Source organism: Streptomyces sp. WM6372 (assembly GCF_001279655.1).
Lineage (GTDB): Bacteria > Actinomycetota > Actinomycetes > Streptomycetales > Streptomycetaceae > Streptomyces.
In genome coordinates, this window is record NZ_LGDB01000058.1 from 55,423 (window position 1) to 138,709 (window position 83,287).

The 83,287-nt window shown below is 72.9% G+C and carries 83 protein-coding genes (1 of these 83 cut by a window edge); 39 read left to right on the top strand and 44 right to left on the bottom strand.

Annotated elements, in window-relative coordinates; genetic code table 11:
- Positions 1–564, bottom strand: the 5' portion of a protein-coding gene (locus ADK52_RS06920; RefSeq protein ID WP_053688878.1) for a DMT family transporter. It extends 303 nt beyond the left edge of the window; only the first 564 of its 867 coding nucleotides appear in the window; it begins with the start codon at positions 562–564; its stop codon lies off the left edge, out of view.
- Positions 565–662: 98 nt separating this feature from the next.
- Complete coding sequence (locus tag ADK52_RS06925; RefSeq protein WP_053688879.1) at positions 663–1,067, bottom strand: CoA-binding protein; 405 nt, start codon at positions 1,065–1,067, stop codon at positions 663–665.
- Between the two features lie 101 nt (positions 1,068–1,168).
- Between ADK52_RS06925 and ADK52_RS06930 the strand changes: the two genes are divergently transcribed.
- The 3 genes from ADK52_RS06930 (at position 1,169) to ADK52_RS06940 (ending at position 6,092) form a co-directional block, all read left to right on the top strand.
- Positions 1,169–1,795: a YigZ family protein gene (locus ADK52_RS06930; protein WP_053688880.1), complete on the top strand. Its 627-nt coding sequence runs from the start codon at positions 1,169–1,171 to the stop codon at positions 1,793–1,795.
- A 122-nt stretch (positions 1,796–1,917) separates the two neighbouring features.
- Positions 1,918–3,084, top strand: a complete 1,167-nt coding sequence (locus ADK52_RS06935) for an exonuclease SbcCD subunit D (protein ID WP_053688881.1) — start codon at positions 1,918–1,920, stop codon at positions 3,082–3,084.
- The gene (locus tag ADK52_RS06940) at positions 3,081–6,092 is read left to right on the top strand and encodes an AAA family ATPase (protein WP_053688882.1); all 3,012 of its coding nucleotides are present in this window, start codon (positions 3,081–3,083) and stop codon (positions 6,090–6,092) included. Before ADK52_RS06935 ends, ADK52_RS06940 begins: the two co-directional genes overlap by 4 nt.
- Before the next feature lie 47 nt (positions 6,093–6,139).
- On the opposite strand, the gene ADK52_RS06945 is transcribed toward ADK52_RS06940, so the two are convergent.
- Positions 6,140–6,586 carry an Lrp/AsnC family transcriptional regulator gene (locus ADK52_RS06945; protein ID WP_053688949.1) on the bottom strand — a complete coding sequence of 149 codons (447 nt, stop codon included), beginning with the start codon at positions 6,584–6,586 and terminating at the stop codon, positions 6,140–6,142.
- 94 nt (positions 6,587–6,680) lie between these two features.
- On the opposite strand from ADK52_RS06945, the gene ADK52_RS06950 reads away from it, so the two are divergent.
- Positions 6,681–7,208, top strand: a complete 528-nt coding sequence (locus ADK52_RS06950; RefSeq protein ID WP_053688883.1) for a rhodanese-like domain-containing protein — start codon at positions 6,681–6,683, stop codon at positions 7,206–7,208.
- 86 nt (positions 7,209–7,294) lie between these two features.
- Here ADK52_RS06950 and ADK52_RS06955 read toward each other — a convergent pair whose 3' ends face one another.
- The 4 genes from ADK52_RS06955 to ADK52_RS06970 form a co-directional block, all read right to left on the bottom strand.
- Positions 7,295–9,013, bottom strand: a complete 1,719-nt coding sequence (locus tag ADK52_RS06955; RefSeq protein ID WP_053688884.1) for a DUF885 domain-containing protein — start codon at positions 9,011–9,013, stop codon at positions 7,295–7,297.
- Positions 9,014–9,195: 182 nt separating this feature from the next.
- Positions 9,196–10,623 (bottom strand): GNAT family N-acetyltransferase, encoded by a 1,428-nt coding sequence (locus tag ADK52_RS06960; RefSeq protein ID WP_053688885.1) that lies wholly within the window; start codon positions 10,621–10,623, stop codon positions 9,196–9,198.
- Between the two features lie 212 nt (positions 10,624–10,835).
- Positions 10,836–12,431: an alkaline phosphatase D family protein gene (locus tag ADK52_RS06965; RefSeq protein ID WP_420714812.1), complete on the bottom strand. Its 1,596-nt coding sequence runs from the start codon at positions 12,429–12,431 to the stop codon at positions 10,836–10,838.
- Positions 12,432–12,537: 106 nt separating this feature from the next.
- Positions 12,538–13,389 carry an alpha/beta fold hydrolase gene (locus tag ADK52_RS06970; RefSeq protein WP_053688886.1) on the bottom strand — a complete coding sequence of 284 codons (852 nt, stop codon included), beginning with the start codon at positions 13,387–13,389 and terminating at the stop codon, positions 12,538–12,540.
- Positions 13,390–13,721: 332 nt separating this feature from the next.
- Between ADK52_RS06970 and ADK52_RS06975 the strand changes: the two genes are divergently transcribed.
- Positions 13,722–14,495 carry a GntR family transcriptional regulator gene (locus ADK52_RS06975; RefSeq protein WP_053688887.1) on the top strand — a complete coding sequence of 258 codons (774 nt, stop codon included), beginning with the start codon at positions 13,722–13,724 and terminating at the stop codon, positions 14,493–14,495.
- Between the two features lie 84 nt (positions 14,496–14,579).
- Here ADK52_RS06975 and ADK52_RS06980 read toward each other — a convergent pair whose 3' ends face one another.
- The 3 genes from ADK52_RS06980 to ADK52_RS06990 form a co-directional block, all read right to left on the bottom strand.
- Positions 14,580–15,737: an ROK family transcriptional regulator gene (locus tag ADK52_RS06980; RefSeq protein WP_053688888.1), complete on the bottom strand. Its 1,158-nt coding sequence runs from the start codon at positions 15,735–15,737 to the stop codon at positions 14,580–14,582.
- 101 nt (positions 15,738–15,838) lie between these two features.
- Positions 15,839–16,489 carry a response regulator transcription factor gene (locus ADK52_RS06985; RefSeq protein ID WP_053688889.1) on the bottom strand — a complete coding sequence of 217 codons (651 nt, stop codon included), beginning with the start codon at positions 16,487–16,489 and terminating at the stop codon, positions 15,839–15,841.
- A 4-nt stretch (positions 16,490–16,493) separates the two neighbouring features.
- On the bottom strand, positions 16,494–17,669 hold the full coding sequence (locus ADK52_RS06990) for a sensor histidine kinase (protein WP_053688890.1): 1,176 nt from the start codon (positions 17,667–17,669) through the stop codon (positions 16,494–16,496).
- A 108-nt stretch (positions 17,670–17,777) separates the two neighbouring features.
- On the opposite strand from ADK52_RS06990, the gene ADK52_RS06995 reads away from it, so the two are divergent.
- From ADK52_RS06995 to ADK52_RS07005, 3 genes are read left to right on the top strand one after another with little or no spacing between them, the layout of a single operon-like run.
- Complete coding sequence (locus tag ADK52_RS06995; protein WP_053688891.1) at positions 17,778–18,689, top strand: ABC transporter ATP-binding protein; 912 nt, start codon at positions 17,778–17,780, stop codon at positions 18,687–18,689.
- Between the two features lie 29 nt (positions 18,690–18,718).
- Positions 18,719–19,468, top strand: coding sequence for an ABC transporter permease (locus ADK52_RS07000; protein ID WP_053688892.1), 750 nt, complete (start codon positions 18,719–18,721; stop codon positions 19,466–19,468).
- Positions 19,469–19,508: 40 nt separating this feature from the next.
- On the top strand, positions 19,509–19,943 hold the full coding sequence (locus ADK52_RS07005) for a hypothetical protein (protein ID WP_053688893.1): 435 nt from the start codon (positions 19,509–19,511) through the stop codon (positions 19,941–19,943).
- Here the strand turns inward: ADK52_RS07005 and mug are convergent.
- The 5 genes from mug to ADK52_RS07030 all read right to left on the bottom strand — a co-directional run bounded on the left by mug (position 19,940) and on the right by ADK52_RS07030 (position 25,246).
- A complete protein-coding gene (mug, locus tag ADK52_RS07010; protein WP_053688894.1) occupies positions 19,940–20,512 on the bottom strand; it encodes a G/U mismatch-specific DNA glycosylase in 573 nt (190 codons plus the stop codon). The two genes, ADK52_RS07005 and mug, sit on opposite strands and share 4 nt — an antisense overlap.
- A complete protein-coding gene (gene purB / locus ADK52_RS07015) occupies positions 20,509–21,942 on the bottom strand; it encodes an adenylosuccinate lyase (protein WP_053688895.1) in 1,434 nt (477 codons plus the stop codon). The genes mug and purB overlap by 4 nt, the downstream gene beginning before the upstream one ends.
- A gap of 71 nt (positions 21,943–22,013) precedes the next feature.
- Positions 22,014–22,805: an SGNH/GDSL hydrolase family protein gene (locus ADK52_RS07020; RefSeq protein ID WP_053688896.1), complete on the bottom strand. Its 792-nt coding sequence runs from the start codon at positions 22,803–22,805 to the stop codon at positions 22,014–22,016.
- Between the two features lie 69 nt (positions 22,806–22,874).
- Positions 22,875–23,900 carry a hemolysin family protein gene (locus ADK52_RS07025; RefSeq protein ID WP_053688897.1) on the bottom strand — a complete coding sequence of 342 codons (1,026 nt, stop codon included), beginning with the start codon at positions 23,898–23,900 and terminating at the stop codon, positions 22,875–22,877.
- Entirely contained in the window at positions 23,897–25,246 is a 1,350-nt protein-coding gene (locus ADK52_RS07030; RefSeq protein ID WP_053688898.1) for a hemolysin family protein, read from the bottom strand. Before ADK52_RS07030 ends, ADK52_RS07025 begins: the two co-directional genes overlap by 4 nt.
- A 202-nt stretch (positions 25,247–25,448) precedes the next feature.
- On the opposite strand from ADK52_RS07030, the gene ADK52_RS07035 reads away from it, so the two are divergent.
- A complete protein-coding gene (locus ADK52_RS07035; RefSeq protein ID WP_053688899.1) occupies positions 25,449–25,871 on the top strand; it encodes a GNAT family N-acetyltransferase in 423 nt (140 codons plus the stop codon).
- A 153-nt stretch (positions 25,872–26,024) separates the two neighbouring features.
- A complete protein-coding gene (locus ADK52_RS07040) occupies positions 26,025–26,663 on the top strand; it encodes a hypothetical protein (protein WP_053688900.1) in 639 nt (212 codons plus the stop codon).
- Positions 26,664–26,778: 115 nt separating this feature from the next.
- On the opposite strand, the gene bioD is transcribed toward ADK52_RS07040, so the two are convergent.
- Genes bioD through bioB form a run of 3 tightly spaced genes read right to left on the bottom strand, consistent with a single transcriptional unit; the run spans position 26,779 to position 30,059 of the window.
- Positions 26,779–27,498, bottom strand: a complete 720-nt coding sequence (gene bioD / locus ADK52_RS07045; protein WP_053688901.1) for a dethiobiotin synthase — start codon at positions 27,496–27,498, stop codon at positions 26,779–26,781.
- A gap of 1 nt (position 27,499) precedes the next feature.
- The gene (locus tag ADK52_RS07050; RefSeq protein ID WP_053688902.1) at positions 27,500–28,813 is read right to left on the bottom strand and encodes an adenosylmethionine--8-amino-7-oxononanoate transaminase; all 1,314 of its coding nucleotides are present in this window, start codon (positions 28,811–28,813) and stop codon (positions 27,500–27,502) included.
- Complete coding sequence (bioB, locus tag ADK52_RS07055) at positions 28,806–30,059, bottom strand: biotin synthase BioB (RefSeq protein ID WP_053688903.1); 1,254 nt, start codon at positions 30,057–30,059, stop codon at positions 28,806–28,808. Before bioB ends, ADK52_RS07050 begins: the two co-directional genes overlap by 8 nt.
- Positions 30,060–30,215: 156 nt before the next feature.
- Between bioB and ADK52_RS07060 the strand changes: the two genes are divergently transcribed.
- Positions 30,216–31,388 carry an 8-amino-7-oxononanoate synthase gene (locus ADK52_RS07060; RefSeq protein WP_053688904.1) on the top strand — a complete coding sequence of 391 codons (1,173 nt, stop codon included), beginning with the start codon at positions 30,216–30,218 and terminating at the stop codon, positions 31,386–31,388.
- Positions 31,389–31,392: 4 nt separating this feature from the next.
- Here ADK52_RS07060 and ADK52_RS07065 read toward each other — a convergent pair whose 3' ends face one another.
- Both ADK52_RS07065 and ADK52_RS07070 read right to left on the bottom strand, forming a co-directional pair.
- Entirely contained in the window at positions 31,393–31,623 is a 231-nt protein-coding gene (locus ADK52_RS07065; RefSeq protein WP_053688905.1) for a DUF397 domain-containing protein, read from the bottom strand.
- A gap of 12 nt (positions 31,624–31,635) precedes the next feature.
- A complete protein-coding gene (locus ADK52_RS07070; RefSeq protein ID WP_053688906.1) occupies positions 31,636–32,526 on the bottom strand; it encodes a helix-turn-helix domain-containing protein in 891 nt (296 codons plus the stop codon).
- Positions 32,527–32,722: 196 nt separating this feature from the next.
- On the opposite strand from ADK52_RS07070, the gene ADK52_RS07075 reads away from it, so the two are divergent.
- From ADK52_RS07075 to ADK52_RS07110, 8 genes are all read left to right on the top strand, one after another.
- On the top strand, positions 32,723–33,172 hold the full coding sequence (locus ADK52_RS07075) for an ATP-binding protein (protein ID WP_053688907.1): 450 nt from the start codon (positions 32,723–32,725) through the stop codon (positions 33,170–33,172).
- A gap of 323 nt (positions 33,173–33,495) precedes the next feature.
- Positions 33,496–33,798 carry an urease subunit gamma gene (locus ADK52_RS07080; protein WP_053688908.1) on the top strand — a complete coding sequence of 101 codons (303 nt, stop codon included), beginning with the start codon at positions 33,496–33,498 and terminating at the stop codon, positions 33,796–33,798.
- A gap of 14 nt (positions 33,799–33,812) precedes the next feature.
- Positions 33,813–34,124, top strand: a complete 312-nt coding sequence (locus ADK52_RS07085; protein ID WP_030860667.1) for an urease subunit beta — start codon at positions 33,813–33,815, stop codon at positions 34,122–34,124.
- Positions 34,117–35,838 carry an urease subunit alpha gene (locus ADK52_RS07090; protein WP_053688909.1) on the top strand — a complete coding sequence of 574 codons (1,722 nt, stop codon included), beginning with the start codon at positions 34,117–34,119 and terminating at the stop codon, positions 35,836–35,838. The genes ADK52_RS07085 and ADK52_RS07090 overlap by 8 nt, the downstream gene beginning before the upstream one ends.
- A 30-nt stretch (positions 35,839–35,868) precedes the next feature.
- Positions 35,869–36,543 (top strand): urease accessory protein UreF, encoded by a 675-nt coding sequence (locus ADK52_RS07095; protein ID WP_053688910.1) that lies wholly within the window; start codon positions 35,869–35,871, stop codon positions 36,541–36,543.
- A 38-nt stretch (positions 36,544–36,581) separates the two neighbouring features.
- On the top strand, positions 36,582–37,268 hold the full coding sequence (ureG, locus tag ADK52_RS07100) for an urease accessory protein UreG (RefSeq protein ID WP_053688911.1): 687 nt from the start codon (positions 36,582–36,584) through the stop codon (positions 37,266–37,268).
- A gap of 122 nt (positions 37,269–37,390) precedes the next feature.
- The gene (locus ADK52_RS07105; RefSeq protein WP_053688951.1) at positions 37,391–38,137 is read left to right on the top strand and encodes an urease accessory protein UreD; all 747 of its coding nucleotides are present in this window, start codon (positions 37,391–37,393) and stop codon (positions 38,135–38,137) included.
- A 190-nt stretch (positions 38,138–38,327) separates the two neighbouring features.
- Positions 38,328–39,992 carry an alpha/beta hydrolase gene (locus ADK52_RS07110; RefSeq protein ID WP_078988041.1) on the top strand — a complete coding sequence of 555 codons (1,665 nt, stop codon included), beginning with the start codon at positions 38,328–38,330 and terminating at the stop codon, positions 39,990–39,992.
- Between the two features lie 49 nt (positions 39,993–40,041).
- On the opposite strand, the gene ADK52_RS07115 is transcribed toward ADK52_RS07110, so the two are convergent.
- The 7 genes from ADK52_RS07115 to ADK52_RS07135 form a co-directional block, all read right to left on the bottom strand.
- Positions 40,042–40,752, bottom strand: a complete 711-nt coding sequence (locus ADK52_RS07115) for a lysophospholipid acyltransferase family protein (RefSeq protein ID WP_053688912.1) — start codon at positions 40,750–40,752, stop codon at positions 40,042–40,044.
- Between the two features lie 15 nt (positions 40,753–40,767).
- Positions 40,768–40,929 carry a hypothetical protein gene (locus tag ADK52_RS42185; RefSeq protein ID WP_159045857.1) on the bottom strand — a complete coding sequence of 54 codons (162 nt, stop codon included), beginning with the start codon at positions 40,927–40,929 and terminating at the stop codon, positions 40,768–40,770.
- Positions 40,930–41,143: 214 nt separating this feature from the next.
- Positions 41,144–41,302, bottom strand: a complete 159-nt coding sequence (locus tag ADK52_RS42880) for a hypothetical protein (RefSeq protein WP_030158247.1) — start codon at positions 41,300–41,302, stop codon at positions 41,144–41,146.
- Positions 41,303–41,334: 32 nt separating this feature from the next.
- Positions 41,335–42,297, bottom strand: coding sequence for a cytochrome c oxidase assembly protein (locus ADK52_RS07120; RefSeq protein WP_053688913.1), 963 nt, complete (start codon positions 42,295–42,297; stop codon positions 41,335–41,337).
- A gap of 108 nt (positions 42,298–42,405) precedes the next feature.
- The gene (locus ADK52_RS07125) at positions 42,406–43,431 is read right to left on the bottom strand and encodes a 6-phosphofructokinase (protein WP_053688914.1); all 1,026 of its coding nucleotides are present in this window, start codon (positions 43,429–43,431) and stop codon (positions 42,406–42,408) included.
- A gap of 214 nt (positions 43,432–43,645) precedes the next feature.
- Entirely contained in the window at positions 43,646–44,374 is a 729-nt protein-coding gene (locus tag ADK52_RS07130; protein WP_053688915.1) for a type 1 glutamine amidotransferase, read from the bottom strand.
- A gap of 31 nt (positions 44,375–44,405) precedes the next feature.
- Positions 44,406–45,644: a MurT ligase domain-containing protein gene (locus ADK52_RS07135; RefSeq protein ID WP_053688916.1), complete on the bottom strand. Its 1,239-nt coding sequence runs from the start codon at positions 45,642–45,644 to the stop codon at positions 44,406–44,408.
- Between the two features lie 122 nt (positions 45,645–45,766).
- Between ADK52_RS07135 and def the strand changes: the two genes are divergently transcribed.
- Positions 45,767–46,330 carry a peptide deformylase gene (gene def / locus ADK52_RS07140; protein WP_053688917.1) on the top strand — a complete coding sequence of 188 codons (564 nt, stop codon included), beginning with the start codon at positions 45,767–45,769 and terminating at the stop codon, positions 46,328–46,330.
- A 21-nt stretch (positions 46,331–46,351) separates the two neighbouring features.
- Here the strand turns inward: def and ADK52_RS07145 are convergent, their stop codons facing one another.
- Positions 46,352–46,996, bottom strand: a complete 645-nt coding sequence (locus ADK52_RS07145; protein WP_053688918.1) for a TetR family transcriptional regulator — start codon at positions 46,994–46,996, stop codon at positions 46,352–46,354.
- A 193-nt stretch (positions 46,997–47,189) separates the two neighbouring features.
- On the opposite strand from ADK52_RS07145, the gene ADK52_RS07150 reads away from it, so the two are divergent.
- A complete protein-coding gene (locus tag ADK52_RS07150) occupies positions 47,190–48,419 on the top strand; it encodes an acyl-CoA dehydrogenase family protein (RefSeq protein ID WP_053688919.1) in 1,230 nt (409 codons plus the stop codon).
- Positions 48,420–48,452: 33 nt separating this feature from the next.
- Here ADK52_RS07150 and ADK52_RS07155 read toward each other — a convergent pair whose 3' ends face one another.
- Positions 48,453–49,211 (bottom strand): hypothetical protein, encoded by a 759-nt coding sequence (locus tag ADK52_RS07155; protein WP_053688953.1) that lies wholly within the window; start codon positions 49,209–49,211, stop codon positions 48,453–48,455.
- Between the two features lie 361 nt (positions 49,212–49,572).
- Between ADK52_RS07155 and ADK52_RS07160 the strand changes: the two genes are divergently transcribed.
- Positions 49,573–49,758 carry a DUF5999 family protein gene (locus ADK52_RS07160; protein WP_030158228.1) on the top strand — a complete coding sequence of 62 codons (186 nt, stop codon included), beginning with the start codon at positions 49,573–49,575 and terminating at the stop codon, positions 49,756–49,758.
- 144 nt (positions 49,759–49,902) lie between these two features.
- Here ADK52_RS07160 and ADK52_RS07165 read toward each other — a convergent pair whose 3' ends face one another.
- Positions 49,903–52,005, bottom strand: coding sequence for an ATP-binding protein (locus tag ADK52_RS07165; RefSeq protein ID WP_078988042.1), 2,103 nt, complete (start codon positions 52,003–52,005; stop codon positions 49,903–49,905).
- A gap of 84 nt (positions 52,006–52,089) precedes the next feature.
- Positions 52,090–53,046: a fibronectin type III domain-containing protein gene (locus tag ADK52_RS07170; RefSeq protein ID WP_053688920.1), complete on the bottom strand. Its 957-nt coding sequence runs from the start codon at positions 53,044–53,046 to the stop codon at positions 52,090–52,092.
- A 274-nt stretch (positions 53,047–53,320) separates the two neighbouring features.
- Between ADK52_RS07170 and ADK52_RS07175 the strand changes: the two genes are divergently transcribed.
- Both ADK52_RS07175 and ADK52_RS07180 read left to right on the top strand, forming a co-directional pair.
- Positions 53,321–53,515 (top strand): hypothetical protein, encoded by a 195-nt coding sequence (locus ADK52_RS07175; protein WP_053688921.1) that lies wholly within the window; start codon positions 53,321–53,323, stop codon positions 53,513–53,515.
- A gap of 153 nt (positions 53,516–53,668) precedes the next feature.
- Complete coding sequence (locus tag ADK52_RS07180) at positions 53,669–55,237, top strand: hypothetical protein (RefSeq protein ID WP_053688922.1); 1,569 nt, start codon at positions 53,669–53,671, stop codon at positions 55,235–55,237.
- 40 nt (positions 55,238–55,277) lie between these two features.
- Here ADK52_RS07180 and ADK52_RS07185 read toward each other — a convergent pair whose 3' ends face one another.
- From ADK52_RS07185 to ADK52_RS07195, 3 genes are all read right to left on the bottom strand, one after another.
- Positions 55,278–55,970, bottom strand: coding sequence for a cytochrome b/b6 domain-containing protein (locus tag ADK52_RS07185; RefSeq protein WP_078988044.1), 693 nt, complete (start codon positions 55,968–55,970; stop codon positions 55,278–55,280).
- Complete coding sequence (locus tag ADK52_RS07190) at positions 55,954–56,619, bottom strand: molybdopterin-dependent oxidoreductase (RefSeq protein WP_107089993.1); 666 nt, start codon at positions 56,617–56,619, stop codon at positions 55,954–55,956. The genes ADK52_RS07185 and ADK52_RS07190 overlap by 17 nt, the downstream gene beginning before the upstream one ends.
- A 187-nt stretch (positions 56,620–56,806) precedes the next feature.
- The gene (locus tag ADK52_RS07195; RefSeq protein ID WP_053688924.1) at positions 56,807–57,475 is read right to left on the bottom strand and encodes a DUF6445 family protein; all 669 of its coding nucleotides are present in this window, start codon (positions 57,473–57,475) and stop codon (positions 56,807–56,809) included.
- A gap of 144 nt (positions 57,476–57,619) precedes the next feature.
- Between ADK52_RS07195 and ADK52_RS07200 the strand changes: the two genes are divergently transcribed.
- A complete protein-coding gene (locus ADK52_RS07200) occupies positions 57,620–58,282 on the top strand; it encodes a DUF2278 family protein (RefSeq protein WP_053688956.1) in 663 nt (220 codons plus the stop codon).
- 29 nt (positions 58,283–58,311) lie between these two features.
- On the opposite strand, the gene ADK52_RS07205 is transcribed toward ADK52_RS07200, so the two are convergent.
- Both ADK52_RS07205 and ADK52_RS07210 read right to left on the bottom strand, forming a co-directional pair.
- On the bottom strand, positions 58,312–58,584 hold the full coding sequence (locus ADK52_RS07205) for a hypothetical protein (protein ID WP_053688925.1): 273 nt from the start codon (positions 58,582–58,584) through the stop codon (positions 58,312–58,314).
- Between the two features lie 130 nt (positions 58,585–58,714).
- A complete protein-coding gene (locus tag ADK52_RS07210; RefSeq protein WP_063783786.1) occupies positions 58,715–59,119 on the bottom strand; it encodes an LPXTG cell wall anchor domain-containing protein in 405 nt (134 codons plus the stop codon).
- Between the two features lie 178 nt (positions 59,120–59,297).
- Here ADK52_RS07210 and ADK52_RS07215 point away from each other — a divergent pair, with 178 nt between their 5' ends.
- Genes ADK52_RS07215 through ADK52_RS07225 form a run of 3 tightly spaced genes read left to right on the top strand, consistent with a single transcriptional unit; the run spans position 59,298 to position 61,977 of the window.
- On the top strand, positions 59,298–60,533 hold the full coding sequence (locus tag ADK52_RS07215; protein WP_053688926.1) for a sensor histidine kinase: 1,236 nt from the start codon (positions 59,298–59,300) through the stop codon (positions 60,531–60,533).
- Positions 60,521–61,174, top strand: coding sequence for a response regulator (locus tag ADK52_RS07220; protein WP_234343497.1), 654 nt, complete (start codon positions 60,521–60,523; stop codon positions 61,172–61,174). The genes ADK52_RS07215 and ADK52_RS07220 overlap by 13 nt, the downstream gene beginning before the upstream one ends.
- 50 nt (positions 61,175–61,224) lie before the next feature.
- Positions 61,225–61,977: a hypothetical protein gene (locus ADK52_RS07225; RefSeq protein WP_053688928.1), complete on the top strand. Its 753-nt coding sequence runs from the start codon at positions 61,225–61,227 to the stop codon at positions 61,975–61,977.
- Between the two features lie 63 nt (positions 61,978–62,040).
- On the opposite strand, the gene ADK52_RS07230 is transcribed toward ADK52_RS07225, so the two are convergent.
- Both ADK52_RS07230 and ADK52_RS07235 read right to left on the bottom strand, forming a co-directional pair.
- Positions 62,041–62,874: a hypothetical protein gene (locus tag ADK52_RS07230; protein WP_053688929.1), complete on the bottom strand. Its 834-nt coding sequence runs from the start codon at positions 62,872–62,874 to the stop codon at positions 62,041–62,043.
- Positions 62,874–64,154 carry a VWA domain-containing protein gene (locus tag ADK52_RS07235; protein WP_053688930.1) on the bottom strand — a complete coding sequence of 427 codons (1,281 nt, stop codon included), beginning with the start codon at positions 64,152–64,154 and terminating at the stop codon, positions 62,874–62,876. The genes ADK52_RS07230 and ADK52_RS07235 overlap by 1 nt, the downstream gene beginning before the upstream one ends.
- A 161-nt stretch (positions 64,155–64,315) precedes the next feature.
- On the opposite strand from ADK52_RS07235, the gene ADK52_RS07240 reads away from it, so the two are divergent.
- Positions 64,316–64,594 carry a hypothetical protein gene (locus ADK52_RS07240; protein ID WP_053688931.1) on the top strand — a complete coding sequence of 93 codons (279 nt, stop codon included), beginning with the start codon at positions 64,316–64,318 and terminating at the stop codon, positions 64,592–64,594.
- A 75-nt stretch (positions 64,595–64,669) separates the two neighbouring features.
- Here ADK52_RS07240 and ADK52_RS07245 read toward each other — a convergent pair whose 3' ends face one another.
- The gene (locus tag ADK52_RS07245) at positions 64,670–68,170 is read right to left on the bottom strand and encodes a M28 family peptidase (protein WP_107089994.1); all 3,501 of its coding nucleotides are present in this window, start codon (positions 68,168–68,170) and stop codon (positions 64,670–64,672) included.
- Between the two features lie 159 nt (positions 68,171–68,329).
- Between ADK52_RS07245 and ADK52_RS07250 the strand changes: the two genes are divergently transcribed.
- Complete coding sequence (locus tag ADK52_RS07250) at positions 68,330–69,289, top strand: LysR family transcriptional regulator (protein WP_053688932.1); 960 nt, start codon at positions 68,330–68,332, stop codon at positions 69,287–69,289.
- A 45-nt stretch (positions 69,290–69,334) separates the two neighbouring features.
- On the opposite strand, the gene ADK52_RS07255 is transcribed toward ADK52_RS07250, so the two are convergent.
- From ADK52_RS07255 to ADK52_RS07270, 4 genes are all read right to left on the bottom strand, one after another.
- Entirely contained in the window at positions 69,335–69,961 is a 627-nt protein-coding gene (locus ADK52_RS07255; RefSeq protein ID WP_053688933.1) for a TetR/AcrR family transcriptional regulator, read from the bottom strand.
- A 106-nt stretch (positions 69,962–70,067) separates the two neighbouring features.
- Positions 70,068–72,131 (bottom strand): discoidin domain-containing protein, encoded by a 2,064-nt coding sequence (locus ADK52_RS07260; protein ID WP_199828461.1) that lies wholly within the window; start codon positions 72,129–72,131, stop codon positions 70,068–70,070.
- A gap of 194 nt (positions 72,132–72,325) precedes the next feature.
- Positions 72,326–73,519 (bottom strand): aromatic amino acid transaminase, encoded by a 1,194-nt coding sequence (locus tag ADK52_RS07265; protein WP_053688934.1) that lies wholly within the window; start codon positions 73,517–73,519, stop codon positions 72,326–72,328.
- The gene (locus tag ADK52_RS07270; RefSeq protein WP_078988045.1) at positions 73,512–74,507 is read right to left on the bottom strand and encodes a DMT family transporter; all 996 of its coding nucleotides are present in this window, start codon (positions 74,505–74,507) and stop codon (positions 73,512–73,514) included. The genes ADK52_RS07265 and ADK52_RS07270 overlap by 8 nt, the downstream gene beginning before the upstream one ends.
- Before the next feature lie 168 nt (positions 74,508–74,675).
- Between ADK52_RS07270 and ADK52_RS07275 the strand changes: the two genes are divergently transcribed.
- The 3 genes from ADK52_RS07275 (at position 74,676) to ADK52_RS07285 (ending at position 77,050) form a co-directional block, all read left to right on the top strand.
- Entirely contained in the window at positions 74,676–75,134 is a 459-nt protein-coding gene (locus ADK52_RS07275; RefSeq protein ID WP_053688935.1) for an Lrp/AsnC family transcriptional regulator, read from the top strand.
- 189 nt (positions 75,135–75,323) lie between these two features.
- Positions 75,324–75,869 (top strand): hypothetical protein, encoded by a 546-nt coding sequence (locus tag ADK52_RS07280; protein ID WP_053688936.1) that lies wholly within the window; start codon positions 75,324–75,326, stop codon positions 75,867–75,869.
- Positions 75,866–77,050, top strand: a complete 1,185-nt coding sequence (locus ADK52_RS07285; protein ID WP_078988046.1) for an MAB_1171c family putative transporter — start codon at positions 75,866–75,868, stop codon at positions 77,048–77,050. The genes ADK52_RS07280 and ADK52_RS07285 overlap by 4 nt, the downstream gene beginning before the upstream one ends.
- Before the next feature lie 52 nt (positions 77,051–77,102).
- Here the strand turns inward: ADK52_RS07285 and ADK52_RS07290 are convergent, their stop codons facing one another.
- On the bottom strand, positions 77,103–77,564 hold the full coding sequence (locus ADK52_RS07290; RefSeq protein ID WP_053688937.1) for a hypothetical protein: 462 nt from the start codon (positions 77,562–77,564) through the stop codon (positions 77,103–77,105).
- 224 nt (positions 77,565–77,788) lie between these two features.
- On the opposite strand from ADK52_RS07290, the gene ADK52_RS07295 reads away from it, so the two are divergent.
- From ADK52_RS07295 to ADK52_RS07320, 6 genes are all read left to right on the top strand, one after another.
- Complete coding sequence (locus ADK52_RS07295) at positions 77,789–79,030, top strand: sedoheptulose 7-phosphate cyclase (RefSeq protein WP_053688938.1); 1,242 nt, start codon at positions 77,789–77,791, stop codon at positions 79,028–79,030.
- Positions 79,027–79,779, top strand: a complete 753-nt coding sequence (locus ADK52_RS07300) for an SDR family NAD(P)-dependent oxidoreductase (RefSeq protein ID WP_053688939.1) — start codon at positions 79,027–79,029, stop codon at positions 79,777–79,779. The genes ADK52_RS07295 and ADK52_RS07300 overlap by 4 nt, the downstream gene beginning before the upstream one ends.
- Positions 79,780–79,788: 9 nt before the next feature.
- Positions 79,789–80,502 (top strand): HAD-IA family hydrolase, encoded by a 714-nt coding sequence (locus tag ADK52_RS07305; RefSeq protein ID WP_053688940.1) that lies wholly within the window; start codon positions 79,789–79,791, stop codon positions 80,500–80,502.
- Positions 80,499–81,515, top strand: a complete 1,017-nt coding sequence (locus tag ADK52_RS07310) for an ROK family protein (protein WP_234343498.1) — start codon at positions 80,499–80,501, stop codon at positions 81,513–81,515. Before ADK52_RS07305 ends, ADK52_RS07310 begins: the two co-directional genes overlap by 4 nt.
- A complete protein-coding gene (locus ADK52_RS44390) occupies positions 81,512–82,609 on the top strand; it encodes an alcohol dehydrogenase catalytic domain-containing protein (protein WP_053688941.1) in 1,098 nt (365 codons plus the stop codon). The genes ADK52_RS07310 and ADK52_RS44390 overlap by 4 nt, the downstream gene beginning before the upstream one ends.
- Positions 82,606–83,287: sugar phosphate isomerase/epimerase family protein (locus ADK52_RS07320; protein WP_234343500.1), on the top strand; the 682-nt coding region annotated here is incomplete at its 3' end. The genes ADK52_RS44390 and ADK52_RS07320, both read left to right, overlap by 4 nt.

Consider the following 83,287-nt stretch of genomic DNA (forward strand, 5'->3'; position numbering starts at 1 on the left):
GCCGCCCGCGGCCACGTTGGTGACCCGCTGGACGAACAGGGCGAGGAAGAGCCCGGTGACGCTGCTCGACGCCTGCGCGATCAGCGCCATCACCGCACCGAACCCGAAGGCCGCGGTCAGCGTCAGCACGACCGCCCGGCGCTGTACGGGCGCACCGCGCAGCTCCGGGCCGCCCGCGAGGACGATGCCCACGACGGCCACCGCGATCCCGGCGAATTGGCCGGGCCCGGGCCGCTCGCCCAGGGCCAGCCCGGCCGCGACGGGCACGACCACCCCCAGCGAGCCGAGCGGCGAGACCACGCCCATCGGCCCGAGCGCCAGCGCCTTGTAGAAGCTGAGCATGGCGACCGGCCCGACCAGGCCCGCCGCGACCGCGAACCACAGCTGGGGCCCTGCCTCCCGCCAGGCGCCCGTACCCAGCACGACCGCGCCCAGCGCGACGACGGCGAGGACCTGCGAGACCACGACCACCGTGAGCGCCGGCAGCCGGCGGGTCAGCAGCCCGCCGCCGAAGTCGGCGAGACCCCACAGCACGGCTGTGGCCAGGGCGAAGAGGGCGGTCATGACAGGGGCCTCGCAGTACGGAGCGGTGAACGGGGGAGTGCGGTGCGCAACACCCCGCACGGTAGTTCAGCCGCACCGTGCCACCGCGGACGGGCCGGTCAGAGCGCCGGGATCTCGATGGCGGGGCAGCGGTCCATCACCATGTCCAGGCCGGCCTCGCGGGTACGGGCGTAGGCCGCCTCGTCGATCACGTCGAGCTGGAACCAGACGGCGTCCGCCCCCGCGGCCACGGCCTCGTCGGCGACGGCCCCGGCCAGGTGGCTGTTCACGAAGACGTCCACCACGTCCACCTTGAACGGGATCTCCGCGAGCGAGGCGTACCCCTGCTCGCCGTGCACCGTCTCCGCCTTCGGGTGCACGGGGACGACCCGCTTGCCGAACCGCTGGAGCGTGCGGGCCACCCCGTAGGCCGCCCGGTCCCGGTTGTTGGACAGGCCCACCACGGCCCAGGTGTCGCCGAGCTCGGTGAGGATCTTGCGGATGGTTGCCGGGTCGCCGTACACGGTTGCCGCCTCCTGTTGCCTTCCGGACGCGGCCCGGCGATCCGGCCCGCATCCGTGATCAACCGAAAGGACGCATGTCCGATTCCCCGTAGGGTGGAGCGGTGAAGTCAGACCAGTACGTGACGGTGGCCCGTGAGGGCGTGCACGAGGCGGAGATCAACCGCTCTCGCTTCCTGTGTTCGCTCGCGCCCGCCGCGACGGAGCGGGAGGCGCAGGAGTTCATCGCGCGCGTCCGCAAGGAGCACCCCACCGCCACGCACAACTGCTTCGCCTACGTCATCGGCGCCGACGCCTCCGTCCAGAAGGCCAGCGACGACGGGGAGCCCGGCGGCACCGCCGGGGTGCCCATGCTCCAGATGCTGATGCGCCGCGACATCCGGTACGCGGTGGCCGTGGTGACCCGCTACTACGGCGGCGTGAAGCTCGGCGCCGGCGGCCTGATCCGGGCCTACGGCGGGGTCGTCGGCGAGGCCCTCGACGAGCTCGGCACCCTCACCCGCCGCCGCTACCGGCTGGCCACCGTCACCGTGGACCACCAGCGGGCCGGCAAGACCCAGAACGACCTGCGCTCCACCGGCCGCACCGTGGTGGACCTGCGCTACGGGGCCGCCGTCGAGATCGAGGTCGCCCTGCCCGAGGCGGACCTGCCCGCCTTCGAGGCCTGGCTCGCCGACAGTACGGCGGGCAGCGCCACCCTGACCCTCGGCGGGGAGACGTACGCGTCCTGAGGACGTGGCTCGGGGGCCCCGGTGACGCGTTAGCGTAGAGGGGCTCAGCGAGCGGGAGACGACCGGGACGACCAGGGGGACGGAAGAAACATGTGCGGAGAGACGTCCGGCGGGGCCGGCGAGTGAGGCTCCTGCACACCTCCGACTGGCATCTGGGGCGGTCCTTCCACCGCGTGAACCTGCTCGGAGCCCAGGCCGCCTTCATCGACCACCTGGTCGAGACCGTCCGCGAACACGAGGTCGACGCCGTCCTCGTCGCCGGCGACGTCTACGACCGGGCCGTGCCCCCGCTGCCCGCCGTCGAGCTGTACGACCGGGCCCTGCACCGGCTCGCTGACCTCGGCGTGCCCACCGTGATGATCTCCGGCAACCACGACTCGGCCCGCCGCCTCGGCGTCGGCGCCGGGCTGATCGGCCGGGCCGGGATCCACCTGAGGACCGACCCCGAGGGCTGCGCCGACCCCGTGGTGCTGGCCGACGTACACGGGGAGGTGGCGCTGTACGGACTGCCGTACCTGGAGCCCGCCCTGGTGAAGGACCGGTTCGCGGCGCCGAAGGTGAGCCACGAGGCCGTGCTGGGCGCGGCCATGGACCTGGTCCGGGCCGACCTCGCCGCCCGCGCCCCCGGCACCCGCTCCGTCGTCCTCGCCCACGCCTTCGTCACCGGCGGGCTGGCCAGCGACAGCGAGCGCGACATCGCCGTCGGCGGGGTCGAGGCCGTGCCCGCCTCCGTCTTCGAGGGGGTGGACTACGCCGCCCTCGGCCACCTCCACGGCTGCCAGACGATCAACGAACGGGTCCGCTACTCCGGTTCCCCGCTCGCCTACTCCTTCTCCGAGGCCGACCACCGCAAGACCATGTGGCTGGTCGACCTCGGCCCGGCCGGGGAGATCACCGCCGAGCGCGTCGACACCCCCGTGCCGCGCCCGCTCGCCCGGCTCCGGGGACGGCTCGACACCCTGCTGGAGGAGACCGCGTACGACGCGTACGAGGACTCCTGGATCGAGGCCACCCTCACGGACCCGGTCCGGCCCGAGGACCCCATGGCCAGGCTCGCCGCCCGCTTCCCGCACACCCTCAGCCTCGCCTTCGACCCCGAGGGCCGGGAGGAGTCCGGCGGGGCCTCGTACGCCCAGCGCCTCAAGGGGCGCAGCGACCAGGAGATCGCCGAGGACTTCGTCGCGCACGTGCGCGGCGGCGGGGTGGCGGACGAGGCCGAACGGGCCGTGCTCCAGGGCGCCTTCGAGGACGTACGGGCGGACGACAGCCGGCAGGAGACCCGCCGATGAGGCTGCACCGGCTCAGGATCACCGCCTTCGGCCCCTTCGCCGAACCCCAGGAGATCGACTTCGACGCGCTGTCCGGCGCCGGGATCTTCCTGCTCCACGGCCCCACCGGCGCGGGCAAGACCTCCGTCCTCGACGCCGTCTGCTACGCCCTGTACGGATCGGTGCCCGGCCCCCGCCAGGCCCCCGGCACCAGCCTGCGCAGCGACCACGCCGACGCCGGGACGCCCACCGAGGTCACCCTCGAACTCACCGCGGGCGGGCGGCGCCTGGAGATCACCCGGCGCCCCGAGCAGGACCGGCCCAAGAAGCGCGGCACGGGCACCACCAAGGACAAGGCGCAGAGCTGGCTGCGCGAGTACGACGGGGAACGCTGGCAGGCACTCAGCCGTTCCCATCAGGAGATCGGCGAGGAGATCGAGCAGCTGCTCGGCATGAGCCGCGAGCAGTTCTGCCAGGTCGTGCTGTTGCCGCAGGGCGAGTTCGCCAAGTTCCTGCGGGCCGACGAGGCGGCGCGGGGCCGGCTGCTGGGCCGGCTCTTCGACACCCGCCGCTTCGCCGCCGTCGAGGCGCTGCTCGCCGAGCGCCGCCGGGCCGCCGAGGCCAAGGTCCGCGCCGGCGACGAGAAGGTGCTCGGCACCGCCCAGCGGCTCGCCCAGGCCGCCGGGGACAGCGCCGACCTGCGGGCCTGGCCGCTGCCCGGGCACCAGCCGGGCGATCCCGGGCTGGCCGGGGCCGTCCGGGCCTGGGCCGCCGTCGCCCGCTGCGCCGCACGGGAGCGGCTGACGGTCGCCGAGTACGCGCTGGCCGCCGTGGAGGGCCGGCACGCCGCCGCCCGGCGGGCCGCCGAAGAGGCGCGGGAGCTCGACCGCCTCCAGCGCCGGCACGCCGAGACGGCCCGCCGCACCGCCCTGCTCGACGGGGCGGAGCCGGAGCGGTCGCGGGTCCGCGCCCTGCTGGACCGGGCCCGGCGGGGCGCCCTGGTGGCCCCCGCCCTGGAACTGCGCGGAGCCGCGTCGGCGGCCCACCTGTCCGCCGCCCACGCGGAGGCCGCCGCCCGCGAGCAACTCCCGCCGGCCCTCGCCGAGGCGGGCACCGAGCAGCTGTCCGCCGTCGAGCAGCGGCTGCGCGAGGACCTCGGCGCGCTCGGCGCCGCCCAGCGCGCCGAGCAGCGCAGCGCCGAGATCGGCCGCGAGCGGGCCACCCTGGAACGGGAGGCCCGCGACGCCGAGGAGCAGCTGCGGGACTCCGCCGACTGGCTCGCCCGCTGGGAGGCCACCCGGGCCGCGCTGGCCGAGCGGGTGGACGCCGCCCAGCAGGCCGCGACGCTGGCCGAGCAGCTCGCGGGACGGCTGGAGCCGGCCCGTCTGCACCTGAACGCCGCCCGGCGCCGGGATGCGCTGGACACCGACGCGCAGCGCGCCGAGGGCGAACTGCTCTCCGTGCGCGAGGAGTCGACCGCCGCCCGGGAGCGCTGGCTGGAGCTCAAGGAGGCCCGGCTGCGCGGGATCGCCGCCGAGCTCGCCGAGGCGCTGGTGGCGGGGGAGGCGTGCACGGTGTGCGGATCGGCGGAGCACCCCGCTCCGGCGCGCCCGGCCCCCGGACACGTGGACCGGGCCGCCGAGGACACCGCCCACGCCCGCTACGAGCAGGCCGAGGAGCGCCGGGCCGCCGTCGAGCGGAAACTCGCCGCCGTCCAGGAGGCGCGGGCCGAGGCCGCGGCGGCCGCCGGGGAGGCCACCACCGGGGAACTCCTCGCGCTGACCTCGGACCTGAGTTCCCGGCACGCCGCAGCCCATGCCGCGGCGGCCGGGCTGCACGCCGCCCGGGAGCGGCTGGCCGGCGCGGAGCGGGAGCACGCCGTACGCAGCTCCGACCGGCTCGACGCCGAACGCCGGGCCGCCGGCCGGGCCTCCCGGCGCGAGGCCTTGGACGGGGAGCAGGCCGCGCTGGAGACCGAGCTGGCCCTGGTCCGGGGGGACGCGCCCACGGTGGCGGCCCGCGCCCGGACCCTGGAGGACCGGGTCCGGATGGTCACCGGTGCCGCGGCCGCGCTGCGCCGGGCCGAGGACACCGCAGCCCGGCTCAAGGAGGCCGACGCCCAGCTCGCCGACGCCGCCTTCAAGGCCGGCTTCGACACCACCGAGGCCGCCGCCGACGCGGTCCTCCCGGACTACGAACGCACCGCTCTCCAACGGAGGATGGACGCCTGGCAGGCGGAGGAGGCCATGCTGGCGGACCGCCTCGGCGAGACCGACACCGCCCTCGCCGCGACGCTGCCCCCGGCCGCGCCCGATGCCGCCGAGGCGTACGAAGCCCGGGCCGCGGCGAAGCTCCGTACGGCGGGGTCGGCCGTGGACGCGGCCCGGGTGCGCTGCGCGGAGCTGGACCGGCTCTCCCGGCAGGCGGAGCAGGAGCTGCGCGCGCTGGGCCCGCTGCGCGAGGCGTACGACCGGGTGGCCCGCCTCGCCGGGCTCACGGCGGGCACCTCCGCCGACAACGAGCGCAAGATGCGGCTGGAGGCGTACGTCCTGGCAGCCCGCCTGGAGCAGGTCGCGGCCGCCGCGACGGTACGGCTCCTGCGGATGTCCGGCGGCCGCTACACGCTCGTCCACTCCGACGCCAAGGCGAGCGGACGCGGGCGTTCGGGCCTCGGGCTGCACGTGGTGGACGCCTGGACCGGCAGCGAGCGGGACACGGCCACGCTGTCGGGCGGTGAGACCTTCTTCGCCTCGCTAGCCCTGGCCCTCGGCCTGGCCGACGTGGTCACCGACGAGGCGGGCGGCATGCGCCTGGACACCCTGTTCATCGACGAGGGCTTCGGCAGCCTCGACGACCAGGCGCTCGACGAGGTGCTCGACGTACTGGACTCGCTGCGCGAACGGGACCGCAGCGTCGGCATCGTGAGTCACGTCGCCGACCTGCGGACCCGCGTCCAGGCCCAATTGGAGATCGTCAAGCAGCGCGGCGGCTCGGTGGTCCGCCACCGCACGGCGTCCCTCACGGACTGAGCACGGTGAGAACGTCCCTCACGGACTGAGCACGGTGAACGCGTCCCTCACGGACTGAGCGGGCGGCGGGACAGCGGTGAGGAGTACACGATGCTGGTGGTGACGGAGCCGAGGCCCGCGATCCGGCCCGCGACCTCCTCCAGATGGCCCATCGAGCGGGTGGCGACCTTGAGCACGAAGCAGTCGTCGCCCGTGACGTGGTGGGCCTCCAGGATCTCCGGGGTCGCCTCCAGCAGGTCGTGGAACGGCTTGTAGTTGCCGTGCGGATAGCGCAGCCGGACCAGCGCCAGGATGGACTTGCCCAGCTTCTCCGCGTCCACCACGGCGGTGTACCCGGTGATCACGCCCGCCTCCTCCAGACGGCGCACCCGCTCGGTGACCGCGCTCGCGGACATCGAGACGGCGCGCGCGAGATCGGCGAAGCTGGCCCGCCCGTCCTCTTGGAGGGCCGTCAGAATGCGCCAGTCGGTGGCGTCAGGGGAATAGTCGGTCATGAGGCAGGTGTAGCAGGGGAATCCCCGGCCGAACAAGGGGAAGGCCGGGGAAAGACACTTCCCGGGATGATCAGCGGCTCGTAGATTCAGAGCCATGACGACGACACAGAACAGCGCCGCCCCGGCCGCCGCCCCCGCTCCCGCCACCAACCCCGTGCTCCGGGTGCCCCCGGCCGCCCCGGCCGCGGCCGCCGCCTACTTCGCCGCGAGCCTCGCCTTCCACGCGGACGTGTCCGATGTCGCCGCCGCCTTCAAGGCCCACCGCGAGCAGGGCGCCGAGCTCGGCTTCCAGCTGGTCGACTCCCGCTCCACCCCGGCCTGGGACCAGGCCCACGTGCCGGGTGCGCTCCACCTGCCGACCGCCCTCATCCCCGAGCAGGCCGAGCGGCTCCTCGACAAGAGCCTTCCCGTGGTCACGTACTGCTGGGGCCCCGGCTGCAACGGGGGCGCCCGCTCCGCGCTCGCCCTGGCCCAGCTCGGCTTCCAGGTCAAGGAGATGCTCGGCGGCATCGAGTACTGGATCCGCGAGGGCTTCGAGGTCGAGACCTGGCAGGGCGGCCGGCAGCGCGCCGAGGCGGACCCGCTGACCGCGCCGACCGACTCCGACGACTGCGGCTGCTGACCGTCCGCTTTCGGCCAGGAATGCCGTACGGGCCGCCCGCTCCCTCGCGAGGGAAACGGGCGGCCCGTACGCGTGACCGCGGTCGGTCAGAGCTTCGACAGTTCGTCCACCAGATCGTCCAGGCCCAGCGAGCCCTGCGACAGCGCCGCCATGTGCCACGCCTTCAGGTCGAAGGAGTCGCCGTGCGCGGCGCGGGCGTTGTCCCGTCCGAGCAGCCAGGCCCGCTCGCCCAGCTTGTAGCCGATCGCCTGTCCCGGCATCGACAGGTAGCGGGTCACCTCGCTGTCGATGAAGTCCGCCGGCCGGCCGCTGTGCAGGCCGAAGAACTCCTGCGCCAGGTCCACCGTCCAGCGCTCGCCCGGGTGGAACGGCGAGTCCGCCGGGATGTCCAGGCCCAGGTGCATGCCGATGTCCACGATGACGCGCGCGGCGCGCATCATCTGGCAGTCCAGGTAGCCCAGGCGCTGCTCGGCGTCCTTGAGGTAACCCAGCTCGTCCATCAGGCGCTCCGCATACAGCGCCCAGCCCTCGACGTTGGCGCTGACGAGGCCGACGCTGGCCTGGTAGCGGGAGAGCTGGTCCGCGACGTGCGCCCACTGCGCGAGCTGGAGGTGGTGGCCCGGAACGCCCTCGTGGTACCAGGTGGAGACCAGGTCGTACAACGGGAAGCGGGTCTGGCCCATCGTCGGCAGCCAGGTGCGCCCCGGGCGGGAGAAGTCCTCCGAGGGGTTCGTGTAGTACGGGGCCGCCGCGCCGCCCGGCGGGGCGATCATGGACTCCACCCGCTTCACGCGCTCGGCGAGCTCGAAGTGGGTGCCGTCGAGGTTCTCGATGGCCTCGTCCATGATGCCCTGGAGCCAGGCCCGGACCTCGTCGACGCCCTCGATGTGCGTGCCGTGCTCGTCGAGGTGGGCCAGCGCCTCCCAAGGACCCGCGCCCGGCAGGATCTTGGCGGCCTCGGCGTTCATCTCGGCGAGCAGCCGGTGGTACTCCGACCAGCCGTAGGCGTACGCCTCGTCCAGGTCCAGGTCCGTGCCGTTGAAGTACCGCGACCAGCGGGCGTAGCGCTCGCGGCCCACCGGGTCCGGCGCGTCCGCGACGGCGGGGGCGTACACGTCGCGCATCCAGTCGCGGAGTCCGGCGACGGCCGCGGTGGCTCCGGCGGCCGCCTCCTCCAGCCCGGCGCGCAGCGCCTCCGGGCCGCGGGACGCGAGTTCGCCGAAGAAGTCCGCGCCGCCGCTCTCCGCTCCGTCGCCGTCCTCGCCCGCCCAGGTGGTGAGCTGGTCGATGAAGGTGGCGGTGGCGCGCGGGCCCCCGTACAGGCCGCGTTCCAGGCCGAGTCCGAGGCTCTCGCGGTAGCCCGCGAGGGCGGCGGGGACCGCGCGCAAGCGCTCGGCGATCGCGGCCCAGTCCTCGTCCGTGTCGGACGGGGTCAGGGTGAAGACGTCGCGGACGGCGTGCGCGGGCGAGTGGATGTTGCTGACGGTCCGCAGGTCCTCGTCCGCCTCGTACACCGCGAGTTCGGCGTTCAGGCGCTCGCGCAGGAGGCGGCCGCAGCGGCGCTCGGCGTCGCTGTCCGCGCCGGGCAGCCGCTCGGCGGCGTCGAGGCGGGCGAGGGTGGCACGGGACAGGTCGGCGGCGGCCGCACGGCCGGCGGGCGAGAAGTCCGGGAGCCGGCTGGAGCACGCGGCGACACCGAGATAGGTGCCCGCGATCGGATCGATGGCAATGAGGTCGTCGACGTATGCGTCGGCGACCTGGCGGGGCAGCCGGGAGGCGCTGTCGCTGCGAAGGGTCTCTGACATGCGGCCATCTTCGTACGTGGGACGGCCCCGCGTCATCACCGTTCGCTTTCAGCCTCCTGACGTGCACGGGAGCGGCGGAGCGGTGGTACCGCTCCCGTGCGGTCAACGGCGTGCGTCCGGGGGCGATTTCACGCCACTCGAAGCGATCCCGGTGGACGGGTCCAGCACGGGTGCTGCCGGCCTTACGGCTGCTGCGCGCGCGGGAGCTCGTAAGCGACCCGGGAGGCGACCGGCGTCGCGTCCAGCCGGGCCGTGATCACCAGGGTGCCCTCCTCGATCTGGTAGTCGAGGGGGAGACCGAGGCCGCGCATGGCCGCGACCATGCCGGTGTTGGAGGACTGGGTGACGGCGTACACGCTGTCGCAGCCGGCCTCCACGGCCAGCGCGATCAGGCGGCCCAGAAGTTCGGAGCCGATCCCGCGGCGCTGCCAGTCGTCCTCGATCAGGAGCGCGACCTCGGTCTCGTCCCCGTCCCACAGCAGGTGGCCGAGGGCGACGAGCTTGCCGGACGCGGTGGTGGCGGCGAGCGTACGGCCGAACCGGGGGCTCAGCAGGTGGCCGAGGTAGCGGTCGGCGTCGGCGACGGGCCCGTGGTAGCGCAGGCCCAGGGTGCGCTCGGAGCAGCGGTCGTGCATCGCGCGGGCGGCGGCGAGATCGGAGCCGTCGGCGCGGCGGACGGTGATCTCGTTGCCCTCGGGCAGGGTCAGCACGTCCTGGCTGCGCGGCACGCGCGGGCCGAGTCGGGCGTCGAGTTCGACGAGGGCGCGGGCGCGGGCGAACTCGGTCGGGGTGAAGGGCAGGTAGGGGCGCTCCACGGTGATGGCACCGCCCGAGGGGTCGCGCAGCCGCATCACCGTCGCCTCCAGGACGCCCTCGACCGGGGCGTCGGCGCCCGCGTTGGGGCGGCCGGAGAGGGTGGTGGCCGGGATCGAGTGGATGGTGCAGCGGCCGAGCAGCTGGCGCAGGGCGAGGGGCAGCTCGGCGGCGTCCAGGGCGGTGCGGGTGGCCAGGCCCAGGACCCGGGTCGGGGTGTCGACCAGGTCGTGCGCGTCGGCGCGTTCGATCCAGGTGCTGTGGCCGCCGGCCCCGGCGATGGCGCGCGAGAGGTCGGCGGCGGCCAGCTGCTGCGGGGAGCGCAGCAGGAACTCGTCGACGGTGCCGCCCTCGGGGAGCGGGTGGGTCTGGAGGGTCAGGATGTCCACGCCGTGGTGGGCGAGCGCGCTGCAGATCGCGGCCAGGCTGCCGGGCTCGTCCCGTACGGTCGTCCGCATCCGCCACAGGGAGGTCGTGGCGGCGGTCGCGCTCTCGGATGTGGACCCCGATGCGGACGTGGCCGCGGTCGTACCGGGGGCCGGATCGGAGGGCGCTGTACTCGACGGCGGCGGTGCATGGCTGTGGCGGCGTGCCCACCAGGTGTGGAACGCGGTCGTGACGAGGAGCGCGACGGCCGAGGCGATGAGCAGGACCGGGCCGTGGGGGCCGTGCGCGACGAGATTGGCGATGCCGTCGGCGACCGCGACGGCGCAGAACAGCGCGGCCAGTTCGACGAGGTCGCGGCGCCAGTGGTGGCGGTGGTGGCGGTGGGCGGGGGCGTGGTTGCGTTCAGTCATGCATGCCACTGTGACGCAGGGGTGTTGCGTGATCACGAACGATCTGTGTCCGACTGGTTAAGTGTCCGTCTGGCCGATTTCGCCCGGTTTTTCGAGAGGGGCGTGGGCATCCGGAAGCCGCAGCGGCGGGGCGGGGCCGGGTCCGGGGTGGCGGAGTTCCGGGCTCCGGACGGTCGGCGCCGGGGTTCAGGAGACCCCGGCGCCTGCGGTGGTTACTGGCCCACGCGTCCGGGCTGGAGCGAGGTCGTGAAGAGTACGCCGCCCCCCTGGCGCCGCAACCGGACGGTGAGCTCCCCGCACTCGCCGTCGATCTCGACCTCCCCGTAGTAAGGGGGGTTCTCGGACGGTGACATGTTGGCGAGCGGTGCCGACTGGACGTAGGCGGTCTCGGGGCCGAAGGTGGCGTCGAGCTTCCCGGCGGGGAACCCGCCCGCGCCGATGGGACCGGAGACGAACTCCCAGAACGGCGCGAAGTCGGTGAAGGCGGCCCGTTCGGGGGCGTAGTGGTTCGCGGCCGTGTAGTGCACGTCGGCGGTGAGCCAGAGGGTGCCCGTGATGCGCTGGTGCTTGATGTGGCGCAGGAGTTCGGCGATCTGGAGCTCGCGGCCGAGCGGGGCGCCCGGGTCGCCCTGGGCGACGGCCTCGAAGTTCTCGGCGCCGTCGGGTACGACGATGCCCAGCGGCATGTCGGAGGCGATGACCTTCCACGTGGCGCGGGAGCGCGACAGCTCGCGCTTGAGCCAGGCCAGCTGTTCCCCGCCGAGGATGCCGATCGGGTCCACGCTCTGGCGGCCGGGGGAGTTGGCGTCGCGGTAGGTGCGCATGTCGAGGACGAAGACGTCGAGCAGCGGCCCGTACCGCATCACCCGGTACATGCGGCCCTCGGCGCGGCCGCCGCGGAGGTCGGTGACCGGGAAGTACTCGCCGAAGGCCTGGCGGGCGCGGCCGGCGAGGGTGTCGACGTCGCGCACGGTGTAGCGGGGGTCGTCGATCACCTGCCCGGGGTACCAGTTGTTGCGCACCTCGTGGTCGTCCCACTGGGCGAGGACCGGCACCTGGGCGTTGAAGTCGCGCAGGTTGCGATCGAGCAGGTTGTAGCGGAAGTTCCCGCGGAACTCGGCGAGGGTCTCGGCGACCTTCGCCTTCTCCTCGGTGGTGATGTTGCGCCAGACGCTGCCGTCGTGCAGGGGGACGGAGGCCTGGATCGGCCCGTCGGCGTAGATGGTGTCCCCGCTGAAGAGGAAGAAGTCGGGGTCGCGCTGGCGCATCTCGTCGAAGACGCGGTAGCCGCCGAGGTCCGGGTTGATGCCCCAGCCCTGGCCCGCGAGGTCCCCCGACCACAGGAAGCGCACGTTGTGGCGGCGCGAGACGGGGCTGGTCCGGAAGGTGCCGCGGACCGGCTCGCCCGTGCGGCGCGGGTCGTCCGGGTCGGCCAGGACCACCCGGTAGTGGATCTGCTGCCCGGGCGGCAGGTCGCGCAGGGTGGTGGTGCCGGTGAAGTCGGTGGCGGGGCCGAGGAACGGGCCGCCGTGCCGCCGGACGCCGTAGCGGAACGACTCGCTCGGGGAGGTCTCGACGTACATCCGCGCCGGCCGGTCGGAGCGCGTCCAGACGGTGGCCGAGTGCGCGGTGATCTCACCGGACTGGGTGCCCCACGAGGCGCTCGGGCGCCCGGAGCGGGTGAACGCCGCGGCGGTGGCGGGCGCGGCGAAGGCGGGCGCGGCGAGCGCGCCGGACAGGGCAAGGCCCACAGGAACGGCGAGTGAACCGCCGAGCAGGGACCGTCGGGTGTGCGGCATCGGTGCCATCGGAGCGTCTCCAGGGGCCGGCGGGGACGGGTCGGACCAGTGTGCCGTCGCACACCGGCCCGCCCGCGTCGCCCAACCGAACCGTGGATGAACAGCCGTCAGCGGCTCAGGCCGATTGGCCGGTTGTGGCGCGCACCGTGTCCAGAACCACGCGGGAGACTAGCGCCGGGTCGTCGTTCATGGGTACGTGGCCGCATCCGCGGAGCCGGATCAGCCGCGCGTCGGGGACCGTGTGCTTGGCGCGTACGCCCTGGCGGGGCAGGAGCAGCCGGTCGCGCGAGCCCCAGGCGATGGTGACCGGCAGGCCGGGCACGTCCGAGGTGAACCGCACGGAGCGGCCGGCGGCGAGGGTCTCCTCGAAGCCGGTGGCCTCGCGCAAGGCGAGGGTCTCGGCGACCACGGCCTCGGGCGACCGGCGGGCCGGGTGCGCGTAGATGGTGCCGGTGAGCGCGGCCCGGCCGGCGGCGCTGTGCGAGAGCCGCTCCAGTGTGGAGTGGGGGAGCGTGAGCGCGCCGACGCGCATCGCGCGCAGGGTCGCGAAGGCGTACCTGCGTTCGGCCTCGGTCCAGAACCCGGCGGGGGACAGGGCGGTGACCGAGCGGACCAGGTTGCTGCGGCCCATTTCCAGGGCGAGGAGCCCGCCGAGGGAGTTGCCGACGACGTGCGGGCGCTCGACGCCGAGGGCCGTGCAGAGCGCGCCGAGTGCGGGGACGAAGGTGCCCAGGTCGTACGGGATCCCCTCGGGCAGCGGCTCCGAGACGCCGAAGCCGGGCAGGTCGACGGCGATGACGTCGTGCTCGGCGGCCAGGATGTCGGTCACCGGGTGCCAGGCCTGGAGGTGGTGGCCGATGCCGTGCAGCAGGAGAAGCGGTGCGCCGGCGCCCTTGCGCTCGTAGGCGACGGTGGCGGTGCGGGGGCCCAGCGGCGATTCGATCGGGAAGGAGACCGTGGCGGTCATGCAGCTCCTCGTCGGGTGGACGCGACCGCTCGACCGGTGGAGACGCGATCGGGTGGACGCGTGTGAGACAGGCTGTCAGTAATGACTAACGCCATGATTACCGCCCGGTAGCCCGGCGGGACAAGCCCTGGGCGCGTGTCGGGGGAGCGAGAACATCGCATGAACGGCTTGATACGTATGCCCGATGTGCCCGGTAAAGGGGTGAGGATTGGTCTTGACCAAGGGGGTGCGCCGTCCTATCGTCGCAGGGATAGTGCAGGAACCTTTAATAAACAAGGGCGCGGAACTGCCGCTGGAACACGGCGATTGCAGCGATGGCAGGAGGAGTCAGGGTGGGGACCACGCAGCTCGAAACGGTGCCGGAGCCTAAGTACTGGCACCTCAAGACCGTCCTCAGCGAAGCGCTCGACCAGGACTTCGCGGTCGGCGAGGTCCTGCCAAACGAGCGTGAGCTCGCCGCCCGTTTCGGAGTCGCCCGCGCGACCCTGCGCCAGGCCCTGGAGCAGCTCGAACTCGAAGGACGGCTGCAGCGCCGCCGCGGGGTCGGTACCACCGTGGCCCCGCCGCGGGTCGGGGTGGCCGTCGGCAGCACGGGGCAGGGCTGGCCCGGCGAGAGCGTCGACGGCTGGGAGGTCGTGGACGCGGACGTGGCCGACGCCGCCCTGCCGTCCGCCGCCGTCCTGAAGCTCCTCGGCGGCGCCGGCGCCGCCGACCAGCCCGTGCACACCGTGCGCCGGACCCGGGTCTCCCACGGGCAGGCCGTCGCCGCCGAGCTGCTGTACGTGCCGGCCGCTTCCGTGCCCGGACTCTCCGCCATCGACGCCCCGGCCGGACCGGCCCGCGCCCGGGCCGTGTTGCGCGAGCTGCAGCGGCTCGCCCTGGACGGGCAGGACCGCTCGGTGGAGCTCGGCTCCGCGCGTGCCGACGACGCCAAGGAACTCGACCGGCTGCCGGGTGCGCCGGTGCTCGTGGTTACCACGCGGTACTTCACCGCCGCGGGCACGGCCGCCGTCTCGGTCGCCACGTACCGCGCCGACACCTGCCGCCTGACCTTCGGCGACTCGGGCGACGTGGAGATAACGCACGAAGCCCGCGTCGCCTCCTGACCCCCTCGGCCCACGCGCAACGCGAACGGCCCCACCCGACACGCGCCGGGGTGGGGCCGTTCGCGTTGACGGCGTGCGGCGGGGTCAGCGGCGGCGGGTCGTGACCGTCTTCTCCACCGCGAAGAGTTCTTCCTCCACGTGGTCCAGCGCCAGGCGCAGGGCTCCGGTGGCCACCGCAGCCTCGCCGAGCAGGGACTGCGCCACCCGCGGGGGGCGCAGGCAGTAGCGCTCCAGTTCGCGGCGCAGAGGGTCCAGGACGCCGGCCAGGCCGGCCGCCCAGCCGCCGACCACGACGAGCTCCGGATCCATGGCCAGGACCAGCGCCGCCACGTCGTGCACCAGCCGCTGGATGAAGCGCTCCACCGCGGCCACGGCCCGCTCGTCGCCCCGGCGGGCCATCGTGAAGACCTCGGCGACCGCCTGCTCGTCCAGCGGGTGCAGCGGTTCGCCGGTCGTGGACAGCAGTTTCTCGGGCGTGACGTCGCGGCCCAGCAGGTGCAGGGCGCCGATCTCGCCGGCCGCCCCGCCGAAGCCGCGGTGCAGCCGCCCGCCGATCAGTGATCCCGCGCCGGGGCTGAGCCCCGCCATCACGAACACCATGTCGTCGGTGTCCTGCGCGGCGCCCTTCCAGTGCTCGGCGACCGCGGCCGCGTTGGCGTCGTTCTCCACCTGTACCGGGCAACGGAACGAGCGCCTCAGCCGCTCGCCGAGGGGCAGTCCGGTCCAGCCCGGCAGGGCCGTGCCCAGGCGTACGGTGCCGTCCGCCTCCACGATCCCGGGGCTGCCGACGCCGACCGCCCGCAGGGAGTCCCGCGGTACGCCGGCCCGCCGCAGCAGATCGGCCACCGCCGCCCGTACCCGCTCCAGCCGTTCGTCGGCGGACGCCGTCTCGGCGACCTCCTTCGTGCCGGCGCCGATCACCCGCCCGTCCAGCCCGGACAGCAGTACCGCGATCCGGTGCGAGCCGATCTCGATGCCGAGCAGATGCCCCGCCTCGGCCCGGAACCGGTAGCGCCTGGCCGGCCGGCCCTGGCGCCGCGCACCCTCCTCCGCGCCGGCCTCGACGACGAGCCCGGTCCCGATCAGCCCCTCGACCACGCCTTCGACGGTCGGCCGGGACAGTCCGGTCACCCGGGTGAGGTCGGTGAGGGTCGGCGATTGGGCCGCCCGCAGTGCACGCAGCACCACGGCCGAATTGATCCGCCGGAGCAGAGAGGGATCCCCGCCGGTCAGCTGCCCCAACGTGTGTCCTCCCAGCTAGCGAGCTTGTCTGCCGGATCGTACTGTGCCCCCGGGGCGGCTGCGAGACGCAGCCCCCCATCGGCCGGAACCGGCTCCTCCCCTCAGGCCGGGGCGACGAATCCCGACTCGTACGCGGTGATCACCGCCTGGGTCCGGTCCCGTGCCCCCAGCTTGCCCAGAATCGCGCTCACATGGGACTTCACCGTCTCCGTGCCGACGATCAGCTCCTTGGCGATCTCGACGTTCGTCAGCCCGCGCGCCATCGCCCGCAGCACCGCTTCCTCCCGCTCGGTCAGGGCGGCCCGCTTCAGCACCGCCCGCGCCTGCCGGTTCCCGTACTCCGCGGCCAGTGCCCGCACGGCCGCCGGGAACAGCAGCGTGTCGCCCTCGGCCACCAGCCGCACCGCGTGCACGATCTCGGAGGGGCGGGCCCGCTTCAGCAGGAACCCGTCCGCCCCGGCCCGCAGCGCCTGGTACACGTACTCGTCGTTCTCGAACGTGGTCACCACGAGGATCTTCGGCGGGGAATCCACGGTCCGCAGCACGGCCCGCGTCGCCTCGATCCCGTCGAGGAGCGGCATCCGCACGTCCATGGCCACCACGTCCGGCCTCAGCTGCCGCACGAGCGGGACGACGGAGGCCCCGTCGGCCGCCTCACCCACCACCTCGATGTCGGGCTGGGCATCCAGGACGGCACGCAGACCCGCGCGCACCAGGGGCTCGTCATCGACGAGCAGAACGGTAACCGGCATCCGGTCAGCGTATTCGCTCCAGCGGAAGCCGTGCGCGCACCCTCCAACTGCCCTCGAACGGCCCGGTCTCGGCCTCCCCGCCGAGCAGCGCGGCGCGCTCCCGCATCCCGCGCAGCCCGCTCCCGCCGCCGGGGATGAAGGCAGGCCCCTCCGGCAGCGGGTTCGTGACCTCCATGTCCAGCCTGCCGACGGCCATCTCCACCCGGACCCGGACCGGTACTGGCCCGCAGTGCCGCAGCACGTTCGTGAGCGCCTCCTGAAGGATCCGGTAGCCCTCCCGGGTGACCGGCCCCGGCAACTGATCCAACGGTCCCGTCAGTTGCGCGTCGACTTCCGACCCCGACGCCCGGGCCGACTCCAGCAGCCGGTCGGCCTCGGCGAGCGTCGGCCGCTGGGAGACGGGCTGCGCCGACTCCCGCAGGACCAGCAGGACCCGTTCCAGGTCCTCCAGCGCGGTCCGGCCCGTTTCCTCGATCGCGCTCAGCGCCCGGTCGGTGAACTCGGGGTTGCCGGCGGCCCGGGCCGCCCCCGCCTGCACCACGGCCACCGTCAGGGCGTGTCCGATCGAGTCGTGCAGCTCCCGCGCGATGCGGGTGCGCTCCAACAGCTGCTCGGTACGGGCCTCCAGGGCGGTGAGCCGCTCGGCGGCCGAAGGCCCCAGCAGCCGGCGTGCGACCGCGGTGACCAGCTCGCCCAGCAGCACCACTATGGCGAGGAGAAGGACCAGTGGCACCGGGACGAGCAGCGCCGCGGCCCAACGCGGCGGAACAAAGGGGACCATGAGGTCCGAGTCGAGCGGGTGCCCGAGCGCCGCCGCGACCAGTTCGACGGTCACCACCGGGAGCCATACGGTCGCGGCCATGGCGGCGAGCGCGATGACGAGCCGTGCCTCGAGCCACAGCAGCGTCCGCCACCGGTCACCCCACCGCGCCGACGGCGCGGCACTGATGCCGCTGTCGAGGTCGCCGCGGTCGTGCGGCGTGAGCAGGAACCGCGCCTGCAGCCCCTCGGCCAGCCGCACCCAGGGCACCAGGCCGAACGGTATGACGATGACCAACGGCATCCACGGCCACGCCGGCTCTATGAACATCCACAGGGCCAGCAGCAGCACGGGCACGCACAGATGCAACCAGCGCGAGTAGGTCACCGGTTGGAGTGGGGCACGGAGCAGTCGGTACATGCCCCCATCGTGGCAGTGACCGGCCCGGACACGTCTCCCCCACGTGGGGGAGACGGCACCCTCGCATGGGGGAGGAAGGGGGGTGGGGCCGGCGGCGAATCTTGAGCCATGAACAGCATCGAGATCCGAGAACTGACCAAGGAATACGGCCGCACCCGGGCCGTGGACCACCTCACCTTCGATGTCCTTCCCGGGCGGGTCACCGGATTCCTCGGCCCCAACGGCGCCGGCAAGTCCACCACGATGCGCCTGCTGCTGGGCCTGGACCGGGTCACCTCCGGGACGGCCACGATCGGCGGGGCCCGGTTCACCGACTTCCCCGACCCTCTGCACCGGGTCGGCGCGCTCCTGGACGCCCAGGCGGCCCACGGCGGGCGCACCGCCCGGGACCACCTCCGCTTCCTCGCCGCCGCCAACCGCATCCCGGTGCGCCGCGTCGAAGAGGTACTGGAGCAGGCGGGGATCGCCTCGGCGGCCAAGCGACGGATCAAGACCTTCTCGCTCGGCATGCGCCAGCGCCTCGGCATAGCGGCCGCGCTGCTGGGAGATCCCGCGGTGCTGCTCCTGGACGAGCCCACCAACGGGCTCGACCCCGAAGGCATCATCTGGATCCGCGAGCTGATGAGGGGCCTCGCCGCCGAGGGCCGCACCGTGCTCGTCTCCAGCCATCTGATGTCCGAGACCGCGGCGCTCGCCGACCACCTGGTCGTGCTGGGGCAGGGCAGGCTGCTGGCCGACTCCTCCATGGAGGAGTTCATCGAGGCCCGCAGCACCCCGAAGGTGCGCTTGCGCACCTCGGATCCGGTCCGGCTCCGGGCGGCCCTGGCCCGGGACGGCTTCGAGATGGCGAGCGCCGACGACGGGCGCTGGACGGTGGAGGGCATACGGGCCGAGCAGCTCGGAGGCATGGCCGCCCGCGAGGGCATCCCCGTGCTGGAACTCTCCGACGAACGCGCCTCGCTGGAGCAGGCCTACCTCGACCTCACCGCCGATCACGCCCAGTTCGCCGCCACCCACTGACTTTCCCCAAGACCCGAGGAGACTTCGCCATGAGCGCCGCTCAGCCCACCGTCCCCGTCCTGCACTCGGAATGGATCAAGATACGTTCCCTTCGCGGCACGTTCTGGGCGCTGATCGCCATATTCCTGGCCAGCGCCGGGATACAGGCTCTGGCATCTGCCGCCGTAGGCGAGGCCGAGGCCGGCAGCATGGGGGAGGACCCGCTTCTCGGCGCCTTCTACGGCATCAACTTCGGCCAGATAGCGGCGTTCACCTTCGGGGCGAGCGCGCTGTCCGCCGAGTTCCACAACGGCGCCCTGCGCACGTCGCTGACCGCGGTGCCGAGCCGTACGCGCTTCTACCTGTCGAAGATCGCCATGGTGGGCGTACTCGCCTTCCTGATGGGCCAGGTCACCGGGCTGCTCACCTTCGTCCTGGGCCAGGCGTTCATGGGTCAGCACGCGATGTCGCTGGGGGACCCGGGCGCGCTCCGCGCTGTCTTCGGCAGCGGTGCGTACCTCACGCTCATGGCCCTGTTCGCGGCCGGACTGACGGCGGTGCTGCGCAGTGCGGCGGTCGTGCTGAGCGTGCTCATACCCTTCGTCGTGATGGTGCCGTTCATCATCGGCCAGGCCGCGGGCAGTGTCGCCGAGTTCCTGCCGGACCAGGCGGGACAGCTCGTCATGCACCTGGAGTCCGGCGGTCGGCTCGGTCCCTGGAGCGGCCTCGGGGTGCTGGCGCTGTGGGCGGCGGCCGCGCTGGCCGGCGGCTGGCTGGCGGTGCGCCGGCGGGACGCGTGACGACGGGCCAGTTGTCAGACCTCGACGCGATACTGACGGCATGACCACGGCAGAGCATCTCGACACGATCGACCGGCTCCGGACGCGTGCTTTCCCCGACGTCCGGGGCAGGTCCGAAGTGGGCACCAGCGGGCCCGGCTACCACCTCGCGGAGCTGGGCGGCAGCCGGTGGTACGGGGACGAGGACGCGGCCGATCGCCTGGCGCACGAGGACCAGGTGTCCGCGGAGTTCGAGGCCCTGGCCCAGCGGCTGGAGGAGCGCTGGGGCAAGCCCGACCGGTTCACGCTCGACAGCCTGCGGTTGCGGACGGAGGCCGGGGAGGCGGAGCAGCCGTGGCAGGAGATCGGCGACACCAGCGACCACCTCCACCTCTGGCGGGTCGGGAACCGCTGGGTCGCCGTCTACGAGGCCCGCTGGGGGGCCGACCACTCACCGCAGCTGATGGCCGCGGTGACCGTGATCGACCCGCCCTAGGACTCCGGGTTCGGCTCGGGAGCGTGCCGGGCAGCCGACTCGGCGGCCGTGCGGAGGCGGGCGTACTCCTGGGCCATGGACTCCGCGGTCCAGTGGGCGTTGAGGCCGCTCGGGTTGGGAAGCGCCCAGATGCGGGTGGAGCCGATGGTCCGGTCCTGGGGTCCGATCTGCGCCTTCCGCTCGTCGAAGGCCGTGCGGTAGGCGGTGACTCCGACGACCGCCAGCCACTGGGGGCGCAGCAGTTCCACCTTGGCGGTCAGGATGCGGCCGCCCTCGCGGAACTCCTCGGCGCTCAGCTCGTCGGCCCTGGCCGTGGCGCGGGCGACGACGTTGGTGATGCCGAGCCGGTAGGTCAGCAGCTCCTCCTGCTCCGCGGGATCCAGGCGGCGCGGGGTGAAGCCGGACAGGTGCAGGACGGGCCAGAAACGATTGCCGGGGCGGGCGAAGTGATGGCCCGTCGCGGCGGAGAGGAGACCCGGATTGATTCCGCAGAACAGCACACGCAGACCGCCCGCGACCACGTCCGGGAGGACGCGGTCACGGGCGGCGCTCAGCTCCTCGGGGGTCAGAGGATCGACCCCGGCGCGTACCCGGCGGCCTCCGGGTGCTGCTTGGCGATCGCCTCGATGCGGGAGACCACCGCGGCCACCTGGTCACCGGCCGCGCCCGTGAAGGACAGCTTGTCGGCCATCAGGGCGTCGAGCTGGGCCCGGTCCAGCGGCATCCGCTCGTCGGCCGCCAGCTTGTCCAGCAGCTCGTTGCGCTCGGCGCCCTGCTCGCGCATGGCGAGCGCGGAGGCCACCGCGTGCTCCTTGATGACCTCGTGGGCGGCCTCGCGGCCGACGCCCGCCCGCACCGCGCCCATCAGGACCTTGGTGGTCGCGAGGAACGGCAGGTAGCGGTCGAGCTCGCGGGCCACGACGGCCGGGAAGGCGCCGAACTCGTCGAGGACCGTCAGGAAGGTCTCCAGCAGGCCGTCGAACGCGAAGAACGCGTCGGGCAGGGCCACCCGGCGGACCACGGAGCAGGACACGTCGCCCTCGTTCCACTGGTCGCCGGCCAGCTCGCCGGTCATCGAGGCGTAGCCGCGCAGGATGACCATCAGGCCGTTGACGCGCTCGCAGGAGCGGGTGTTCATCTTGTGCGGCATCGCGGAGGAGCCGACCTGGCCGGGCTTGAAGCCCTCGGTGACCAGCTCGTGGCCGGCCATGAGGCGGATCGTCTTCGCGATCGACGAGGGGGCGGCGGCCAGCTGCACCAGGGCGGTGACCACGTCGTAGTCGAGCGAGCGCGGGTAGACCTGGCCGACGGAGGTGAAGGCCTGGGCGAAGCCGAGGTGGGTGGCGATCCGCTGCTCCAGGTCGGCCAGCTTGGCGGCGTCGCCGCCCAGCAGGTCGAGCATGTCCTGGGCGGTGCCGACCGGGCCCTTGATCCCGCGCAGCGGGTAGCGGCCGAGCAGGTTCTCCAGCCGGTCGTAGGCGACCAGCAGCTCGTCGGCCGCCGTGGCGAAGCGCTTGCCCAGGGTCGTCGCCTGCGCGGCGACGTTGTGGGAGCGGCCGGCCATGACCAGCTCGGCGTGCTCGCCGGCCAGCTTGCCGAGACGGGCGAGGACGGCGACCGTACGGTCGCGGGCCAGCTCCAGCGAGAGCCGGATCTGGAGCTGCTCGACGTTCTCGGTGAGGTCGCGCGAGGTCATGCCCTTGTGGACGTGCTCGTGGCCGGCGAGGGCGTTGAACTCCTCGATACGGGCCTTCACGTCGTGCCGGGTGACCTTCTCGCGCTCGGCGATGGAGGCGAGGTCGACCGTCTCCAGGACGCGCTCGTAGTCGGCGAGGGCGGCGTCCGGGACCTCGATGCCGAGGTCCTTCTGGGCGCGGAGCACGGCGAGCCACAGCCGCCGCTCCAGCGTCACCTTGTACTCGGGGGACCACAGGACGGCGAGCTCCGCGGAGGCGTAGCGGCCGGCCAGGACATTGGGGATGCGGGGCTTGGCTGTCACGTGTAGGGATTCTACTTGGGCCGCAGCTGTGCGTTTACGCAGGTAGGGACCCCACCCCGGATTGTGCCTTGCTACGAGAGCGGCTCGCCTGCGGTGGCCTCGTACGGGAGTAGCTCCGGGCGCTTGGCCGGGCGGCCGTCCCCGGACGAGCGGCCCGTCAGCCGGCGGCCGACCCACGGCAGCAGGTGCTGCCGGGCGAAGCTCAGGTCCTGGGACCGGCGCACGGCCCAGCCCGGCGGCACCGCCGCCGCGAGCTCGGCGCGCCAGTCCTGCTCGGGCGGCAGGCCCAGCGTCTGCCAGACCGCCTCGGCCACCCGGCGGTGGCCCTCGGCCGTCAGGTGCAGCCGGTCCACGTCCCACATGCGGGGATCGGCCAGCACCCCGGCCCCGTACAGGTCCACGACCAGGGCCCCGTGCCGTGCGGCCAGCTCCTCGATGATGCCGAAGAGTTCCTCCATGCGCGGCCGGAAGCGGTCCATCACCGGCCCGTTGCGTCCCGGCGAGCGCATCAGCACCAGCGTCTTGCACGTGGGGGCCAGCAGCCCCACGGCGTCCTCCAGGTGCCCGCGCACCCGGCCCATGTCGACCTTCGGACGCAGCGCGTCGTTCAGACCGCCGACCAGCGTCACCACGTCCGCGCCCATGGCCGCCGCGACCGGGGCCTGGTCCTCGGCGATCTGCCCGATCAGCTTCCCGCGGACCGCGAGGTTCGCGTAGCGGAAGCCGGGCTCGCGCGCCGCGAGGCGGGCGGCCAGCAGATCGGCCCAGCCGCGGTAGGAGCCGTCGGTCAGCAGGTCGGACATGCCTTCGGTGAAGGAGTCGCCGACCGCGACGAAACTGGTGTAAGACGCATTCATCTCCATGGCGCAGCGATGCTACCGCGCGGTACCCCGGCCGTGGAGGGCCGGGGCACCACCGCGGTGGCAGCCGCGTCAGGCGGAGGCCGGCCTGCCGAACAGCTCGCGCAGCACGTCCTCCATCGTGACGAGGCCCGTCATCGCCCCACCCGAGCCCATGACCGCCGCCAGATGGGTCCGGCTGCGCCGCATCGCGGTCAGCACGTCGTCCAGCGGGGTCTCCGCCCGTACCTGGGCGATCGGACGCAGCGCGGAGGCCGGGAACGGCTGGTCCCGCTCCGGCCCGTCCGCGTCGAGGGCGTCCTTGACGTGCAGGTACCCGAGGATCCCGGCCTGGGCGTCGATCACCGGGAAGCGGGAGTACCCGGACTCGGCGGACAGGTGCTGGAGGGCCGTCGGCGTGACGCCCTCCCGGGCCACGACGACCCGGTCCAGCGGCAGCACCACGTCCGTGACCGGCCGCCGCCCCAGCTCCAGGGCGTCGTGGAGCCGCTCGCTCGCCCGGTCGTCGATCAGTCCCGCGTCGCTGGAGTCCTTCACGATCCGGGCCAGCTCGTCGTCCGAGAACGTCGCCGCGACCTCGTCCTTCACCTCCACCCGCAGCAGCCGCAGCAGGAGGTTGGCGAAGGCGTTGATCGCGAAGATCACCGGCCTCAGCGCCCGGGTCAGGGTCACCAGCGGCGGCCCGAGCAGCAGCGCGGTGCGCACCGGCTCGGACAGCGCCACGTTCTTCGGCACCATCTCGCCGAAGAGCATGTGCAGGTACGTCGCCAGCGCCAGCGCCACCACGAACGAGATCACGTGGCTCAGCCCCGAGGGCACTCCGACGAGGTCGAACAGCGGGGTCAGCAGGTGCGCGATGGCCGGCTCGGCCACCACGCCCAGCACCAGGGTGCACAGCGTGATGCCCAGCTGGGCCGCCGCCATCAGCGCCGACACGTGTTCCAGCGCCCACAGCACGGCGCGGGCCCGCCGGTCGCCCTGCTCGGCGTACGGCTCGATCTGGCTGCGCCGCACCGAGATCAGCGCGAACTCGGCGCCGACGAAGAAGGCGTTGACGACCAGGGTCGCCAGGCCGATCAGCAATTGGAGCACGGTCATCGCGCTCCCTCCCCACCCTTGTCCGACGGCTCCTGCCCCGGCTCGGCCGGCGCGTGCAGCAGCACCCGCGCGGCCCGCCGGCCACTGGCGTCCTCCACGTCGAGCCGCCAGCCGGCCAGCTCCATCGCGTCGCCGACGGCCGGGATCCGGCCCAGCTCGGTCGCTATCAGCCCGGCGAGGGTCTCGTACGGGCCGTCCGGCACGCGCAGTCCGATCCGCTCCAGCTGGTCGGTGCGCACGGCGCCGTCGGCCGAGTAGAGGAGGCGCCCGGAGGCGTCCGTACCGGCCGGGGCCAGGTCCGAGGTCTCGTGCGGGTCGTGCTCGTCGCGCACCTCGCCGACGACCTCCTCGACGATGTCCTCCAGGGTCACCACGCCGGCCGTGCCGCCGTACTCGTCGATCACCACGGCCATCGTCTGGCGGCCGGACAACAGGTCCAGCAGCCGGTCCACGGTCAGCGACTCCGGTACCAGCAGCGGATCGCGCAGCAGCCGCGAGACGGGGCGGCGGTGCCGCTCCTCGGCGGGCAGGGCGAGCACGTCCTTGATGTGGACGGTTCCGACGACGGTGTCGAGGCTCCCGCGGTAGACGGGGAAGCGCGACAGGCCGGTCGCGAGCGTCGCGTTCGCCACGTCCTCGGCGGTGGTCTGCACGTCGAGGGCCGTGACCTGGACCCGCGGGGTCATGACGTTCTCCGCGGTCAGGTCGGCCAGGTTCAGCGTCCGTACGAAGAGCTCGGCGGTGTCCTTCTCCAGCGCGCCCGCCTTCGCGGAGTGCCGGGCCAGCGCCACCAGCTCCTGCGGGGTGCGGGCGGAGGCCAGCTCCTCGGCCGGCTCCATGCCGAGCCGGCGGACCATGTGGTTCGCCGTGGTGTTCAGGTGGCTGATGAACGGCCGGAAGGTACGGCTGAAGACCCGCTGCGTGGTGGCCACGCGCTTGGCGATGGCCAGCGGGGAGGAGATCGCCCAGTTCTTGGGGACCAGCTCGCCGACGACCATCAGGACGATGGTCGACAGTACGGTGCCCAGGATCAGGGCGGTGGAGGAGGCGGCGCCGGGAGACAACCCCATCGCCTCGAAGGGGCCCTGGAGCAGGGCGGCGATCGAGGGCTTCGAGATCATGCCGATGACCAGGCCGGTCACCGTGATGCCGAGCTGGGCGCCGGAGAGCTGGAACGTGAGGCTCCGGACGGCCGCCAGGGCGCTCTCCGCCCCGCGCTCGCCGCGCTCGGCGGCCTGTTCGAGCTCACTGCGCTCGACGGTGGTCAGCGAGAACTCCGCCGCGACGAAGGCCCCGCAGGCAAGGCAGAGCAGCAGCGCCACGAGGAGCAGGAGCACTTCGGTCATCGGTCCGTCACCTCCGTCCCATGATCGGCCAGGAGGAGGGGTATCGCGCGATGTCGGGTACTGGGGGGCTCGCCCATGGGCGGACTCTCACACCTTTCGTCCGGGTCGGTTTCGGTCGTCGACCGCTGGCACCATAGTAAAGGAAAGGCAAAGAGGTCGGATCATTCTTTTGGCGGACGCAACCGGATGATGGGATCCGGCCATGAGCGATCTTCATATAGGTCCCGCCTCCGCCGCTGATCTCGCCGCAGTGCTCGACTTCTGGAAGACGGCCGCCGAGGGAACGAGTATCAGCGACGACCTCGCCGGGGTCGAGCGGCTCCACGCCCGCGATCCGCACGCCCTGCTGCTCGCCCGGCGCGAGGGCGAACTGGTCGGCACCGTGATCGCGGGATTCGACGGCTGGCGCTGCCACCTCTACCGGCTCGCGGTGCACCCGGACCGCCGCCGCCAGGGCATCGGGTCGGCGCTGCTCGCCGCCGCGGAGGAACGGTTCCGCGAGCTCGGCGGACTGCGCGCCGACGCCATGGTGCTGGACCGCAACGAGCGGGCGCACGGGGCATGGGCGGCTGCCGGGTACCGCCCCGGTGACCAGTGGACGCGCTGGGTCAAGCCGCTGGTCTGAGGGCTGGGACGGGCCGCGGCGGGCCGGCGGAACCGGTGCCGGTGACCGGCTGAGTACGCGTACTCAGGAGTTCGGGGCCGTGTCGTGACGACAATCGGGTGATCCGAACGTTCGCCCCGGCCGTCGGGGTCCGCCCCAGGAAGTGGAGACCCAGTGACCTCCCGTACCGCCCCGCCCGCCCGTGCCGTACTGCTCGCCGCCGGAATGCTCGTCATGACCGCCTGCGTGACCGCCTGCGGCACCACGGTGGCCGGGAGCGGCGCGGTCACGGACCCGTCTCCGGTGCCGGCGCCCGGCCAGAGCACGGACTACGCGGCGCAGGCGGCGGCCGCGGTGGCCCGCCACGACAAGCTCTTCCCGGAGGTGGCCGCGCAGTGCGAGGGCAAGGCGAGCGTGGCGCCGGCCAGGTCGGCCGCGCCGGACGACCTGCCCACGGACCCCGAGGCGCGCAAGTACGCGGAGAACCACGGGTACAAGAAGGAGGTCGAGCTCACGCCCGCCGCCCAGTGCCGCGGCGACGCGCACGCCGCACGGATCAGGGCGGCGCTGGGCGGCCCCGAGGGGAAGGGCGCACCGCGGACCACGCAGGAGCTCAGCGGGCTCCTGACCGGGATGGGCTACACGGTGGACACGGGAGACGTGTACGCGTCGAGTACGGGCAACCTCTCCTTCGTCCTGTCGATCCCGGAGAGCGGGCCGTGCGTGACCGGCCATGTGAGCCCGCCGGTGAGCGTGAAGGCGCACGGCGTCTACATGGAGGGCGGCTGCCGGGAGCCGCGCGGCGGCCACTGAACCCCCCGCGGACGGGACGCCCCGCAGGCGGAAAGCCCGGCGGACGGAACGGCCCGGCGGGCCGGACGGCGCCGCCGGGCCTGATCGGTCCGGGTGTCGGGTCAGGGCTGCCGGGTCAGGGCTGCCAGGTCGTCAGGAAGGACTCCGGGGACCAGGTGCCCGACAGGGTGGCGGCGAGCCACGTGGGGGCCGCCGTGCGGAAGGACTCCGGGGACAGGGACCCCGAGGACTCGGGTACGACGCCCAGCAGCGGGAGACCCGAGGACGAGGGCAGGTCCGCCAGGTTGCAGCGGCATGCGAGGTCCGGCTCCGCCGGCCAGCTGCCGATGACCACGCCCGGCGCCCGCAGCCCCCGGGCCCGGAGGGCTTCCGCCGTCAGGGTCGTCGCGTTGAGGGTGCCCAGCGCCGGCGGGGTGACCACCAGGACGGGGGCGTCCAGCAGGCGGGCCGCGTCGGCCAGGGTGTGGCCGGCCTCGTCGAAGCGGACCAGCAGCCCGCCCGCCCCCTCCACCAGGACCAGGTCGTGGGAACCGGACAGGTCCCGCGCCGCCTCCGCGATCTCCGTCGGGGAGAGCGTCGGAAGGCCCGCCCGGCGGGCCGCCGTGTCCGGGGCCAACGGCTCCGGATAGCGGGCCAGTTCCACCGCCGTGACCGAGGGCCCGGCCAGGCGGACCACCTCCGCCGCGTCGCCCGGAGCGCCGGGTTCCATGCCCGTCTGGGCCGGCTTCAGGACCGCCACCGAGCGGCCCGCCGCCACGGCGGCGGCCGCGACCGCCGCCGTGACCACCGTCTTGCCGATCTCCGTGCCCGTGCCCGAGACCATCAGTACCGTCATGTCAGCCCTCCTGCGCCGCCGCGCACACCGCACGGCAGATGCGGGCCACGTCGGCGTCGCCCGTGACGAACGGCGGCATCACGTAGATCAGGTCCCGGAACGGGCGTACCCACACGCCTTCGCGGACCGCGGCCCGGGTCGCCGCGGCCACGTCGACCTCGTGCGTCAGCTGGACCACGCCGATCGCGCCCAGGACCCGCACGTCCCGCACACCGGGCAGCTCCCGCGCCGGAGCCAGACCCTCCAGCAGGCCCGCCTCGATGCGCTTGACCTCGCGCTGCCAGTCCTGCCCGAGGAGCAGGTCGATCGAGGCCAGCGCCACGGCCGTGGCGAGCGGGTTGCCCATGAACGTCGGTCCGTGGGCGAGGATCGGGACGGCGCCCTGGGAGATCCCCTCCGCCACCCGCGCCGTGCACACGGTGGCCGCCAGCGTGAGGTAGCCGCCGGTCAGGGACTTGCCGAGGCACATCACGTCCGGGGTGATCCCGGCGTGGTCCGCCGCGAACAGGGCGCCGGTGCGGCCGAAGCCCGTCGCGATCTCGTCCAGGACGAGCAGGACGTCGTACTCGTCGCACAGTTCGCGCAGCACCCGCAGGTACCCCGGGTTGTGGAAGCGCATGCCGCCCGCGCCCTGGACCACCGGTTCCACGATCACCGCGGCCAGCTCGTCCGCGTGCGCGGAGAGCAGGGAACGCAGGTGGTCGACGTACGCGGGATCCACGGGCGCGTCGAACCCGCTCGGCGGGACGTCCGCGAACAGCTGCTGCGGGAGGATCCCCGACCACAGCTCGTGCATGCCGCCCTCGGGGTCGCAGACGCCCATCGGCGTCCAGGTGTCCCCGTGGTAGCCGCCGCGCCAGGTCAGCAGCCTGGTCTTGCCGGACCGGCCGATGGAACGCCAGTACTGGAGGCACATCTTCACCGCGACCTCGACCGAGACCGAACCCGAGTCGGCGAGGAAGACGTGCTCCAGGCCGGGCGGGGTGATCTCGACCAGCCGGGCGGCGAGGCGGACGGCGGGCTCGTGGGTGAGCCCGCCGAACATCACGTGCGACATCCGGCCGAGTTGGTCGGTCACGGCCTCGTTCAGGACCGGGTGGTTGTACCCGTGGATCGCCGACCACCAGGAGGACATGCCGTCGACCAGCTCGTCCTGCCCCTGCGAAGGCTCGGCCAGCCGCAGCCGGACCCCCGAGGCGGAGGAGACCACCAGGGGCTCCTGCCGCCCGGGCATCGGACCGTACGGGTGCCAGACGTGCTGCCGGTCCAGCGCGAGCAGTTCCGCGGCCGGCAGCGGGAGGTGCTGGTCAGGCATTGGGGGCGAGATCCGTTCCCGCGCCCCGGCGGCGGACCGCCACCAGGTCCGAGCGGACCTCGCCGGCCGGAGCCTGGGCCTGGGCCGCCGCCGCAGCCGGTTCGGAAGCCGCGGCCTGCGCGGGGACGGCCTCGTGCTCGTGCCCCGAGCAGCCTCCGCACGCCGAACCGCAGCCCGCCTCGGCCGCCGAGGAGCCGCACGGCCCCCGGCCGGCCGCGGCCGCGGCCGCCGCCATCGCGTCCGCGCGGTGCGCCGGCAGGGTCGTCGTACCGGCGCCCTCCACCTCGAAACCGGCGTCCGCGATCATGTCGAGGTCGGCCTGGCCCGCCTGGCCCTCACTGGTGAGGTAGTCGCCGAGGAAGATGGAGTTGGCGATGTTCAGGGCGAGCGGCTGCATCGAGCGCAGGTGCACCTCGCGGCCGCCGGCGATCCGGACCTCCACGTCGGGGCAGACGAAGCGCACCATCGCCAGGATCCGCAGGCAGCGCTGCGGGGTGAGGTTCCACTCCTTGGCCAGCGGGGTGCCCTCGAACGGGATCAGGAAGTTGACCGGCACCGAGTCCGAGTCCAGCTCGCGCAGCGAGTAGACGACGTCGACCAGGTCCTCGTCGCTCTCGCCCATGCCCGCGATGAGACCGGAGCAGGCGGACAGGCCCGCCGCGTGCGCCTTTTGTACCGTGTCGACCCGGTCCGCGTAGGTGTGGGTCTTGGTGATCTGGCCGTACGTGGCCTCGGACGTGTTCAGGTTGTGGTTGTAGGCATCGGCGCCCGAGTCCTTCAGGCGCTCCGCCTGGCCGTCGGAGAGCAGGCCGAGGCACGCGCAGACCTCGATGCCCTCGTTCTGCTCCTTGATCGCCTCGATCGTCTTGCCGACCCGCTCGACGTCGCGGTCCGTCGGGCCGCGCCCGCTCGCCACCAGGCAGACGCGCTTCGCGCCGCCCGCGACACCGGCCGCGGCGGCCTGCGAGGCCTCCTCCGGCTTGAGCCACGTGTATTTGAGGATCTCCGCCTTCGATCCCAGCCGCTGGGAGCAGTAGGAGCAGTCCTCCGGGCAGAGCCCGGACTTCAGGTTGACCAGGTAGTTCAGCTTGACCCGACGCCCGAACCACTGGCGGCGCACCTTGCCGGCCGCGGCCACCACGTCGAGCAGTTCGTCGTCAGAGGTCGCCAGTACGGCAAGCGCCTCTTCGCGGGTCGGCAGCTCGCGCCGCAGCCCCTTGTCCACCAGGGTGTTCAGCAGGTCCATGACGCCGATCCTGGACTACACGAGCACTCCCGGCCAAGGAGAGATCGCACAACATGGCCGGAACGGAGTGTGTGGATCGCCACACCTGGCACTCAAGTGGCGGCCGTTAGGGTCAGGCAGGTCTGTGGACTGCCGACAAAAAACGAGGACCCGCCGATGAGCCAGCACAGCCCCGAGCCCGATGACGTGTTCGCCTGGATCGACGACGCGGAGCGGGCCCGTGAGCAGGCCGGACTCGTCCGGACGCTGCGCCCCCGCCCGGCCTCCTCGCCGCTGCTGGACCTCGCGAGCAACGACTACCTCGGCCTGTCCCGGCACCCCGAGACCGTACGCGGCGCGCGCGAGGCGGCCGAGCGGTGGGGGGCCGGGGCCACTGGATCACGCCTGGTGACCGGTACGACCGAGCTTCATGCGGAGCTCGAGCGGGAGCTCGCGGCGTTCTGTGGCTTCGAGGCGGCGCTCGTCCTGTCCTCCGGGTACGCCGCCAACCTTGCGGCCGTCACGGCGCTCAGCGACCGCGGCACCCTCGTCGTCTCCGACGCGGGCAACCACGCCTCCATCGTCGACGGCTGCCGGCTCTCGCGCGCCGGGACCGAGGTGATCCCGCACTCCGATCCGGAAGCCGCGCGCAAGACGCTCGCCACGCACGAGGGCCGGGCGCTGCTGGTCAGCGACTCGGTGTTCTCCGTGGACGGGGACGCGGCCCCGCTCGCCGCGTACGCGGCCGCCTGCCGGGAGCAGGGCGCGGCCCTGGTCGTGGACGACGCGCACGGGCTGGGCGTGCTGGGCGAGGGCGGCCGGGGGGCCCTGCACGCCGCCGGGCTCGCGGGAGCGCCCGGGGTCGTCGCCACCCTCACGCTCTCGAAGTCCCTGGGCAGCCAGGGCGGGGCCGTGCTCGGTCCGGCCAAGGTGATCCGGCACCTGATCAACACGGCGCGGACGTTCATCTTCGACACCGGGCTGGCACCGGCCGCCGCGGGTGCGGCGCTGGCGAGCCTGCGCCTGCTCGGGCGGGAACCGGAGCGCGCCGGCCGGGCCCGCGAGGTGGCCGACCGGCTGTACGGGCGGCTCACCGCGTCCGGCCTGACCGCGGCCCGGCCGGACGCGGCCGTGGTGTCGGTACGGGCCCCGTCGGCTTCGGCGGCACTGCGCTGGGCCGCCGACTGCCGCGAGGCAGGTCTGTCCGTGGGGTGCTTCCGTCCGCCGTCGGTGCCGGACGGCATCTCCCGGCTGCGGCTGACCGCACGGGCCGATCTCACGGGGGACGAGATCGACCGGGCCGTCGAGACGATCCTGCGGACCGCCCCGGCCGGAGCCACGGACCGCTAGGGCTTCACGCGAGTACGTCCACGTCTGCCCGTACGGCTGCGAGGAAGCCGGTCCAGGCCTGCTCGGTGAAGAGCACGGCCGGGCCGTCCGTCCGCTTCGAGTCGCGGACGGCCAGCAGGCCGCCGCCACCGAGGACGGCGGTTTCCACGCAGTTGTTCATTCCGGTGCTGCGGCTGCTCCGCCGCCACCGCGCGCTGATCAGAAGTCCGCTGGTGGAGAGGGGGGTTGCGGACACGGGGGTGCCTCCTTACGCGTCGTCAGCGAGTGAGCTGATGAGATCCGACGAGTCCTGGGGCGGGAGGGCGTGCGCCTGGATGGTGCGGAATGCGGCGCTGTACGCCTCGAGGTCTTCCTTCCGCTCCAGGTAGAGGCTACTCGTCAAATGGTCGAGTACCACCACATCCAGATCGGCGATGTTCGGAAATGAGAAAATTACGAACGGCCCTGTCAGGCCGAGATGACCCCCCACGCTGAACGGCAGTACCTGTAGCCGCACTTGGGGCAACCGGGCCACCTGCACCAGGTGTCGCAGCTGCGCCGCCATCACCCCGGGCCCGCCGATCTGCCGCCGCAGCACCGCCTCGTCCAGTACGGCGCTCAGCTCCAGCGGCGGATCCGCCCGCAGCACCGACTGCCGGGCCAGCCGTACGTCGACCAGCGCGTCGACCTTGGGCTCAGGCAGTCCGCCCAGCGCGGCCCTGGTCACCGCCCGCGCGTACTCCGGGGTCTGCAACAGGCCCGGCACCACGGAGAGCTCGACCGTACGGGCCGAGCGGGCGCTCGCCTCCAGGCTGATGAAGTCCCGGTACTCCTGGGGCAACAGGCCCCGGTAGTCGTGCCACCACTGGCGCCCGCGCCCGGCGGCCTCGCCCCCGCCCGCTCCGGGTCCCGCCGCCGAGGCCGACAGGGCCTCCAGCAGCGCCCGCTGCTCGGGGCTGACGACCTTTCCGTACACATCGAGGAGGAGGCGGATGTCCTCCGGTTTCACGCCACTGCGCCCCGTCTCGATGCGGCTGATTTTCGACTGGTGCCACCCCGCGATCCGGGCGGCCTCACCACTGGTGAGTCCGGTCCGGTCGCGCAGGGCGCGCAGTTCCTCGCCGAGCTTGCGCCGACGCACCGCGGGACCGTGCTGCATACCCGCCTCCTTCCACCGGCACAGCTCGCACCAGTCTGCCGTCCAAATACGCTCTTCCGTAGCAGAGTTCACCGCATTGAGCGACAGATATATGCATATCTTGGGGGAACGGCCGCTTCGACGGGACGATGGGTGGCACTCTGGCGTCCAGCACAGATCCGGGGCGGTTCGCCCCGGTGGGAAAGGGACCGTCGCCATGGCAGACCACCAGGAAGCATCCGTCACTCTGCCGAGCGATCCCGCCTCGGTCGCCACCGCCCGCCGCTACGTCGCGGAGGTGCTCGGTGAATGGGGACTGCCCGACGGGGCCGACACCGCGGACAGCGTCCGGCTGATCGTCTCGGAGCTCGCCACCAACGCCGTCCAGCACACGTTCGGCCAGTCGCCGACCTTCACCGTCGACGTCCGCCTGGAGCGCGGGGAGTGGCTCCGCGTCGGGGTGACCGACAGTCACCCGCGCTGGCCCAGGCGGCTCCCGGCCGCCGTACAGCAGGACAACGGCCGCGGGATGGTCATCATCCGCTGGCTCACCGCAGAAGCGGGCGGCCGGCTCTCGGTCAGCCCCACCGAGGACGGCGGCAAGACCGTCTGGATCGCCCTTCCCTGGCCCGTCGGAGCCCCCGCGAAGAGCGTCTCGGGCTGCTGACCCCCCAAGACATCCCCTGAGCCGTGGCTCCTCCCGCCGTCCGTATACGGAACCGGGTGCGGGCGGCCGGGGAGTTGAACCGAGTGCTTCCCCGAAACGTGGGTTAACGCGGCGGAAAAACGCGGCGCCTAGCGTGGCGGCCACGGCTGTCCGTCAATGATCACCCATCCTTCGGCAAAGCGCCGGTGCTCGGGACGGAAAGCCTTCCCCTGCGTTGGGCAAGAGACGCTTGGCCCGGATACGTGCAGGTCAACAAAGTGTTGAAGGCCGCTAGGGTCGGCCCGGAGCGACGCTGACATGGTCCTGGAAGCTTGGTGATACGAGTGCAACTGACCCCGCACGAGCAGGAACGACTGCTCATCCACGTGGCCGCGGACGTGGCCGAGAAGCGCAAGGCGCGCGGAGTCCTCCTCAACCACCCCGAGGCGATCGCCCTGATCACCTCGCACATCCTCGAAGGGGCCCGCGACGGGCGGACCGTGGCCGAGCTCATGACCTCCGGCCGCACCGTGCTCGGCCGCTCCGACGTGATGGAGGGGATCCCCGAGATGATCCACGACGTCCAGGTCGAGGCGACCTTCCCGGACGGCACCAAGCTCGTCACCGTCCACGAACCGATCGTCTGAAGGGGAGAACCCACATGATCCCCGGCGAAATCGTCCACGGGGACGGCCCGGTGCGCCTCAACGAGGGCCGGCCCGTCACCCGCCTCACCGTGCTCAACGCCGCCGACCGGCCCGTCCAGGTCGGCTCCCACTACCACTTCGCCGAGGCCAACCCCGGCCTCGACTTCGACCGCCCGGCGGCCCGCGGGCTGCGGCTCAACATCGCCGCCGGCACCGCCGTGCGCTTCGAGCCGGGCATCCCGGTCGCCGTGGAACTCGTACCGCTGGGCGGGCTGCGCACCGTACCGGGCCTGCGCGGGGAGACCGGAGGGCCGCTCGATGGCTGAGCTCGACCGCCGCGCGTACGCCGACCTCTTCGGGCCGACCGCGGGCGACCGCATCCGGCTCGCCGACACCGACCTCTTCGTCGAGATCGAGCGGGATCTCAGCGGCGGCCCCGGACGCTCCGGCGACGAGGCCGTGTTCGGCGGCGGCAAGGTGATCCGCGAGTCCATGGGCCAGGCCCGGACCACGCGTGCCGAGGGAGCCCCCGACACCGTGATCACGGGAGCCGTGGTCCTGGACCACTGGGGCATCGTCAAGGCCGACATCGGCATCCGCGACGGCCGCATCTGCGGCATCGGGAAGGCCGGCAACCCCGACACCATGGACGGGGTGGACCCCGCCCTCGTGATCGGCCCCGAGACCGAGATCATCGCGGGCAACGGGAAGATCGTCACGGCGGGCGCCATCGACGCCCACGTGCACTTCATCTCGCCGACCGTCATCGACGAGGCCCTCGCCTCCGGCATCACCACCCTCGTCGGCGGCGGCACCGGCCCCGCCGAGGGCACCAAGGCCACCACGGTCACGCCCGGACCCTGGCACCTCGCCCGGATGTTCGCGGCCCTGGAGTCCTACCCCGTCAACATCGGCCTGCTGGGCAAGGGCAACACCATGTCCCGCGAGGCCATGCACTCCCAGCTGCGCGGCGGCGCCCTCGGCTTCAAGATCCACGAGGACTGGGGGGCCACCCCCGCCGTCATCGACGCCTGCCTGAGCGTCTGCGAAGAGACCGGCGCCCAGGTCGCCGTCCACACCGACACCCTCAACGAGGCCGGGTTCGTCGCCGACACCCTCGCCGCGATCGCCGGGCGGACGATCCACTCGTACCACACCGAGGGCGCGGGCGGCGGCCACGCACCCGACATCATCACCGTGGTCTCCGAGCCGAACATCCTGCCCAGCTCCACCAATCCGACCCGGCCGCACACCGTCAACACCATCGAGGAACACCTCGACATGCTGATGGTCTGCCACCACCTCAACCCGGCGGTCCCCGAGGACCTGGCCTTCGCCGAGTCCCGCATCCGGCCCTCGACCATCGCCGCCGAGGACGTACTGCACGACCTCGGCGCCATTTCGATCATCTCCTCCGACGCCCAGGCCATGGGGCGCGTCGGCGAGGTCGTGCTGCGCACCTGGCAGACCGCCCACGTGATGAAGAAGCGGCGCGGTTTCCTGCCCGGCGACGGACCGGCCGACAACCACCGCGCCCGCCGCTACGTCGCCAAGTACACGATCAACCCCGCCGTGGCCCAGGGCCTCGCCCGCGAGATCGGCTCGGTGGAGACCGGCAAGCTCGCCGACCTCGTGCTGTGGACGCCCGCCTTCTTCGGGGTCAAGCCCGAAGTGGTCATCAAGGGCGGACAGATCGCCTACGCGCAGATGGGCGACGCCAACGCCTCCATCCCGACCCCGCAGCCGGTGCTGCCCCGCCCGATGTTCGGCGGCCACGGCCGGGCCCCCGGGCTGAACTCGGTCAACTTCACCGCGCAGGCCGCGCTCGACGACGCTCTGCCCGAACGGCTCGGACTCGGCAAGCAGTTCGTCGCCATAGAGAGCACCCGCAAGGTCGGCAAGGCGGACATGCGCAACAACGACGCCATGCCGAGGGTGGAAGTCGACGCCGACACCTTCACCGTCACCATCGACGGCGAGGTGGTGGAGCCCGCGCCCGCCGCGGAACTGCCCATGGCCCAGAGATACTTCCTCTTCTGACATGGAGCCCCTGCCGATGGCGGCGGCCCCATGAGCCTCGCCGCACTGCTCGTCCTCGCCGACGGACGCTTCCCCGCGGGCGGGCACGCCCACTCCGGCGGGGCCGAGGCCGCCTGCAAGGCCGGCCGCATCCACGACGCCGCCACCCTGGAGGAGTTCTGCCGCGGCCGGCTCCACACGGCCGGACTCACCGCCGCCGGACTCGCCGCCGCCGCGGCCCACGGGCTCGACCCGGCGGTCCTCGACGCCGCCGCCGACGCCCGCACGCCCTCGCCCGCGCTGCGCGCCGCGGCCCGGCGGCTGGGCCGCCAACTGCTGCGCGCCGCCCGGGCCACCTGGCCCGCCGCCGAACTCGACGCGCTCGCCGCGGCCTTCCCGCGCGGGGCGCACCAGCCGGTGGTGCTCGGGATCACCGCCTGCGCGGCCGGGCTCGGACCGCTGGAGGCCGCGCACGTGGCGGCGTACGAGAGCGTGAGCGGACCGGCGACCGCGACGGTGCGCCTCCTCGGTCTGGACCCCTTCGAGGCGAGCGGGGTCCTGGCCCGCCTCGCCCCCGAGCTCGACGCCGTCTCGGGCCGGGCCGCGCAGGCCGCGGACCGGGCCCGGAGGGTGGGCCCCGAGGCCCTGCCCGCGGCCTCCTCACCCCTGCTGGAGATCGCGGCGGAGCTCCATGCCGACTGGCCGGTCCGGCTGTTCGCCTCCTGACGGCTCCGGCCGCCCCCACCATCCCCTTGGAGACCCCCATGCACCTCGACCACGGTGTGACCTACCCCCAGCGCCACACGCACAGCGCCGAGCCCGTACGGGCCGACGGCTCGCGCCGCGCCCTGCGCATCGGACTCGGCGGACCCGTCGGCTCCGGCAAGACGGCCACCGTCGCCGCGCTCTGCCGCGCCCTGCGCGCCGAGCTGTCCATGGCCGTCGTCACCAACGACATCTACACCCGGGAGGACGCCGAGTTCCTGCTCCGCGAGGCCGTCCTGCCGCCCGAGCGGATCAGCGCGGTCGAGACGGGTGCCTGCCCGCACACCGCCATCCGCGACGACATCTCCGCGAACCTGGAGGCGGTGGAGGAGCTGGAGGAGACGGTCGGCCCGCTCGACCTGATCCTCGTCGAGTCCGGCGGCGACAACCTCACCGCCACCTTCTCCCGCGGCCTCGTCGACGCCCAGATCTTCGTCATCGACGTGGCGGGCGGCGACGACATCCCGCGCAAGGGCGGACCCGGGGTCACCACCGCCGACCTGCTCGTGGTCAACAAGACCGACCTCGCCCCCTACGTGGGCTCCGACCTGGACCGGATGGCCCGCGACGCCGCCGAGCAGCGCGGCGAACTCCCCGTCGCCTTCCAGTCGCTGCGCGGGGCGGAGGGCGTGGCGCCGGTGGCCGCGTGGGTGCGCGAGCGGATCGCCGCCTGGGCCGCCCGGTGAGTCCTACGGTGGCGGCCGCGCCTCCCGGCGCACCGCCGGCCCCGGCCCCGCCCGTCCTGGCCCCGCCGGCTCCGGCCCCGGCCGCGCCGGCCCGCCCCGCCCCGGCTTCGGCTCCGCCCGGCGTGCGGGCCACCGCCCGGATCTCCGCCGTCGCCGACGGCCGCGGCGGAACCGCCCTGCCGCTGCTGGCCGGGGAGGGCCCGCTCGCGCTGCGCCGCACCCGTGGCACCGCCGCCGAGGCCGGCGTGATGCTGGTCGGCGCGATGAGCGCCCCGCTCGGCGGGGACCACCTCACGGTGGAGGCCTCCGTCGGGCCCGGGGCCCGCCTCGCCCTCGCCTCGGCGGCCGCCACTCTGGCGCTGCCCGGGCGCGGCGGCGCGCCCGCGCGGTACGACGTACGGCTGACCCTGGCCGAGGACTCGGCACTGCGGTGGCTGCCGGAGCCGCTGGTCTCCGTACGCGGCAGCGACCTGCGGGTGCGCACCCGGGCCGAACTCGCCCCCACGGCCCGGCTGCTGCTGCGCGAGGAGCAGGTGCTGGGCCGTTCGGGGGAGGCGCCGGGCCTGCTGCGCAGCCGGCTCACCGTGACCCGGGGCGGGAGTCCGCTGCTGGACCAGGAGCTGGCCTGCGGGCCGGGCGCGCCCGGCGGCTGGGACGGTCCGGCGGGGCTCGCGGGTCACCGGACGGTCGGTCAGCTCCTGGTCGTGGACCCGGCGTTCGCCACGTCCGCGCCGGCGGCCGGGGTGCTCGGGGAGTTCGCGGCCGTCACCCCGCTGGCCGGGCCCGCCGTCCTCGTGACGGTCCTGGCGCCCGACGCGCTGCGGCTGCGCGAGGTACTCGACGCGGCGTGTCGTACGTATGGCTGGTAACCGCTGAGCGAACCTGGGACGAATGGGACACCGCTCAGCGGTACACGCCTTTCCGGTTATCGGGTTGGCAAAGAACGCGACCTCGCTCTGTTGTCAGGTGTAGGTCAGGCGAAAGGATCCCCCTGTTCGACCTACCGACCCGACCAACCCGGCCTTCTCCGGCCGGGTCTGACGCAGGGGGAACAACCACGTGATACGCACTGCAGCGCTGGGGAGCGCTGCCACTCTGATCACCGGAGCGCTGGCCGCGGGCCTGCTGCTGGCCCCGCCGGCCGCCGCGGCTTCGTCCAGCCAGAACAGCGGTTTCCCGGAGGCGCTGGGCGTCCAGCTCGCCGCCGCCCGGGCCGCCGCCACCGGGGTCGAGTGGAAGGACTGCCCCGCCGACTGGGGCTTCGAGGCCCCGATCCAGTGCGGCTGGGTCAAGGTCCCGCTGGACTACGCCAAGCCGTTCGGCAAGACCATCGACCTCGCGGTCGACCGGATCGGCAGCACCGGCACCAAGGAGGAGCGCCAGGGCGCGCTCGTCTACAACCCGGGCGGCCCCGGCGGCTCCGGCATGCGCTTCCCGCGCCGGGTCACCACCAAGAGCCCGCTGTGGGTCAACACCTCCAAGGCCTACGACTTCGTGGGCTTCGACCCGCGAGGCGTCGGCCACTCCGCCCCGATCTCCTGCATCGACCCGCAGGAGTTCGTCAAGGCTCCCAAGGCCGACCCGGTCCCGTCCAACGAGGCGGACAAGCTCGCCCAGCGCAAGCTCGCCGCCGAGTACGCGGACGGCTGCAAGGAGCGCAGCGGCGAGATGCTGCCGCACATGACCACGCCGAACACCGCGCGCGACCTGGACGTCATCCGGGCCGCCCTCGGCGAGAAGAAGCTGAACTACCTCGGCGTCTCCTACGGCACCTACCTCGGCGGCGTCTACGCGACGCTGTTCCCGACCCACGTGCGCCGCATGATCGTCGACAGCGTGGTCAACCCGGACACCGACAACATCTGGTACGAGGCCAACCTCGGCCAGGACGTCGCCTTCCAGACGCGCTGGAACGACTGGCAGGACTGGGTCGCCAGGTACGACTCCGTCTTCCACCTCGGCGACAGCCGCGCCAAGGTCGAGGCCAAGTACCAGCAGCTGCGCGCCCAGGCCAAGGCCAACCCGCTCGGCGGCGTCGTCGGCCCGAACGAGCTCATCGGCTTCTTCCAGGGCGCCCCGTACTACGACTCCTCGTGGGTCCCGGTCGCGCAGGCGTTCAGCGCCTGGGCCGCCGGTGACGAGAAGCCGCTGATCGAGGCGATCGCCCCGGACATGTCGGACACCAAGGGCAACGCCGCGTCCGAGAACAGCAACGCCGTCTACACCGCGGTCGAGTGCGCCGACGCCAAGTGGCCGACCAGCTGGGCCAAGTGGGACCGGGACAACACGAAGCTGAACGAGAAGTACCCGTTCCTGACCTGGTCCAACGCGTGGATGAACCTGCCCTGCGCGACCTGGAAGGCCAAGCAGAGCAACCCGATCGAGGTCGGTGCCAAGCGCGGTCTGCCGCCGGTCCTGATCGTCCAGTCCGAGCGCGACGCCGCCACGCCGTACGAGGGTGGCGTCGAGCTGCACCGCCGCCTGGCCGGTTCGCGCCTGATCACCGAGCAGAACGCCGGCTCGCACGGTGTCACCAGCCTGGTGAACCCCTGCATCAACACCCGGGTGGACGCCTACCTGCTGACCGGCAAGGTCGACGCCAAGGACGTGAAGTGCGGTCCGCACGCCACGCCGGTTCCCCCGGCCCCGGCCGCCGCGAAGTCGCTCACCAAGGCTCCGGCCTCGGCGCTGCCGGCGCTGGAGGAGCTGCCCGCCGTCCGCTGAGGCGGGCCGAGCCCGGCGGGGCTCGGTAGGGCACGGCACGGGAGAAGGCTCAGCGCGTCTTGCGCCGGGCCTTCTTCCGTGCGTCCTCCTCTTCCGCCTTGACCTCGGCGGCGTACCGGTCGACGTACTCCTGGCCGGACAGCCCGAGGACCGCGTACATGATCTCGTCGGTGACGGCCCGCAGAACGGCCCGCTCGCCCTCCATCCCGGCGTACCGGGAGAATTCCAGCGGCTTGCCGAAGCGGATGGTCACCCGCCGGATGTTCGGGATCTTCTGCCCGGGCGGCTGGATCTCGAAGGTGCCGACCATCGCGCACGGAACGACGGGCACCCCGGCCCCGAGCGCCATCGCGGCCACGCCCACCTTGCCCTTGTAGAGCCGCCCGTCATGGGAGCGGGTGCCCTCCGGGTAGATGCCGAGCAGCTCGCCCTTGGCCAGTACCCCGAGCCCCTCGCGCAGCGCTGCCTGCCCGGCGTCCTTGCCGGAGCGGTCCACCGGGATCTGCCCGGCGCTGCGGAAGAAGAACGCGGTCAGCCGTCCCTTCACCCCGGGGCCGGTGAAGTACTCGGCCTTCGCGAGGAAGGTGATCCGGCGTTTGAGGATGGCCGGCATCAGGAAGTGGTCGGAGAACGACAGGTGGTTGCCCGCGACGATCGCGGCTCCCTCCGCCGGGATGTTCTCCAGTCCCTCGATGCGCGGCCGGAACAGCAGCCGGAGCAGCGGACCGAGCAGCACGTGCTTGAGCAATTGGTAGAACACCGGGGCATTTTCCCTTCACCTGGGGGTCAGGTCAGTGTGCCGGACACGGTGCCAGATGGGCATGGCGAACCAGAATCCCACCAGCCAGCACAGGATCACCGAGGCCAGCAGCCCGGCCTGCGACAGGCGCAGGACCAGGCTGAGGACCAGGAGCACGGCCGCCGACATCGCCGGCATCAGCAGCAGGACGCCCCATTCGGTGTCGTGGGACAGGGGATCCTCCAGGCCGTGGGGGTGGCGTCACATGGAACTTCCTTGGCTGACTTCCGTTGCCTGAGAGAACGGACGGCATTGCCGGGGGTTCATGTGAGGGCCGATCGGAATCGGCCAAAGGGGCCAGGCCTGGGGAGGGGCTGCTGGGGCGGGAGGAGCGGGGCGCGCAGGCGCCGGTTCAGGTTTTGCCGGACGCGGCCATGCCGGCCGTCAGCAGGCCGAGGACCACCCAGCCGAACCACAGCCAGCCGTTGCTGCCGAGGGCCACGGAGTACGTGGCGACGGCCACCAGAGCGGCGAAGGTCATCACGGCCATCGCCTTAACGGATCCGGTCATGCCCCATGGTCGCGCGCGAAGGTGCCGCCGCGCTACTGGCCACGCGCTTGGAGCGAGGCGAGATAGGAGTTGTACGCCTCCAGCTCCTGGTCGCCGTCGCGGTCCGCGGCCCGGTCGGAACGCTTCGCCGCCCGCTGCTCGGAGTGGTACCACTGGTAGACCAGCGCGATCAGCACCAGCACCGAGGGGATCTCGCTGAAGGCCCAGGCGATGCCGCCGCCCCACTGCTGGTCGAGCAGCGGGTCGATGCCGAGGGAGGCCGGCGGGTTCGCGTACGTCTTGATCATCGGCTCGCTCGCCATCATCAGCGCGATGCCGAAGAAGGCGTGGAACGGCATGCCGGCGAACAGCTCCAGCATCCGCATCACGTACCCGGGGCGGTGCGGACCCGGGTCCACGCCCATGATCGGCCAGAAGAAGATCAGACCGACGGCCAGGAAGTGCACCATCATGCCGATGTGCCCGGCCTTGCTCTCCATCAGGAAGTCGAAGAGCGGGGTGAAGTAGAGGGCGTAGAGGCTGGCGATGAACAGGGGGATCGTGAACACCGGGTGGGTGATCACCTTCATGTAGCGGCTGTGCAGCAGCATCAGCAGCAGCTCACGCGGTCCCTTGACGCCCCGGGCGGCGGGCGGCAGCGCGCGCAGCGCCAGCGTCACCGGCGCGCCCAGCAGCAGCAGGATCGGGGAGAGCATGCTGATGACCATGTGCTGGACCATGTGCACGCTGAACATGACCATGCCGTAGTCGTTCAGCTTGGTGCACATCACCAGGGCGACGGTCAGCACGCCCGTGGTGAACGCGATGGTCCGGCCCAGCGGCCAGGCGTCCCCGCGCCGGCGCAGCCGCACCACGCCGTACAGGTACAGGCCGAGGCCCACCAGCGAGCCGATCAGGAAGAACGCGTCGAACGAGAACTCCAGCCCGCGCCCGAGAGTGAACGGCGGCAGGTCCATGTCCATGTTCATGTCCATGCCGTGACCGTTGTGATCCATCTGTTCACTCCCTTGACCTGTGGTGCCCCACCACAGTAGTGCCGCCCCCGGAGGCGAACGCGTCCGGGGGCGGCACTCACAGGAGAAACGCGCAGAAGGGGGGAAACATCACAGAACGTTCTGCGCCTCGGCGTACCGCTGCGCCGGGACCGTCTTGAGGGTCTGCACGGCGTCGGCGAGCGGGACCATCTCGATCTCGGTGCCGCGCAGCGCGGTCAGCATCCCGAACTCGCCGCGGTGCGCCGCCTCGACCGCGTGCCAGCCGAAACGGGTGGCCAGGACCCGGTCGTACGCGGTCGGCGTACCGCCGCGCTGGACGTGGCCCAGGATGACCGGGCGGGCCTCCTTGCCCAGACGCCGCTCCAGCTCGACCGCGAGCAGGTTGCCGATGCCGGCGAAGCGCTCGTGCCCGTACTGGTCGGTGCCGCCCTCCTGGACGTGCATGGTGCCTGCGCGCGGCTTGGCGCCCTCGGCGACCACGACGATCGCGAACCGCTTGCCCGCGGAGAAGCGCTCGCCGACGATCGCCGTCAGCTCGTCGATGTCGAAGGGGCGCTCCGGGACGACGATGGCGTGCGCGCCGGCGGCCATGCCCGAGTGCAGGGCGATCCAGCCGGTGTGGCGCCCCATGACCTCCACGACCATCACGCGCTGGTGGGACTCGGCGGTGGTCTTCAGCCGGTCCAGGGCCTCGGTGGCGACCCCGACGGCGGTGTCGAAGCCGAAGGTGACGTCCGTCGAGGCGATGTCGTTGTCGATGGTCTTGGGGACGCCGACGATCGGCAGACCGGCCTGCGCGAGCAGGTTCGCGGCCTTCAGGGTGCCCTCGCCGCCGATCGGGATGATGGCGTCCAGGCCGAGGTCGGCCACGTGCCCGCGGGCCCGCTCCACCCCGTCGCGCAGGTGCGCGGGCTGCACCCGGGAGGAGCCGAGGATGGTGCCGCCGCGGGCCAGGATGCCGGCCACGGCGTCGAGGTCGAGCTTGCGGTAGTCGCACTCCAGCAGGCCGCGCCAGCCGTCGTGGAAGCCGATGACCTCGTCGCCGTGGTCGACGACTGAGCGGTGCACGACGGAGCGGATGACGGCATTGAGGCCGGGGCAGTCGCCGCCGGAAGTGAGCACACCAATGCGCATGGCAGGAAGAACCTTTGCAACGTGGGCCGACGACCGGACCACGTCGTCCGGTTGGAACTACGGCCACCCTACAAGCGGTGGAGCGGTGGGCTGAACCATCCTCCACATGCTGGTCACACTCGTCGTACGAAACGACGTCGGCCCGGTTCCCCCAAGGGAAAACCGGGCCGAACACATGATTGCGGGCCCGCCCCGATGAGCGGTCCGCGCGGTGTTACGCGGGCTGCGTGGCCGCCGCGATGCGCTCCGCGCGCAGCGCCTCGTACCACCGGTCCTCGATGGGCGGCAGCGCGTTCACGTCGAGGGCCAGCTTCAGCAGCAGGTCCGCGATCTGCGGGTTGCGGGCCATCACGGGGCCGTGCATGTAGGTGCCGAAGACCGTGTCGTTGTACGCGCCCTCGGTGCCGTCGCCGGTGCCGTTGCCGCGGCCCAGCCGGGTGCGGGCGAAGGGCCTCGCGGTCGGGCCGAGGTGGGTGACGCCCTGGTGGTTCTCGAAGCCCGTCAGCTGGGGCAGGTTCAGGCGCGGGTCGATGTCCGCGAGGACGTCGCCGACGCACCGCTCGCCCTCGCCGCGCACGGTGACCACGTCCAGCAGGCCGAGGCCCTCCTGGCGCTCGCCCATGTCGTTGACGAACTCGTTGCCGAGGATCTGGTAGCCGGCGCAGACGGAGAAGACGATCGCTCCGTTCGAGACGGCCCGCTCCAGACCGCCGTCGCGCAGCAGGCGCTCCGCGGCGAGCCGCTGCGGGCGGTCCTCACCGCCGCCGATCAGGTAGATGTCGCCCGAGGTCGGGATGGGCTGGTCGCTGCGCACGTCCACGCGCTGCACGTCCAGGCCGCGCTGGCGCGCCCGGCGCTCCACCACGAGGGCGTTGCCCTGGTCTCCGTACGTGCTCAGCAGGTCCGGGTAGACCCACACCAGACGCAGGCTGTTGTCGCTCATGCTCTTGTCCTCTGCGGTTCAGGTGAGAGTTCTAGTTGCCGACGCGGCGGCGCACGTCCTGGAAGGCGGTGTAGTTGGCGATCAGCTCGATCTGCCCGGGCGGCGCCAGCTGCACGGCCTCGTCGAGGGTCTCGCACACGCGGAAGTCCAGGCCCGCGACCTCCAGGCGGACCGCCAGGTCCAGCTTGCGGTCGCCGATCACGAAGATCGGGTGGCCGGCCAGGCGCGTGTAGTCCACGTCCCACAGCCAGGAGGTGTCCGTGCCGTCGGCGCCGCGCGCGTTCACCGAGAGGATCACCGGGGTCGGCGGCGGGTCGATCAGCGAAAACGTTTCGAGCCAGCCCGCCGGGTTCTTCGCGAGCAGCAGCCGCAGCTCACGGCCCTGGAAGTTCACCACGTCGTAGCGGCCGGCGACGGCCTGTACCTGGTACATCCGCTCCAGCGCGACCTGCGGCGGGACGCCGAAGACGGCGGCCACGGCGGCCGAGGTGGCGGCGTTCGCCTTGTTGGCGCGGCCGGGCAGCTGGAGGTGGATCGGCCAGGCCGAGCCGTGCGGGTCCAGTACGTGGTCCCCGGACAGCACCCAGCTCGGGGCGGGGCGCCGGAAACCGCACTCGCCGCAGAACCAGTCGTCGCCGGGGCGCTGCATGACGCCACCGCAGGAGGGGCACGACCAGGCGTCGTCCTTCCACTCCTGGCCGGCGGCGACCCACACCACGTTCTGCGAGGACGAGGCCGACCACACGATGAGCGGGTCGTCGCAGTTGGCGACGATGACGGCCTTGGAGCCCTGGAGGCCCTCGCGCCACTTCTCCGCGAGCATGCGGGTCTCGGCCGCGCGGTCCAGCTGGTCGCGGGAGAGGTTCAGCAGGGCGATCACCTTGGGGGTGACGTCCCGCGCGACTCCGGCGAGGTACTTCTCGTCCACCTCGATGACGCCGTACTTGGCGTCCGAGCCGCCCGCGAGGGCGGAGGTGATGCCGGCCGGCATGTTGGCGCCGAGGGCGTTGGAGACGACCGGTCCGCTGGCCCGCAGGGCCTCGGCGATCAGCCGGGTCGTCGTGGTCTTGCCGTTCGTCGCGGAGACGAGGACGACGTCGAGATGCTGCGCGAGCGCTCCGAGGAGATCGGGGTCGAGTTTGAGTGCGACCTTGCCACCGATCACCGATCCGCTTCCGCGTCCCGCGGCCCGCGACACCGCCGCCGCGGCCTTGCCCGCCGTCACGGCCAGCTTGGCCCGCGGCGAAAGCGGCTCTGTGTTGCCTGCCATCGTCCCTTGTCCTCCTTGCGTCGGTCGGCCCCAGCCTATCCAGTACCGGCCGGGGCCTTGACCGCGGCGCCCCAGGGCGCCGCAGATCTCCTCATATATTCGCCCGTCGTACCCTTACGGCCATGCGACAGCGCCCCATCCCCGGTACCACCGGCCTCGTCCGCACCATGAGCCTGCTGGGCGACCCGGTGCTCCACGCGCAGTGCGCGGAGGTCACCGCTTTCGGCCCGGCCCTCGACCGGCTCATCGAGGACATGTTCGCGACGATGTACGCCGCCGAGGGCGTCGGCCTCGCCGCGAACCAGATCGGCGTCGGGCAGCGGGTGTTCGTGTACGACTGCCCCGACGACGAGGACGTGCGCCACGTCGGGCACATCGTCAACCCGCGCCTGGTGGCGGCCGACGGGGACGAGTTCCGCGGCCCCGAGGGCTGCCTATCGCTGCCCGGCCTGGAGGCGGGCACGGTCCGTTTCGACCGCGCGGTCGTCGAGGGGGTCACCTCCGACGGCGCGCCCGTACGGATCGAGGGCACCGGGTTCTTCGCGCGCTGCCTCCAGCACGAGTGCGACCACCTCGACGGCACGGTCTACGCGGACCGGGTCACGGGGCTGCGCGCCAAGCGGCTGCGGCGGGCGATCCGCAAGACGCCGTGGGGCGCACGGGCCGCCGGGGCCGCGCAGAACTGAGCGCGGCCCCGGCGCCGGCTCTCAGAACCCCGGGCCGTCCACGCGGTTGCCGGCCGTGGCCAGCCGGCCCCACAGCAGGTCGGTGAGTCCGGTGACCAACTCCGCGCGGTCGCAGGGGCGTTCGCCGAGCCACCAGTCGCCGGCGGCGTGCATCATGCCGACGATGCCGTGGCCCCAGATCCGGGCCAGGCGCTCACCGCCGGGGCCGAGGTCCACGCGCTCGCCGATCACGTCGGCGAGCTCCTCGCCGAGCCGGCGCAGCAGCGGGGCCGAGTGCAGGCCCACGTCGAAGCCCCGCTCGACGGAGTGCGAGTCCTCGGCCGGGTGCATCAGGAACCGGTACACCTGCGGCCGGGCCTCGATGGCCGCGAGATAGGTGTCGAGGGTGGACTCCACGCGGCTGCGGCGCTCGGCCGGGGCGTCGAGCGCGGCCCGCAGCGAGTCGAGCAGCGCGTCGGTGTGCCGGACGGCGAGGGCCTGGTAGAGCCCGGCCTTGTCGCCGAAGTGCCGGTAGAGGATCGGCTTGGTGATGCCGGCCTCCGCCGCGATGGCGTTCATGGACGCCTTGGGGCCGTCCCGGAGGACGACCCGGTCGGCCGCTTCGAGCAGCTCCCGCCTGCGGCGCTCGGCCGCTCCCGGTTCGCCGGCCTGCTGAGTGGTCTCCATGACGTGTTTCTCTCCCCGCCCTTGCGATGGTGCGTGACGCCCACGCAACGTAACACCCCGCACACCCTCGCGATCGAATCGGCTGCCGTGCGGGCGCCGCTGCTTGACAGTGCTTACTCGTCGGTAACAGACTGTGGCCACCGTATGGGTTACCGCTAGTAACGCACTGGTGGACGCACAGCTGGAGGGGAACATGGCGGAGTTCACCATGGAGCTCAATGACGACCAGAAGCAGGTACGCGACTGGATCCACGGCTTCGCGGCCGAAGTGATCCGGCCCGCCGCCGCGGAATGGGACGAACGCGAAGAGACTCCGTGGCCCGTCATCCAGGAGGCCGCGAAGGTCGGCATCTACTCGCTCGACTTCTACGCCCAGCAGTTCTTCGACCCTACCGGCCTCGGCATCCCGATGGCCATGGAGGAGCTGTTCTGGGGTGACGCGGGCATCGCCCTGTCGATCGTGGGCACCGGGCTCGCCGCCATCGGCGTCGTCGCCAACGGCACCGAGGAGCAGATCGGGACCTGGATCCCGCAGATGTACGGCACGCCCGACGACGTGAAGGTCGCCGCCTTCTGCTCCTCCGAGCCCGACGCCGGATCCGACGTCGGCTCGATGCGGACCCGTGCCGTCTACGACCAGGCCAAGGACGAGTGGGTCCTCAACGGCACCAAGACCTGGGCGACCAACGGCGGCATCGCCAACGTCCACATCGTCGTCGCCGTCGTCGACCCCGAGCTCGGCACCAAGGGCCACGCCTCGTTCATCGTGCCGCCGAACACCCCCGGCCTGTCCCAGGGCCAGAAGTTCAAGAAGCACGGCATCCGCGCCTCGCACACCGCCGAGGTGGTCCTGGAGGACGTCCGCGTCCCCGGTTCCTGCCTGCTCGGCGGCAAGGACAAGCTGGACGAGCGCCTCGCGCGGGCCCACGAGCGGGCCAGGGCCGGCGGCGGCGAGCGCGTGAAGAACGCGGCCATGGCCACCTTCGAGGCCTCGCGCCCGGCGGTCGGCGCCATGGCCGTCGGCACCGCGCGCGCGGCGTACGAGGTGGCCCTCGACTACGCCAAGACCCGTACGCAGTTCGGCCGTCCGATCATCGACAACCAGGGCGTGGCCTTCCAGCTCGCCGACATGCGGACCTCCATCGACGCGGCCCGGCTGCTCGTGTGGCGGGCCTCCTGGATGGCGGTCGCGGGCAAGCCCTTCACCTCGGCGGAGGGCTCCATGTCGAAGCTGTTCGCGAGCGAGGTGGCCAAGAAGGTCACCGCCCAGGCGGTCCAGATCCTCGGCGGCAACGGCTTCACCCGCGAGTACCCGGTGGAGCGCATGCACCGCGACAGCGCGATCTACACGATCTTCGAGGGCACCAGCGAGATCCAGCGGCTGGTGATCGCCCGCACGATCTCGCAGATGCCGATCCGCTAGCCGCCCGCGCGCCGTGCCTCACGCGTGGGCCCGTCAGTGCACGGGCGTGAGGCACAGCGAGTGGACGCCCTCGACCCACTTCTCGGGGACGCTGATCAGGTCGCCGTCGGCGCAGTCCGCACCGCCGGTGCCCCGCTGCTTGGTGACCAGGTACTTGGCCAGGGGGGAACCGCAGGCTTCCGGAATCAGCTTCTCGTTGCGCAGGTCGTCCGCGTCGCGCACGCACGTCCCGATGGCCGGACCGGTCGGCAGCCCGTCGTCCCCGGCCGCCAGGCCCAGCAGGATGAGGACGGGAGGCACGAAGGCGAGCAGCACGGCCGGCACCAGGAAGAGCAGTGCCGACGGCCGGCGCCACAGCGGCTTGCCGGGGTTCAGCGAGGGCACGATGGCGCCCGCCGGGGGAGCGAGCCCGAGGAAGCGCGCCCGCGCACCGAGGTTCATCAGCAGCGTGACGGGCGTGATGAACACGGACAGCGGGCCCCACCAGCCCTGCCACAGCGTGTCCGCGGACATCCTGCGGTAGGTGGCGAGCCCGCAGTCGCGGCAGAACGGCCCCTCCTGGCGCAGGAACCGCATCAGGACGAGCATGCCCTGGTGCCCCCGTACGGTGGCCTGCGCCGCCGGCTGGGCCCCGCACACCCGGCAGCCGTACGGGGCCTGCGGCAGCGGCTGGTGCCCGTACGGGACCGCCTGCGGCGGCATCCCGTACGGGTGGGGGCTGCCCTGCCGCGGGGCGTACGGGTGGTACTGCTGGTACGGGCCGGCGCCGTGCTGCGGTGGCGGAGTGGCCACGGAACTCTCCTCGGGTCTCGCGGTGACCACCGGGCGGTCGGTGATCACCGGCACCCTAGCCCGCGTCGGGAGGTCCGCGGCAGTCGGCCAACGGGCCCGCGGCGAACGTGATCCCGGCCACGCCCGTGCGCGCCGCGAACGCCGCCGCGGCCCGCGTGGCCGCCCCCTCCAAGGGGCCTCGGGTGAACGATCCGAATACCGGGCATGAGCGCATGGTGAGCGGGCATACACACCCTGAACTGGACCACGAATATGGGTTCCGTCCGGGGGCGGCGATCAGCAATACTCACCGCCACCGTGGATCGCGGATTCGACCGGGTGACCACCGGCCCTCCCGCCCCACACTGCGAGGAGGTGCGCCATGTGCTCCCACCAGCCCCCCTGCCCGTCCGCCGACAGCGCCGATCACGACGCCGCCCGCACCGTGGCCTTCCGCCCCGAACAGGGCTGGAGCCTGCTCTGCAACGGCCTGGTGGTCTTCGATGACACCGGTGAGCTGCTCCCCGACGGCCGCGCGGTGGAACCCCGCCGCCCGGCCCTGGTCTGAGCTAGGAGGCCGCATGCGCCAGCAGCTGATCCGCAAGCCCGTCCCCAAGCCCGCACCACGAGACCTGGACCTGCGCACACCGTCGGGCAGACCCCTCCCGTACTGACGGGAGCCCCGACGTTACGCGGCCCCACCGGCTGGAGTTCAGCCGGTGGACGCCGCGGTGCCGCCCAGGAACGCGGCCTCGAAGGCCTCGTCGCCGATCGCCGCGCGGGCCCGCCGCTCGCCCTGGTCCCGCAGGGCCGTCAGCGAGGGTGAGCCCATCTGCGGCCGGCCGACCGTGCGCCACCAGGCGTGCCCGGTGCCCAGCAGCCGCGCCGCGAGTTCCCCGTCGCCCAGCGCCGCCACCGCCGCCGCGAGCACGTCCAGGCCGAGCGCGATGCCGAACCGGTCGCCGAGCAGCCGCTTCCCGGAGAGCATCGCCCGTACGTGGCGAGCCGCTTCCCCGTGGCGGCCGAGCCCGAGCGCCGCGACCGCCAGCACGTAGTCCGCGTACGCCCGCAGCCAGCGCTCGCCCAGCTCCGCGCAGGCCTCGCGCAGCCCCCGGGCCTCCTCGGCGGCCTCCTCGAAGCGCTGCAGGTCGCACAGGGCGTAGCCGGTGGCCAGCCGGCACAGCAGCCAGCCCGGGCCACTCGTCCGGCCGCCGTGGCCGGCCCGCGCCCGGGGTCCGGCCAGCTCCAGCGCCCCCACGGGGTCCCCGGGCATCAGCACCGACACCCCGTGCAGGTACGCCGCCCGCAGCTCCGGCTCGGGATCCGCCAGCCGGGCCGCCGCGCGGGTGCACTCCGCGCCCAGCTCCCGGGCCGCGTCCATGTCCCCCTGGAGCAGGGCGGTCAGCCCGAGGGCCCACAGGGCCTGGGTGTACGCGGCGCCGGTGCCCGGGGCCGTCCGCAGGGCCCGTTCCAGGAAGCCCCGCCCTTCGTGGACGTGCCCGCACGAGAACCAGAAGAACCACAGGGCCCCGGCCATCTCCAGCGCGGCCGCCGGGTCCGCGCCGAGGAGGTGCTCCAGCGCCGTGCGCAGCTGTGCGTGCTCGGCGGTCATCCTGCGGTACCAGTCCACCTGGTCCGGGCTCATCCAGCCCCGGTCGGCGGCCTGGCAGAGCGCCGCGTACCAGTGGGCGTGCCGGTCGGCGACGGTCTGCACCTCGCCGAGCTCGGCCAGCCAGTCGTGGCCGTACTCGCGGATGGTGTCCAGCATCCGGTAGCGGGCGCCCGCCCCCCGCTCCAGGGTGCGCCGTACGACGGACTTCGCGACCAGGCCCGCGAGCACCCGCTCCACCCGGGAGGCGGGCAGCGGGCCGCCCGAGCACACCGCCCGGGCGGCGGCGACGTCGAAGTCCCCGGTGAAGACGGACAGCCTGGCCCACAACAGCCGTTCCACCGGCTCGCACAGCTCGTGGCTCCAGCCGATCGCGGTCCGCATCGTCCGGTGCCGGGGCTGGAGGGCGGGCCCGCTGTCGGACAGCACGGCGAAGCGGGTACCGAGGCGCTGCGCCATCTGCTCCAGGGTCCACAGCCGCAGCCGGGCGCCGGCCAGTTCCAGGGCCAGCGGGATCCCGTCGAGGCGGCGGCACACCTCGGCCGCGAGCCGGGCCCGTTCGGGGTCGTCGAAGGCCGCGGCGGCCTCGGGGGTCGCGGCCACGGCCCGGGCGCGGAACAGGGCGAGGGCGTCGCTCTCGGGTCCCTCACAGGGCAGCGGGCAGACCTCGACGACCTTCTCGCAGGGGCTGTCGAGGGGTTCCCGGGAGGTGACCAGAACCGTGAGTCCGGGTGCGGACTGGAGGAGTTCACCGACGAGGTGGCGGCACTCGGCCACCATGTGCTCGCAGGTGTCGAGGACGAGGAGCAGTTCCTTGTCGGCCATCCACGCGCACAGCTCCTCGTCGAGGGGGCGGGCGGAGTGGTCGGCCAGGCCGATGGTGTGGGCGACGGTCATGGTGAGCAGGCCGGGGTCGCGCAGGGGCGAGAGTTCCACCCACCAGACCCCGTCGCGCCGGGCCTGTTCGGGATCGCTGACGGCCCGCAGGGCGAGGCGGGATTTCCCGACGCCGCCCACCCCGGTGAGGGTGGTCAGCCTGCGGGAGCGCAACAGGCAGTGCAGCTCGGCGAGTTCGCTCTCCCGCCCGACGAACCCCGCCGGGTCGGGCGGCACGTTTCCCGGCGGGGCGCAGGGAGCCGGCTCGGGATCGCCGTCGGGCTCCGCGGAATCCGGCCGTTTTCTGTTGGACGCGTACTCACCGAACACGGGTGTATTGTGCGCGATCTTCTTGCCCGGCCGTGCCCTTCCGTTCGGATTGCCGTCACCTTGCCGGGAGGCGGGCCGTGCGCCTCATGACACGAGTACGATGCTCCGCTCCGCGGAGAAGGCCCCCCAGTTGCCGTCGGGCAGCCGGGCGCGCAGCTTGAGGGTCCACCGCGTGCCGGCCGGCTCGGTCACCGTGAGCCGGTGCTCCACGCCGGCGGCTCCGGAGGCGGGCACGGCGCCGGCACCGAACTGGATGACGGTGACGGGACGTCCGTTGACGTGGAGTTCGTACTCGGCGGTCGGGCGGCCGGTGTCCGGGGCGGTCCAGGTCAGCGTGACGGCGCCGGGGGAGGCGGTCGCGGTGAAGCCGGCGGGCGCGGTGCCCGGGCCCTGCCCTGCGGAGGGCGGGGTGGTCACGTCCACGGCCGGGCCGTCGGGGGAGGAGTTGTCCGCGCCGTCGCGGGCCCGGACGGTGAAGGTGTAGACGGTGTCCGGCTGGAGGCCGGTCAGGGTGGTGCCGGTCTCGCCGGGGCCGGCCGTGTGGATCCGGACGCCGCCCTGGTAGACGTCGTACGCGGTCACGCCGGTGTCGTCGCTCGCCGCGGCCCAGGACAGCGTGGCGGACCGGGGTCCGTCCGCCCGGCCCGTGGTGCGGGCGGGGGCGGTGGGGGCCTGGCGGTCCTCGGCCTTGGCGGCCGGGGTGGTGGCTGCGGCGGAGGCGCTGGGGGCGGAGGTGTTCCCGGCGGCGTCCCGGGCCCGGACCGTGAAGGCGTAGCCGGTCTGCGGGGTGAGGCCGGTGATGTCCACCATGGTCTTGTCGGCCGGGAGTTCGCGCACCAGCCGGCCCGCCTGGAAGACCTGGTAGTTGGTCACCGCGTCGGCCGGGGCCGCCGCCTGCCACATGACGTGCACGGAGGTGGCGCTGCCGGCCTGTGCGGTGATCCCGGCGGGGGCCGCGGGGGGCGTGGTGTCGGCCGCGGTGCAGGCGGCGAGCCCGGTGGCGGCCAGGCAGAGGGCGAGCAGGGGGGCGGTGCGTCGCACGGGGGGCCTTCCTCGGCTTCCGCTTCCTCGTAAAGGTCTAGACATATATGGCACGGGTGCGGGCGGTGCGGCAAGACCCGCGCGCGGCGCTTTCCCCGTCGGCCGGTGTGACCGGGTCCGTGTTCTTCTGGCCCCGCCTGGCGTTATGGCGAACTCTTGAGGTCGTCAAGCACTGATCGCCCGTCACGGACGGTCAACACCCGTACGGCGGACACGGGTTTCGCCCGAAGGCACCCCCTCCTGCGCCACGATGGCGCCGCCTAAGGAGGTATCGATGGTGATTTCGCTCTCCGTGGTCGTGCTGCTCCTCGTCCTCGCGTGGATCTTCATGCGCAGCGGCGGCCTCAAGTTCTCCCACGCCCTCGTCTGCGTACTGCTCGGCTTCTACCTCGCGAGCAGCAGCATGGCGGGGACCATCCACGACGGTCTGACGGCCACGGCCCAGGTGGTCTCCGGCCTGCGCCCGTAGGCCCGCCGGTCCGGGGCCAATTGATCAACTGTTGCGCCTTCATGAATCATCCGGCTCCTCCATGGACTCCTCGGGCCGTGCGATCTAGCGTCTGGCGGCGGCGCGATGTCATACGCACTGTCAATAAAACTGAAGAGAACGGAGGAATTCCGGATGTTCCGAAGAGCGCTGAACTGCGCCGTGGTCCCCGCCCTCATCGTCTTCACCGCGATGTACGGGATCTCCCCGGCGCAGGCCGCGGAGATACCCCAGGCCCCCGGCCACCGCCTGGTCAGCCACTACGACGGCGCCCCCGCGGCCGCCGTCCCGCTGCCCGGGGAGGCCCCGCCCCAGCACCCCTTCCTCGCGCCCAACGGCCGCAGCGGCATGCACTCCGACGCCGGGGGCAGCGCCACCTCCCCCTGGTCCGGGCCGCTCGGCCGCAACCCCCAGGTGAGCAGCGAGAAGATCGCCGCCCTCGGCGGCGAGTGCGCCACCGCCACCTTCGACGCGGGGGGCCGGCTGGTCACGGTGTGCGGCACCTTCACCGGCTTCAAGGTCAAGCTCCTTGATCCCCGTACGCTGGCCACCCTCGCGGAACACCAGCTTCCGCAGCGTTCCTCGACGGTCGAGGCGATCACCTCCCTCGACTTCTCGAAGATCTTCAAGGACACCTCGGGCGGCGCCTACTTCTACCTGGACGACCAGGACCGGGCCGTGCTGGCCGACTCACGCCAGCACATCCTGCGCCTCTCGCACGCGCAGCGGCCGGACGGCAGCTGGACGTTCGCCGTCGACGACGACTGGGACCTCACCGGCCAGGTCCCGCACGACTGCGTCACCTGGACCAACCTGCGGCCCAGCGGCACCTGCGACCCCGTCACCTCCGTGATGCCCGACTGGAGCGGCCGCATCTGGTGGGTCACCCGCCAGGGCCGCGTGGGCACCGTGGATCCGCGGACCTCGCAGATCCGCTCGATCAGCCTCCCGGGCGAGGAGATCCAGAACTCCTTCTCGGTCGCCGAGGACGGTGTGTCGATCGTCTCCGACCACGCCCTCTACAGCTTCCGCGCCACCGCCGACGGCACCCCCGAAGTGCAGTGGCGCCAGACGTACGACCGCGGTACGGGAACCAAACCCGGCTCCGTGAACCAGGGTTCGGGCACCACCCCGGACCTCTTCGGCGACGGCTACGTCGCCATCACCGACAACGCCGACGACCGGATGAACGTCCTGGTCTACCGGCGGGGCGCGGACGTACCCGCCGACCGGCGGCTCGTCTGCAAGATCCCGGTGTTCGGCAGTGGTGCCTCGACCACCGACAACTCCCTGATCACCTGGGGCAACAGCATCGTCGTCGAGAACAACTACGGCTACGAGAACCTCACCAGCCTGCTGCTCGGCAAGTCGGTCGTCGGCGGGGCCGGCCGGATCGACGTCCGCGCCGACGGCAGCGGCTGCGACACGGTGTGGCAGAGCACCGTCCGCTCGCCCTCCGTCGTCCCGAAGCTCTCCACCGCGAACGGGCTGCTCTACTTCTACGAGAAGGAGCCCAACGCCTGGGGGATCGACGCCTGGTACCTGACGGCCGTGGACTTCCGCACCGGCGAGCGCCGCTGGCGGCAGCTGACGGGCACCGGGCCGCTGTACGACAACAACTGGGCGCCGATCACGCTCGGGCCCGACGGCACCGCGTACGTGGGCGTCTTCAACGGCATCGTCGCGGTACGCGACGGCGGCTGACACCGGGCCGGCCGGCGCGCGATCCGCGCCGGCCGGCCCCTCAGCCCCCGGAACGTCCGGGCTGCCCGGGGCGCTCGGCGCGCTCGGGCAGCTCGGGCTGCTCGGGCTGTTCGGGCCGCCACAGCGGGTGTTCGCGCTCGGCCCAGGCCCGGCCGACGGAGCCGGTCCGCAGCCCGCGGCGTGCCTCGGGGTCGGCCAGGGCCTTGCCGATGTGCGCGGCGAGCACGACGGCGACGGTGAGGGCCAGCCAGTCGTGGACGAAGGTGGCGGCCGTCCGCTGGACCAGCGGGACCAGCCCGGTCCACCACATGAGCACGCCCGTGCCCGCCATCACCAGCACCGCCCCGGCCAGCCAGCCCGCGTAGACCTTCTGGCCGGCGTTGAACTTCCCGGCGGGCCGCCCCGTCGCCCGGTCGCGCCGCAGGGCGGCCCGCAGCCAGACCCGGTCGTGCGGCCCGAACCGGCCCAGGCGCCGCAGATCGGCGCGGAAGGCGCGCGAGGCGAGCCCCAGCAGGAAGGGCACGACGAGCAGCAGCCCGGACCAGACGTGCACGGTGACGACGAGGTGGCGCCGGCCGACGAGTTCGGCGAGCGGAGGCAGGTACAGACAGGCCGCCGTACCGACGCACAGGCCCATCAGTGCGGCGGTGGACCGGTGGATCCACCGCTCGGCGCGGCTGAACCGGTGGACCCGCTCGGCGCGCCGGAGCACCGGATCAGACGGTCGGGGCATCGTCACGTCCGTTCGACCGGCCGACCCAGGCGTCGACGTCGTACCCGAGGTCCTCCCAGTAGCCGGGTTCCACGTCACGGGTGAGGGTGATGCCGGAGAGCCACTTCGCGGACTTGTAGAAGTACATGGGGGCGACGTACAGGCGGACGGGGCCGCCGTGCGAGTGGCTCAGCGGCTTGTCCTGCATGCGCAGCGCCACCATGACGTCGTCCCGGCGGGCCTGGGGGAGGGTCAGCGACTCGGTGTAGGTGCCGTCGAAGCAGCTGAAGCGGATGGCCCGGGCCTCGGGGCGCACCCCGGCGGCGTCGAGCAGCCGCGTCAGCGGAACCCCCTCGAACGGGGTGCCGGGAACCCGCCAGCCGGTGACGCACTGGACGTCCCGTACGACGCGGGTCTGCGGGAGCGCCCGGAGCGCGTCGAGGGTGTACGTCGTGGGGCGGTCGACGAGGCCGTCGACGGTGAGCCGGTAGTTGTCGGGTCCGCGCTCGGGGACGGAGGAGGCCACCGAGTAGTAGCGGAACCCGCCGCCGTTCGGCAGCAGGCCGGTGAGGCCGGTGGGGTCCTTGTCGGAGGCGGCGCCGAGGAAGGACTCGAAGCCGCCCTGGAGGTACGGGGCGGCGACCAGCCCGGCGGCGCCGAGGCCGACCATGCCGAGGACCAGGCGGCGCCCGACGGGGGCGCCCTGAGCGTCGGGGTCCGGTGGCTGGGGTGCGGGTACGGCCGCGGGTGCTGGGCTCACGTCCCGATTCGACCACCGCCGCCGCGCCCGCACCAGGCCCGGCGGCGGTCCGTCAGACTTCCGTCACACCTTTCCCACCGCCGCCGGACGACCCTGCCTAGGCCTTCCAGAAGAAGACGGCCGTCATCCGCTTCTCCTCCAGGGTCTGGCCCGAGTAGCCGGTGGCGCTGTGGATCAGGTTCGCGGAGTAGAGCAGCAGCCGGTTGGCGCGATGGGGGACCCGTACGTCCTCGGTGAAGGAGTCGGGGGAGACGAAGCGGGTGCCCAGCGCGTCGACCAGGTTGTTGTGCGGTGCGATCACCTGGTTGCCGCCCAGCGCACCGCCGGGCAGGCTCTGCCGGTAGAAGCTCGTCCCGCAGTCCTTCGGCACCTTCGGGTTGAGGTAGAGCACGGCGGCGTAGCGGCACAGGCTCCGCGAGTCGGTGTGCGGGCGCGGCTCGCACTCGCCCTCGCCGACGACCTGCACGCAGTTGTGGTTGAACGTTCCGCCGCCCGCGGGCCGTTCGGCCCAGATCTTCGGCGCGCCGGTCGACTTGCGCACCAGCCGTTCCACCAGGGCCAGTTCCTCGGGCTCCAGACCCGGCATGGCGCGCAGCCCCGGCCAGCTCTCGGGCTTGTGCGGATAGCCCTCGGTCCAGTCGTCCTTGGCCAGGCAGCGCTCCCGTACGGCGTCCGGGTCCGGCAGTACGTCGTCCAGTACCCAGTAGTCGCGCCCACGGGTCGGCTTGCGGTACGGGAGGACCGGGAGGGGAGGAGGTAGGGGCATGGCAGGGACGGTAGCCACCGGGTCCGGTGCGGCTCTCTCCGAAAGGAGTCAACGTTCCGTCAAGTGTTCGCCATGGGTGGTGAGATCGGCAGGACACGCCTGCGGGCGGCAGCCACCGGGCGGACCCAGTGGTTCACTGGCGGCATGCCGCTCGAAAACTACGGAGTGCTGTCCGGAACCCTGCACCGCCACTTCCGCGACCGGCCCGACGACCAGGGCCGCTGGTTCCACGTCCACCTGGAGGTCGACACGCCCGCCGGCCGCTACGCATGCGCCGTCGACGTGGACAGCAAGCACTCCGCGATCGGGGTCCAGTGGAAGGTCTTCACCCTCCACGCCTCGGTGCTCGACCCCGTCGCCTCACCGTCGCCCGGCTACCACGACCTCGCCCGGACCTCCGGATCGGGCGCCCTCGACTACCTCCGGCACCCGGCGCTCGCGGACCGCCCCGGCTGTCTCCTCGGCGGTCACCCGCCGCAGTGGTTCCAGCGGATCCTGGACCGGCTGAACCCGCCCCGGCCCTGGATCTCGGGCTCGTACCTGGAGGCCTCGCAGGCGCTGGAGCCGATCCTCGTCGTGGGCCGGCCGGTCCTGGTCTTCGGCGAACCCTTCGACGAGGGGCTCGGCATGCACGACATCCACCAGAACCAGGGCGACCCCTACGGCAGCCAGTGGTGGCCGGACAACGGCATCTGGCAGGACGGGGCCACGCTCACCCGGCGCCCGGACGGCCTCTTCGACGTGTTCGTCTCCCGGTTCTCCACACAGAGGGAACCCACCGACGACGACGGCCATCCGGTCACCTGATCGAGGGGTACGACCCCCACGGACACGGCCTAGTGAGCCGCGCGGCACGCCCCGCTCGCGTCGCTCGCGGAGTAGCCGGCCGCCTGGAGGCTCGCGGCGCAGCTGGTCTGGTTGCCGATCTGGCCCTCGTAGCAGGCCTGCCCCACGGCGTCCGTGATCTGCTTGCCGTGCTGTACGAGGTACTGCTCGCAGTCCTGGATGCTGGTCGGGGCGGCGGTGGCCGCCGGGGCGGCGAAGAGGGTGCCCCCGGCGGCGAGGACGAAGCCGGCGAGAACGCCGGCGATACGGGCCGACACACGCATGTGGATGCACCTGCTCTCTGGGTCGGTCACGCGGTCCGCCGGTGCGCCGGGCCACGGGCGGGGGCGGCGCGGAGCGGGCACTCCGGGGGGCGACAGGCTTCACGCATCGGTCACCCTCGCCCTTCCGACGCTAGAGCACCGGGCGACGGGTCGCCACCGCCGTACAGAGCGCCGCCAGCGGCAGCTCCGCGCACACCGCCAGGGCCAGGGCCGTCGCCCGGGCGCCGCCCCCGGCCGCGGTCGTCACGTCGAACCAGGCGTCCATCAGCAGCAGCGCGGCCGTCGCCGCCGCGAGCGGCGCCGCGCGGGGATCGCGGCGCCCGAGCAGCAGACCCGTACCGCTCAGCCCCGCGGCCAGCATGGCGTCCAGCCCGATCCAGGCCGTCGACCAGTTGGAGACCTCCGCGGTCTGCGGCAGCGTCTTCGCCAGCACCACCATCCACGGCAGCAGCGCCAGCCCGGCGCCGGTGAGCAGCACGGCCGACCGGGGCCGGGGCGTGCGGCGGGCCTGGAAGCGCGGGGCGACGAGGGTCATGGCGGTGGAGCTCCTTCCGGCCCCGGTGGTCCGTCCGCCGGGTACGACGATCACTCTGGTCGCGCGGCGGACCGGAATCAGTAGCGGCACCGTCCGAACCGGGGGTGGCACTGGCTACACCCCCGACCGGGCACCAGGGTGGTGGAGCGGCTCTGAACAGTGCGATTACCGTACGGACATGGGACTTTCCGGGGCGCTGAGGCGTACCACACGCTGGATCGCCGACCACGCGCCCTGGTCGGCGTGGGCCCGCAGCGGCACCGCCTTCACCGCAGCCGCGATCCCGATGGCCCTGCCCGCCGCATCGGTGCTGGTGTTCTTCAAGGCCGCCCCGCTCACGCTGCTCGCTCTGCTGCTCCTGACCCCGCTGCTCACCCGGCTCCAGCGCAGCCGCTTCCGGGAACTGCTGGGACGGGAGATTCCGGCCGTCGTGTACGGACACCGGCCGCTGCGCCCGCGGGTGTTGCTCGCCCGGCTGCGCTCCGAGTCGACCTGGCGGCAGTACGGGTACCACCTGCTGGTCAGCCCGCTCGCGGGGGTGGGCGGGGCGCTGATCGTCCTCGCCTGGGCGTGCGGGCTCGCCGGGGCCACCGTGTACGGATGGTCGTGGCTGCTGCCCGTCGAGAACGCGGGCCCGGGCTGGACCCGGGCCTACGACACCGCCACCGTGCTCGGCGCCCTGCTGCTGCTCGCCACCCCGTGGCTGGCCGCCGCCCTGGCCCGGCTCGACGCCTTCGCCGCGGCCGCCCTCCTCGGACCCAACCGGGCCAAGGAGCTGGAGCGCCGCGTGGAGGACCTCGCCGAGAGCCGGGCCGACGTCCTCGACGCGGCGGACCTCGAACGCCGCCGGATCGAACGGGACTTGCACGACGGCGCCCAGCAGCGTCTGGTCGCCCTCGCCATGAACCTCGGCATCGCCCGGGCCACGCTCACCGATCTGCCGCCCGAGGCGAAGGCCGTGATCGACGAGGCCCACCGCGAGGCCAAAGAGGCCATCGAGGAGCTCAACAGCCTCGTACGCGGCCTGCATCCGGCGGTCCTGGAGGACCGCGGACTCGACGCGGCCCTCTCCGGGATCGCGGCCCGGGCTCCCCTGCCCGTCGAACTGACCGTGGAGCTGGCGCACCGGCCCGGCCCCACCGTCGAGGCCGTCGCCTACTTCGTCGTCTCCGAAGCCCTCGCCAACGTGGCCAAGCACGCCAAGGCCTCCCGCTGCCGCGTGGAGGCCCTCCGGGAGGCCGACACGCTGCGCATCACCGTCACCGACGACGGGGTGGGCGGTGCGGACCCGGTCCGGGGCACCGGGCTGTTGGGCCTGCGCAAACGCGTAGGGTCGGTCGACGGAACCATCCTGATCAACAGCCCCCTCGGGGGCCCGACCGTCGTGACTGTGGAGCTGCCGTGCGGGCTGTGATCGCCGAGGACTCGGTGCTGCTGCGAATAGGGCTGGTCAAGGTCCTCGAAATGGCCGGGTTCGAGGTGGCCGCCGAGACGGGGGACGCCGAGGGGCTGCTCGCCGCCGTGGCCGCGCACGAGCCCGACCTCGCCCTGGTCGACGTCCGCATGCCGCCCGGCTTCACCGACGAGGGCGTACGCGCAGCCCTGATGATCCGTCAACAGTGGCCCGGTACCTCGGTCCTGCTGCTCTCCCAGTACGTGGAGGAGCGCTACGCCGCCGATCTGCTGGCCGGCCGGGCAGGGGGCATCGGGTACCTGCTCAAGCAGCGGGTCGCCGACGTCGAGGAGTTCATCGACGCCGTCAGGCGGGTCGCGGCCGGCGGCACCGCCCTCGACCCGCAGGTCGTCTCACAGCTGCTGCTGCGCCGGGGCGGGGGCATCGACCCGCTGGAGCGGCTCACCCCGCGCGAGCGGGAGGTGCTCGCGCTGATGGCCGAGGGGCGCTCCAACGCGGGGATCGCGGCGCAGCTCGTCGTCAGCGAGAGCGCGGTCGCCAAGCACATCAACAACATCCTCGCCAAGCTGGACCTGCCACAGGCCGATGGCGACCACCGGCGGGTGCTCGCGGTGCTGCGGTTCCTGGACGGCGCCTCGTGAGCGGGGGCGGACACCCGGGCGGGTCGCGTCCGCGACGCACGGCGTGGATCGTGACCGCGGCCCTGAGCGCCGCGGCGGTCATCGGCCCCGCCGCCTGGCAGGTCTGGTCGTACACCGCCGGCGAGAGCGGGACGCTGAGCGGCGGGAGCGGCGGCCGGCCGGTGTCCGCCGTGGAGATCGACGCGGGCGGTGCCGACGTCCGCCTCACCCCCCGCGCCGACGGGCAGGTGGTCTACCGGGCCGAGACGCGCTGGTCGGTGGCGGCCCCGGAGATCGAGGAGAGCTGGCTCGGCGACACCCTGAAGCTGACGCCGCACTGCCCCGCGGTCGGGGACCTCGTGGCATCGGGCATCGGCTGCTCGGTCGACCTGGGCGTCACCGTGCCCGCCGGCATCCCGGTGAAGGTGACGGCGGGCTCCGGCACGGTGGTGATCAGCGGGCTGGGCGGCGCCGTCGACGCCGAGGTCGGTGCCGGGACGCTGCGGCTGAGCGCGCTGCGCGGACCGCTGCGGGCGAGCGTGGGCTCGGGCTCGCTCGAAGCCTCGGGGCTCAGCTCGCCGCAGGCCGAGATCCGGGCCGGGGCGGGCTCGGCCGTCGCCCGGTTCGCCGCCCCGCCGGAGCGGGTCACCGCCCGGGCGGGTGCGGGGCGGCTGCGGCTCACGGTGCCCGCGGACACCCGCTTCCGGGTCACGGCCCGTGCCGGGGCGGGCCGTTGCGACGTCGCGCCCGGCATGGACGACCCCGCCGCGCCCGGCCGGCTGGACATCTCGGCGGACGCGGGCCGTGCGGAGGCGGGCTATTGAGGGCCGTGCCCCCGGAGGGTGTCCGGCGGCGGCCAAGGCGGGATGCCGTGGCCGCCGGGGCCGTCAGGCGCGGGGCGGGACCCGGGAGGGACGGCCGCCGCCGCGGGTGAGGGAGTACCCGAAGATGCCGGCGAGGGCGCCGAGCAGTCCGCCCGCCGCCGTCCAGACCCAGCGGTCGGACCACCGGCCGCCGGACCAGCCGTCGGCCGGCTCGCCGACGGCCGCCGGCTGCGGGGCCGAACTCCCCGAGCCCGCCTGCGCGGTCTTGCCGATGCCGGGTACGAGCGGTGCCGCGAGGGCGCCGTCCACCGCGAAGGCGCCTCCCGTGTCCCGGGTGGAGGCCTCCACCTCGGCCCGTACCGGAAGACCGAGGTCCTCCTCCGCCACGCCGACGACCGTCAGACGGACGTAGTAGGTGCCGGGCAGCGGGTCGTCGGCCCAGGGCTCCGCACCCGGGCGCACGGTGCGCAGGGTGCAGGACAGCTCGGCCGTGGCTGCCTCCTTGGCCGCCGCGGCCTGCTGCGTGCCGTAGGTGCAGGCCTGGCGGCGGCGCAGCCCGTCGTAGACGTCGAGCTGCCAGGTCGAGGCGCCGTGCCGGCTCGCCGCCGCCGGCAGCTTCACCGTGGCCTTGACCGTGGCCCGCTGCCCCGAGTCCAGCGGGACCGCCCAGTACAGGTAGTCACCGGTGGACGCGTCGGCCGTGGCCCGCTGGCCCGGCCGGATCGCCGTGGCGGTACGGAAGGCCGTGCCCGCCTCGGTCGGCCCGGAGGCCTTGCCGCCCGGGCTCGCACTGGCGCTCGCGCTCGCCGACGGGGTGTCCGCCAGGGCGGCGCCCGCCATGCCGAGCACACCGCCTGCGGCGAGGGCGGCGGCGGTCAGTATGCGTACGGTACGCATCAGTTGGTCCTCCAGACCGAGATACGCCAGCGGGAGATCCAGCCCCACAGCAGACCGGCGACGAGACCGGCGAGCACCAGAACGCCGAGCAGCCACCAGCCCCGGCCGAGACCGAACGCCGCCGCGTCGGACGCGTCGTCGGGCCCGTCGACCACGTCGATGGTGAGCTCGACGGGCAGGCCCGGGGTGGTCTTGACCGAGGCGGGCGCCGAGAAGGAGTTGCTGACCTGGAGGCAGACGGTCTCCACCGCCGCCTTCCCGTCGCCGTCCGCCTCGGAGTCGTCGACCTCGGCCTTCGGGTAGCGCAGACCCGTCGAGATCAGGTCGGTGCGTCCGTCGCCCGCCTCCGAGCCGCGGACGATCTCCCGCCCGTGCACGGTCGTCGCCCGCAGCATGACCCCGTAGTCGTTGTTGACGGCGCGGTCGGCGGCGATGCTCACCGAAGCGCGCAGCTCCTGGCCGGGCTTGACGTCCACCCGGTACCAGCGGTGCTCGCCGAAGCTCTCGCGGTCGGTGTACAGACCCGCCCCGAGCTTCGGGGCGCCCGCGCACTGCTTGGCGCCCTCGGTGGCCACCGGGGTGACGACCGGGGTCGCCGCCCGGTCCACCAACTGCTTGACGCGGCCGGAGAGTTCGGCGGTGTGCTGTACGGAGGTGTAGGTGCCGCCGGTGGCTTCGGCGATGCAGATCAGCTGGTTGCGCGTCTTGGCGTCGGGGACGAGCCCGAGCGTGTCGATGACGAGGTGGATGCCCTGGGCCGCGATGTCGCGGGCCACCTCGCACGGGTCGAGCGGGGCACAGGTGTCCTCGCCGTCGGTGATGAGCACGATCCGCCGGGTGGCGTCACCGCCCTTGAGGTCCTCGGCCGCGCCCAGCAGGGCCGGCCCGATCGGCGTCCAGCCGGTGGGGGCCAGGGTGGCCACCGCCGTCTTCGCCTCGGTCCGGTCGAGCTTGCCGACCGGGTAGAGCTGCTTGGTGTCCTTGCAGCCGAGCTGCCGGTCGTCACCGGGATAGGTGGCCCCCAGGGTCCGTATCCCGAGCCGTACCTCGTCCGGCGTGGCGTCCAGTACCTCGTTGAACGCCTGCTTCGCCGCGGCCATACGGGACTTGCCGTCGATGTCGGTCGCCCGCATCGAGCCGCTGACGTCGAGGACCAGCTCGACCTTGGGAGACTCCTTCGCCACCGGTTCGCCGGCGGCGGCATTCGCCGGGAAGAGCCCGACCGCCAGAGTGGCCAACAGGCCGCAGGCCCCGGCCGCCACCCATTTTCTTGTGATCATCGCCGGATCGTATTGAGGATCGGCCCCCGGAGCCAAAACGCTCCCCGGGGAAGCCCGGCCGTCCGGTCGCCCGGCCGCCACCCGCCCGACCTGCCGCCGGCGCCGCCCGCGACTACCCTGGACGGGGGGACGGCTCGCAGTGCCCCGACGGAGGCGATCCCATGAGACGACGCCATCACTTCCACATCGATCATGCGGGGCACTCCGTCAGCGCCACCGTCGAGACCGGCCGCCACGTCGAGGTGGAGATCCTGGTCGACGGCAAGGAGACCGGGCACGGCACGACGCACCACGACCGGCCGGTCACCGTGCAGGTGGAACTTCCGACCGATCCGCCGACATCGGTGTCCGTACGTGCGACACCCGGCCCCGGCGTACCGCGCTGCGTCCTGGAGGCCCCGGACGCCGTTCCCCAGGTCATGTCCCCGCGTCGTTACTGACGCGGCCGAGCGGCACGCGCCCCGGCCGCGGGGGCCGGGGCGCGTGCCGCTCGTGAGCGGATCAGGAGGCGGGCGTCAGCTCGCCTGGAGGGTGACGTCGTCCACGACGAAGGAGGTCTGGAGGGACTGGTCCTCCACGCCCTGGAACGTCAGGGTGACGGTCTGGCCGGCGAACCGGGACACGTCGTAGCTCTTGAGCACGTAGCCCGGGGCCGCGTCCAGGTTGGACAGGGTCTCCAGGGTCTGGCCGCCCACCGAGACGGTGAACCGGTCGTAGACCACGTTCTCGTCCTCGTCGGTGTCGATGTGGAGGTAGAAGGCGAGCCGGGCCGAGGCGCAGCCGGCCGGGAGGGCCAGCGACTGCGACGCACTGTCGGTGTGCGAGGAGCCGTAGCCGTCCAGCCACGCCATGTACGCCCCGCCGTGCGAGACCTGTCCGGACTGGTTGGTGACGACCCCGGCGGTGGCGGTCCACGGGCTGCTCCCGTTCTCGAAGCCGCCGTTGACCACGACCTGCTTCGGGGTGCACGTGCCCCCGCCGCCGACGGTCAGGGTGTAGGTGGTGCTGTGGGCGACCGTGCCCGTGCCGGTGACGGTCAGCGTGTACGTGCCCGCCGTGGTGGCCGCGCCGACCTGCACGGTGAGCGTCGAGGAGCCGCCGGACTGCACGGAGGCCGGGCTGAGCGTCGCGGTCACCCCGGACGGGGCGCCGGAGACCGACAGGGCGAGCGTCTGCGGGCTGCCGCTCACGGTGGTGGTGTTCACCGTGGAGGTGACGCTGGTGCCCGGGGCGGCGGAGCCGGCGGCCGGGGAGGTGCCGATCGAGAAGTCCTGCGCCGGGGTGTCACCGCCGACGGCCTGCTTCCAGATCGCGTAGGCGACCCCGTCGGCGCTGCGGTCCAGCACCGTCGCGTTGATGTTGTTCGTCGTGTCGCAGGAGCTGTGGTAGCAGGAGTCGTACGCCGCGTTCGCGGTGCCGCCCCACTTGGTCGCCTGCGCCGGGGTCTTGCGGGCGCTGGCACCGGCCGCGTAGCCGGAGGTGGGGATGCCGCCCTGCTGGAAGGAGTAGTCGTCACTGCGGCCCTGGCCCTCGGTGTTCTCCTCGGGGGCGAGGTTCAGCGAGGCCCAGTACGCCTTCAGCGGCGCGGCCGTGGTCGAGTTGAGGTTGTTGATGAAGTAGCCGCCGTTGGGCGAGCCGACCATGTCGAAGTTGTAGTAGCCCTTGATGGCGGCCTTCTCGGCGCTGCTGAGCCGGCCCACGTAGAACTCCGAGCCGTTCAGGCCCTGCTCCTCGTCGGTCCACCAGGCGAAGCGCACGTGCTTGGTCAGGGTGGGGTTCTTCTGCGCGAGGACGAGCGCGTTCTCCAGCAGGGTCGCGGAGCCCGAGCCGTTGTCGTTGATGCCCGGGCCCGCCGAGACGCTGTCGAGGTGGGCGCCGAACATGACCGTCTGATCGGCCGGACCGCCGGGCCAGTCCGCGATCAGGTTGCTGGACGGGTAGGTGCACGAGGTGCAGTTCTGCTCGGTGACGGTGAAGCCGGCCGCCTGCAGCTTGCCCTTGATGTACGCCACGGACTGGGTGTAACCGGCGCTGCCCGCCCGGCGGTTGCCGCCGTTCTGGGAGGCGATGGTGTTCAGCTGGGTCAGGTGGGCCTGGACGTTGGCCACGTTGATGTTCGGCGGCTCGGGCTGGGGCGGGGTGGTTCCGCCGACACTGAGCGCGTAGTCGACGGTGTGCGCGAGGCTCGGGCCCTGGCCCTTGACCGTGATGACGGAGGAGCCGGGCGCCGCGTTGGCCGTGGCGGACAGCGTCAGCGTCGAGGACTGGCCGGACTGCACGGTGGCCGGGTTGAAGGAGGCGCTCACCCCGGACGGCAGGCCGGTGGCCGTGAGCGTCACCTGCTGCGCCTGGCCGGTGGTGGTGCTGGTGGTCACGGTGGTGGTGACCGAGGCGCCCTGCTGGACGGTGCCCGAGGAGGGGTTCAGCGCCATCGAGAAGTCGTCGTTCTGCCCGCTCGGGGTGCAGGTCGGGTCGCCGGACTGGGCGGGCACGCTGATCGCGTCCCAGGCGGCCTTGGTCCGGGTGAACAGGTTGCAGGTGGCCGGGTCGAGCGACTTGGCGGCGCTGAGCGTCGCCGTCCGGTACTTCTTGTACGACATGCTGCTGGTCTTGAGCAGCATGCCGCCGTAGAAGATCTTGCCCGCGGTCTGCACGCCCACGCCGGTGACCGTGGACTGGTTGCAGGTGGGGCTGTTCGGCTTGCCGCCGCCGGGGCTGCTGCCCTCGGCGAGCAGGTAGAACCAGTGGTTCAGGGGTCCTGCCGCCGCGTGCACCTCGGTACCGGGTATCGCGGAGCTGTAGCAGGCCGGGTCGTTGTCGACGGCCGGCGGGTTGTACATGTTCCGGATCGGACCGCTGCCGGTGAGGTTGATCATCTCGCCGACGGTGTAGTCCGGAGTGTCGTACGGGGCCGGCTCGTTCGCGTACGCCTCGGTCAGCGCGCCGAAGATGTCGCCGGTGCCCTCGCCGAGCCCGGACTCCTGGCCGCTGGTGCCGCCGGGGGTGTTGGAGTCGATGGCGTGCCCGTACTCGTGGCCCACCACGTCGATCCCGGCGATCCACTCGTTGGCGCTGTTGTGCCCGATGGTGACCGAGCTGCCGTCCCAGTAGGCGTTGAGGTCGCCCAGGCCCACCTTGCCGGGGAAGCTGCGGCCGTTGCCGCTGACGCCGTTGCGGCCCAGCCACTGGCTCAGCATGTCCCACTGCTTCTGGGCGGCGAACATCAGGTCCGCGCAGCCGGTTTCCTTGGACGTCGCGTTGCCCGTGCCCCAGGAGTCCGAGGACTTCGTGAACACGGTGCCGGTGCTGTAGTCGGCGCAGCTCAGACCGGGCCGGTTCGGGTCGCGCAGCGAGTACGAGCCGCCCGAGGCGGTGGTGTCGATGGTGAGCGGGTTCGGGCCGTTCCACTTGCTGGTGGCGCTGCCGGCGACGACCTCGTCGTGGCGGTCGACGACCTTGCCGGTGCGGGCGTCCACGAACACGTGCAGCTTGCTGGGCGCGGTCTTGGTGCTGCCGGAGAGGACGGTCTCCCAGGCGAGGACCTGCTTGTCGTCCTTGATCTTGACGACGAGCCGGCTGCCCTGCACCTCGTCGACCTTGGCCAGCTCCGCACGCGAGACGGCCTCCGCCGCCTTCGCGGTGACCGAGGGGGTGGTCGCCACGTCGATCGCGGTGGCGGAGGCCGACTGGACGGCGCGTACGCGGCCCTCGCCGTCGGCGAGGACCACCGCGTCGCCGCCGACGACCGGCAGGCCGCGGTAGCTGCGCTCGTAGGAGACGGAGTACAGGTCCTGCACCCAGGGGGTGACCAGGCGCCGGTCGTACTGCTGCTGGGGCGAGTTGACCAGGGTGTCGAGGCCGCTGCGGACCGCCGCGTCGGCGGCGGCGACCGCGCGCTCGGCGGACTTGGCCTGGGGGGAGGGCGCGGGGGGCTGGGCCTGTGGCGAGGCGGACGCGGCGGTGGCCAGCGTGCCGGCGAGGCCCGCCGTCAGCGCCAAGGCCGCCACGGAGGCCATCCATCTGGTGGGCTGCAAGAGTCCACTCCGATCGTGTGTGGGGGGTGCGGGTGGCTGTTCGCGCCGAGTATGGGCGTGGACATGGCGAGATTGGGACATACCTGCGCGCATAAGGTCCGCGTTATGGTGCCGTGGGGTCACGCTGCGTAAGCTGCCGGAATGCAGCTGGAGTTGAGGCATCTGCAAGCCGTGTGCCAGATAGCGGAGTCCGGCAGTCTCGGTGGCGCGGCCCGGCGGCTGGGGGTCTCCCAGCCCGCGCTCTCCGCGCAGCTGCGCAGGATCGAGCGGGTCACGGGCGGCGAGCTCTTCGTCCGCGGCCGGAGCGGGGTGGAGCCCACCCCGCTGGGCCAGTTCGTCCTGGCCAAGGCGCGCCGCGTGCTCACCGAGATGGAGACCCTCGGCGCCGAGACCCGCGCGATGGCGACCGACGCCCCGCTGCGGCTCGGCTGCATCCTGCTCGTCCTGATCGACGGACTGCTCGCGCGGACCGACCTCGTCCTGTCCGGGCGGGAGATCACCGTGGACGTGGAGCACTCGGTGACCGCGCTCGTACGGATGCTCGGCGCGGGCCGGTACGACGTCGTCCTGTACGGCGAGGTCAACGACCACGAGGTCGCCCTGCCCCAGGGCACCCTGGCCCGGACCCTGGTGCCCAAGGAGCCCTTCTGCATCCGGATGTCCACCCGGCACCCGCTGGCGGGGCGCGAGGTCCTGGACCTCGCCGAACTGGCCGGCGAGCAGTGGATGACCCTGGTGGAGGACGACGACGGCGGTCCCGAGGCGCTGGTCGAGGCCTGCGCGAAGGCCGGCTTCGCCCCGTCCCTGCGCCACCGGATCACCGACCGCAAGATGCGGCACGACCTGGTGGCGGCGGGCCGCGCCATCTCCCTCACCCAGCCCACGGCCCCCGCGGTGGAGGGCACGGTGATGCGCCCGCTGCTCGGCACCCCGATCACCGGCCGCATCCGGCTCGCCTGGAACCGCTCGGCGGTCTCCGCCGCCCAGGCGGACTCCCTCTACCGCGCGGCGGCCGGCGCGTACCTGGCCAACGTGGACAACAACCCGTTCCACCGCGCGTGGTGGGACGCCCACCCGGAGGCGCACCCGGTCCTCGGATGAGCAGGTGCGGCTCTCAGGGGCCACTCAGGGGTCTCTCCGGGCCCCTCAGGGGCGCAGGTGCCCGGAGGACGGCAGCAGCCGCTCGTCGTGGACGAGGCCGGCCACGTGGTCGGACACCATGTCGAGGATCTCCGCCGCCGCGGCCGCGTCGCCGAGCACGAGGAAGTTCAGGGTCAGCCCGTCCGTCATCGCCGCCAGGTAGCGGGCCAGCACGGGCACGGGGACGCGCAGTCCGGTCCCCATGCCGCTGACCTGCTCGATCAGTTCCGCGTACGTCGCGCAGTACAGCTCGTGCTGGCGCCGCGCCAGGTGCTCGAACCCCGGCTCGCGCAGGGCGTACTGGGTGAGCTCGTACGTGAGCATGTGCTCGGCGGGGTGGGCGCGGACGTGGTCCCAGTAGGCCTGGAAGCCGGCCCGGACGGTCTCGCGGAGGGTGGTGCGCGGCAGGATCGCCTCCTTGACCACCGCCAGGTAGTGCTCGGTGATCGTCTCGATGACGGATTCGAGCAGCGCCTGCTTGGAGTCGAAGCAGTAGTGGAAGACGCTCAGCGACACGCCCGCCTCGGCGGCGATCGACCGGGTCGTCGTCCTGGGGACGCCGTCGCGGGCCATCGCGCGGATCGCGGCCTCGGTCAGCTGCCTGCGCCGCTGCGCCAACGGCATCCGTGCCATGCGGAATCGGTTCCCTTCGTACGGGCGGAGGTACGGCCGAGGCCGGGGCCTCGGGATCGGACGAGCCGATCCCGAGGGCCCCGGCCCACGGGCGCCGCTTCGGGCGTCAGCTGCTGTACACGCCGACTTCGTGCAGGGAGTAGCCCCACTGCGTGCCGCGCCCCGCTCCGTGGACGCGTACGTACCGGGCCGGGACCCCGGCGAACCGCGCCGTGTCCAGGCCGCCGTCGCCGGTGGTCGTGGACCACACGGTCTGCCAGTTCACGTCGTCCGTGGACACCTCGATCCGGTACGACTTCCCGTACGCGCGCTCCCAGTCGAGGGTGACGCGCTTGACGAGGCCGGGGGAGCCGAGGTCGATCCGCAGCCACTGGTCGTCGTTCCAGTCACTGGCCCAGCGGGTGCCCGTGTCCCCGTCCACGGCCCGGCCGGGCGCGTAGCTGACGAACGGGTTCCACTCGGCGGAGCTGGCCGAGGCGGGCGCGCCCGCGGCGAGGTTGACGCCGGCCTTGTGCTGCTCGGACGCCCCCCAGGTGCGCAGGTAGGACTCGGCGCCCTTGAAGAGGTCGTCCACGACGCCCTGGCCGCCGACGAGCCGGATGTCCTCGATCCAGTCGGGGACGAGGCCGTAGTGCGCGGCGCCGTCGGTGTTGAGGTCCCAGGTGCGCTGCCCGGTGGTCTGCTTGTCGATGACGGAGCCGCCGTCGGTGCTGCGGAACGGGTACTTCACCGGGTTCGGGGTGTCGGCGCCGCGCGGGCCCGGCCAGCCGCCGACCCCGTTCATGTCGGTGCCGTACCCGTAGCCGACCTGGTACTTGTCGCGCAGCGCCTTCGTACGGGCGGCCTCGCCGCTGAACCCCTCGGCGCCGTTCATGTACTGGGCGGCGAACCCGCCCAGCTTGTAGAGGCGTTCGGTCCAGCCCAGGTCCATCCAGCTGTGCGAGGAGATCACGCCCGGGTAGGACTCGGACTCGAGGATGTCGAAGGCCCGGCCTGCCGCCTTGACGCTCATGTGGTCGACTTCGAGCATCATCTTGCGTTTCATCATGCCGCGCACGGCGTACTCGCCGAGGTCGGTGAGACCGCGCGAGTTGCACTGCGCGTCAGCCGCGTACGAGGGGACCGCCACGCCCGCCGGCAGCTCCTTCTGCGCCGAGGGCGCCGGTGCCAGGCCGATCGGGTTGTCGTGCTGCGGGCCGGTGCACTGCTCGGTCTTCCAGAAGGTGCCGGTGGACAGGAACTGCCCGACGTTGATCGCCGTGCCCAGGGCGCCCTCGTCGAAGCGGACCCCGCACAGGGCGTTGTCGAACTTGTGGCAGAGGAACATGCTGCGGACGCCGAGCCGGTACAGCTCGTCGAGGCCGCGGTCGATGTCCTGCTTGCTGCACTGGGAGACGTCCAGGATCTGCTTGCAGCCGAACGGCTCGGAGGTCTCCACGCCCAGGACCACGGCCAGCTTGCCCTGCTGGATGACGTCGCGGGCCTGCGCGGAGTCGGTGACGATCCGGAACCAGCCTTTGCCCGGGCCGCCGTACATCTTGTCGATGAAGGCCTGCATGTCGTAGGTCTTCTGCGCCTCCAGGCGGATGGCGGTCATCTCGTCGCAGCTGCGGTCCTTGAAGAAGTAGACCGAGCAGATCACCCCGTTGGTGACGAGGTCGTTGACGAGGACGCGCTGGCCGCCGCGCCAGGCGCGCTCGATCCAGGCGTAGTAGTTCTGCTGGTGGGTGAGGGAGTCGTGGGCGGGCCAGTCCTTGAACGTCGGCCAGCCGTTGGGGTCGTGCTTGCCGTCCCCGCCCTTGGTGATGAAGTCGAAGATCGCGAGGGAGCCGTCGGGGTAGTGCTCGGGGCAGTCTTTGAGGGCGTCGGCCACCCCCAGGTCGGAGAACGCCTTGCCGCAGATGAGCCGGCCGCCGAAACCCTCGTTGGACATGATGTGGTCGTGGGCGTCGACGAAGCCCCGGACCCGCCCCTGGGCGTCGGTGCCCTTGAACGGCTCGCCCGTGACGTTGATCTGGGAATCGGGCGTGGGGCGCGCGGTCGGGTTCCACCAGCCGGCATCGCCCTCGGCTGCCGCGCCGGGCGCGGGGCCGAGGGCCATGGCCACCATGGCGAGGAGAAGGGCGAGCAGCGCGAGGGGCCTGCGCCTTCGGTGCGGGACTCGGGTCATGGTCATCACTCACGTCATCGGTCGGCGGATGGCGCGGTCGAGGACGCAGACCGTCTGAGGGAGCCGGCTGATCGTCGTGTCCCGCGCAGGCGTTGCGACGAGAATGGCTACCGGCGGTAACAGAGTCAAGAGTCCGGGACGGTTGACCTGATGGGATGTCAGGTGCCGGGCGGGCGTGACCCGAAAGGCGCGGCCTACTCGGCGCCCTCGTCGAGGACGGCCGCGACGCCCTGCGCGAGGCAGGGGATCCGGTGCGCCGGGATGCCCGCGATGTTGATCCGCCCGGCGGTCGTCCCGTAGATGGCGAACCGGTTGCGCAGCCGCAGCATCTGGCGCGCGGTGAGCGGCAGCATCGAGAACATCCCCTTCTGCCGCGCCAGCACGTCCGCCTGCGCGTCCCGGCCCAGCGCGGTCAGCTCCGCGGTCAGCCCGCGCCGGTTGTCCTCGATCCGGGCCCGCATCCCGTCCAGCTCGGCGCGCCACAGCCCTCGCAGCCCGTCGTCCTCCAGGATCGCGGTCACCACCGCGGCGCCGTGCTCCGGCGGCATCGAGTAGAGGGTGCGGGCCGCGTTCTGCAGCGCCGTCTCCACGTGCCGCAGCGACTGCCGCGAGGCGCCGAGTACGACGGCGCAGCCGGTCCGGTCGCTGTACAGCCCGAAGTTCTTCGAACAGCTGATGGCGACGAGCATCTCCGGCACCCGTTCCGCGAGCAGCCGGGTGGCCGCGAGGTCGGCCTCCAGGCCGTCGCCGAGCCCGTGGTACGCGAGGTCCACGAACGGCACCCAGCCGCGCTCGGCCGCGAGATCGGCCACGGCCTCCCAGGCCCGCGCGGACGGGTCGACCCCGGTCGGGTTGTGGCAGCAGCCCTGGAGCAGCACGACGTCGTCCCGCCGCGCCCCGCCGAGGTCGCGCAGCATCCCCGCCGTGTCGAAGCGGCCCTCGGCGTCGAGCCAGCCGTACGTCCGCACGGTCAGCCCGGCGGCCTCCAGGATGGGCCGGTGGTTGACGTACGCGGGGTCGCTGATCCACACCGTCGTGCCCGGCCGGGTCCGGCAGATCAGATCGGCCAGCAGCCGCAGCGCGCCGCTGCCCGCGACGGTCTGGACGGCCACGGCCCGCTCGGCCGCGCCGCCGGAGCCCAGGACCAGCGACAGCATCGCCCGGTTGAAGGCGGCGTTGCCGGACAGCCCCCGGTACTCCTTGGAGACGGAGCGCTCCGCCAGGCGTATCTCGGCCTCGCGCACGGCCGCCATGACCGGGGTGCCGCCCGTCTGGTCGCGGTAGACGCCGAGTACGAGGTTCAGGCGCTCGGGCCGGGCGTCGGCGCCGTACGCCTCGGTGAGGTCCCACAGCGGGTCGACGGGCGGCGGGAGGAGGAGCTCAAGCATGGTCGGGAACCTCGGGCTGGGTGCGGGGGAGGGAGCGGTCGGGGGTGCGCGGGCGCCGGTTGGCGAGGGCGACGCCCGCGGTGATGAGGGGGACGCCGACGAGCACGGCCGCGGTCGGCGACTCGCCGAGCAGGGGGATGGCGAGCAGGACCACGGCGACCGGGCTGAGGCTGCCGACGGTGGAGCTGCGCTCCGCGCCGAGGCTGCGGATGGCGAAGGCGTACAGCAGGCCCGCGCACAGGCCGACCCCCAGCCCCTGCACCACCAGGAACAGGGCGATGTCGCCCCCGGCGGCCGAGGCCAGGCCGGTGGGCAGCACCCCGGTCAGGACCAGGAGCGCCATCACCGCGAACGAGGGCAGGCACAGCAGGCCGATCGATCCGACGGGATCGAGGTCCACTTCCTTCAGCCCGACCGTGTACAGGGCCCACAGCCCGCTCGCGACGAGCAGGATCCCGGCGCCGGCCAGCACCTGCGTGTTCAGCGGGACGACGTAGCGCCAGACCAGGGCGACCACGCCGACCGCGATCAGCCCGAGGCCGGCCGCCTGCGTGCCCCGGGGCGCGCCCCGGCCGCCGGCGACCATCAGCGCGGAGACGAAGAGCGGGACCATCCCGGGGACGATCGAGCCGACGAACGCCGCCGAGGTCAGCGAGCCGCCGTACATCGCGGCCAGGAAGAACGGCACCCCGGCCCCACAGGCGATCTTGAGCGCGGCTGCGGGGCGGACGGCGGCGATCCGCAGGCGCCGCCGCCACAGCGCGGGCGCCAGGACGAGCAGCGGGACGCCGAAGCGCAGCAGGGCGGCGTCGGCGGGCAGCAGGGAGGAGGAGCTCAGGGCCCGGGCGCTGAGCGCGAAGGCGGCCCAGATCAGCACGGTCACGACCAGTGCCAGCGTGCCCTTCGCCTGCGGGGACAGGCGCCGGAGGCCGGCGGCGCGGGCGGCCCGCGGGGGCGACGTCGCGGGTCCGGCATTCGTGGTGACCAAGGGGGCTCCTCCAGCCTCGGGGGCCGGATCCGGCCATGCCGCAACGCTAGGTCTTTCGCCGGGGCAGCCGATTGCCAGTTCTGCTCCTCGGACATACGTTTGGGGCAGGATCTGCCAAAGAAGAGCCGAGAAGGACCGAGAAGGACCGAGAAGGACCGAGGAGGGGCGATGGACGCAGTCGATCTGCAGATCATCCGCGAGTTGCAGGCCGACGGACGGCTGTCCAACCAGGACCTTGCCGACCGGGTACGGCTGTCCCCTTCGCCCTGTCTGCGCCGGGTGCGACGCCTGGAAGAGGCCGGTCTGATCCGCGGCTACACGGCGATGGTCGACCAGGTCGCCTTCGGTCTGCCGATCACCGTCTTCGTCCGGATCCGTCTGGACCGCCACACGAAGGAGGCGGTCGCCGTCTTCGAGGGGCACGTGGCGCTGATCGAGCACATCCAGGACTGCTACCTGATGGCCGGAAGCAGCGACTACCTGCTCCGGGTGGTGATCGAGAGCCTGGAGGCGTACGAATCCCTCGTCCGCAACCGGATTCACGCCATTCCGGGCATCGCGTCGATCGAGTCGAGCTTCGCCTTCGGCAGCGTGAAGCAGTCCCGGGTCTATCCCGGCCCCACGTGAAAATGCGAGCGGAGAACGGGCTGCTCACGGGGAAGTTTCCCGTCAGTGTTACAAGATGGTGATCTTGATCTCGTGGCCGCGTGGTATGCAGGGCCGTGGCGTAGATTTGACCCGATGGCCGGCCCACCGGGATCGACTGCATGTCGTCGTCCGAGGTTTGGGCCGGTGCGGTATACGGGGAGGGGCCATATGTTCCGCAATCAGGACGGGCGTGTCTTGAAGCGGTCGCCGAGTGCACAGGAAACGAGCGCACGGGAAAATCGTCTGCGCGACGCCCAATTGCGTTCTCACAGCCGGCGCTTGATACGCCGGCTGGCGCCACAGCTGCCGCTCAGCGTCACCACATTGTGCGAGCTGCTCGGCGAGGACCGCGGTACGCCGATCAGCCTGCTCGAATGGGATCTGCCCGCTGACGGGCCCTTCGGTGTCCTGATCTCGCGCCAGGACGAGGATGTGATCGCCTATCAGGCGAAGACCACCAAGGCCCACCAGGCGCACATCATCCTCCACGAGGTGGGGCACATCATCGCCTACGACATCGAGGGCGAGCGCCCGGCGGACATGCAGTTGCGGACGTGCTACTCGGACCGGGACGAGCGCGACGCCGAGATCATCGCCTCGACCATCATGAACCAGGCCATTTCCATGAGCCGGCGCGCGCGGCGCTACGGTCTCGACCAGCCGTGGCAGCCCTCGGTCTACAACAGCCTGGTCCTCACCGACGGGCTGACGTGAGCTCACTCAACCTGGTCGCCATCGTCACGCTTCTGGGCGGTGCGGCCTGGATGGTCCCCGCACTCGTCCAGCAGCGCTTCCGTGACCCCATGCGCCTGCACCTCTTCCTGGCACTGTTCCTCATGGGACTCGGGAACGTCTTGAGCCAGCCTCGAATCCTCGCGTGGCTCGACGGCGTCACCCTCCCCGGGTTCACCAAGATCACCTACAACGTGGCCGTGCTGACCGGTCTCTGCCTCATGGTCGCGTTCCTGCGCGAATGCCCGCTCACCCGCTGGCGTGCGCCGTGGCCGTGGGAGGTCGTCGCCTGCGCGCTCTGCCTGACCGCGATGACCGCGATGACGGTGGCCCTCCCGTCCCCCCTGCGCAACCACGTGCTGACGTCCAGGTACCTCGTCGACTGGCGGGTGCGGACCTTCTACAATTTCGGCAATTTCTACCTGCTCTTCGGGTACGCGGCCTGCGCGGTGCTCGCCGCGCGCCATGCGCGCAAGGGGCGTTCCCTGCACCGGCTTTCGCTGAGTGTCATTTCCGTCGGCCTGACCGCGCTGGCACTCTCGTGCGTATTCCGGTTCCTCTGGGTGAATCTGCCGACGCTGCGCGAGCCGGGGCGGAGGGTCACGTATGCCGATGCGTTCGGATTCGGCCAGATCGCCACGATCGTGGTGTGCGCGGGGCTGAGTCTGCCCGCGTTCGTGAGCGTGGTGCAGATCGTGCGGGAGAGGCTCGACTACCAGACCCAATTCCGCGGTCTGGAGGAGCTGTGGAACCGGCTGGTGGAAATCCACCCCGAGCTGGTTCTCGACCACCGCCGCCGCCGGCCCGGATTCCTCCTCGCGAATGCCCCGGCCGTGTACCGGCGTTACGTGGAATGCCGGGACGGCCTCACGAGGCTCGGCCCCTACCTGCAACTCGTGGCCGAGGAGAGGCCGGCGCCCGAGGCGGACGACGACCCGAGGACGTCCGCGTGTCTCGTGGACCGCGCGCTGTGCCGCTTCCTCGAACAGAACGGCCGGGACGACGGCCCGCCGACGGCGTCCGTGTTCGTACTGGCTCCCAAGCTGCGGTGCGGCGCCGGTGGGACCGACTACGAGGAGGATCTCGGCGCGCTCGTCCGGCTCTCCCTCGAACTGCGCGAGATGCGCGACCGGCGGCTGGCGGAGCCGGCGCCGATGCTTTAGGCCGTGTCTTTCGGATCAGGCCCGGCCTGATCCGAAAGACACGGCCTAGGCGTTACGCGCCGTCGCGCTCCGACGGAGGGGGCGGGGTCTGCCGCGACGCGTCCAGCACGTCCATGATCGACAGCAGCTGATCGCGCAGCTCCGGCGTGAACTGGCCCGCCCGCATCGCGATCGAGCGCACCTGCCGGTCGGCCAGGGCCGCCCATTCGTCCGGCAGCCCGGCGCCGCGCGCCGGCGGCTCCTCGTCGATGAGGGCGCTCACCGACACCGGCAGGCTCATGTTCCGGCCCTGGAAGTACGTGACGATCGCCGACAGCACGCTGACCGTGGGGTTGGTCTGGGAGCCGTTGCGCAGCGCCGTCAGATAGCTCCGCGAGATCGTCACGCCGTGCCGGGGGTCGTCCGAGATCGCCTGGGCCACCTCGGACGTCGACGGCTCGCGCAGGCGGCCCACCGCGTCCGCCGTGGCGGCGTCGGCAAACCAGGAGTTCAAGCGTTCCGCCAGCGTTGCCATGCGTCCGACCTCCGGGGGCTCTTGCGACGTGGGTTTGGTATGTGAGCACAGAGGTCTTCAGGCTCGACCGCGTTCCCATGTGCGCGCGCGCTCGCTTGTTATATCGGCGCTTGCGGAAAGTTTAACACACGTGACGTCGTCGAAGTCATGCTGCTACTATATTGGACGAGACGCCGATACAGACTTCTCTTGCCTTGTCATGTGGCGCTCGAACTGGAGGGGACATGCGCAGCGGTACTGCTTTCACTCAGGGGCTTCGCCAGGCCGTCGAGAACGGCCCGGCATGGACGGTCGAGGCCGTCCGCCAGGTGCGTTACCACGTCGTCAGCTCCGACGGCCTCTTCTCGCCGGACAACACGGCACTGCTGACCGGGTGCCCGGAGGTGCCCATGAACCGGGGGGACCGGCGGCTCGTCGTCATCGACGAGAACGTCGATCTGCTCTACGGCGCCCAGGTGCGCGCCTACTTCGCCGCCCACGGCATCGACGCGACCGTCGTGGCCCTGCGGGCCGACGAGACGGTGAAGCAGTGGGACGCCGTGTCCCGCGTCGTCGACGCGATGAACAGCTTCGGGATCGACCGCCGCCGCGAGCCGGTCATCGCCATCGGCGGCGGCGTGCTGACCGACATCGTCGGCTTCGCGGCCAGCCTCTACCGGCGCGGAACGCCGTACATCCGCATCCCCACGACGCTGATCGGCCTCGTGGACGCCGGAGTCGGGGTCAAGACCGGCGTCAACTACGAGCTCGGCAAGAACCGCCTGGGCACGTACGCCCCGGCGACGGTCACGTTCCTGGACCGGTCGTTCCTGCGCAGCCTGCCGCTGCGGCACGTCAGCAACGGCCTCGCCGAGATCCTGAAGATGGCCCTCATCCGGTCCGAGGACCTGTTCAACCTGCTGGAGAGCCATGGCGCGGCCGTACGCGCCGACCGGCTCCAGGGGACCTCCCCGGAACTGGCCACGGCCTCGAACGCGATCATCGCCGAGTCCATCCACCTCATGCTGGAGGAACTCCAGCCCAACCTGTGGGAGTCGACGCTGGAGCGCTGCGTCGACTACGGCCACACGTTCAGCCCCACCCTGGAAATGCACGCGCTCCCCGAGCTGCTGCACGGAGAAGCCGTCGTGATCGACATGGCGCTGACGACGGCTCTGGCCACCCTGCGCGGCGATGTCGGCGAGGCCCAGGCCGAGCGCGTCTACGCCGTGATCCGGGCGCTCGGCCTGCCGCTGTGGAACGACGTGCTGCACGACACGACGCTGCTGGAGGACGCCCTGCGGGACACCGTGCGCCACCGGGACGGCCAGCAGCGGCTGCCGCTGCCGATGGGCATCGGACGGCACCGCTTCGTCAACGACGTCACGCCCGCGGAACTGCGCGACGCCGCGCGGCTGCTGAGCGAGCACGCCGGAACGCGGGCCGGGGCCGCCGCGGCGCCCGTACGCGAGCGGGTCAGCGCATGACCGCGGACACGGCGGTGGTGGTCGGCGGATCGACCGGGATCGGCCGGGGCGTCGCCGACGCCTGGGCCGCCCGGGGCATCGAGACCCACGTGTTCAGCCGCAGCAGGCCGGCCGGCCCCGGCGCCGACCGGCTCGTATGGCACCGGCTCGACTTCCGCGACGCCGAGCGGGCCAGGGAGGCGCTGCGGTCCGGCCTGCCGTCCCGGGTCGGCCTGGTCTGCTACTCGGCCGTCTACTTCACCGCCCGGCGCGAGCCGTTCCTGGAGACCGACGACACCGACTGGACGGACCAGTTCGCCATCAACGTGCACGGCTTGGCGTGGACGCTGAAGGCGACCCTGCCCGCGCTGCGCGCGGCCGCACCCGGACTGTTCCTGCACATCTCCTCCGAGGTGGTCTACAACGCCGGTCCGAACCGGTCGGGCTACGCCGCCACCAAGGCCGCGGCCAGCTCGCTCGTCCAGTCGGTCACCCAGGAGACCGACCCCTCGCAGGTGCGCCTCGTCCAGGCGCTCCCCGCCGGCATGGTCGACACCCCGGGCATCCGCGCCCGCCGGTCGCAGGACTTCGACTACAGCGGCTACATGGCCCCGGCCACGTTCGCGCCGCTGGCCGCCGAACTCGCCCGGAGCCGGGGCGCGGCCGAGCACGGCGAGGCCCTCGTCGTGCACGCCGACGGCAGCTGGACGCCCGTCGGCGACGGTGCGCCGGCGTCCCAGTCGCGCCCCCTGGCCAACTCCCCCCGGTAGGAGCACCCCTTGCCACATCTGCACACGTCAGCGCTGCTGTTCGACATGGACGGCACGCTGGTCGATTCGACCGCGCTCGTCGAGTCCACCTGGGCCGGCTTCTGCGCCCGGCACGGACTGGCCCTGCCGGACGTACTCGCCTACGCGCACGGCCGCCCCACCCGGGAAACGGTGGGCCGCTTCCTCCCCGATCCGGAGCTCGCGGCCGCGGAGACCCGGCGGCTCGTCGCCCACGAGGAGTCGGAGACCACCGGGATCACCGCGATACCGGGCGCGGCCGAGCTCCTCGCCGCCCTGCCGCCGGACGCCTGGGCCGTCGTGACCTCGGCCGGCCGCAGGCTCGCCGAGGTGAGGCTCGCCGCCGCCGGACTGCCGCTGCCGGAGGTCATGGTGACCGCGGACGACGTGGTCCACGGCAAGCCCCACCCCGAGGGCTACCTGCGGGCCGCCGCCGCGCTGGGGGTCGAACCGGCCGCCACGGTCGTGTTCGAGGACTCCGGCGCCGGTGTCCTGGCGGGGCTGGAGAGCGGCGCGCGCACCGTCGTCATCGGAGGCCTGGCCACGTACGACGACGCGGCCGAACGGTACGCCGACTTCAGCGGGTTCCGGGTCACCGGGCCGGAGGCCGGGGCGGACTCCGGGGCCGGGTCCTCGTCCGGGGCGGCAGGCGTCGTCCTGACCGTTCCCGAGCCGGTCACCGCCCGTACGGGGGGCGCGCGGTGATCGACACCCCTGCGGTGCCCCGTACGCGAAGCGTCGCCGCGGCCACGCTCGCGGCGGACGTCGGCGGCACCTGGACGCGGCTGCGGGTCGGCGGAGCGCAGGCGCCCGTGGAGCGGCTGCGCTCACCCAGCAGGCTCAACCAGCCGGGCCGGTCCGTCGCCGAACTGCGGGAGGACATGCTCGGCCTGCTCTGCCGGGCGGCGCCCCCCGGCGCCCGGGCGGCGCTCTCCTTCGGCGCCGCCATCGACCACCTCACCGGCACGGTGTACGGATCGGCGCCCTTGTGGGGAGCGGAGGCCGCACCGTACGACCTCGCGGCGGCGCTGCGCCGGCGCCGTCCCGACGTCACCTGGAACCTGGTCAACGACGTCACCGCCGCCCTCGCGGACTTCGCCGCCGGGCACGCCGGGCCCGGCACCCGGCGCATCGGCTACCTGACCATCAGCAGCGGCATCGCGCTGCGCGTCGCCGACTGGGACCGCAAGCGCATTCCGGTCGACGACCGGGGCCTACAGGGCGAGATCGGCCATCTCCCGGCCATGGTCACGGGTTCCGTGCCCGAGCGCTCGGATCTGCCGTGCGCCTGCGGAGCACCCGGCCACCTCGCCTCGATCGCCTCCGGTCCCGGCATCGCCCGACTCGCCGAACGGCTGGGCCTCGTCGCGGGTTCCGAACTCCCCGCCTGGCTCCCCGAGGCGCTCGCGGCAGCGGATCCCGGCGCGCGGCGGCTGCTCGAACTGTGCGTCGAACCGGTCGCGAACATGCTCCGCACCCTGTGGTGCCTCGACCCGCACCTCGACCTGCTGGGGCTGGGCGGGGGAGTGGTCGAGGGGCTCGGCCTCCCCTACGCCGAGGAGCTGCGCCGGCAGCTCGCCGCCCCGACCTCCTACGCCGACCGCGGCCGGGAGGCGGGGTGGCTCGCCGACCGGCTGGTGTTCTGCGGCCCCGGCGCGGTCGACGCGCTGCGGGGCGCGGAACGCATCGGCGCGTGGCTGCCGGGGATCGTCCCGTGAGCGCGGCCACCCACCGCGTGCTGCGGCGCCTGGCCCCGGACGCCCGGGGCCGCACCCGCGTCGAGGTAGCCGAGACGGCGACCCCGCGCCTCGCACCGGGTGACGCACTGCTGGCTCCGGTCGTCGCCGGGATCTGCGGCACCGACTGGCAGATCCTGCGCGGGCTGCGGCCCGATGCGAGCCCCGTCCTGGGACACGAAGGCGTGGCCCGCCTGCTGGAGCCGGGGGATTCCGGACTGCCGGCGGGCTCGCTGGTGACCGTGAACCCCACCCACCCCGACGACCCCTCGTTCCTGCTGGGGCACAACCTGCCGGGCCTGTGGGCCGAACGCACCCGCATCCCCGCAACCGCCGTACGCGCGGGACTGGTGCTGCCGGTACCGGACGGCGCGGACCGGCCGCGGGTGGCGGCACTGGCCGAGCCGCTGGCCTCCGTCCTGTACGGCCTGCGCACGGCCCTCCGTACGACCAGCCCCGCAGCCCTGGTGGTCTGGGGCGACGGGACGGTCGGACGGCTGGCCCGCGATGCCTGGCAGCGCGAACTCCCCGGGCTGCCCACGCTCCTGGTGGGCCACGGCCCCGAGGCCGTCCACCCCCGGGATCCGGGCCTGCCGCAGGCGCTCGCGGCGCTGCCCTCACCGGTCGCCGCGGTGATCGCCACGCCGCGCACCGGGACGCGGGAGGCGCTGTCCGCCGTGGACCTCCACGTACAGGGCACGCTGCTGGTCGACGTGCACGCGGGCCTGCCCTCCGGCCGCATCCCCCTGTCCGCGGGCGGCATCGACGTCGCGGCCCTGCGCGCGGACAACTGCGGGGGCAGGCCGTGGCCGCCGCGGGTGCACCGCTTCGAGCGGCCGGCCGGACCCCTGCTGCTCCACGGCCACCGCGGGGTGTCGGGGGAGCACCTGCGGCAGGCGGTCGGCCTCCTCATGGCGCGGGACGGCGAGGAACCCCCGGGGGCGCACGTCCTGACCCACGAGGTGGACCTGGCGGGCGCGGCCGACCTCGTCAACTCGGTGCTGGCTTCGGACGGCCGGGTCGCCGACGGGCGGCGGGTGCTCAAGGCCGCCATCCGGATCGGCGGACGGCTGTGACGGCTGTGACGGCCGTGGCGGCCGCCACCACCGGGCTCGCGGTCGCCGCGCCGCAGTGGCGGATCAGCACCGACCGGCGGGCAGCGGCACGCACGGCCCTGGCGGCCGGATCCGACCTGCTGCACCTCGACTTCGGAGGGGCCCACCGCGGGCCCCTGCTCAGCGAACCCGCCGAACTGCGCGCGGCCGAGGCGATCGCCGCGGACATCCCGGTCCCCGTCCTCGCGGTCAACCACGTCAACGACATCGGACTGGCGGACGAGCGGGGAACCGCCGATCCGGCGGCGCTCGCCGTACTGGAGCGGGCCCTGGACTGCGCACTGCGCGTGGGGGCGCAGGTGCTCCACGTCCCGGGCTTCCGGCGGAGCCTGCCGAGGACCGAGCGGCTGAGGGCCGGTACGGCCGACGCGCTGCGGATCCTGGGCGAGCGCGTCGCGGAGGCGGGCCTCACGCTCGCGTACGAGTCGCCCCTCGGCCCCCGCGCATCGCTCGCCCTCGCCCGCGCGGTGGACCACCCGGCGCTGCGCCTGGTGCTGGACACCGGAAACCTCGAGGAGGCCGGGGAGGACCCCCTGGCCTTCGCCCGCGAGGTCGCGGCGCACGGGCTGCTCCTGCCGGACCTGCACGTGAAGGACCCGGCCCCCGCGCACGGACCCGCCCCCGCGCACGGACCCGCCC

Excerpts from the sequence above, each read along its gene's own strand:
- ADK52_RS06940 (WP_053688882.1), top strand. The coding sequence starts at position 3,081 with ATGAGGCTGCACCGGCTCAGGATCACCGCCTTCGGCCCCTTCGCCGAA.
- ADK52_RS07290 (WP_053688937.1), bottom strand. The coding sequence starts at position 77,564 with ATGGCAACGCTGGCGGAACGCTTGAACTCCTGGTTTGCCGACGCCGCC.
- ADK52_RS07070 (WP_053688906.1), bottom strand. The coding sequence starts at position 32,526 with ATGCAGCACGGTCCCGCGGTGCGTCGGCGCAAGCTCGGCGAGGAACTG.
- ADK52_RS06970 (WP_053688886.1), bottom strand. The coding sequence starts at position 13,389 with ATGACCGCCACGGTCTCCTTCCCGATCGAATCGCCGCTGGGCCCCCGC.
- ADK52_RS07060 (WP_053688904.1), top strand. The coding sequence starts at position 30,216 with ATGAGCCAGCACAGCCCCGAGCCCGATGACGTGTTCGCCTGGATCGAC.
- ADK52_RS07240 (WP_053688931.1), top strand. The coding sequence starts at position 64,316 with ATGAGACGACGCCATCACTTCCACATCGATCATGCGGGGCACTCCGTC.
- ADK52_RS07085 (WP_030860667.1), top strand. The coding sequence starts at position 33,813 with ATGATCCCCGGCGAAATCGTCCACGGGGACGGCCCGGTGCGCCTCAAC.
- ADK52_RS07235 (WP_053688930.1), bottom strand. The coding sequence starts at position 64,154 with ATGATCACAAGAAAATGGGTGGCGGCCGGGGCCTGCGGCCTGTTGGCC.
- ADK52_RS07295 (WP_053688938.1), top strand. The coding sequence starts at position 77,789 with ATGCGCAGCGGTACTGCTTTCACTCAGGGGCTTCGCCAGGCCGTCGAG.
- ADK52_RS07130 (WP_053688915.1), bottom strand. The coding sequence starts at position 44,374 with ATGAGCGACAACAGCCTGCGTCTGGTGTGGGTCTACCCGGACCTGCTG.
- ADK52_RS06950 (WP_053688883.1), top strand. The coding sequence starts at position 6,681 with ATGACGACGACACAGAACAGCGCCGCCCCGGCCGCCGCCCCCGCTCCC.
- ADK52_RS07095 (WP_053688910.1), top strand. The coding sequence starts at position 35,869 with ATGAGCCTCGCCGCACTGCTCGTCCTCGCCGACGGACGCTTCCCCGCG.
- ADK52_RS07280 (WP_053688936.1), top strand. The coding sequence starts at position 75,324 with ATGTTCCGCAATCAGGACGGGCGTGTCTTGAAGCGGTCGCCGAGTGCA.
- ADK52_RS06985 (WP_053688889.1), bottom strand. The coding sequence starts at position 16,489 with ATGCCGGTTACCGTTCTGCTCGTCGATGACGAGCCCCTGGTGCGCGCG.
- ADK52_RS07125 (WP_053688914.1), bottom strand. The coding sequence starts at position 43,431 with ATGCGCATTGGTGTGCTCACTTCCGGCGGCGACTGCCCCGGCCTCAAT.
- ADK52_RS42185 (WP_159045857.1), bottom strand. The coding sequence starts at position 40,929 with ATGCCGGCGATGTCGGCGGCCGTGCTCCTGGTCCTCAGCCTGGTCCTG.
- ADK52_RS07260 (WP_199828461.1), bottom strand. The coding sequence starts at position 72,131 with ATGACCCGAGTCCCGCACCGAAGGCGCAGGCCCCTCGCGCTGCTCGCC.
- ADK52_RS07200 (WP_053688956.1), top strand. The coding sequence starts at position 57,620 with ATGCCGCTCGAAAACTACGGAGTGCTGTCCGGAACCCTGCACCGCCAC.
- ADK52_RS06995 (WP_053688891.1), top strand. The coding sequence starts at position 17,778 with ATGAACAGCATCGAGATCCGAGAACTGACCAAGGAATACGGCCGCACC.
- ADK52_RS07150 (WP_053688919.1), top strand. The coding sequence starts at position 47,190 with ATGGCGGAGTTCACCATGGAGCTCAATGACGACCAGAAGCAGGTACGC.
- bioD (WP_053688901.1), bottom strand. The coding sequence starts at position 27,498 with ATGACGGTACTGATGGTCTCGGGCACGGGCACGGAGATCGGCAAGACG.
- ADK52_RS07000 (WP_053688892.1), top strand. The coding sequence starts at position 18,719 with ATGAGCGCCGCTCAGCCCACCGTCCCCGTCCTGCACTCGGAATGGATC.
- ADK52_RS07185 (WP_078988044.1), bottom strand. The coding sequence starts at position 55,970 with ATGCCCCGACCGTCTGATCCGGTGCTCCGGCGCGCCGAGCGGGTCCAC.
- ADK52_RS07245 (WP_107089994.1), bottom strand. The coding sequence starts at position 68,170 with ATGGCCTCCGTGGCGGCCTTGGCGCTGACGGCGGGCCTCGCCGGCACG.
- ADK52_RS07035 (WP_053688899.1), top strand. The coding sequence starts at position 25,449 with ATGAGCGATCTTCATATAGGTCCCGCCTCCGCCGCTGATCTCGCCGCA.
- ADK52_RS07050 (WP_053688902.1), bottom strand. The coding sequence starts at position 28,813 with ATGCCTGACCAGCACCTCCCGCTGCCGGCCGCGGAACTGCTCGCGCTG.
- ADK52_RS07215 (WP_053688926.1), top strand. The coding sequence starts at position 59,298 with ATGGGACTTTCCGGGGCGCTGAGGCGTACCACACGCTGGATCGCCGAC.
- ADK52_RS06960 (WP_053688885.1), bottom strand. The coding sequence starts at position 10,623 with ATGACTGAACGCAACCACGCCCCCGCCCACCGCCACCACCGCCACCAC.
- ADK52_RS06965 (WP_420714812.1), bottom strand. The coding sequence starts at position 12,431 with ATGGCACCGATGCCGCACACCCGACGGTCCCTGCTCGGCGGTTCACTC.
- ADK52_RS06990 (WP_053688890.1), bottom strand. The coding sequence starts at position 17,669 with ATGTACCGACTGCTCCGTGCCCCACTCCAACCGGTGACCTACTCGCGC.
- ADK52_RS07145 (WP_053688918.1), bottom strand. The coding sequence starts at position 46,996 with ATGGAGACCACTCAGCAGGCCGGCGAACCGGGAGCGGCCGAGCGCCGC.
- ADK52_RS07120 (WP_053688913.1), bottom strand. The coding sequence starts at position 42,297 with ATGGATCACAACGGTCACGGCATGGACATGAACATGGACATGGACCTG.
- ADK52_RS07180 (WP_053688922.1), top strand. The coding sequence starts at position 53,669 with ATGTTCCGAAGAGCGCTGAACTGCGCCGTGGTCCCCGCCCTCATCGTC.
- ADK52_RS07075 (WP_053688907.1), top strand. The coding sequence starts at position 32,723 with ATGGCAGACCACCAGGAAGCATCCGTCACTCTGCCGAGCGATCCCGCC.
- ADK52_RS07190 (WP_107089993.1), bottom strand. The coding sequence starts at position 56,619 with ATGGTCGGCCTCGGCGCCGCCGGGCTGGTCGCCGCCCCGTACCTCCAG.
- ADK52_RS07090 (WP_053688909.1), top strand. The coding sequence starts at position 34,117 with ATGGCTGAGCTCGACCGCCGCGCGTACGCCGACCTCTTCGGGCCGACC.
- ADK52_RS42880 (WP_030158247.1), bottom strand. The coding sequence starts at position 41,302 with ATGACCGGATCCGTTAAGGCGATGGCCGTGATGACCTTCGCCGCTCTG.
- ADK52_RS07210 (WP_063783786.1), bottom strand. The coding sequence starts at position 59,119 with ATGACCCTCGTCGCCCCGCGCTTCCAGGCCCGCCGCACGCCCCGGCCC.
- ureG (WP_053688911.1), top strand. The coding sequence starts at position 36,582 with ATGCACCTCGACCACGGTGTGACCTACCCCCAGCGCCACACGCACAGC.
- ADK52_RS07195 (WP_053688924.1), bottom strand. The coding sequence starts at position 57,475 with ATGCCCCTACCTCCTCCCCTCCCGGTCCTCCCGTACCGCAAGCCGACC.
- ADK52_RS07205 (WP_053688925.1), bottom strand. The coding sequence starts at position 58,584 with ATGCGTGTGTCGGCCCGTATCGCCGGCGTTCTCGCCGGCTTCGTCCTC.
- ADK52_RS07175 (WP_053688921.1), top strand. The coding sequence starts at position 53,321 with ATGGTGATTTCGCTCTCCGTGGTCGTGCTGCTCCTCGTCCTCGCGTGG.
- ADK52_RS07030 (WP_053688898.1), bottom strand. The coding sequence starts at position 25,246 with ATGACCGAAGTGCTCCTGCTCCTCGTGGCGCTGCTGCTCTGCCTTGCC.
- ADK52_RS07275 (WP_053688935.1), top strand. The coding sequence starts at position 74,676 with ATGGACGCAGTCGATCTGCAGATCATCCGCGAGTTGCAGGCCGACGGA.
- ADK52_RS07230 (WP_053688929.1), bottom strand. The coding sequence starts at position 62,874 with ATGCGTACCGTACGCATACTGACCGCCGCCGCCCTCGCCGCAGGCGGT.
- ADK52_RS06945 (WP_053688949.1), bottom strand. The coding sequence starts at position 6,586 with ATGACCGACTATTCCCCTGACGCCACCGACTGGCGCATTCTGACGGCC.
- ADK52_RS07020 (WP_053688896.1), bottom strand. The coding sequence starts at position 22,805 with ATGGAGATGAATGCGTCTTACACCAGTTTCGTCGCGGTCGGCGACTCC.
- ADK52_RS07255 (WP_053688933.1), bottom strand. The coding sequence starts at position 69,961 with ATGGCACGGATGCCGTTGGCGCAGCGGCGCAGGCAGCTGACCGAGGCC.
- ADK52_RS07265 (WP_053688934.1), bottom strand. The coding sequence starts at position 73,519 with ATGCTTGAGCTCCTCCTCCCGCCGCCCGTCGACCCGCTGTGGGACCTC.
- ADK52_RS06955 (WP_053688884.1), bottom strand. The coding sequence starts at position 9,013 with ATGTCAGAGACCCTTCGCAGCGACAGCGCCTCCCGGCTGCCCCGCCAG.
- bioB (WP_053688903.1), bottom strand. The coding sequence starts at position 30,059 with ATGGACCTGCTGAACACCCTGGTGGACAAGGGGCTGCGGCGCGAGCTG.
- ADK52_RS07005 (WP_053688893.1), top strand. The coding sequence starts at position 19,509 with ATGACCACGGCAGAGCATCTCGACACGATCGACCGGCTCCGGACGCGT.
- ADK52_RS07135 (WP_053688916.1), bottom strand. The coding sequence starts at position 45,644 with ATGGCAGGCAACACAGAGCCGCTTTCGCCGCGGGCCAAGCTGGCCGTG.
- ADK52_RS07160 (WP_030158228.1), top strand. The coding sequence starts at position 49,573 with ATGTGCTCCCACCAGCCCCCCTGCCCGTCCGCCGACAGCGCCGATCAC.
- ADK52_RS07300 (WP_053688939.1), top strand. The coding sequence starts at position 79,027 with ATGACCGCGGACACGGCGGTGGTGGTCGGCGGATCGACCGGGATCGGC.
- ADK52_RS07025 (WP_053688897.1), bottom strand. The coding sequence starts at position 23,900 with ATGACCGTGCTCCAATTGCTGATCGGCCTGGCGACCCTGGTCGTCAAC.
- def (WP_053688917.1), top strand. The coding sequence starts at position 45,767 with ATGCGACAGCGCCCCATCCCCGGTACCACCGGCCTCGTCCGCACCATG.
- ADK52_RS07250 (WP_053688932.1), top strand. The coding sequence starts at position 68,330 with ATGCAGCTGGAGTTGAGGCATCTGCAAGCCGTGTGCCAGATAGCGGAG.